The 82,891-nt window shown below is 55.0% G+C and carries 66 protein-coding genes and 3 tRNA genes (1 of these 69 running past the window's edge); 46 read left to right on the top strand and 23 right to left on the bottom strand.

Going from position 1 to position 82,891, the window contains the following annotated elements; genetic code table 11:
• Positions 1 to 24: 24 nt before the first annotated feature.
• Positions 25 to 100 (bottom strand) — tRNA-Thr (locus tag ADG881_RS03190).
• 227 nt (positions 101 to 327) lie between these two features.
• Between ADG881_RS03190 and ADG881_RS03185 the strand changes: the two genes are divergently transcribed.
• A complete protein-coding gene (locus tag ADG881_RS03185; protein ID WP_007150271.1) occupies positions 328 to 1,677 on the top strand; it encodes a tyrosine-type recombinase/integrase in 1,350 nt (449 codons plus the stop codon).
• A 43-nt stretch (positions 1,678 to 1,720) separates the two neighbouring features.
• On the opposite strand, the gene ADG881_RS03180 is transcribed toward ADG881_RS03185, so the two are convergent.
• Together ADG881_RS03180 and ADG881_RS03175 are read right to left on the bottom strand one after the other, a co-directional pair.
• A complete protein-coding gene (locus tag ADG881_RS03180) occupies positions 1,721 to 2,416 on the bottom strand; it encodes a hypothetical protein (RefSeq protein ID WP_039926035.1) in 696 nt (231 codons plus the stop codon).
• A gap of 613 nt (positions 2,417 to 3,029) precedes the next feature.
• Positions 3,030 to 3,611, bottom strand: coding sequence for a 3'-5' exonuclease (locus ADG881_RS03175; protein ID WP_039926033.1), 582 nt, complete (start codon positions 3,609 to 3,611; stop codon positions 3,030 to 3,032).
• A 160-nt stretch (positions 3,612 to 3,771) separates the two neighbouring features.
• Between ADG881_RS03175 and ADG881_RS03170 the strand changes: the two genes are divergently transcribed.
• From ADG881_RS03170 to ADG881_RS03125, 10 genes are all read left to right on the top strand, one after another.
• Entirely contained in the window at positions 3,772 to 4,506 is a 735-nt protein-coding gene (locus ADG881_RS03170) for a hypothetical protein (protein WP_156790320.1), read from the top strand.
• 317 nt (positions 4,507 to 4,823) lie between these two features.
• Entirely contained in the window at positions 4,824 to 7,238 is a 2,415-nt protein-coding gene (locus ADG881_RS03165; RefSeq protein WP_039926029.1) for a hypothetical protein, read from the top strand.
• A gap of 53 nt (positions 7,239 to 7,291) precedes the next feature.
• A complete protein-coding gene (locus tag ADG881_RS03160) occupies positions 7,292 to 9,007 on the top strand; it encodes a class I SAM-dependent DNA methyltransferase (protein WP_007149660.1) in 1,716 nt (571 codons plus the stop codon).
• Positions 8,997 to 10,412: a restriction endonuclease subunit S gene (locus ADG881_RS03155; RefSeq protein WP_007151099.1), complete on the top strand. Its 1,416-nt coding sequence runs from the start codon at positions 8,997 to 8,999 to the stop codon at positions 10,410 to 10,412. The genes ADG881_RS03160 and ADG881_RS03155 overlap by 11 nt, the downstream gene beginning before the upstream one ends.
• On the top strand, positions 10,405 to 11,571 hold the full coding sequence (locus ADG881_RS03150) for a DUF4268 domain-containing protein (protein ID WP_007150701.1): 1,167 nt from the start codon (positions 10,405 to 10,407) through the stop codon (positions 11,569 to 11,571). Before ADG881_RS03155 ends, ADG881_RS03150 begins: the two co-directional genes overlap by 8 nt.
• Before the next feature lie 29 nt (positions 11,572 to 11,600).
• Positions 11,601 to 12,185, top strand: coding sequence for a hypothetical protein (locus tag ADG881_RS03145; RefSeq protein ID WP_039926027.1), 585 nt, complete (start codon positions 11,601 to 11,603; stop codon positions 12,183 to 12,185).
• Between the two features lie 64 nt (positions 12,186 to 12,249).
• Positions 12,250 to 13,779 carry a hypothetical protein gene (locus ADG881_RS03140; RefSeq protein ID WP_007150012.1) on the top strand — a complete coding sequence of 510 codons (1,530 nt, stop codon included), beginning with the start codon at positions 12,250 to 12,252 and terminating at the stop codon, positions 13,777 to 13,779.
• Positions 13,780 to 13,818: 39 nt separating this feature from the next.
• Positions 13,819 to 16,974 carry a type I restriction endonuclease subunit R gene (locus ADG881_RS03135; RefSeq protein ID WP_007150408.1) on the top strand — a complete coding sequence of 1,052 codons (3,156 nt, stop codon included), beginning with the start codon at positions 13,819 to 13,821 and terminating at the stop codon, positions 16,972 to 16,974.
• An 83-nt stretch (positions 16,975 to 17,057) separates the two neighbouring features.
• Entirely contained in the window at positions 17,058 to 17,882 is an 825-nt protein-coding gene (locus ADG881_RS03130; RefSeq protein WP_039926026.1) for an abortive infection family protein, read from the top strand.
• A 40-nt stretch (positions 17,883 to 17,922) separates the two neighbouring features.
• Positions 17,923 to 18,828, top strand: a complete 906-nt coding sequence (locus tag ADG881_RS03125; RefSeq protein ID WP_156790319.1) for a hypothetical protein — start codon at positions 17,923 to 17,925, stop codon at positions 18,826 to 18,828.
• A 16-nt stretch (positions 18,829 to 18,844) separates the two neighbouring features.
• Here ADG881_RS03125 and ADG881_RS03120 read toward each other — a convergent pair whose 3' ends face one another.
• Together ADG881_RS03120 and ADG881_RS03110 are read right to left on the bottom strand one after the other, a co-directional pair.
• The gene (locus ADG881_RS03120; RefSeq protein ID WP_007151313.1) at positions 18,845 to 20,182 is read right to left on the bottom strand and encodes a relaxase/mobilization nuclease domain-containing protein; all 1,338 of its coding nucleotides are present in this window, start codon (positions 20,180 to 20,182) and stop codon (positions 18,845 to 18,847) included.
• 397 nt (positions 20,183 to 20,579) lie between these two features.
• Positions 20,580 to 20,948: a hypothetical protein gene (locus ADG881_RS03110; RefSeq protein WP_039926022.1), complete on the bottom strand. Its 369-nt coding sequence runs from the start codon at positions 20,946 to 20,948 to the stop codon at positions 20,580 to 20,582.
• 928 nt (positions 20,949 to 21,876) lie between these two features.
• On the opposite strand from ADG881_RS03110, the gene ADG881_RS17855 reads away from it, so the two are divergent.
• The 4 genes from ADG881_RS17855 to ADG881_RS03085 all read left to right on the top strand — a co-directional run bounded on the left by ADG881_RS17855 (position 21,877) and on the right by ADG881_RS03085 (position 25,437).
• Positions 21,877 to 22,146, top strand: a complete 270-nt coding sequence (locus tag ADG881_RS17855; protein ID WP_198004986.1) for an AlpA family phage regulatory protein — start codon at positions 21,877 to 21,879, stop codon at positions 22,144 to 22,146.
• Complete coding sequence (locus ADG881_RS03100; protein WP_232211678.1) at positions 22,147 to 22,998, top strand: helicase RepA family protein; 852 nt, start codon at positions 22,147 to 22,149, stop codon at positions 22,996 to 22,998.
• The gene (gene repC, locus ADG881_RS03095; RefSeq protein ID WP_369699523.1) at positions 22,886 to 23,821 is read left to right on the top strand and encodes a replication protein C, IncQ-type; all 936 of its coding nucleotides are present in this window, start codon (positions 22,886 to 22,888) and stop codon (positions 23,819 to 23,821) included. Before ADG881_RS03100 ends, repC begins: the two co-directional genes overlap by 113 nt.
• Before the next feature lie 1,277 nt (positions 23,822 to 25,098).
• A complete protein-coding gene (locus tag ADG881_RS03085) occupies positions 25,099 to 25,437 on the top strand; it encodes a helix-turn-helix transcriptional regulator (protein WP_050760108.1) in 339 nt (112 codons plus the stop codon).
• Between the two features lie 412 nt (positions 25,438 to 25,849).
• Here the strand turns inward: ADG881_RS03085 and ADG881_RS03080 are convergent, their stop codons facing one another.
• The 7 genes from ADG881_RS03080 to ADG881_RS03050 form a co-directional block, all read right to left on the bottom strand.
• Positions 25,850 to 26,188, bottom strand: a complete 339-nt coding sequence (locus ADG881_RS03080; protein WP_039926017.1) for a hypothetical protein — start codon at positions 26,186 to 26,188, stop codon at positions 25,850 to 25,852.
• 273 nt (positions 26,189 to 26,461) lie between these two features.
• Positions 26,462 to 27,973: a 4-hydroxyphenylacetate 3-hydroxylase family protein gene (locus tag ADG881_RS03075; protein WP_007151174.1), complete on the bottom strand. Its 1,512-nt coding sequence runs from the start codon at positions 27,971 to 27,973 to the stop codon at positions 26,462 to 26,464.
• Positions 27,974 to 28,414: 441 nt separating this feature from the next.
• Positions 28,415 to 28,846 (bottom strand): peptide-methionine (R)-S-oxide reductase MsrB, encoded by a 432-nt coding sequence (gene msrB / locus ADG881_RS03070; RefSeq protein WP_007149733.1) that lies wholly within the window; start codon positions 28,844 to 28,846, stop codon positions 28,415 to 28,417.
• A gap of 25 nt (positions 28,847 to 28,871) precedes the next feature.
• On the bottom strand, positions 28,872 to 29,498 hold the full coding sequence (gene msrA, locus ADG881_RS03065; RefSeq protein WP_007150226.1) for a peptide-methionine (S)-S-oxide reductase MsrA: 627 nt from the start codon (positions 29,496 to 29,498) through the stop codon (positions 28,872 to 28,874).
• Between the two features lie 90 nt (positions 29,499 to 29,588).
• Positions 29,589 to 30,740, bottom strand: coding sequence for a CaiB/BaiF CoA-transferase family protein (locus ADG881_RS03060; RefSeq protein WP_007149217.1), 1,152 nt, complete (start codon positions 30,738 to 30,740; stop codon positions 29,589 to 29,591).
• A 48-nt stretch (positions 30,741 to 30,788) separates the two neighbouring features.
• Positions 30,789 to 31,397 carry a hypothetical protein gene (locus ADG881_RS03055; protein WP_039926016.1) on the bottom strand — a complete coding sequence of 203 codons (609 nt, stop codon included), beginning with the start codon at positions 31,395 to 31,397 and terminating at the stop codon, positions 30,789 to 30,791.
• 134 nt (positions 31,398 to 31,531) lie between these two features.
• Complete coding sequence (locus tag ADG881_RS03050; protein ID WP_007151173.1) at positions 31,532 to 33,544, bottom strand: neutral/alkaline non-lysosomal ceramidase N-terminal domain-containing protein; 2,013 nt, start codon at positions 33,542 to 33,544, stop codon at positions 31,532 to 31,534.
• A gap of 239 nt (positions 33,545 to 33,783) precedes the next feature.
• On the opposite strand from ADG881_RS03050, the gene ADG881_RS03045 reads away from it, so the two are divergent.
• The 4 genes from ADG881_RS03045 (at position 33,784) to ADG881_RS03030 (ending at position 39,129) form a co-directional block, all read left to right on the top strand.
• Positions 33,784 to 34,878, top strand: coding sequence for an OmpA family protein (locus ADG881_RS03045; protein WP_039926015.1), 1,095 nt, complete (start codon positions 33,784 to 33,786; stop codon positions 34,876 to 34,878).
• Positions 34,879 to 34,888: 10 nt separating this feature from the next.
• Positions 34,889 to 36,322 (top strand): thrombospondin type 3 repeat-containing protein, encoded by a 1,434-nt coding sequence (locus tag ADG881_RS03040; RefSeq protein ID WP_039926014.1) that lies wholly within the window; start codon positions 34,889 to 34,891, stop codon positions 36,320 to 36,322.
• A gap of 345 nt (positions 36,323 to 36,667) precedes the next feature.
• Positions 36,668 to 38,761 (top strand): transporter substrate-binding domain-containing protein, encoded by a 2,094-nt coding sequence (locus tag ADG881_RS03035; RefSeq protein ID WP_007149345.1) that lies wholly within the window; start codon positions 36,668 to 36,670, stop codon positions 38,759 to 38,761.
• An 80-nt stretch (positions 38,762 to 38,841) separates the two neighbouring features.
• On the top strand, positions 38,842 to 39,129 hold the full coding sequence (locus ADG881_RS03030) for a hypothetical protein (RefSeq protein ID WP_007150438.1): 288 nt from the start codon (positions 38,842 to 38,844) through the stop codon (positions 39,127 to 39,129).
• Between the two features lie 542 nt (positions 39,130 to 39,671).
• Here ADG881_RS03030 and ADG881_RS03025 read toward each other — a convergent pair.
• Entirely contained in the window at positions 39,672 to 40,592 is a 921-nt protein-coding gene (locus ADG881_RS03025; RefSeq protein WP_007148377.1) for an alpha/beta hydrolase, read from the bottom strand.
• 70 nt (positions 40,593 to 40,662) lie between these two features.
• On the opposite strand from ADG881_RS03025, the gene ADG881_RS03020 reads away from it, so the two are divergent.
• The 9 genes from ADG881_RS03020 (at position 40,663) to ADG881_RS02980 (ending at position 52,547) form a co-directional block, all read left to right on the top strand.
• Positions 40,663 to 41,298 (top strand): hypothetical protein, encoded by a 636-nt coding sequence (locus tag ADG881_RS03020; RefSeq protein WP_232211677.1) that lies wholly within the window; start codon positions 40,663 to 40,665, stop codon positions 41,296 to 41,298.
• Positions 41,299 to 41,398: 100 nt separating this feature from the next.
• A complete protein-coding gene (locus tag ADG881_RS03015; RefSeq protein ID WP_007151148.1) occupies positions 41,399 to 43,189 on the top strand; it encodes a M61 family metallopeptidase in 1,791 nt (596 codons plus the stop codon).
• Positions 43,190 to 43,523: 334 nt separating this feature from the next.
• Positions 43,524 to 47,474 (top strand): ATP-dependent RNA helicase HrpA, encoded by a 3,951-nt coding sequence (hrpA, locus tag ADG881_RS03010; RefSeq protein WP_007151176.1) that lies wholly within the window; start codon positions 43,524 to 43,526, stop codon positions 47,472 to 47,474.
• Positions 47,475 to 47,664: 190 nt separating this feature from the next.
• Positions 47,665 to 48,795 carry a beta-ketoacyl-ACP synthase III gene (locus ADG881_RS03005; RefSeq protein WP_007148801.1) on the top strand — a complete coding sequence of 377 codons (1,131 nt, stop codon included), beginning with the start codon at positions 47,665 to 47,667 and terminating at the stop codon, positions 48,793 to 48,795.
• Positions 48,796 to 49,010: 215 nt separating this feature from the next.
• Entirely contained in the window at positions 49,011 to 49,307 is a 297-nt protein-coding gene (locus tag ADG881_RS03000) for a hypothetical protein (RefSeq protein WP_007150356.1), read from the top strand.
• 12 nt (positions 49,308 to 49,319) lie between these two features.
• On the top strand, positions 49,320 to 50,231 hold the full coding sequence (locus tag ADG881_RS02995; protein ID WP_050760107.1) for a DUF692 domain-containing protein: 912 nt from the start codon (positions 49,320 to 49,322) through the stop codon (positions 50,229 to 50,231).
• On the top strand, positions 50,228 to 50,998 hold the full coding sequence (locus ADG881_RS02990; RefSeq protein WP_007149204.1) for a DUF2063 domain-containing protein: 771 nt from the start codon (positions 50,228 to 50,230) through the stop codon (positions 50,996 to 50,998). The genes ADG881_RS02995 and ADG881_RS02990 overlap by 4 nt, the downstream gene beginning before the upstream one ends.
• An 11-nt stretch (positions 50,999 to 51,009) precedes the next feature.
• Positions 51,010 to 51,678, top strand: a complete 669-nt coding sequence (locus ADG881_RS02985; protein WP_007151366.1) for a DoxX family protein — start codon at positions 51,010 to 51,012, stop codon at positions 51,676 to 51,678.
• A gap of 65 nt (positions 51,679 to 51,743) precedes the next feature.
• Entirely contained in the window at positions 51,744 to 52,547 is an 804-nt protein-coding gene (locus tag ADG881_RS02980; protein ID WP_007149382.1) for a VacJ family lipoprotein, read from the top strand.
• Between the two features lie 52 nt (positions 52,548 to 52,599).
• Here the strand turns inward: ADG881_RS02980 and ADG881_RS02975 are convergent, their stop codons facing one another.
• The 3 genes from ADG881_RS02975 to dusA form a co-directional block, all read right to left on the bottom strand.
• The gene (locus tag ADG881_RS02975) at positions 52,600 to 53,052 is read right to left on the bottom strand and encodes a TerB family tellurite resistance protein (RefSeq protein ID WP_007148513.1); all 453 of its coding nucleotides are present in this window, start codon (positions 53,050 to 53,052) and stop codon (positions 52,600 to 52,602) included.
• Positions 53,049 to 54,023: a transaldolase gene (locus tag ADG881_RS02970; protein WP_007151310.1), complete on the bottom strand. Its 975-nt coding sequence runs from the start codon at positions 54,021 to 54,023 to the stop codon at positions 53,049 to 53,051. Before ADG881_RS02970 ends, ADG881_RS02975 begins: the two co-directional genes overlap by 4 nt.
• Before the next feature lie 214 nt (positions 54,024 to 54,237).
• Positions 54,238 to 55,233: a tRNA dihydrouridine(20/20a) synthase DusA gene (dusA, locus tag ADG881_RS02965; protein ID WP_050760196.1), complete on the bottom strand. Its 996-nt coding sequence runs from the start codon at positions 55,231 to 55,233 to the stop codon at positions 54,238 to 54,240.
• A 332-nt stretch (positions 55,234 to 55,565) separates the two neighbouring features.
• Between dusA and ADG881_RS02960 the strand changes: the two genes are divergently transcribed.
• Both ADG881_RS02960 and ADG881_RS02955 read left to right on the top strand, forming a co-directional pair.
• Positions 55,566 to 57,047: a SulP family inorganic anion transporter gene (locus ADG881_RS02960; RefSeq protein ID WP_007150267.1), complete on the top strand. Its 1,482-nt coding sequence runs from the start codon at positions 55,566 to 55,568 to the stop codon at positions 57,045 to 57,047.
• A gap of 19 nt (positions 57,048 to 57,066) precedes the next feature.
• Positions 57,067 to 57,906: a universal stress protein gene (locus tag ADG881_RS02955; RefSeq protein ID WP_007148749.1), complete on the top strand. Its 840-nt coding sequence runs from the start codon at positions 57,067 to 57,069 to the stop codon at positions 57,904 to 57,906.
• 128 nt (positions 57,907 to 58,034) lie between these two features.
• On the opposite strand, the gene ADG881_RS02950 is transcribed toward ADG881_RS02955, so the two are convergent.
• Positions 58,035 to 58,589, bottom strand: coding sequence for a DUF4399 domain-containing protein (locus tag ADG881_RS02950; protein WP_007148477.1), 555 nt, complete (start codon positions 58,587 to 58,589; stop codon positions 58,035 to 58,037).
• Between the two features lie 177 nt (positions 58,590 to 58,766).
• Between ADG881_RS02950 and gltX the strand changes: the two genes are divergently transcribed.
• The 3 genes from gltX (at position 58,767) to ADG881_RS02935 (ending at position 60,710) form a co-directional block, all read left to right on the top strand.
• The gene (gltX, locus tag ADG881_RS02945; protein WP_007150768.1) at positions 58,767 to 60,251 is read left to right on the top strand and encodes a glutamate--tRNA ligase; all 1,485 of its coding nucleotides are present in this window, start codon (positions 58,767 to 58,769) and stop codon (positions 60,249 to 60,251) included.
• Positions 60,252 to 60,553: 302 nt separating this feature from the next.
• Positions 60,554 to 60,629 (top strand) — tRNA-Ala (locus ADG881_RS02940).
• A gap of 5 nt (positions 60,630 to 60,634) precedes the next feature.
• Positions 60,635 to 60,710, top strand: a tRNA-Glu gene (locus ADG881_RS02935).
• Positions 60,711 to 60,891: 181 nt separating this feature from the next.
• On the opposite strand, the gene ADG881_RS02930 is transcribed toward ADG881_RS02935, so the two are convergent.
• Together ADG881_RS02930 and ADG881_RS02925 are read right to left on the bottom strand one after the other, a co-directional pair.
• Positions 60,892 to 61,599 carry an RES family NAD+ phosphorylase gene (locus ADG881_RS02930; protein WP_007149585.1) on the bottom strand — a complete coding sequence of 236 codons (708 nt, stop codon included), beginning with the start codon at positions 61,597 to 61,599 and terminating at the stop codon, positions 60,892 to 60,894.
• On the bottom strand, positions 61,590 to 61,997 hold the full coding sequence (locus ADG881_RS02925; protein ID WP_007149390.1) for an MbcA/ParS/Xre antitoxin family protein: 408 nt from the start codon (positions 61,995 to 61,997) through the stop codon (positions 61,590 to 61,592). The genes ADG881_RS02930 and ADG881_RS02925 overlap by 10 nt, the downstream gene beginning before the upstream one ends.
• A 174-nt stretch (positions 61,998 to 62,171) precedes the next feature.
• On the opposite strand from ADG881_RS02925, the gene ADG881_RS02920 reads away from it, so the two are divergent.
• Positions 62,172 to 63,209, top strand: coding sequence for an amidohydrolase family protein (locus ADG881_RS02920; protein ID WP_007149418.1), 1,038 nt, complete (start codon positions 62,172 to 62,174; stop codon positions 63,207 to 63,209).
• A 141-nt stretch (positions 63,210 to 63,350) separates the two neighbouring features.
• Here ADG881_RS02920 and ADG881_RS02915 read toward each other — a convergent pair whose 3' ends face one another.
• The 3 genes from ADG881_RS02915 to gltA all read right to left on the bottom strand — a co-directional run bounded on the left by ADG881_RS02915 (position 63,351) and on the right by gltA (position 66,843).
• Positions 63,351 to 64,235 (bottom strand): NAD(P)-dependent oxidoreductase, encoded by an 885-nt coding sequence (locus ADG881_RS02915; protein ID WP_007150724.1) that lies wholly within the window; start codon positions 64,233 to 64,235, stop codon positions 63,351 to 63,353.
• On the bottom strand, positions 64,232 to 65,338 hold the full coding sequence (locus ADG881_RS02910) for an SMP-30/gluconolactonase/LRE family protein (protein WP_156790317.1): 1,107 nt from the start codon (positions 65,336 to 65,338) through the stop codon (positions 64,232 to 64,234). The genes ADG881_RS02915 and ADG881_RS02910 overlap by 4 nt, the downstream gene beginning before the upstream one ends.
• Positions 65,339 to 65,559: 221 nt before the next feature.
• Positions 65,560 to 66,843, bottom strand: a complete 1,284-nt coding sequence (gltA, locus tag ADG881_RS02905) for a citrate synthase (protein WP_007150366.1) — start codon at positions 66,841 to 66,843, stop codon at positions 65,560 to 65,562.
• 454 nt (positions 66,844 to 67,297) lie between these two features.
• On the opposite strand from gltA, the gene sdhC reads away from it, so the two are divergent.
• The 9 genes from sdhC to sucD all read left to right on the top strand — a co-directional run bounded on the left by sdhC (position 67,298) and on the right by sucD (position 78,714).
• Positions 67,298 to 67,675 carry a succinate dehydrogenase, cytochrome b556 subunit gene (sdhC, locus tag ADG881_RS02900; protein ID WP_039926010.1) on the top strand — a complete coding sequence of 126 codons (378 nt, stop codon included), beginning with the start codon at positions 67,298 to 67,300 and terminating at the stop codon, positions 67,673 to 67,675.
• Entirely contained in the window at positions 67,669 to 68,040 is a 372-nt protein-coding gene (gene sdhD / locus ADG881_RS02895) for a succinate dehydrogenase, hydrophobic membrane anchor protein (RefSeq protein WP_007150974.1), read from the top strand. The genes sdhC and sdhD overlap by 7 nt, the downstream gene beginning before the upstream one ends.
• Before the next feature lie 3 nt (positions 68,041 to 68,043).
• The gene (sdhA, locus tag ADG881_RS02890) at positions 68,044 to 69,819 is read left to right on the top strand and encodes a succinate dehydrogenase flavoprotein subunit (RefSeq protein WP_007148541.1); all 1,776 of its coding nucleotides are present in this window, start codon (positions 68,044 to 68,046) and stop codon (positions 69,817 to 69,819) included.
• 12 nt (positions 69,820 to 69,831) lie between these two features.
• Positions 69,832 to 70,548 carry a succinate dehydrogenase iron-sulfur subunit gene (locus ADG881_RS02885; protein ID WP_007151181.1) on the top strand — a complete coding sequence of 239 codons (717 nt, stop codon included), beginning with the start codon at positions 69,832 to 69,834 and terminating at the stop codon, positions 70,546 to 70,548.
• A 392-nt stretch (positions 70,549 to 70,940) separates the two neighbouring features.
• Positions 70,941 to 73,775 (top strand): 2-oxoglutarate dehydrogenase E1 component, encoded by a 2,835-nt coding sequence (locus tag ADG881_RS02880; protein WP_039926009.1) that lies wholly within the window; start codon positions 70,941 to 70,943, stop codon positions 73,773 to 73,775.
• 16 nt (positions 73,776 to 73,791) lie between these two features.
• Complete coding sequence (gene odhB, locus ADG881_RS02875; RefSeq protein ID WP_007149212.1) at positions 73,792 to 75,066, top strand: 2-oxoglutarate dehydrogenase complex dihydrolipoyllysine-residue succinyltransferase; 1,275 nt, start codon at positions 73,792 to 73,794, stop codon at positions 75,064 to 75,066.
• 92 nt (positions 75,067 to 75,158) lie between these two features.
• On the top strand, positions 75,159 to 76,598 hold the full coding sequence (gene lpdA, locus ADG881_RS02870) for a dihydrolipoyl dehydrogenase (RefSeq protein WP_007150308.1): 1,440 nt from the start codon (positions 75,159 to 75,161) through the stop codon (positions 76,596 to 76,598).
• 74 nt (positions 76,599 to 76,672) lie between these two features.
• Complete coding sequence (gene sucC / locus ADG881_RS02865; RefSeq protein ID WP_007149713.1) at positions 76,673 to 77,842, top strand: ADP-forming succinate--CoA ligase subunit beta; 1,170 nt, start codon at positions 76,673 to 76,675, stop codon at positions 77,840 to 77,842.
• The gene (gene sucD, locus ADG881_RS02860) at positions 77,839 to 78,714 is read left to right on the top strand and encodes a succinate--CoA ligase subunit alpha (protein ID WP_007150875.1); all 876 of its coding nucleotides are present in this window, start codon (positions 77,839 to 77,841) and stop codon (positions 78,712 to 78,714) included. The genes sucC and sucD overlap by 4 nt, the downstream gene beginning before the upstream one ends.
• 54 nt (positions 78,715 to 78,768) lie before the next feature.
• Here sucD and ADG881_RS02855 read toward each other — a convergent pair whose 3' ends face one another.
• Positions 78,769 to 79,005 carry a PA3496 family putative envelope integrity protein gene (locus ADG881_RS02855; protein ID WP_007150109.1) on the bottom strand — a complete coding sequence of 79 codons (237 nt, stop codon included), beginning with the start codon at positions 79,003 to 79,005 and terminating at the stop codon, positions 78,769 to 78,771.
• Between the two features lie 352 nt (positions 79,006 to 79,357).
• Between ADG881_RS02855 and ADG881_RS02850 the strand changes: the two genes are divergently transcribed.
• The 3 genes from ADG881_RS02850 to htpG form a co-directional block, all read left to right on the top strand.
• Complete coding sequence (locus ADG881_RS02850) at positions 79,358 to 80,974, top strand: hypothetical protein (protein WP_007150443.1); 1,617 nt, start codon at positions 79,358 to 79,360, stop codon at positions 80,972 to 80,974.
• Positions 80,971 to 81,873: a TIGR01777 family oxidoreductase gene (locus ADG881_RS02845; RefSeq protein ID WP_007148626.1), complete on the top strand. Its 903-nt coding sequence runs from the start codon at positions 80,971 to 80,973 to the stop codon at positions 81,871 to 81,873. Before ADG881_RS02850 ends, ADG881_RS02845 begins: the two co-directional genes overlap by 4 nt.
• Before the next feature lie 72 nt (positions 81,874 to 81,945).
• A protein-coding gene (htpG, locus tag ADG881_RS02840; protein WP_039926006.1) for a molecular chaperone HtpG crosses the window boundary here: on the top strand, positions 81,946 to 82,891 show its 5' portion. It continues 905 nt past the right edge of the window; 946 of the gene's 1,851 nt are visible here — the first part of the coding sequence; it begins with the start codon at positions 81,946 to 81,948; its stop codon lies off the right edge, out of view.

Here is an 82,891-nt window from a genome sequence, read left to right as displayed (position 1 = left end):
GCGGCTTTTTTGTGGAATTCGAAATGGTGCCGGAACGCGGAATCGAACCGCGGACCTACTGATTACGAATCAGTTGCTCTACCGACTGAGCTATCCCGGCAATTGACTACTTTTTGATCGATATATTGGAAATATCTAATGAAATCAGGATGTTAGTCATATCCAATATACCACTGATTATTTAACATTTTTCGCTGAGACTGTTTAACAATCAATCGGTTTGCTGATTTTTGAGTCGTGCTGTAGCCCATTTGTAGCCCGGCCCTGTGTCCCGGTGTAGCCCCAGTCGATATACTGGGCTGCAAACGGGGCTACACGGACGAGCACATGAAACCCACAAAATCAGCGCTCAGGAATCTACTGAAAGATGTGGAAGAAGGCAACTACCAGGGCGAAGAATTCGTCGGGGTTGATGGAACAAATTTGACGATTAGGATTCGAGGTGGGGTGTCGGGCTACATTTACAAGCGCATCAAAATCGAGGGCGAACAGAAAAGCAAACCGGTGAAGCGCAAGATCTGCTCTGAAAGTGAGATGAGAGCAAACGGATTGGACTGGGCGATCGAAAAAGCTGACGAGACGATTCGCGATATCGTCTCAGGCAATGAGGCGCAGCGAAAATCTGGTGTTCACACGCTCGAAAATGTTGCTCAAATTATGATCGATCGCGGCCGGCCAGGGCGGCCGTACAGCTCGAGCTACATTCGCGATGTCAAAAATCTTCTCGACACCGTCCTGAAACCTATCGCAAACAAGCCGCTTGTCCAGGTCACAAGGGCTGAGGTAGAGCGCATTTCGATTGATTACGTGAAAGCAAACATTGCTGCTGGCAAGTCGCGCACCGGTGGGCGCCAGGTGAACACAGCAATGCGCGTGTTGTCATCCGTGTGGAATTTCGGTAGGTCGGAGTTCGGCAGGGCTGCTGGGTATATCGAAAATCCAGTGGATGTCATGTCCGACAAAAAGCTCTGGTACCCCGAGACCAGTCGCTCTCGAGTGCTACAGACAGAAGAAGTCGGCGACTGGCTACAAGCGCTCTTCAAGCGATCAGAGCTTCAATCCGGATCCGCGGTCGCCCAGGGCTCTCGAGATGCATTACTCCTATTTTTGTTCACTGGCCTTCGCCTGAATAGCCTGGTGTCAATTCCGAGAGATTCGATAGATTTGAAGGTCGGAGTGATCGAAGCTCCCGGGAAAACAGACACAACACTGCCTGTCACTGCTCAAGTTAAGCAAATTATTGAATGGCGGTTGAAGGTGCTCGAACTCACAGATCCTGGCGGCCAATGGCTATTCCCTACCGCTAAAGGAAAGAATGGCAATCACCTGCTCGACCCAAAGAAATTCCGGCAGGCTGTCAATAAAGAGGCTGGCATCGACAATCTGACAACACATGATCTTCGTCGTACATTCAAAACAATTGGTGCAGAGCTCGGTATCAATGCCGATCTGCTCAATCGCCTGACCGGTCACCAGATCCAGGGGGTAAACAAGCACTATATTCAGTCTCGAGTAGACGCCCAGCGGCGCCAGGCTCAGCTAATCATCGATCAAGTTATTGCAGATGCAGCCTGGGATATGCAGTCGAAGCTAAATAAAACTTATGGCATACCAAGCGGCTACACCGCAGACACTGACAGCTCCGGAAAAGCGATTTTGATTGCAAAAAAGGGGTAGGGGAGAAGGTGGTGGAAGAGGCCGGGGCGCCCCTGGATCAGGCTTACTCTTCGTCTTCTTCTTCGCACTCAAGCTCAACTTCAGTTCTTGACAGCGATTTTGCGTACTCTTCAAAATCGCAGTAATTCATCGCTTTGTGCAAATCTCTTGCTTCTGAGTACGTTTTTGCAGCGCGACTACAGTTCATTTCCGGAACTTCATCAAGCCAGATTTCACGATCTTCTTCTGTGTCAAAAGAATACAGCTGTCCGAAATCGTTGCGCTCGAGCGTGTCATAGCCCTCAAAATCCATTGTCGTGCCTTCAATATCACCAAACTCAAACGCGAGAACTAGATCTTTGTTACGCGCAGAAAGATCTGGCTCGCAGCTTGCTTCTTCATGAATTTTTTCAGCGATTTCGTCGTTAGCGCAGCAGAAAAAATGCGGAAGAATAAAAAAGATATCATCGAGATCTGCTTTGTCGCCATGATCATCAAAAACCTCAACGCCTTCAATTTTAAGACTAGCGCGATCTGTATTTTCTTCTGCACGCTCGTCAAGAAAAACGGTTCCCGGGCAGCCATCGCGATAGCCGTACCCAGCATTTACAGTGATTTTAACATCGTCAAGCTCACTAATAATCGTAATCACACCGCCAGAAAACCCATCACCGTAATACAATTCTTCGTATGTTTGTGTTTGCTTCCAGCCGTCTTTCGCAACGAATTCTCTGAACTGCTTAGTAGTCATTGTTTTCATGTCGTACTCCAAATGGTTTGAATGCTGCTTGAATCCCTGTTTTCAGGGAACAACTTACCGTCAAGCCGGGCTTCAGCCTTAGTCCACGTCAGTTTTATCGTGTTGATAAAAAGGAGCTGTATGGCTTTTGGTTACAGGTATGAGCCTTGTTTAGTCTGGTCTACCAGAAATTGACGGCATTCAGATTCGCGATAGAAAACACGGCCAAATCGCTTGTGCCAAGGTAGGGGTCTGCCTCCACGGCAGCGCCATGTGGAAAGGGTGGTGGCTGAAAGGCTGAGCAGCTTTGCAGCTTCAGTAGAGCTTATTTCGTCGGGATACATGCGTTGTATTTTCCATTTTGTTCTTGCCCTCCTTGGCCGTTGGTTTGTTAATTAACGATATATTAAGTTTGATTATGGAGCAAATATAAACGGTAAATTAATTTTTGGCGAATTCTGCTCTGGTGTGCTTTGCTGTATTGAGGTGAGGAATGTGGAGATTTCGCAAGGTGAACATGGCTCGCCCTAAGATATGAGCCAACAGAGGGGGCTGCCCTCTCTCTGGCACTACACCTTCTATTCAGGCTTGCATCGCTCCGCGAGCTAAATGAGCCATAGGATGTGAGTGAAGGTCACGGATTGGCTCTAGCTCGATGGACTGCTGCGTTAATCAGGTCTCTACTAATGGATGGCACAAGCCTAGAGATATTTCGGGCATCATCGATGCCCCGGTGGTGGGTGCCGTCAACGGTAAAACCAGAATGCTCAATGGCTCTACGCATGCCCATCGGCCTCAATCCCATGGACTTGGCCCAGAGTTTCTTGAGGTTAACGTGTGGGCAGCCTAGGAATTTTGGGGCAATGGCATGACGCGCCTGTTCCGCCCGAATCTGATTGAGGTCATACCCGCCCCAGCTTCCCCAGATTAACCCTTTTTCACGGCCATCCAGCCACTCGTCGATCAGCCTGCAAGCATCGGGGTAGGGCGGCGCATTGTCTACGTTGCTTTGTGTAATTGTGGTTAGCCGAGTGCAAAAGTCAGAAAGAGTGGGGTTCAGGCTTGGCCTGACGAGGGTGCCAAAATCATCAAGAATGTTGCCGTTATCATCAGCGATCACGCAGCCAAACTCGATAATATCCATGTCGTCAACGGTGGTTTTGCGGTCATTCCAGCAAGTGGCTTCTAAATCGACGACGAGGATTGGGCGGCTCATCCATGCTCCTGGCAATTTTTCGGTTAGCAGTGTTGATTGAATCAAAATAATATATCGTAAATAATTGATCCGGCAAGCAGTTGTGTTAGTGTTTCGGCCCATTTTTCAGGCATTCAGAGAGCGATTACGTATGGCTGAGAACCGCAGAGGCCGCCCTTCGATGACCGATGAGCAGAAGAAAATTTCCCGGGCTCATCGTCTTCTGGATCAAGTCATTGATTTTCGAAAAAGGCTTCGAGAAGAAGATCATGTAGAGCAGCCAAAGCAAGTTGGCAGACCTGGGTTAACTCTTAAAGACAAGATGAACAGGGCATTAGGGGAGTTTCTGGATCTCGCAGAGGAGTTGGGCTCAACAGCAGTTATTCCTAATGACCATGGGCAAGGCTTCATCACGGATGCAGCTGAATTTAGTAGGTTTGAGGATTTGATGGACAAGAAGGGCCCTGGTCGACCCCCGGCAACCCGGATTTCTGAACTTGAAACTGGTATTCGTCGTAACCTGGTTCGCATAGAAAGGATCAAGGCCGGTCAGGAGGATTCAGGTGATGCCGGTTCCCGTGTGGGCCGTCCCCGGATGGCGGTCGAAAAGAAGATCCTGAAGATAGAGGCACGAATAAAGGCAGACCGAGAGCTCATAAGGCAGGAAGAGGAGACCCTGACTCCAATAGAGAAGATTGAGATGGAACTCTCACGCTTGCGTTATTCCGCCAGAAAACCCCGCAGTGAGCTCAGAAAGAGGGGGCTCATAGGTAAGTTGGAATCGATCATCGATAACTACGAACAGGCGACTCAGGATAAGAAGCTGGATGAAGCTCTCCTGCAACTGGCAGCGATCGAACTGCGGATTAGAGAGAGGCAAGAGCAGCTGGAAAGAATGAAGGGCAAGAGTTCTTGACCGCTATGGCGCTTCCTCGGGCCAACACCTTCTGTCCGGTTGTCTACCCTCCAAGTCTGGCACTAAAGCATGAGTGTGATATGGTTCACTCATAATAATTGAACCGCCTTCATGGATGAGGGTTGTGCTCACATATGGGGGCATGAGTCAGAATTGGCAGGGATGCGATCAGGCAGCATTTATGGCTTGTTCTCGCGATAGCTACTACGCCAGTTCCAAATCTTCTTCTCCCTTTTTTCAGGCAGCCTTACTGTCCTACATGTCGGTGATTCAATCTTGATAAATTCGTCTGTTTCATGGGACGGGCGTTTCAGCATATGAAGAAACAGATCGGGGGAAACATGAAAGGAATCAAACTGTTACTGATGGTCACGGCTGCCTCGCTGGTCGCTTGCGGTGGTGGAGGTGGTGGGAGCTCCGCGCCTAGCACTCAGCAAGCTACACCAAAGCCTGACCAGTTATCTGCAACAGTCGCAAAAACCGCGTTTGCCAGCAGTGAAGCCTGTCCCCAGGGTGGTGTGACGATTGATCAAGGGATTGATGCAAACCGAAATGGTGTTTTGGATCCTGATGAGATCTTCGAAACCCAACAAGTATGTAACGGTGCCGATGGCGGCGATGGTGTGGCTAGCCTGATTCGTGTCGATGAAATCGGCGCCGGTGCCCAATGCACCTACGGTGGCCTGAAGGTCTCTGTGGGGCTGGATGCTTCGGACGATGGTATCCTGGATCCGGCCGAGGTTAGCCAGATCAGCTACGTCTGCTCTGTCACGGCCAGTCAAACCGACGGGTTCAGCAGTCTGCTGGACATGGAAGGTGAAGCGGCAGGTGCCAACTGCACGGCTGGCGGGCAGAAAATCACCTCTGGACTGGATTTCAATCGTAATGGCGCGCTGGATATCGACGAAGTTACCCAGATCAAATATATCTGTAACGGTGATACCCCCGTTGTATATCAAACCCTGATCAACACCTCTAACGTGGCTAGCAATGCGCAGTGCCCGAATGGAGGAGTGCAAATCGATGTGGGGTTGGATGTCGACCAAAGCTCCATCCTGGAGGGGGGGGAGGTTACTGACACGAGCTATTTGTGTAATGGGCAGGATGGGGAAGGCAGTATTTCCTTGGTGAATGTTGAGGATGAACCGGCTGGCACAAACTGCTCTGCTGGTGGTAAAGCTATCCAAACAGGCATCGACAGTAATCAAAATAATACACTGGATCCAACGGAGGTGATGGCGACGTCTTATGTGTGTAATGGGTTAGACGGCGCGAATGGTGCTGGAACTGTTTCCTCTAACTATTTCACTGTAAATACGCTCCTGGGGTCAGCCCAGCAAATCGAGTGTTATGAATCAGAATCGTATAACCGCTTATACCAAGTCGACTACTTTAGCGTTAATTCTGATGGGACGGGGACGCCCTATCAGACATGTTATACAGAAACCTGTAGTAACTATTCTATGGAAAATGGGTCTCGCCAAGAGACGAAGAGCTTTGGCGACGCAGGCTGCGCTCAAACACACTATGTGAATGTGTATTGCGACGACGGGTATGAGTGGAATGGTGATATTTGTCAGTCATTGACGAGTGTTTGTCCGGATGGACAGGTAGACACTTCTCGAGGTTGTGAGGCTCCGGTAACTTCTTGTTTGGTAGGTCAGAAAGTTGAGGATAATCAATGTGTTAATGTTGATTATGTTGCTGTCACAGGCAACATCTGCGGAATCTATAAGGATCCAATAAAAATCACATCGGGCCAGCATTTTGTGACCTGTGATACTTCCTTTAATAACCTGCTATTGATTGAGGCTGGGGCGATACTTCAGGTTGATAGGGATTGGTTTATTTTAGCTAAAAACGGAGTGCAGGTACTCGGCAATGCTATTTCGCCGGTAGTAATTGAATCCTCCCCCAATAATTTGGATGGGCACTGGAATTATTTTGATTTCGCCGGAGATGTATATTTAGATTACGAGAGCGAGCAGTTTATCGGGGATAAGGTTAGTTATTTGCAAGTCCGTGGTTATCAAGGTCAATCAACTCTGAAAGGGGTAGGTATTGCTGAGGCTCAAATCATTTCAGATGGTCACTTGACTTTGGATAATGTGCTTTCAGTCGGCAGTTATTTTGATCTTGCATCTACATCGTTTAGGGCGTCCTTCATTATAGATTCTGAGGTTGCAGGAGATGCCATCCCTTACATATATGGTGGCCTTCTCGCAAGCTCGGTGCAGTCCACAGCAAGAAGCTTATATCTGATGGGGCAATATTCCGGCTCTGCTGAGACAAATCTGAATAGGCCCGCTGTCTTATTCAATGGTGGGGTTTCGGTGTATTGCTCAACGAAAGCATTCGTACAAGGAAATGCTTCATTGGACTCCTTGTCCGATTCCAATGGTGTTTGTATTACATCCGACAACGAGACACCTCTTACCAATAAGTACGCTATTTACATTCTTGGTAAAGAGAAGCTTTCAACCTCAGCCGATCAGACAGTAAACCTGGAAGCCTACATTTTTGACAAAAACGGACTGGTTCAGCCCACAGAGATCACCTGGAAAGCCCGTTACGACGTTGACGGTACCTACTATGACTCAGGGCAAACCTGGACTGGCCGGAAGGTCGATATCTCCTTGTCCCAGAAAGAGCAATATGAGGTCTATGTAGAGTCAGTGAATGGCCAGACTGACCTCTTGGGGCCCAAATCCATTATCCTTAACGTGCAGTAGTATATACGCCCGGCGAAAGCCGGGCGTTTTGTCTTTAGTAGTAGGGAAGATCCATGAATAATACCGAACAGCAATTCCTCAAAGAGCTTGATGACAAGCTCTGGAAGGCGGCCTGCAAGCTTCAAGCGAGCATGGATGCTGCCAATTACAAGCATATTGTTCTTGGCCTGATCTTCCTTAAGTACGTCTCTGATGCTTTTGCTGAGCGTCAGGACGAGCTGTTAGAGCTGTTCCAGACTGACGATGACGACAATATCTACTACCTGCCACGGGAAGATTTCGATAGTGATGCGGAATACCAGCAGGCAATAGAAGACGAGCTGGAAGTGCTGGATTACTACCGAGAAGCCAATGTTTTTTGGATGCCCAAGGCAGCCCGATGGCAGACGCTCAAGGAAAAAGCGGTACTTCCCACCGGTACAGTGCTCTGGCAGGACGATGCCGGCAATGATGTGAAGCTGCGCTCGGTTTCATGGCTTATCGACAACGCACTGGAAGAGATTGAGAAGAGTAACGCCAAACTCAAAGGGATCCTTAACCGAATTGGGCAATACCAGCAGGAAAATGAGACCTTGATTGGCTTGATCAACACCTTTTCTGACACTTCGTTCACCAAGCCGGTATTCAGTGGCGAAAAGCTTAATTTGCACAGTAAAGACATCCTCGGCCACGTCTACGAATACTTCCTAGGCGAGTTCGCCCTGGCCGAAGGCAAGCAGGGCGGCCAGTACTACACCCCCAAGAGCATCGTCACCCTGATAGTAGAAATGCTGCAGCCGTATTCCGGCCGCGTTTATGACCCGGCCATGGGCTCTGGTGGCTTCTTTGTCTCCAGTGACAAGTTCATTGAAAATCACGCTAGTGAGCAGCACTACGATGCTGCAGAGCAGAAGAAACATATCTCCGTGTACGGCCAGGAGGCCAATCCTACTACCTGGAAGCTGGCCGCGATGAACATGGCTATCCGTGGGATCGACTTCAACTTTGGTACTAAAAACGCCAATACCTTCACCAACGATCAGCACCCGGATTTGCGCGCTGACTTCGTCATGGCCAACCCACCTTTCAACATGAAGGACTGGTGGAGCGAATCCCTGGCCGACGATGCTCGCTGGCAGTACGGTACTCCTCCCAAGGGCAACGCTAATTTCGGTTGGATGCAGCACATGCTGCATCACTTGGCTCCCACCGGCAGCATGGCGCTGTTGCTGGCCAACGGCTCCATGAGCTCCAAAACCAACAATGAAGGTGAAATCCGCAAGCGTTTGATCGAGGAAGACCGAGTGGAATGCATGGTGGCCCTGCCGGGGCAGTTGTTCACCAACACCCAGATCCCCGCCTGTATCTGGTTCCTGACCAAAGACAAGACCAACGGCATGGTGCGCAACGAGAAAAAGCGTGACCGCCGCGGCGAATTCCTGTTCATCGATGCCCGTAATCTGGGCTTTATGAAAGACCGGGTGTTGCGTGATTTCACCAATGAAGATATCGCCAAAATCGCTGATACCTTCCATGCCTGGCAGCAGGACGAGGGCTACGAGGACGTGGCCGGCTTCTGCAAGTCCTCCACCCTGGACGAGATCAAAAAGTATGATTATGTGCTGACCCCAGGGCGTTATGTGGGGGCGCAGGAACAGGAGGATGATGGCGAGCCCTTTGCCGAGAAGATGGCGCGATTGACGGAGCAGCTTAAGGAACAGTTTGCGGAGAGTGATCGGCTGGAGGCTGAGGTCAAGCAGCATCTTGGGGGGCTGGGGTATGAGTGCTAAAACAACCCCTCTCGAAGAGCTGTGTGAACTGGTTGTTGACTGCCCACATTCAACGCCAAAGTGGAAAAGTGAAGGGGTGATCGTCCTCCGAAATCAAAATATAAGAAACGGCCAGCTTGATCTCTCTAGCCCAAGCTACACCGATGAAGAAGGATATCAATCCAGAATAAAGAGAGCCGTACCTCAAGCTGGAGATATAGTTTTTACCCGGGAAGCCCCAATGGGAGAGGTTTGTCTGATTCCTGAGGGTTTGAAGTGCTGTTTGGGGCAAAGGCAAGTTCTTCTACGCCCTAAGAAAGAAATAAGCGGTGAATATCTGTATTGGGCATTACAGTCTCCATTTGTGCAGCACCAGATTTCCTGGAATGAAGGCACTGGCACTACAGTAAGTAATGTAAGAATTCCTGTTTTAAAGTCTCTAGAGATTCCAAGACAGAGCGAGCACGAACAGTCTATAGCTAACATTCTTGGGGCTTTATCTGAGAGGATCCAGTCTAATCACCAAATTAACCAAACCCTCGAAAAGATAGCCCAAGCCATCTTCAAAAGCTGGTTTGTGGATTTCGAGCCGGTCAAGGCCAAGATCGCCGCGCTGGAAGCCGGTGGCAGCGAGGAAGATGCCCTGTTTACCGCCATACAGGCCATTTCCGGAAAAACCACCGACGAACTCGCCCGCCTCCAGGCCGAACAGCCCGACCGCTACGCCGATCTCCGCGCCACCGCCGAACTGTTCCCCTCGACCTTGGAGGATAGTGAGTTGGGGGGGATTCCGGAGGGGTGGGATACTTGCCAAGCTCACGAAAGATTCGAGATCACGATAGGAAAGACTCCTCCCAGAAAGGAGCCGCATTGGTTTACAGAAGACCCTAAAGATATTAAGTGGTTGTCAATCAAAGGAATGGGTGATGGTAACGTTTTTTCATCTGTGACCGAGGAGTATCTAATTGCAGATGCGGTGGCTAAACATAATGTAAAAATATGCCCGCCAGGCACTGTGTTGCTTAGTTTTAAGTTAACTCTTGGAAGAGTTATGATTTGTAGCTCAGAGATGACCACAAACGAAGCTATTGCGCACTTCAGAATTAATGATGATTCTCCAGGGACATATTGGACATATTTATGGTTGTCCTCTTTCGATTATTCTTCGCTTGGTAGCACTTCCTCTATCGCTACGGCAGTAAATTCAAAAACCATTAAGGGGATGCAGTTTGTCGTTCCTAATCCCGTATTATTGAATTACTTTGAATCGAAGATGGAGCCGATTTTTCAGCAAATCCAGACTACACAAGAAAACTCCTGCTCGTTAGCGGAGCTTCGTGACGCTTTGCTTCCTAAGCTACTCACAGGTGAGCTGGAATTACCAGATAAGGGGCTGGGCCAGTCAGAGGAAGCGGCCCATGTATAAAATCCATATCGACCAGAACCGCATAACTCCCGTGGAATCCAAGCGTTTCACCGACTTGCGCCTCACTGAGCGAAAGCACCTGCAGGAATGGCTGGAACACTGCCCCGAAGCCCTGACCCAGAACGAGGGAGAAGAGCTACTGATTATCCAGAAAGAGTTCGACGGCTTTGACGATACCCGCGAACGCCTGGATCTGTTGGCCATCGACAAGGATGGCAATCTGGTCATCATCGAGAACAAGCTGGATGACAGTGGCCGGGATGTGGTCTGGCAGGCGCTTAAATACGCCAGCTACTGCGCTAGCCTGAGCAAGGCCCAGGTAGTGGATATTTTTCAGCGTTATCTGAATCAAAAGGCCCAGGAGACCGGCGAACCTGCGGCCAACGCCGAGGAAAACCTGGTGGAGTTTCTGGAGGTGGATGGGCTGGAAGCCGCCCAGATCAACCGCATCAAGAGCCAGCGCCTGATCTTTGTGGCAGCAAAATATCGAAAGGAAGTGACCAGCACCGTGTTATGGCTAAGCCAGTTCGATATTTCCTGCCAGTGTTTCAAGGTGACGCCGTATCAGGCCGGTGAGGAGTTGTTCCTCAATGTAGAGCAGATCATACCCACTCCGGAGTCCAGCGAGTTCATGATCGGTATGGTAGCCAAGGAAACAGAGGAAAAGAGCGCCGATACCGAGCTCAAGCACCGCCACACCTTGCGCATGGCATTCTGGGATAAGTGCATTGAGGCGATGAATAATAGCGGTAGCACGCTGTACAACAATATTAGCCCCGGAAAGGATCACTGGCAAAGTGCCGGTTCCGGAATGCGATCCATGCCATATCACTTGATCTTTGCCAAAGGTGAGATTCGGGTCGAATTCTCAATGCAGCGGCCAGAATCTGAGGTGAATACCTTTGTCTTTGAGGCATTACAGTCTCAAAAGGCAGAGATAGAATCAGCCTTCGGCGCTGAACTCACCTGGAATGCTCTGCCAAACAAGAAAGCCTGCCGAATTCAGTATTCCAAGCCTGTCGACGGCTACAACAAGTCAAACTGGCCTGAGATGATCGACTGGCTGGTGGAGCACATGAATCGACTTGAAAAGGCTCTACGACAGCCGCTAGAAGAAATTAAGCAGTCTCTCCGGCAATACGAAGCATCTCAGGACTAAGTTATAGGCAGGGAAGAGGAGAATTAGGCATGGAGCCAATAACAGGGTTTGCAACCATAGTAGGTTTGCTTGGCCAGTTTCAGGCTAGCCGTGGAGCTAATCAGCAGGCTGAGTTCCAAGACTTCATTGAGTGGCTTGTGGCCAAAAACCATGAAGAAGTGAAGCTGCTTATTGAGTCCAATTCCTCCACTGTAACAGGCATCAAAGCCTTGCTTGGACTCAACCATGGCCAGTTGATGACGCGCCTGGATGCACTTGATACCTCGTTCGCCGCTCTGGCAAGCATCCTCCCAGGATTTTCAGACATAAGTTCTGGTGTGCATGCTCAGCGGGGACAGCTGTCTGATCAGGCTAAGTCTATCCTTGAACAATTTCAGCTGTCTGGAGCCAGTAAGATGCTGGAGTTGCATCATTCTCAGGGCGTTGAATTGATGTATCTGGACGGGAAAGAGAGGGGCGTGAGTATCAGAGAGTCCAGATTTCTTGAGGATGACCTGAACACTCTGGTTGAACTTGGTTTATTAAGGCATGACCTCAATGATCAAGGGCAGAATATCTACATTTTTACACGTATAGCTTCTATGATGATTTCGGTTTCGGGGCCGTCTCAATAAGAAAAATTGATATCAATCTGAACGCTAATAAAGCGTGGCTGATAACTTTTTGTGTGGGGTTTGTATGAGTGAAAGGGTGGCTTTTTCAATCTTGGGCCATGGCTTTGATTTGCCCGAGAGTAAAATAAGAACAAATAGCATTTGGCAGGAGTTTGGTCATGTCTCTTCGAAGTGGGAAAGTAGAGTTAATGACGAGTTTTTCTCTCTGTTTAAAAATCTTGATGAAGTATATACGGGGCTGGATGGGTTGGCAGCCTCTGTAGCGGAAGATGCTATTAATAAGGCGCTCTCATTTCTAACGGGGGCTGGTGTTTATGAAATCAATGAGAACGTCTTCTTCAGTGATTACATGGCAAAGTATGTGTCTTGGGATGATGATGTTTTACCTTTGGTAAATCAGTTCGAAGCAATAGTGGCCGAGACACAGGAGCTTGATGCTTATCGAACTGCAAGAAGGCAGAATCGCCGTCAGTGGGTTGGGTTTGGCGATCAAGCTGTTTACACCGCAGATGCTAGGAATTTGAACTCGAATATCGCTCACGGTGTTTTCAATATGCTGGCCAAAGGTGTTACTGCCCTTGAGAACATGGCGAGGAAGGACGAGATATATAGCGCTACTTCAACAAGGGAAGTGATCTCAAGGTCTGCATATAATCTCGTTGAGGCGGCATATTTGGCAACTGTCGATGCTATGAGAGCTGCAGCTTCTATAGATGTTTACGCATACACGGAAGCGGAAAAATCAAAGGTCTCTGCAATTATTGATAATATTACTAAATCCAGGGTTCCTGATTCTGATCTTGTTCCTGCATTGGTCAGATGTTTAGAGGCTTACCCATATGACGATAGGGTCTTTAAAGTAATCATTGACAAGGTTGGCATCAGTGATCCGGGTGTTATTTCTGTTTGTGAATTCTTCGGTTTTAGGGGGTTGCAGGAGCATAGACGGAAGTTGTTTGAAGTGTGGTGTTCTGGCCTGGCAGCAACGTCTGTAAGGGATATTGAGGCGCAAGTTCCTCAAATTAACTCATACGCAGAAAGTATTGATTATGAAATCGATACTGACGCTTTGGTATCTGAAGTCGCCTCGATCCTGAATATTCACAACTTGGAGCGGGCAAGCGATCAGAGTAATGACTCTGGCAATGGTGTGAAGGTGTCTGCAAGTCACGCTGGCCCAGTGGGTGGAAGTGTTGATCTCGCTGTTGCAACTCAAGGGTTTAAGTCAATCCCTGATAAGAAGTTCTATGTCGCTCCTGACCTTCCTGATAAGAAAATAAACAATTTTTCGTCAAAGGCGAAGAGTAGCATTGAGATAGACAAAGTGATTTTCTATTTTGATGAGACGGTTTTTGGAAAAGGTGATGATGGCGTTGTCGTAACTGATCAGCACCTCTATGCCAGAATTCCTCTTGAAAGTGAGGAGTGTATACCGCTGAACCAGATTGAAAGTGTTAGGCCTGGTGGTTTCCTTGGTATGAAGATATGCCTAAGTCTGACTGATGGGCGTGATGTTTCAATTAAACTTACCCAAAGTAAATCCGGATCTAAACTGCTGCGCCAGGCAATTGAGCAACTTATAGAGTTGGTTTAATTGTTAATGGTTGCTGATGAACGGTGAGCTGGATGATTTATGACTGAAGATCAATTAGAACAACAATGCCTGGGCTGGTTTGACGAGGGCGGATGGCAAATCGGGCATGGCCCAGATTTGGCTCCAGACGGCCCTTCTCCAGAGCGTGGGGACTATCGCCAAGTGTTGTTGTTGGCAGATCTTGAGTCTGCGATTCAGCGTATCAACCCGCATTTGCCGCAATCAGCTGTTGATCAAGCGATTGAGATCGTCCGAAAACCTGAGAGTCTGGATGCTGTTGCCAGTAACCGGGCCTTCCATCGTTTGCTGATTGAGGGTGTATCGGTTGAGTACAAAATGGATGAGAGGGTCATCCATGATAAGGCGCTTCTGGTCGATTTTGGCTCGCTATCAGCTAATCGGTTTCGTGCTATTAACCAGTTTACGGTAGAGGGTAGCAAGCAGCTTCGTCGCCCTGACATTGTTTGCTTCATCAATGGCCTGCCCTTAGCTGTACTGGAGTTGAAGAGCCCTACAGCTGAAAATGTAGATATCTGGGATGCTTACAACCAGATACAGACCTATAAAGATGAAATCTCCGACCTCTTTGTATTTAACGAGGCATCCGTCATTAGTGACGGTTATAACGCAAGGGTGGGTTCTCTCACTGCTAACCAGGAGCGCTACATGCCCTGGCGAACCATCAAGGACGAGGATGATAAGCCTCTGCTTGAATGGCAGCTGGAGACAATGGTGCGCGGCTTCTTCGACAGGGAGCTCTTTCTCGACTATATCCGTTATTTTGTGATTTTCGAGACTGATGACGACCGACTTATCAAGAAAATTGCGGGCTATCACCAGTTTCATGCGGTGCGCGAGGCTGTGCGGGCCACGGTGATTGCCTCTCGGATCCCAGATAAGAACGAGCAGAGAGAAAAGCGGGCCACTTATGGTGATGAAGTAGAGCCCGGGAGTAAGAAAGCGGGAGTGGTATGGCATACCCAGGGGTCAGGCAAGAGCATTTCTATGTGCTGCTATGCTGGGAAACTGCTCCAACAGCCTGAAATGAATAATCCGACTCTGTTGGTGGTGACAGATCGAAATGACCTTGATGGTCAGCTGTTTGCAACCTTCAGCGCTGCCAAGGAGCTCCTGAAGCAGGAGCCCGTGCAGGCGGATGATCGCGAGAAACTCAGGCAGTTACTGGCCGAGCGAGAGTCTGGTGGGATTATCTTTACCACGGTACAGAAATTTGCCCTGCTTGATGATGAGTCTGGCCATCCGATTCTAAATGATCGTCACAATATCGTTGTGATATCGGATGAGGCACACCGAAGCCAATACGGGCTGAAAGCGACGCTCAAGCAGGACGGTAGCTACAAGTTCGGCTACGCCAAGCATATGCGTGATGCGTTGCCTAATGCGGCTTTTATTGGTTTCACCGGCACCCCGATCAGTAGTGAAGATAAGGATACTCGAGCCGTTTTCGGTGACTATGTCTCTATCTATGACATTCAGGATGCGGTGGATGATGGAGCCACGGTGCCCATCTACTATGAATCTCGTCTTGCCAAGCTTGACCTCAATCGAGAGATGATCGAGGAGCTGTCCGATCAGGTTGAAGAGGTGGTCGAAGACGAAGAGGATGTCGGAGCCCGCGAAAAGACAAAGGGTGAATGGAGCCGGCTAGAGAAACTGGTGGGTTCAGGCCCGCGTTTGCAACAGGTCGCAGAGGATCTGGTGCAGCACTTTGAGACTCGCTCCGAGTCCATGGATGGCAAAGCGATGATTGTGGCCATGAGCCGGGATATTTGCGCCCATCTGTATAACGAAATCGTAACTATCCGACCTGACTGGCATGACCCAGACCCTGAGAAGGGTGCCATCAAGATAGTGATGACTGGGTCAGCCTCTGACAAGGTTCTGCTTCAGCCTCATATCTACAACAAGCAGACCAAGAAACGACTGGAAAAGCGCTTCAAGGATATCAATGACCCGCTCAAGCTGGTGATTGTCCGGGATATGTGGCTTACAGGCTTTGATGCGCCGTGCTGCCACACCATGTACGTGGACAAGCCAATGAAGGGGCACAATCTGATGCAGGCCATTGCACGGGTAAACCGGGTTTTCAAGAACAAGCCGGGTGGTTTGGTGGTGGATTACATCGGAATCGCCAATGAGCTGAAGCAGGCCCTCAAGACTTACACCGACGCAAAAGGAAAGGGCGAGCCTACCCATAGCGCTGAAGAAGCATTTGCCATCCTCTTGGAGAAGCTGGACGTCATCCATGGGATGTTTGCGAAGGGCACTAAGAGCGAAGGGTTCGATTACAGCGGCTTTGAGGGCGATCCGAACAAACTGCTGGTGCCCGCCGCGAACTACATCCTTGGGCTTGATGATGGAAAGAAGCGCTTCCTGGACACCGTACTGGCGATGACGAAGGCCTACTCTCTGTGTAGCACCCTAGATGAAGCAAGGGAATACCACAAGGAGGTGGCGTTCCTGTCTGCGGTGAAGGCTGCAATCAGCAAGCACACCAGCGTAGACAGAAAGCTCACCCAGGAAGAGAAAAACTCTGCTCTCAAGCAAATTCTGGACAATGCAGTTGTGGCAGACGGGGTGACAGATGTTTTCGCTCTTTGCGGCCTCGATAAGCCCAATATCGGCCTGCTTTCCGATGAGTTTCTGGAAGACGTCCGCCAGATGCCATACAAGAATTTTGCCGTCGAGTTGTTGGAGAAGCTGCTAAAGGACGACATTCGTGCGAAGACTCGTAATAACGTGGTGCAAGAGAAGAAATACGGTGATCGTCTGCAGGAGACCCTGCGAAAGTACAACAACCGCGGTATTGAAACCGCTCAGGTGATCGAAGAGCTGATCGCCATGGCGAAGCAGTTCCAGGAAGAACTTGCTCGCGAAGCAGCGTTAGGTCTCAACCCCGATGAGATCGCGTTCTATGATGCACTGGCGAATAATGAGAGTGCTGTTCGAAAGCTGGGTGACGAGACGCTCAAGAAAATCGCTGTCGAGATCACGGAAAAATTAAGACGCTCCACAACCGTTGACTGGCAGGTGAGAGAGAGTGTCAGGGCAAAATTACGGATTCTTGTTAGGCGGACGTTACAGCGTTACAAGTATCCTCCTGATAAGGCGGCTGAGGCTGTTGAGTTGGTTTTGAAGCAGGCAGAAGCGCTGTCTGCTAGTTGGGTAAGCTAGGTGATATTTTCAGAAATCACAGGCTGAAGTTTGCAAAAAGCGATTGCAGATGTGTAGAAGTGGGCTAATGAGGTTTGAAAGTAATGGAAGGAAAGCGAATTCCGGGGCCTATGATTGCATTGCTGTCTGATTATATTAGTGCGAATGAAACACATGCGAGCATGGATAGTCTATTTCTCTATGCTGATGCGCCTGGTGAGCCGCCTGAAGGATCAAAAGCTGTAAAAGCCCAAGAGTGGCTGAGGAGAGTAAATAAGGAATCGGTGTCTCCGTTAGCTACTTTGGGGCGTTTGATTGAAGGCTATATGGAGGCCGAAATAACGAGTCAGGAAGTTGACTGGTTCACAGGCTCTGTTAATCCATCCAGAGAGCAGGTTTTTCAAGACAAAGCTAAGGCAGTTCTATCAAAATATGGATTAACTTACTTGGTCGGAGGAATTATTTCTGAGGGTGGCGGCCCGGTAAGCAAGTCTCTTGCTGATGTAATCCATGGAAGAGATATTCCGGCGTTGGAATTGGAGTTCGAGAGGGCATTGAAGAATATTGAGAACTCACCCAGAGAGTCTGTTTCAGCTGCGTGCAACATACTTGAAACCCTTTTCAAGGTTTATATTCATGATGAGGGATTGGTTATGCCTTCAAAAATGGATTTGCAAAGCGTTTGGAAGGTTGTGAGAGAAGAAATGGGTTTTAACGCTTCTCTTGTAGAAGATAACGATTTGAAGAAGATTATTAGTGGTGTTTTCTCTACAGTTGACGGTATCGGGTCGCTGAGATCGCATGCAAGTTCTGCGCATGGTCAAGGTAGAAATGCATACAGGTTAAAGCCTAGGCATGCACGCTTGGCTGTCAACTCAGCGCATACGCTTGCGCTGTTTTTTATAGAGTCATGGGATGATAGATCCTGATGCTGTATTTGGTTGAATGGCTTTCTTTCTGGTGAGCGTTATGGATGATGATATTAAGAGCAAGGGGGTTGCATTGGCTGAGAGGATAACCTCTCTATCCGATGAAGAAAAAGAATTGGTGCGAAGGTCGCAGATTGAAGAGGCAAATGCCGAGTTCTCAGCGTTTGTTCACGCCTTCGATGAAGGTAAGTGCTACATATGCGCAAAGCCTTTAAAAACATATTCCTCGTCGAGCCCATGTCTTCATTGGTTTCTGCGGCCTAAGGGGATTAAAAAGAAGCATTTTGATCCTGTTTTCGAAAAGTATGGTTTTTTTCAAATTCAGACGTATTTGAGGTGGGTTGCCTCGCATGATGGAGTGCTCAAGAATATTAATGATATGCCACAGGAGGGAACAGGAAAGAAATTCGAGGTAACGATTAAATATAGAGATATAGATTGGTCTTTCTCTTGTGCTCACTCTGATTATTCTGGCCATAAGAACTCCATTAATGGAAGTTTTCCTCATTACCACTTCCAAATGAGAAGCGATTCAAAGCCCTTCATTCGATTTAATGATTTCCATATTCCGTTTGGTGAGAAAGAGTTGGTTCAGATTGAAGCTATGGATGCCTCTGAAGGGAAAATTGTTCCTGTTTTTATCAATGGCAATGGAATGTCTGATGTTTTTAATGATGAAATGCTGGAAACAGTTTTGTCTCAATCATTCTCGGTAGATGATGAGAGTGAAGGAATGTTTCATTCAAGCACGATTATTATGGCCGAGAAAGGAAAAAAGATTTCCGGCGAGGATTTGGATGCCCTATTTCGGGAGGCTAAAGAGAAAGGCGTAACGGTCGCTAGTTTAGTGCACAAACTGCCAAATGCTGTCAGCCGAACTATGGTTACCCCAGGAGATGCTGTTGTTGAGCAAGCAACGAGGAAGGGTGGGCGATCGGCCAAATAAATGGAATTCGATCTTCTTATTCTAAAGTCGGAATGTCTATTTTATGGCTTGGCATCGGCAGGCTGCTGTCTGCTGGATTATTCCCCGGATGCTTTGATACATAGCATGTAAGAGGCTCTTGCTCAGCTGTAATGCCCATCCAGATCAGCGTGGATCGCACAAGCTTAACCATTGCTTCAAGAAGTTTTCGAAACTCGACTTCCTCTCTAGTCGTCGCCGGAATGAATAGTGATTGCCTGTAGTACAAAATGTGAACGGTTTTGTCTTTTCTGCGAACCTGCTGGTGTAGGTATGCAACAGGGGTTTTTGGATGTGCTGCGATTCGCCTTGCGACATCCATGCTGTGGAATTCGAGTGCAATATACGCTCTACGGTCATGTTTAGCCCTGGCATTCTTTAATTTGAAGTGAATAAACCCCGCATTCTGCAGAAGAGCGTCTTCAGTGTTCTTCTCAGTAGGAGTTGCTTGGTGGATTTCCTCAAGGGCGTCGTGTTGGCTGGAGTTGTCGTATGCCAGAAAGTTCTGCAGGTGCCGTAGCTGGTAACGGCCACCTCCGCCAAGCTTGGTTGCTGTGTAGCTGCAGCCTTTAAAGGAATAGGACACTCCAACTGGTGCTCCTTGTCGCCAGCGGATGTTTACATCTATCCCGCAGTTCTGAATGCGAGAAAGGTAACTACAAAGCCCCGGGGTTTTTGAAGACTCCACTTCATTCAGCAGAGCCCAGTCCAGGATTAACCGAATATCGTTAACCACATGCTGTGGGCCTGCGTCATTTCGGTCACGCCCGTCCTCCGGCATTGGCACAGCCTTAAGCTGATAGTTGGCTTCAATCTTCCGACAAGAATCCATCGCCTTTTCGAAATCATTGTACCGATCGACAACTGGATAACCTGGTAGGCTTTGGACAGTGCAGGCTGCCAAGTGTACGTGAGTGTGCTTGGTATCACGATGAATAGTCGCAATCCATGGACAGTATTCATAGCCCATCCGGGTCATGTAATCCCGTGCAATCTGTCTCAGTGACTCGTCCGTCTGAGATGCCTCATCTTCGGGGTTTATGCTTAGTACTGAATGCCAGTAGGGAAGTGTTGCCCGGGTATTTCGGGCTGCCTGGAATTCAAACTCATCGATGATAGGATCGAGGTTTGCTTCGTTTGCTGGGACGCGGGTGATGCTTAGGCTGCCATCTGCTTTTTCCTGAGTGGTCACTGTAGGATCAATGATGGTGAGCCCGTTGCTCGCCAAAAAGTAAGCATCTTCAGGGCGAGAATCCTTCTTCGATTCTGTTTGGCCAAAAGCGTACTTGATTGTGTGTCGGCAGTTACCCCTGATGGGTAAAATCTTGGCAATCATTGTTCGCCCTCCAGGGTGTGTTTCAGTTGGGAAAGCCGTTTTATCAATGCTTGATGGAGGCTAATCAGCTCTGCGGCTTCTGCCTTGGATAATGGAGCGCCGGCTCCAGCTGCTCGGCTAGCAATAGTGTTGAGCTCTCCCGCTATGGCGCTGAGTACGGCTGTTGTAGCGGGACTGTAGTCTCCTTTTTTGGGGTATAGCGCTGCGGATCTGAGGTATTGTGATATAGACAAGCCAGCTTGTTTGGCATGGGCGGACAACTTTTCCAGCTCACTGGCGTTCAAGTTTGTTGTCTTCTTGAATGTACGGGCAAGGTGTTCGGGGATGAGAGGGCGCCCCCCTTTGTTTTTCCTCTTATGACTTGCCGCATTAGCCGCTCGCATTGCTGGAGTCCGGCTCATGGATACGCAAAAAAGGGTGGGCTAGCCGGGCGCTCCAGGTATGGCGTGATGGTCAGGCCATACCTGGAGCCTGCCAGGAGCTTGTTGAGCGTGGCTTTGGCCATACCATGGTGCGACACCCCATCATCGAACTGCCAGAGCCGATTGAGGATGTCATCCGATCTCAAGATGACGTTGTGGCGCACATGGAGGTCGCGGTCAGTAACCTGGCCAGAATGCAGCCTTGCGGACACATGCAGAGTGTCGCCCTCAACCACCAGATAGCAGCGTTCGCCATCAATTGTTTGGCTGATGAACTCCGAGAAGGGCGAAAATAGCTCGGCCCCCCGAATCGACCTTGGTCTCACCAAGCCACCCAATTCCATCGTGCATCCCCACTGTTTAAACCGCCACCGGCGCCAATTGTTGCCAGCCTGAGCTGGCGCTATCTGATCTGATCTGCTCGCGCTGCGATGCTGTCAGATCAAGCAGACAATGGCCGAACTAAACGCGGAGAGTTTAGAGAGGTTATTGGCTATTGCTTGCTGCCTTTAAAGATACTGTAGTGAAGAAATAACATTCAGTAAATAATAAACGGTAAAATAATTTTATGTGCGTACCCGAATCGTTCCGATCCGGAAGCAGAGCCAGGTGGGTTGGGTGTGAGGTGGTTCTATTGAGCCAGTTGTGGCCCACTTTGGGCCTGGCGTGACCCACCCTTGGCCCAATGCGGGTCAGGTATGACCCACCTGTGCAGATTTGTTTCTATTTAGCGATAGTGCGAAGCCAAAAAAATCCGCGCTCGTTGGGTACTAAGTCAAAACTGAAATTTCACGTTCGCACTCTTGCACTGCGAACTATCCCCAGTTCCTTTATTGAGAGCGTAAGAGACCCCTTTTTATTATGGTTCGATTCCAAAGAGGGGGGAGCTTGATGTGTTGGGGGGGGGGCGTTGCAGCTTCAAGGTTGGGAGTGATGTGTTCTTAGTCATGATGAGCACTCCGGGAAGTTTCCATTGTGCTTGCTGCAGCACTGCTCGCATGTGGGGAGAATGTGGCGGCCTTGAAAGTTCAGTTCTTGAGTCGTGCTGATTAGCTTCGCTCACCCTTTCCAATGCCATGGCCGATTGTTGAGAATAAAGAAACGGATAGATATTCAAAAACGGTATATTGATAGATAACTAGTTGAAATTAATTAATAAAGTGAGGAAATCTATTTAAAAAATCTGAACACGTCAAATATTAATCCGTAAATTAAGTCGTTACTGTTTTTTCAGCCGAGGATGGTCTTTGGCGTATTTTCTTGGAGAAGACAGTGACGGAAAGATTACTACGTATCGCTCAAATTTGTGGCCAGAGAGGTGTGACTGAACAGGAGGCCCTTCTCAACAAGCGGTTGGGTCGTGGAGTTAAGCGTGTTCGTCCTGAGATCCCCGGCTTATTGCCGATAGCGAGATCGACTTGGTGGGCAGGGGTTAAGAGCGGCAAGTTTCCTCAGCCAATCAGGTTGCCTGGCAGGGTTACGGTTTGGCGAATGTCAGAGATTGAGGCATGGCTCGACCAGCAATCGGACGAGGTGCATTAAATGCAAGCGATGATCCGACCGCAGCCAGCGATAGATATCAGCAAAGCCTTCATCTCAGCGCCTCCAGCGATGGATTTCGTGCTGCCAAATATGGTGGCGGGGACGGTTGGTGCAGTCATTGCGCCAGGAAGCACAGGTAAATCTATGCTCGCGCTTCAGCTTGCTGTCCAAGTGGCTGGCGGCTGGGACATGCTGGATATCGGCGTTCTGCCTGAGGGTAAGGTGAGTTATCTCCCGGCTGAGGATCCAGTTGTAGCGTTGCACCACCGTCTGCATGCTCTAGGAGCTCATATCCCCCCAGAGATTAGAGAAAAAGTCTCATCGGGCTTAACGATAGAGCCTTTGATAGGGGCTAACCCTGACCTTCTTGATATGGGTTGGTTGGAGTATGTGAAAAGCGCAGCGGAAGGACGCCGGCTTCTGATTCTGGACACTCTACGCCGATTTCATCTTGAGGATGAAAATATGTCTGGGCCAATGGCTCAAGTCATCGGCCGTATGGAACTCATTGCCAAGGATACGGGGTGCTCTATCGTTTTTCTTCACCATGCCGGTAAGGGCTCGGCACTGAATGGGGCTGGAGACCAGCAGCAGGCGAGCCGCGGCTCCTCAGTTCTGGTCGACAATATCCGCTGGCAGGCTTTTTTGTGTGGTATGAGTGAGCCGGAGGCGAAGAAATTGAAGTTGAGCCCTCTAGAGCGTCGATTCTATGTGAGATTTGGTGTTTCGAAAGCAAATTATGGGCAGCCGCTTCAAGATCGCTGGTTTAGACGATGTGATGGCGGGGTGTTGCAGCCAGTGGAGCTGTCAGCACCAGCAAAGAAACAAAGAGGTGAACGTGGAGAAGGCTAAGTACTCGCTGACGTATGCCAAACATGCAAGTGCGCTTTGCTTGGCTCCAGGACTTTTTCGTGCCCTTCGCAGAGGGGAGCGCCAGCACGCGAAGCTTGCGGTGACATACCAATACCGCGATGACTGTACCATTGAAATTTCAGGCCCAGAACCGCTAGGCGCTGATGATCTACGGGTCTTGCAAGGGTTGATTGCCATTGCTGGATTTAGTGGCCTAACACTAGGCTCAGAGCCCAAAACAGCCGAAGGGAGACAGCTTAGAGAATCCCTTCAGCTGACAGGATTAGCGGTGTCAAACACCTCCATGATGGTGAAATGCAGTTACAGGCACCTTGCCCGCGAAATAGGGCTCACAGAAGGGGGGCGTCAGCTTGAAGGCGTGAAGCGCTGTGTCGAGCGGCTATGGAAGGTTTCTATCATCGTTGATGATAAAGGTTTTCGTCGTGGATACCGTTTATTGTCACATTATGCTGCGGACACGGGGAGAGGGCAGTTATTTGTCGCGCTCAACCCTCTGATAGCCAATGCCATCCTGGGAGAGTCTCAGCATGTGAGGATTAGTTTGGCTGAAACTAGGCTGTTAAATGGTGACAACGCTCGCCTCTTGCATCAACGTCTCTGTGCTTGGATAAACCCAGGCAGGCGAAGAGATGTGGCTGTGGACACGCTCTGTGGATATTTATGGTTGGAGGCAGTGGGCCCAGAATCTGTACGAAAGAGGCGCGAGAGGTTGAGGGCTGCGCTGGCTGAACTTGAAGCCATCGGGTGGTCTGTGGAGGAGTATGCTAAAGAGAGATATCGAATCGGGCGGCCCAAAGTCTGATGTTTCACTGTCTTAACCGTCACGTTTCCGTGTTCTAACGGTCACGAATGCCTGTTCTAAGGGTCACTAATTTGTTCCTTGAAATCTGCTGGAGCCCAAGAGAATAAAGGGATTGATCGTTGTTGGTGGAAGAGCATCTATAATTATTAAGAATTATCATGGCTTGAGCCCTGTCAGGCCTCTAGCCGATATTATTTTTAAACGAACACCCCGCCATACACGTGGCCGTCTTCGCGCATAGCGCGGCAAGGATGCTGAAAATTACTATGTATTTGGGTAAAAAAATGCAATTAGAAGAGATCTGCATGGAGTTAGCCAGATCTGTATCTGATTATTTTTCCCTCGAACTTTAGGTTGTTTTTTTATCCGTGAGGTGGCTTTTCGGGTACTGCCAAACTAGGAGTTTTCAGCTCCTACAGACTGCTTTAAGGGAGGGAGGCAACGGGGCTTAATGTTTTGGTGGTCAGGGTAAATCTGCCTGGCGATATATTGCCTGCGTCTCAGGTTTATTATGAGTTCCATTCCGGCATAGATTCTATGCCGGAATGGACGCTTAGGGGCTCACTGTGGCAGATAGATGTTGCTCCTAAACTTCGCCCTTACTTGTGCAGGCCGGCAACATGGACGCTTAGCTATTTGCAAGGGTTGCTTGATGGTGGTGGTGCTTGGCCTCGAAAACCTCAGCGCGGGCTTGCTGTCACTGAATACCAGCCAAGTTTTTAGATTAGAGCTTTGATCGGCACATCGCCTGTTACTTTGCGTGCCAAAGTCGTGTTCGGCGGAGGGATCAGATAGCAATACGGGCTATGGATTAGCTTTGCTATCGACCGAAGCGGTGGGGCAGTTGAATCGCCACCAGTTTGCTCTCTTTCTGGCGGCAGGTATGCTCATAGTTGAAAGGGTTTCCCTTTTCATCATGTCCCAGACGTTAAGTCGCACCCAAAACCCCTTTTTTGGGGTCAAACCCGACACCAAACCCTCCCTTTTCATCAAGTAATCCTCCGTTTTCATCGGGCCTCGGGCTGGATTTCCCTGATTTTGGCTACAAACACGCTGTTTTGATCACAGAAAGGCCTAGGGCAGGGTGAAAGTTTCAGTATTCTTTGACGTTTCAGGGATCTGCGTGAAAACTTCGGGCAATTCTTTGACGTTTCGGGAATCTGCGTGAAAGTTTCGGATGCTTCTTGTGCGTGCAATCTAATGCGTTGTGATCAAAAAAGCAGTATAAATATTGTGATCAAACACGTTGTGAGAGAAAAATGAGACTGAGAGAGCTGATGACAGATGAGTCGTTGCTGATAGAAATCGGATCTCGACTTCGTGATATGCGCATTAATGCAAATTTGCGTCAAAATGATCTTGCTGATAAAGCGTCAATCTCAAGATCAACAGTGAGTAAGATTGAGCGCGGCAAGCAAGTCGGTGTTTCTGAATTCTTGCGATACATGCGTGCTATCGATCTGCTCGAGTCGCTTGATAGCGTGATTTGGGATACGAGCATGAGCCCGCTGAAACTTGCCAGTCAGCAAAAGAAGGATAGGAAAAGGCGCAGGGTGGGGCGAGCTAGGGCGCCGGCCGGGGCCCCGGGGGAAATCACTTGGCCGGAAGACAACTGACGTTTCGGGAATTAGAGTGAAAGTTTCGGGCAGTTGTCGTGATGCCGCCATCGCGTCTTTTCGATGGGGTTGACAGATCCGCGGACAAATATAGGTTCAGTGCATATTCAGGGCTTACGTAAGCGTATAAGCACGCTCAAAGTATAGTTTGCTCAGAGCAAGAATAAAGCGCTGTAGGCACGGCCAGGGGTCGGCCTGGGCCAGGGTTCACACTTCTTAGTCATCGCTGAGGTTGTCATGTCGAAGAAAAGCAGTAGGTTTCTCGAAATGCAGGCACTTCACAAAGCTCGCCATGTGCGTGAGCGTGAGCTTTCAGAAAACGGCGTTGACTACATTGCTGAATCTCGAGCAAGTGCTATCGGGCGGCTGGTTGACAGGTCAATCAAAAACAATAGGTTCGCTATTCCGCGGCTCAACGAGCTTGATCTGAATGCGCGAGACAGCGAGAGCGATGATCAGTGTGATTGATGTCTGTTTTGTTGCCGCAGACACTGCAAATATATCTGCTCATCATTTCTGACATTGCGATCGCGCCGTGAGCTGCATCTGACACACCCGAAAATGAAGTCACTCGCAACCTACCGAATTTCGTTGAGATGTCATCCAGGCGGGGTTTGTCGGGAGTGATCATCAGCGTTTGAAGCAAGCATGTAATCAAATCGAACCAGCCGTCGCCGATAGCAATCTGCGTCTTTTCATCTATGAGTTTTGGAAAGTGCTTCTTCAGCTCTTCTTGCAGCTCGTCTCTCATGCCAGCCTCCCTTTTCATCAACCCTATTGCCAGTAGCCCCGCCTAGCAAATCCATGGTTTTTGGGTTCAAGCTGTAGCCCATTTGTAGCCCAGAACATATTCGCTACAGTCTATAATCGCTGAAAGCCGCGTGAATGACGGGATGCAGGGGAGGGGTTTTTGGTAGGGCAAAGGATTACGAATCAGTTGCTCTACCGACTGAGCTATCCCGGCATGCCCGTTGTGTTGGGCGGGCGCTAGTTTAGCAGGCCGCCCGCCGCAGGCAAGCAGGAATCAGGCTTCCTGCTTGATGCCCGCCAGCTTGCGGGCGTGCCACTTCTTGGTTTCCACATCCATGCCGCGCAGAATTTGAATACGCTGAGCCTGGGGACTGCCAGCGCCGTGCATGGACTCGGTGAGGTAACCCACGGCGTTGCGCCCCAGGGTCATGTTTTCGATCAGCCGCAGGATGCGCATGCGGTCCTCGGTGGGGATATCTTCGCGGCCCTTGAGGAAGCGACGGATGATGTCTCCGGCTTCTTCGTTTTCCAGATCCTGTTCGCTGGGCATGGTGACCATGATGCCGCCGGCCAGATCCTGGGCGAGACGGGAAATCTCGTAGGGGAAACGGGTCACGTTGTGCTTGCACACGTTGGCCAGCATGGTGTCATTCATGTAGATGCCGCTGGGCATCTGTGTGGCTTCATGGGAGCTGGCGATGCCGGACGAGTAGATGGTTTCGTTGAGATGGGTCATCTCCACCAGCTTGTCGCGGATGTGACTGACTTTTTCCAGCCCGTTGTATTCCACGATGGACGCCGCCGCACCGACCATGACGTCGCCCAGGCCGGTTTTGCACACATAGCTGGCCCGGTGATAGGCGGTGAAGCGGGTGACCAGTTCCTGGGCGAATTCGTATTCGCCGTCCATGAACACGTGCTCGTGGGGAATGAAGACATCATCGAAGTACACCAGCACTTCCTGGCCGCCGTACTGGGCGTTGCCCTGATCGATGTCGCCGCCTTCCATGGCCCGGGTATCGCAGCTCTGGCGCCCGTAGATATAAGTAATGCCGGCGGCGTCGCCGGGGATCATGCCGACCACAGCGTAGTCTTTATCCCCTTCGGTGAGATTCATGGTGGGCAACACGCAGATCCAGTGCTGGTTCCAGCCGCCGGTCATGTGCGCCTTGACGCCTTTCACGTAGATGCCCTTGTCGGTGCGGCGGGTTACGCGCATGAACATGTCCGGATCGGCCTGCTCGGCGGGCCGCTTGCTGCGGTCACCCTTCGGGTCGGTCATGCCGGCGGCAATCAGGATGTTCTTGCGCTGGGCTTCCTTGAGAAAGTCCAGATAGCGCTGGTGATACTGGGTGCCGTGTTTCTCGTCCATCTCGTAAGTGACGGAGTGCAGCACGCTGATGGTGTCCAGGCCGGTACAGCGCTGGAAACAGGTGCCGGTGATCTGGCCCATGCGCCGTTGCATCTTGTTCTTTTTTACCAGGTCGCCGGGGGATTCCACGATATGCAGAAAACGGTTTACCTGGGCGTCGATCAACGGCGACCAGGCGGTGGCCAGTTCCGGATCGTCAATAGCCAGGTCATAGCTGGCGCGCAGGGCATTGATGCTGGGTTTGATGATGGGGTGATCCGCAGGCTCATCAATCAGTTCACCAAACAGGAACAGGCGAGTGCCGCGGTTGCGCAGGCTGGCCAGGTAGTCGTCACCGGTCTTGATGACGGGAATGCGGTCCCAACGGGTTTGGGCGGATTCTTCACGGGCTGGAGCCGGGTTCGCGGCGTTCATGGTGCCTCCTGGGATCGTGTTGTTCTGCTCTGCGTCATGGGCGACGCGGGAAGCAATATCATCGGAAATAGGGTGACTTGGGAGTCATCCCTGATGGTAAACAGTGTGTAATCCAAGGCAATGACAGAAAGTGCCGCTGTACTCTGTGGTCAAGTCAGCGTGGCGCTAAGGGCGGGAACGAGCTGCTGTAGGAGCGTCGCTGGCGGCGCGATAAACGCATTAGCAGTAGGAGCACCTCTTGAGGTGCGAACCGCCCGTTTTGCGCATTGGCAATCTGAAGGCGACCCTTCGCCGAGGCTCAGGTTCGCACCTCGAGAGGTGCTCCTACAGTAGAGTCGGCTTGGGTTATCGCGCCGTCAGCGAGGTTATTCGCTTCTCTCACCCTTCGGGCCGACCTGCGGTCGTTGCTTCGCTACGCTACGCTCCTACGGATGGGATGGATTAATCCTCTGCCTTGAACACCATGGAGGCAGAGTTCAGGCAGTAGCGCTGGCCGGTGGGGGGCGGGCCGTCGGGGAAGACGTGGCCCTGGTGGCCGTCGCAGCGGGCACAGCGAATCTCCACTCGGACCATGCCGTGGCTGCTGTCGTGCAGTTCACGGATGTGTTGAGGATCGAAGGGTTCGTAAAAGCTGGGCCAGCCGGTGCCGGATTCGAACTTGGCGCTGGAGGTGAACAGTGGCAGGTCGCACAGTTTGCAGTGGTAGGTGCCGTCGTCCTTGTTATCCAGCAGGCCGCCGCAAAATGGGGGCTCGGTGCCCTGGTTGAGCAGGATGCGGCGCTCTTCTTCGCTCAGCGAGCGTGCGCGGGCCTGTTTTTCTTCTTCGCTCAGGGGCGTCAGGTCGAAGCCGCTGGCGGACAGTGCTTGGGTCATCAGGCACTCCCTTGAGTTTGTCTGGTTAAGGTGTCCGGGTTTTAAGTTTGTCGGGAAAGGCCTGGATCAGCTTTTCCACTTTCGGTTTGGCTATATGGGTAATGTAGCCTTGATTGGGATTGCGACGGGCGAAATCCTGGTGGTAATCCTCGGCGCGGTAAAAGGCGTCCAGCGGTTCCACGGTGGTGGCAATGGGAGCAATAAAGGCACCGGCGTTGTTCAACTGCTGGATGTACGCCTCGGCCACCGCTTTCTCGGTGTCATCGTGATAAAAAATCGCGGAGCGGTACTGGGTGCCCCGGTCGTTACCCTGGCGATCTTTCTGGGTGGGGTCGTGGGCGACGGAGAAGAACACTTTCAGCAGCTCGCCGAAGCTGATTACGGTGCTGTCGTATTCTACTTCGATGACTTCCGCATGACCGGTGGTGCCGGTACAGACGGCCTCGTAATTAGCGCGGGCAGCATGGCCGCCGGCATAACCGGAGACCACGGCGTTCACGCCTTCCAGATTCAGATAGACCGCTTCCACACACCAGAAACAACCGCCGGCAAGAACCGCTTTGGCCGTGCCACTGGCGGGCAGGTCGTCGATGGGGTCAGGAAAACGTTCCGGGTGAATGGCCAGGGATGTGCCGGGGATCACTGCGTTCATGGTTCCTCCAATGGGGCGTCAACACCTGCCGGGCTTGTGGCCAGGCAGGTGTTACAGGTCAATGCAGCCAGTGGAGAGCACAAGCAGGGATCAGTCCTGCTTGACGGCACCACTGGCGATCAGGCCATCGATGTCACTGTCACTGAAGCCGGCCTGGCTCAGTACGGCCCGGCTATCTGCCCCGGCAGTGGTGGCGGGTTTTATCTCGCCGGCTGCGGTGCGTGAGAAGCGCGGGGTCGGTGCAGGTTGTGCGGCGCCGTTGACGGTAACAAAGGATTCTCTGGCTACGTTATGCGGGTGTGAGGGCGCTTCTTCAAGGCTGAGTACCGGTGCAAAACAGACATCGGTGCCCTCCATCAGCGCGGACCACTCGTCCCGTGTCTTCTGTTTGATGACGGCAGCCAGCTTTTGTTTCATTTCCGGCCATTTGGGCGGGTTGATCTGATGGCCAAAGTCCTCGGCGGGCAGTTCGGCCAGTTGGCAGAGCTGAGCATAGAACTGGGGTTCGATGCTGCCGATGGAGACGTATTTGCCGTCCGCAGTTTCATACACTTCATAGAAGTGTGCGCCGGAGTCGAGCATGTGCGTGCCGCGATTATCGGTAAACATGCCCTGGGATTTGAGCCCGTAGAACATGGCCATGAGGGCGGCGGAACCTTCTACCATGGACGAGTCGATCACCTGGCCTTTGCCGCTGCGCTGGGCTTCCAGTGCGGCGCAGACCATGCCAAAGGCGAGCATCATGCCGCCACCGCCGAAATCGCCGACCAGGTTGAGAGGGATGGCGGGCTTTTCGCCTTCACGGCCCATGGCATGCAGGGCGCCGGACAGGGAGATGTAGTTCATGTCGTGGCCGGCGGCCTGGGCCAGTGGCCCGGTCTGGCCCCAGCCGGTCATGCGGCCGTAGACCAGTTTCGGGTTGCGGGCGAGGCATTGCTCCGGGCCCACGCCCAGGCGCTCGGTGACGCCGGGACGGAAGCCTTCGAACAGGCCGTCGGCGGTTTCGCAGAGTTTCAGAACGGTTTCGATGCCTTCGGCGCTTTTCAGGTCCACGGCCAGGTTCTGGCGATTGCGGAAAAGGACGGTGTGGCCGATGGCGGAATGCGGGTTACCGCCGGGGCGGTCGATGCGGATAACGGTGGCGCCCATGTCGGCAAGCATCATGCCGCAGAAGGGGCCGGGGCCAATGCCGGCCAGTTCGATGAAGGTCAGTCCGTTAAGTGGGCCTGTCATAATGTTCATGTCCGTTGTCAGAGTCCGTTTTACCGTTCCCTGACGGACATTGGCCGGTCAGGGAACAAGGGCTTGTTCACGCAAGCTGCGACGCAGGGCCGAGCACTGGCTTTTGGCGATGGCAACGGCGTTGCTGGCTTCGTGGGTGGTAGCGATACCGGTCCAGAGAGGTTTGCCGTCGGCATTGATCAGCTCTGCGCCATGTTGCCGCAGGGCGTCGGGTACCTCGTCTTTGGCCAGGTCGCCACCGATCCCGATTTTCCAGGTCGGTTGTACGTCGCCGGCGGATTGCTCCATGGGGTTGAGCTGGTTGCCGGCCGCAGGCGGTGCGGCAGCGTCTATCAGCAAGTGGGTCAGCTCGACCACCAGAATCCGCTCTACATCGTTTTCTTGCGCCCAGTCGAGGATGCGTTCTTTTCCGCCTTCATACCATAACGGTAATTCCTGATGGCTGAGCAAAACGGTCAACGAATCACTTGAAAATATATCCCTGCAGGTTAATTCCCAGGTTTCGCGGATGTTGCCTTCCGGGGTGTGGGCGACCAGCAGCAGGGTATCTTGCGGCGGGTGGTTGCCCTCATCGGTGAAGCGAGTGGTCACGTCCGTGGTGCTGGCGCAGCCGGCAACGAAGAGGGCGGGTAACAGGTATCGAAAAAGCGGTCGCATGGAAATCTCCGGCGGCGAATGCGGTGCCTTCAATGGCTGCGCCCAGTGTAACAGCGCCACGCAGGCGCCACATCAACTGGTGCACAATCTCTTGTGTTATGGCGGGCCTTTAGCCGCCCACTTTTAACCGCTCACTAGGGGATCGCCGGAGAGTGCTGTGCCGGAGCTGCGGCCGGGTCGGCTGAAAAAGCAAAACGGCAGCCTGTTTGCGGCTGCCCGGGGGCGGGGTACCAGCGCACTTCGTATTTGTCCTGACTGTTTTGTTGTTCCTGCCATTGTAGTTGCAACGCGGCGCCGTCATCGGTGGCCGCGCGCTGCCCCCGGCAGTGAATAGCCAGCTCCAGCGTGTCGAGGGCCAGCTGTTCGGCGGGGGCGGCCAGCAGGGACATGCGCCAGTAAGGGCCGGTGGTGGGGTCGCCGGGCTCGTGGGCAGGATGACCATTCCACTGGGCTGCCGTGAGAGTGGCGGGCGTTGCGGTTTGCTGTGCTTCAGGAAAGTACTGATGCGTAAGCAGGGAGAAGGTCTGCTTGCGGGGAATGTCGTTGATGTCGCCGGTCTGTTGCAGGTCGCGGCTCAGTTCGCTGCTCTGGGCAATCAGGAAATCCAGCGTATGAGGGCCGTAGAGTGTGTGGCCACCTTCGTAGTATTGCCGCTGGTATTCCTCGGGGGTGACGGCATAGCCGAAATAGCCGTTGGCCAGGCTGGAGACTTCTACTTTCCAGTTCGTGCCGGCGGGCAAGGTATCGGTAACGGCATTGCGCAGGCGATTGCCGCTTTCCAGGGTGACTTCCCAGGGCAGCGGCACGATGACCAGCTCGTTGATCCGTACGATCTGGAACAGGGCTTGATGGGGGAAGCGTTCCGCAGGTAACAGAAGCTGCAACTTGGAGAGCATCCACTGCTTTACGCCCTGGCAGTTGTCGGTGAAAAAGCGTCGAGGCCAGTCTTCCTTGAGAAAGGGCAAGTGGGAAATAGGAAACACTTCATCACCATTGGCGGCCCCGGCGACGGCGGCCCCGGCAATGGCACGCTCACAGAGTCCGAAGCGCCCTGTGTCGATCTGGTCCAGCAGGTTCAGTTGGCGGCTGGCGACGGCGGTGTCCAGTTTATTGGTGAGTTGCCCATCCAGTGAGTGAAACAATTGGATGGCGTGTTCGCCCAGGGCCATGCCGATACGCTGCGCTTCCAGGTCGCCACGCTGGTCTGTGTGCCAGGCTGGATTATTGTCCGCGTGGGTGGCCTGGGCGGCGCCATGGATAAAGCCGGGGGCTGTGCCTGCCAGTTCATCCTCCAGAGTGCCACTGATCCAGTGCCAGACGTCGGCATGGTAAGGACGGGTAAAGGGGGGAATGGCGGTGCCATGAATGGAGTACAGGCTAAGCGCACCGGCAGGAACAAAGCGGTCACCTTGCTTCTGGTCGATGCGGAGCAGAGTCATGGTGGGGTTGACCGCCATCATCGGGTCGTCATCCAGGTACTGGCCGTCAGGGAAATTGTTCGCCCAGGCGCCCATGGAACGGTTACGGGTATAGCCCCGGATGTCGCTTTGACCGACGGCGAAGCGGGCTTCCTGCCGGGATGCATAGGCCGCGATGACCGCGTCGGCAATCTGTTCGCTCAGGTATTCAAACAAGGCCGGGTCGAAACCGGGTTTGTTGCTGCCAAAGACATTATAGAAGTCACTGCCCAGATACTGCCCCGGCCCGGAATGGGTATGGGTCACCAGCAAGGACAAGGCGTGGGCGGGTACATCGGTTTTCTCTGCGATGCGCTCTGCCACGCGATGATGAAGGGGCAGGGAGCCGGTGCCCAGGTCCAGTTGCACAATGGCCATGGGCGTCTGCCCGGGAGCATGCAGGTAAAACGCTCGTGCTTTCAGGCGGGTGCGAAAGCCGTCAGCAACCTTGGCCCAGGCGGAATAGCCGAACTTGGGTATTCCTGTTGGCGGCGTAATGTCCCGTTCGGCAATGCCAGCCACAGCAGTGCTGCCCGGGTTGGGCGCAAGCGGTGCGTTAAGGTGAATATCGACCTGCTGACGGGGGAAAAACAGAAACGGCCAGGCGGTATGAGTCAGGGCGGCGATAACGATGAGAGCGGCAATGGCGAGCAGCCAGCGGCGCAGACGAGGTGAGTGTGTGGGCTTCATAATCCGGCTTTCTTGTAATTTGCACCAAAGTACCAACTCGGTGCCATTGGTGCAAACGGGTGCATTTTGTTGCTGAACGGGCGTGAAGGATACGAAAAGATACGCTTAGATACAGAAAGCAGGAACATGAACGGGTTCACAACAATATTCCAACGCAACGGCACCGGACGCCTATTTTTTTTTCTTTCCCCACCTATTCCAATGGTTGCACAGATCATTCATACCCAAGGGGGGTAGTCATGAAAGGAAGCACGCGTATATCCATGCTGGCAGCGAGTGTCGCGTTAGCGACGCAAGCGATTGCCGCAGAGGACATGAAAGAGCCCAACACGCGGCAGTATGTCGCGCCTATGCTGCACTATCTGGTTCTGGACGAAGATCGGGATCTGTCTCGCAAGGGGCTGGGTGCTGGTTTGGTCTATGGCCGTGAATTATCCGAACATTGGTGGTGGGAGACCGAAGGTGCCGGGTATGGCCTGGATTCCGGGGTCGAAGGCGCTGCGGATTATTACCAGTACACGGTAAGCACCGGTGTGGCCTATGCCTTTGGCGACCGCGAAGGGTTTACGCCTTTCGTGCTGGCCCAGATCGGTGGCATCTACAACGATGTAGTGCCAGACGATGATGATGGCTTTGATTTGCACGCCAATGTGGGGTTGGGTGCGGTTACTGGTCCTATTTTTGATAACGGCCTGAAGTTGCGCGCTGAAGCCCGTTACATGTATGACGATTTCGACGGTATTACTGGTACGGTGTCTGAAGATGAAGGCGGGTTCAACGACTGGCGCTTCTCTCTGGGCCTGGAAGTGCCTCTCGGTCAGACCAAGACCGTCGAAGTGGAAAAAATTGTCTACGAAACTCGTGAAGTCGAGAAAGTTGTGGAAGTGGCCGCTGCCGACAGTGATGGCGACGGTATTCCGGACAACCGTGACAAGTGCCCCAACACCATCCAGGGCGCCAAAGTCGATGGCGATGGCTGTCTGTTGACCAACCAGACCATTACCTTCAACAACATTGGCTTCGAGCTTAATTCTGCCAAGCTCACCGCAACCTCCCGTCCGCTTGTGGACCGTCTTGTCAAAGCGCTGAAATCTCAGACGAACTTCGATGTTGAGATTGCAGGCCACACGGATAGCACCGGTAGCGCTGAATACAACGAAACCCTTTCCGATGAACGTGCCAAGGCCGTACGCCAGTACCTGATTGATAATGGCGTAGCAGCAGAGCGTCTGACCGCTCGTGGGTATGGTGAAGTGGTTCCGGTTGCCAGCAATGAGACCTCATCAGGCCGTGCCATGAACCGTCGCGTTGAATTCCGCGTTAGCGAGCAGTAGGAGAATAGTCATGAATATGTATAGCAAACCGTTTTTTGTAATCATGCTGGCTGCTTTGCTGGGTCTTGGATTGGCTGGTTGTGAAGCTGATGGAGATGGCAGCAGTGGTGGTGGCAACACGCCGGTTGGTAACAGTGCTGACCAGGATAATGATGGTGTACCCGATAACGTGGACAACTGTCCCGCTAACCCCAATGCCATGCAGGAAGATCAGGATGGTGATGGCATCGGCGATGTCTGTGATGACGACCGTGATGGTGACGGGGAAGACAACCCCACTGATAACTGTCCGCTGGTAGCCAACCCGACCCAGGATGATAGCGATGGCGATGGTATCGGCGATGCCTGTGATCAAGACAATGATCAGGACAACGACGGTATCGACGATGGAGTAGATAACTGTCCTGCCATCTTCAACCCGGAACAGGGTGATGTGGATAACGATGGTATCGGTGATGTCTGTGATGACGACGCGGATGGCGATGGTGTGGATAACACCAATGACAACTGTGTGTTCACGGCAAATGCGGATCAGAAAGATACCGATACCGATGGTATTGGTGACGTCTGCGAAGACGACCGCGACGGTGACACCATCCTTGATACCAATGACAACTGCCTGAACATTCCTAACACCGACCAGGCTGACCTGGATGTGGATGGCATTGGTGATGTGTGTGACGACGACCGTGATGGCGACGGCGTGGATAACGACACTGATAACTGCCCACTGGCGGCCAATGCGGACCAGGCAGACAGCGACGGTGATGGCATCGGTGACGTTTGTGATGGCGGTGGCGGTGATCCCACTGACACCGATGGTGATGGTGTTCCCGATGCCACTGACAACTGCCCTCTGATTGCCAATGCGGATCAGGCTGATGGCGATGGCGATGGCAAAGGCGATGTCTGTGACGACGATGGCTTCACTTGCTCCGCTACCACCACTTACCAGCAGTTGGCCAATACCGATTACACGGCAGACAGCGGCGTGTTGGGCGTGTGCCTGGGTTGTTCCGTCGATGACGAAGGCAATGCGATTGACGGAAATAACACCACCTTCGCACAGATCAATATCGGCGCGGCTCTGATCTACGGTGGCGGGTTTGTGGCAGCGGACGCCATTGACCAGTCCGTGGATATTGCAGACAGCGTTGTTGGCTTTGTGGTCAGCGACCCGAGCTCCCAGCTGCTCAATCTGGAACTGCTTGGCAACTTCATTACCGTTCGTTTCTTCAATGACGGCGTGGAAGTGGATAGCGCTACCGTAGGCGGCGGGTTGCTGGATCTGGACTTGCTGGGCCTGGGTGCCAACTCGGATCAGCGGTTCATCGCTGCCCCGGCATCTAGCCAGCCGTTCGATTCCATTCAGCTGGATTATGCTGGCCTTGTGAATGTCAACAAAGCGTTCCGTGTTCATGATGTTTGTGTCGGTACGCCCTGATCGGCAAAACAGGGTAACAAGAAAAGGACCTTCGGGTCGCCGCCCCGAACGTTAGCAATAGCGTTTCGGGGCACGTGAAAGGCCTGAACCAAACCGGTTGCAATGATTCTGAAAAGAATGCGTTGTCACCGGGGAGGTTCAGGCCTTTTTTTGTTCCGGGCGCAGGCGTTTTTCAACAGCCTGCTCGAGCACATATAGCGTACTGGTTAACCGCTTTTGAGGCGATATCAGCAAACGCCGTTTTCGCAGGTAAGTACGGATCACCTAAAAAGTATCGCCTGATGGGCATAGGCTGGTAACCTGAGCTAAGAAATAAACACTAGAACGGAAAAAGGGGGGGCGCCCATGCGAACAGGCATATTCATCCTCATATGTCTCGGTTTCACGCTGCTGGCCGGTTGTGACAAGGAGCCGGAGGTGGGGGAGGTCGTCAGCACCTTTGAAAACTACCAGGAAACCGGTGATTTGCCTGCGCTGAAGGAGCGGGGCTTCGTTCGGTTACTGGCCCCCCGGTTTGACGAGCCCTCCGGCCTGCCCCGCGATGGCATCCCGGCCAGCGAATACCAGCAGCAGGCGGAAGAATTTGTTGAGCACCTGGGGCTGGAGCCGCGCTGGGTGTATGCCGACAATTTTGGTGAGCTGAGCGCTCTCATCAATCAGGGTATGGCCGACATCATCATCACCAATTATTCGGTGACCAAGGAGCGCCAGAAAAGCCTCGCCTTTTCCACCCCGGTAAACGCCGTACAGGAGCGCTTGGTGGTGCCGCGGGCGCTGGCGGACCTGCCGCTCACGGAGATTGGGGAGGTGACGCTGTCGGTACCGGAAGGGTCCGCCTATCAGGAAACCGCCACCAAACTGGCCAAGCGCCACGACAACATCAGCCTGGAAGTGCTGGAAAGCAATGTTTCGGATGAGGAATTGGTCAACGGCGTGGCCAATGGTGAGCTGGCGGCGAGTATCGTCGACAGCAATATGCTCGATGCGCTGCTTGAAGAGGACGGGGAGGCTGTAGCGGGGCCAGTGGCCAACCGCAAACGTCGCATCGCCTGGGCTGTGCGCCCGGATAGCAGTGAATTGCTGGATCAGATCAACCAATACATTACCAGCGAGCGGGTCATTACCTCCGTGGACAGCGAGGAGGAGCGTGACTGGGCCGAGATTCGTGAAAAAGGGGTGTTGCGAGTCATCACCTCCAATAACCCGGCCAGCTATTTTATGTGGCGTGGGGAATTGATGGGTTTTGATTACGACCTGATCAAGGACTTTGCCAAGCAGCATCGTTTGCGTGTCCGGGTTGTTGTACACGATACCCCATCCTCCATGTTTGCGGCCCTGGAAGCGGGGGAAGGGGATGTCATCGCCGCCTCCATGACTGTCACGGCAGAGCGGGAGCGCGCAGGCTGGTCCTTCAGTGAGCGTTATCTGGAAGTGAATGAGCAGCTCATCGGCGAGGCGGGCGATACACCGCTGGAGACCGTTGAAGAACTGGCAGGGCGCACGGTGGCGGTGAACCCGGAAACCGCCTATTACGATACGCTCAAGGCGTTGCAAGAGGCGGGGGGCTCGTTCGAGATTCTGGAAGTGGAAAACGCCAGTACGGAAATGTTGATCGATGGCGTGGCCAGCGGCGATTACGACCTGACCATGGCCGATAGCCATCTGGCTGCCATGGAATCCACCTACCGGGATGACATCGCTGTGTTGTTCCAGTTTGAGCCAGCCAAAGAGATTGCCTGGGTGACCCGGGAACCCCAGCAGGCACTGCGTGAGCAGCTCAACCGCTATATAAAACGTGGTTATCGTGGGCTGTTTTACAACGTGACCTACAACCGCTATTTCAAGGAAAAGAAAACCATTGCGACCCATGAGGCCTATCGGGTGGAAGCGGGCCGGGATATTTCGCCCTACGATGAGCTGGTGCGTGGCGAGTCGCTCAAGTATGGCCTGGACTGGCGCCTGATTACCTCGCAGATGTACCAGGAAAGCCGCTTTAATCCGAACGCCCGCTCTTTTGCCGGTGCTCAGGGGCTGCTGCAAGTGATGCCCCGTACCGGCCGGCAATTTGGTTACAGTAATCTGACTAACCCGAAGAATGGCGTGGAAGCGGGGCTGGCTTATATTGACTGGCTGGAACAGCGCTTTCCCGCGCGCCTGGACCTGGCGGAAAAACTGTACTTCACGCTGGCCGCGTACAATGCCGGCCATGGTCATGTGGAAGATGCCCGGCGCCTGGCGCAGCGCCTTGGCAAGGATCCGGACAAGTGGTTCGGCCATGTGGAGGAGGCCATGCTGCTCTTGTCCAAGCCCCAATATGCTCGCCAGGCCCGCTATGGGTATGTGCGCGGCTCCGAGCCGGTCAAATACGTGCGGGAAATCAAGAACCGCTATTTGGGCTATGTCGCCGCACTGGGTGAGCAGGAGCAGTCTCAGCTTTAACCGGAATTTTACAACCCGGTCATGGAAAAGCCGGAAATGGGCCCCATTATCTGGGGTACCACTCATTGAAGGAGATTGTGATGGATCGCAACACTTTCATCGAAAAGGTAAAAGGCAAGCTGGACGAGCTGGATAATGAATTCGACCAGCTGCAAGTCAAAGCGGACAAAGCAGGCGAGGATGTCCGCCATCAGTGGGAAACCCGCAAGCTGGAATTGAAAGAGAAGCGCAAAGAGCTGTCCGCACAGCTGGACGAAGTGCGCAACGACAGCAATTCGCGCTGGGAAGACGTCAAAGACAGCGTGGAAAAAACCTGGGATAGCACCCTGGATGGGCTGAAGGACATCAAGAACAGCCTGTTCAAGTAACGCCAGGCGTTTGAAAAAAAACCGGGCTTTTTGCCCGGTTTTTTTATGGTTCATCGCGGATTCGAGTGAAAAACTCGTTCTGGCCTTTTAATAGGCGTACCGCCAACCTTTCGCACTTTGCATGACGCTTAACGCCGAATACCAAGCGCGAAAACCACACAAACAGTAAACAAAACCCTGCTACAGCACCGCTGTAGGAACGTAGCAACGCGGAGTAACGCACGAGTTCCGTGCTGGCCAAAGGGTGAGCGAAGCGAATAATTTCTCTTGAGGGACGAACCTCGCGAAGCGAGGGGATTTCCAGCAGGCTGGCTTTTCCCGCAGATAAAGTCGGACGCCTGATAACCGCTGCCTGGCGATTTAAAGAACGGGTGCAGTTGCCACATCGCTCACAGTCACAGGGCTTTCGGTTATTTCCTCAGGCTCCGGGCATCAGGTGTCCGGTCCTCTCCTCAGCGAATTCGTCCGGCAAGACATCCAATTTTTACTATTCCCTCAATCCCGCGATGAACCCTCTTTTATGCCGCACCTGACCCGTTTTTTCAGAGACCTCCCAACCACTCGGTGATCGCCTGGTGCACTTCGTCACGGCAGTCATCGTTGAGAATTTCATGTCGACCTTGCGGCCAGAAGTGCGTGGTCAGCGGTTGCTCCATGGCATGCAACACTTTCTCCAGGGCCATCATGCCTTTGCCGTTGTCGCTCATGGGATCCTGTTCACCGCCTAACAACAGCACGGGCAGGTCTTCCGGCAGCTCGGACAACCCCGAAATGCTCTGGATGCGACGCATGGCGGTAACCAGCTGCACCCAGGTTTCCGTACTGCAATCGAACCCGCACAGTGGATCATCGATATAACGTTTCACTTCTTCCGCATCGTTGCTCAGCCAGTCGAAATCGGTGGCGGGTTCCGGTACCTGGGTGGCCCAGGCACCAAAGGTGAGCTTGCGTATCAGCGGGCTGGGGTTGCGTTTGCCCCGGCGCATGCGCTCGAAGAGGATGGGCAGAGACATTAACCGGTAGTAGGCACCAGGATGATAACTGCTGGCACACAACACCAGGCCGGCCAGGGCATCACCGTGTTGCTCAGCTGCGCCCAGTGCAATAAAGGACCCCATGCTGTGGCCGCCCAGCACGACCGGTAACTGCGGGTGTTGCTCTTTGGCCAGATGAATGACGCTGGCGGCGTCATTGACCAGATGTTGCCAGCCGTGCTGATCGCCAATGTGGCCCGCGGGGCTGGCCTCGTTGATACTGTCGCCATGACCGCGATGGTCCGGGCAATACAGATGCCAGCCGGCAGCATTCAAGGTACGGGCCAGATTCTGGTAACGTGAGCCGTGTTCGGACATGCCGTGCAGCCAGATTACCGTGCCTCTGGCCGCTGCCGGTTCGCAGGGCCAGTGGTGGATGGCGACAACATGGTTATCATCCGTGGTGTGATGGATCATCTGTTCGGTCATAATAGTCTCCGGCTGCGCAAAACGTGCGTCATTGCCGAGGCAAGGTCAAGAAACTCAACGAGGAAGAGAGATGATAGCAAGAATAAAAGGTCTCCTGATGGTTTTCGTGGTGGCGGTGCTGGCGACGGCCTGTACGGCCCATAACACCATGGTCAGCAGTTCCGCCCGGGCCAAGGATCACCAGACCGGTGAGCATGTTAACAAGGTCATGGTGGTAGCTGTGGTCAATGACAAGCAGGCCCGCGACTCGCTGGAGTCCAATGTTGTGGCTGCTTTGAAAGCGCAGGGGGTGGAAGCAACGGCATCCGCCCCGGTATTGGGGGACCATTACAGTGAAGGGAAAACCCGCAAGCAAATGGCCGCCGATATCGCCTCGAAAGGTTATGAAGCGGCACTGGTAATCAGCGTCATCGATATCAAGGAAGAAATGCACTACACCCAGGGGGGCACCAATTTTGCCCCGGATATCGCGGTGTCCGGTGCCATGGGCCAGACCTATTACGTGCGCCAGAATGCCACCTACGAGCCCGGCTATTTCAGCAATGACAAGAAGTACTTCCTGGAGTCCAATCTGTACCGGCTTCAGCCGGAAGGGCTACTATGGAGAGCCAAATCCACCACGGTAAACCCCAGTGACCTGCAGGCAGGGACCAGCGGTGTGGCTGATGCTGTTGTGGACCGAATGGCCAAGGATGACATGATTTAACCTCTGGCCTGCGCCGTTAACCGGGAGCCTTGGGCTCCCGGTTTTGTTTGTGATGTTAAATCCCGATTGAATGAACGCGACACACCTTTCAGGAGTAACCATGATCGAATACCGGATTCGCCCGCTGCGCCCCGAGGCGCACCTGTTTGAAGTGACCCTGACGGTGGCGGACCCGACCCCGGAGGGGCAGGCGTTCAGCTTGCCCGCCTGGATTCCTGGCAGTTATATGATTCGCGATTTCGCGCGCCATATCGTGCATGTGCAAGCCAGCAGCCATGGCGAAACCTTGCCTGTGGCCAAACGGGACAAGCAGACCTGGCAAGTGCCGCCCTGTGATGGCCCGGTACAACTGCTCTATCACGTTTATGCCTGGGATTTGTCCGTGCGTGGCGCGCACCTGGACACCACCCACGGTTATTTTAACGGCAGCTGCGTGTTTCTGGCTGCCATGGGGCATGAAGATCAACCCTGCCACGTTGCCATAGAGGCCCCGCAAGGGCATGCCTACAACGGTTGGCAAGTGGCGACCGGGCTGAAGCGGGAGTCTGGATCGGAGCTGGGTTTCGGTGTGTTCCAGGCGGATAACTACGATGCCCTGATCGACCACCCGGTGGAAATGGGGCCGTTTGAGTATGCCCAGTTCGAAGCCTGTGGTGTGCCGCACTGGGTGGTGTTGGCAGGGCGTCATAAAGCCGATATGGCGCGCCTCTGTCGTGACCTGAAACCGATCTGTGAACACCATATCCGCATGTTCGGTGAGCCGGCTCCCATGGATCGATATGTCTTCATGACCCTGGTGACCGGCAATGGTTATGGCGGCTTGGAGCACCGTAATTCCACCAGCCTGATGTGTCCCCGTGATGATTTGCCACGCCGTACCGATGAACCGGGCAAAGTCCGCGATGGTTACCGCTCTTATCTGGGGCTGTGCAGCCATGAGTATTTCCATACCTGGAACGTGAAACGAATCAAGCCTGCCGCGTTTACGCCGTTTGATCTGTCACAGGAAGTGCATACCGAATTGCTGTGGGCGTTTGAAGGAATTACCAGTTATTACGACGACCTGTCCCTCGCTCGTACCGGACTGATCTCGCCGCAGAGCTATCTGGAGCTGCTGGGGCAGACGCTGACGCGGGTATACAGGGGGCAGGGCCGCCATAAACAAACGGTGACGGAATCCAGCTTTGATGCCTGGACTCGCTTCTACAAGCAGGATGAAAACGCACCTAATGCCATTGTCAGCTACTACACCAAGGGATCACTGGTGGCGCTGGCACTGGATTTGACCCTGCGCAACCTGACCGCGGAGCAAAAGACGCTGGATGATCTGATGCGGGTGTTATGGCAGCGCTACGGCCAGACCGGTGAGGGCGTGCCGGAGCAGGGCATTCAGCCACTGGCGGAAGAAATCGCCGGTTGCGACATGAGTGACTTCTTTAATCAGGCCCTGTACAGCACAGAGGATTTGCCATTGGCAGAATTGCTGGCCGACCGGGGCGTGGAGCTGCACTGGCGTAGTGCTGCCGGGCATGGCGATAACGGCGGCAGAGCTGGCAAGGATGGCATTCCTCATCTGGGAGCCAGATTGGTGCCGGATACCATGGGGGCGAAAATCGCGGTGGCGTTTGAGCAAGGGGCCGCCATGGCGGCGGGACTATCCGCTGGTGATGTGATTATTGCCGTGGATGGCCTGCAGGCCACCACCAGCAATATTGATAATCTGCTGTCGGGTTTCCTGCCCGGTGAAGTCATGGAGATTCATGCTTTCCGGCGTGATGAGTTGATGCGGTTCAAGGTTCAGGTGGAAGTCACCGAAGCCAGCACCGCATTCCTGACTATCGCCAAAGGCGGGCTGACAGAAAAAGGCCGTGCGTGGCTGCACGCAAAATAGCGGCACGAAAATTCGTTTGTTACCCGCAGGAGTGCCTTGAGAAGGGCTCCTGCCCAATGGCGCTGAAGGAGCCTCTGAAAAACTCCTTACGTGCTCAGCGTGGCCTGAAGCGTGCAGCTGTTGTGTCTTGTCTCGACGGACAGGGTGGTTCCCTTTCCTAGAGGCAAGGCGCAGCAGATGTGCGCTTCAGGCCGCGCCCTTCGGGTCTTCCAGGCTGGTCCGCACTCGTTGTTGACCTTTTTCGATGGATCGACATACACCTTCAAAAGGGCGCCTAGATTGCGAACCAGCCTGAAAGACTGAGCATGCAAGGCGTTTTTTAGAGGCTCCTTTAATGACCGATACCCTGAAACCGCTTTACCGGCAGCTCGACAAAGTACGTCGGGCTGACCGTTTTCGTCTGAAGAAACGGGTTGATGGCCTGGCACGAACGCCGGCCGGGAAACGTAACCCTAAAGCTGTAGATAAAGTCGCCGAGGCCATGGCCACCTCCATGGCCAGCCGGGATAAGCGTCTGGCATCCGTACCGGCACTGGAGTGGCCGGATCTCCCGGTTGTGGCCAGCCGGGAGGATATCAAGCAGGCGATCAGCGACCACCAGGTGGTGGTAATTGCTGGTGAAACCGGCTCCGGCAAAACCACCCAGTTACCCAAAATCTGCCTGGAGCTGGGGCGGGGAATTGAAGGCACTATTGGCCATACCCAGCCACGGCGGTTGGCGGCCAGGGCGGTGGCAACCCGGGTAGCGGAAGAGCTGCATAGCCCACTGGGAAGCGCCGTGGGGTTCAAGGTGCGGTTCTCTGAGCAGGTCAGTGAACATTCGCTGATCAAGGTGCTCACCGATGGCATGCTGTTAAACGAAATTCAGCAGGACCGTTTTCTTAATCAATACGATACCCTGATTATTGATGAGGCCCACGAGCGCAGCCTGAACATCGATTTTCTGCTTGGCTATCTCAAGCAGCTGTTGCCGCGCCGGCCAGATCTGAAAGTGATCATCACCTCGGCCACCATCGATCACCAACGGTTTGCCGAACATTTCGGTGGCGCCCCGGTGCTGGAAGTGTCCGGGCGTACTTTCCCGGTGGAGATGCGTTACCGGCCACCCGCAGACGGGCAGGAGCTGTCCCGGCAGGTGGAAGACATCCTGCTGGAAATTCAGCGTGATGAGCGTCGCGATGGCCTGCCCATGGCGCGCGACGTACTGGTGTTTCTGGCCGGTGAACGGGATATCCGCGATGTGCACCACCATTTGAAACGCTGTGCGACTCATGGTTCCAGCCTGCGCGACACGGAAATTCTGCCGCTGTATGCACGACTCAGCCAGGCCGAGCAGCATCGGATTTTCTCTGCCCACCGCGGGCGCCGCGTGGTGCTCAGTACCAACGTGGCAGAAACCTCACTCACGGTGCCCGGCATTCGCTATGTGATTGATGCCGGCACCGCGCGCATCAGCCGTTATAGCGTGCACTCCAAGGTGCAGCGCCTGCCGGTGGAGCCGGTGAGCCAGGCCAGTGCCAATCAGCGGGCAGGGCGTAGCGGCCGGGTGATGCCTGGTATCTGTTTTCGCTTGTTTGACGAAGACGATTTTCTCAATCGGCCGGCGTTCACCGACCCGGAAATTCAGCGCACCAATCTGGGGGCGGTGATTCTGCAGATGGCAGACCTGCGCCTGGGCAGGGTCGAAGATTTTCCCTTTATCGAACCACCGGATGGCCGGCTGATCCGCGATGGTTACCGGTTGCTGGATGAGCTGGGCGCGCTGACAGAGAAACAGACGCTGACAACACTGGGGCGGCAGCTGGCTCGTTTCCCGCTGGATCCTACCCTGGGCCGAATGTTGGTCGCGGCGGCAGAAAAGAAAGTGTTGCGCGAGGCCTTGATTGTGGTGTCCGCACTGGCCGCCCAGGATCCCCGGGAACGCCCCCACGATAAGCAGCAACAGGCAGATCAGGCCCACCAGCCTTTCACCGACAAGGAATCGGATTTCCTGTTCTTTGTGAAGCTGTGGCAGTGGGCGGATTCCCAACGCGAATCCCTGAGCCGCAATCAGTACGAGAAACTGCTCAAGAAAACCTTCCTGTCTCCCACGCGAATGCGCGAATGGCGCGACACCCACCGCCAGCTTTTATTGCTGAGTAAAGAACAGGGCTGGGAGCTGAATGCCCCAGTGGAATCCGGGTTGCCGTTAAGAGAACCTGATAAGGCAAAGAGCAAGAACAGCGATAACGCTCCTCCGTCCCCGCTCTATGCACCCTTGCATCAGGCGTTGCTCACCGGGTTGCTGGCCAATGTCATGCAACGCACGGAAGAGGGCGAATGGTTGTCGACGCGAAACCGCAAACCCCTGGTATGGCCGGGGTCGTCGCTGTCGAAGACCAAGGCGCGCTGGTTGATGGCGGCAGAGCAGGTGGAAACCAGCCGGTTGTTTGCCCGGACCGTGGCAAAAACCGATCCATTGTGGATCGAACAGGCGGCGGGGCACCTGCTCAAGCGCCAATATTTTGAGCCGCACTGGTCGAAAAAGCGTGGCTGCGCCATGGCAAAGGAACAGGTCAATCTGTTCGGCCTGATTCTGGCCAGCGGCAGGCCGGTTAACTATGGGCCCATTCAGCCGGAAGAAGCCCGTGAGTTGATGATCCGTGAAGGCTTGGTCATGGGGCAGCTGACCCGAGAGCCGCCGTTTGTGAGAACCAACCGCGAGCGTTTTGAAACACTGGAAGAGATGGAGCACAAACTGCGCCGTCGGGATATTTTGGTGGATGAAGAAGCGCGGGTGGCTTTCTACGATGCGCGCCTGCCCGGTGACCTTCACACTGTCGCGGGGTTGATGAACTGGTACAACAAACAGGCCAGCGAGGAACAGAAAACTGCGTTGCTCATGGATGAGAGTTTCCTGCTTTCGCGAAGCCCAGATCTGGGCAGCGATCAGTTTCCCGATCAGCTTAAACTCGATGGGCTTCGCCTGCCGCTGGAATACAGCTTTGATCCCACCGGGGAGCGCGACGGCGTCACCCTGATCGTGCCGTTGGCTGCGTTGAATCAGGTGTCCGAGGCGCGACTGGACTGGCTGGTGCCCGGTTTGCTGCGTGAAAAACTGGAAGCGTTGATTCGGGCCTTGCCCAAGGCGCGCCGCCGCCATTTTGTGCCGGTGCCGGATTATGTCAGCGCCCTGATGGAAACCCTGGCGCCGGATGAGCCGTTGCTGCCGGCCATGACCCGGGAACTGCAGCGCATGAGTGGCCTTCGTATCGAACTGGAGGAATGGCAGGCGGCCACCTTGCCGGACCATCTGCGCATGTTTATTCAGGTGGTGGACCGTGTTGACGGCAAACGCAAGGTGCTCGCCCAGGGGCGTAGCCTGGATGACGTAAAAGACCGGCTTGCCGGCGTCACCCGGGACTTGCCCAAGCCTCCCGAAGCCGCGCCGGCATTGCGTGGTCAGGAGTGGTTGTTTGGTGAGCTGCCGGAAACCGAGGATCAGGATCTGGGGGGCATGACCGTACGCCGTTTCCCGGCGCTGGTGGATATTGGCAGCGAAGTAGAGCTGCAGTATCGGGACGATGAAGTCGAGGGTGCCTGGGCACACCGATGGGGCACGGCCCGCTTGTTGAGCTTCAAACTGTCGGTGCAGCTACGGGATCTGCGCAAGCAGGCCTCGCAAATGGCGGGTTTCCAGAAACTGAAAACCGAGAAAGGCGCCATGGCCCGTAATGCGCTGGATCATGCCTTGCTGCGGTTATTGGCCGAACATTTCCGTCTGGATGAGCCGGTGCGTAACGAGGCGGCGTTTCGGGACCGACTCAATGCCCACCGTGGGGACTTTGTGCCCTGGGCCCAGCAGCAACTGGCCACGCTGGGGAAACTGTTTGCGCACTACCGGCAGCTGATGGGGACGCTGGAAAAGAACTTCCCGCTGGCCTGGGCCCATGCCCATCGCGACTTGAAGCAACAGCTTGGGCAATTATTTCCCGATGACGTGCTGTTACAGGTGCCCTGGGCCTGGTTACAGGAATACCCGCGGCTATTGGGGGCCATCGACCACCGCCTGGATAAGCTGGGCGGGCAGATCGGCAAGGATCGCACTCTCAGTGCGGAGCTGGAGGCTTACAGCAAACAGCATGAAACCCGGGCTGCTGGCGCCCCGTTATGGAAGCAACCCGAGCCCTTGCAGCAGTTTTTCTGGATGCTGCAGGAATACCGGGTGAGCCTGTTTGCCCAGCAACTGGGCACCAAACTGTCGGTTTCAGCGAAGCGGCTGAATAAACAGTGGGAGCAATGCTGAAGGGCGAATAGGCTTGCTTACAGCGCTCCAGGCACAGCACAAGACGTAAACGGGCCTCTGAACGACCGTAATAACCAACAAAATGGGCCCTGGTGCCTTTGCGCCGGGCCCACTGAATCCGGATAATCGACCCATTATCTAATTTGCTGTAGCAGGGCGGCTGGCCCTGCATTAGTGCGAGGACTCGCTTGTGAGCTATTCGGTTGTAATCAGTGGGACCGGCCTGTGGACCCCGGGCCAGACCATCACCAACGACGAACTGGTGGAATCATTCAATGAATACGTGGAGCGTTATAACGCCCGCAATGCACAAGCCATCGAAGCCGGCGAGCTGGAGGCTCTGGGCCCGTCCAACAGTGCTTTCATCGAAAAAGCGTCAGGCATCAAGCAGCGTTATGTAATTGATAAAACAGGCATTCTGGACCCTGACCGCCTCGCTCCCCGCATTGATGAGCGCACCGATGACGAGGTGTCCATTCAGGCGGAGATCGCGGTCAAGGCAGCCAAACAGGCACTGGACAATGCCGGCCTGACAGCCAATGACCTGGATGCCGTTTTGGTGGCCTGTTCCAATATGCAGCGTGCCTACCCGGCCATGGCAGTGGAAGTGCAAGCGGCCCTGGGCATGGACCACGGCTGGGGTTACGACATGAACGTGGCCTGTTCCAGTGCCACTTTCGGTATCCAGGCCGGCGTGGACGCGATCCGCAATGGCAGTGCCCGCCGGGTGCTGATGGTGAACCCGGAAATCTGCTCGGCACATCTGGCCTGGGAAGACCGTGATTGCCACTTCATTTTCGGTGACGTGGCCACGGCCGTGATTCTGGAGCGCAAGGAAGATGCGACCTCTGGCAACCAATGGGAGATTCTGGGCACTCGCCTGCAAACCAAGTTTTCCAACAACATCCGTAACAACTTTGGCTTCCTGAACCGGGCAGATGAGCGTGGTGTGGGCGCGCGTGACAAACTCTTTCGCCAGGAAGGGCGCAAGGTGTTCAAGGAAGTCTGCCCCATGGTTGCCGAGCAGATCAGTTCGCACCTGGCCGATACCCAGGTGCCGGTCGATTCTGTCAGCCGCATGTGGCTGCACCAGGCCAACCTGAGCATGAATGAACTGATTTCCAAGCGGGTACTGGGCCGTCCCGCCACCCGTGAGGAAGCTCCGGTTATTCTGGATGCATACGCCAACACCAGTTCAGCGGGCTCCATGATTGCGTTTCACAAATACAATGAAGATCTGCCCGTGGACACCAAGGGTGTTATCTGTTCCTTCGGTGCCGGTTATTCCATCGGCAGCGTTATTGTGAACCGCATCAAATAATCACTGCTGCGTTCACATGCTCTTCACAAGGCCGCATTTTGCGGCCTTTTTTCTTTTTTTTGGCCTGTAGCCGTAACGTTTACCTCACGCCCGCATCTCTATATTGTCTGTGTCAGGTGCTCTTGATTTGCGCGGGTGCCTGAGCCGGTAAAACGGCTTCGGACATGACATTCAATAATGTACACCCTCAAATAAAGTAAGTATGGAGACTTAACATGGCTAAGCTGACCAAACTGAACCCTCTTGCTGCTACCGTTGGTGCTGCTGTTGTCGCTTCTGCGCTGTCTGCACCAGTGGCCCAGGCTGCTGAAAATCCGTTTGCTGCTGCTGACCTGAGCGCGGGTTACCAGTTGGCCGCAGATCACGCTGAAGGCAAGTGTGGTGAAGGCAAGTGCGGCGAAGACAAGAAAGCCGAAGGCAGCTGTGGTGAAAAAGGTGCCGAAGGTAAATGTGGTGAAGACAAGAAAGGCGAAGGCAAGTGTGGTGAAGGCAAATGCGGCGGTGACGCATAAGGACGCCTGACCATGAAAACTGAGACACCAGTGTCCGGAGTGGGCCTGGGTCTTCGGCGGGCCCTCATGGGCCCGCTTTCACAGGCCCATGATTCCGCGCCTGACAGTATCCCCTTTGATTTTATGGAAGTGGCGCCAGAGAACTGGATTCCCATGGGTGGGCGTCTGGGTAAAGAGTTTCGTGCTTTTACCGAGCGCTATCCCTTTGTGACTCACGGGCTGAGTCTGTCACTGGGTGGGCCAGAACCGCTGGATTTCGAATTACTGAAGTCGGTGAAGTCGTTTCTTAAAGAACACAACATTCGCCGTTATACCGAACACCTGAGTTATTGCAGTGACCACGGTCATCTCTATGATTTGATGCCGATTCCCTTTACGGAAGAGGCGGTGCATTATGTGGCGGATCGTATTCGCCAGGTGCAGGACTTTCTTGAACAACCGATCGGCATTGAGCACGTTAGCTACTATGCTCGGTTGGGGAATGCCGCGCCCGGCGCAGCAATGTCAGAGATTGATTTCGTCAAGGCGGTATTGCAGGAGGCTGACTGCGAGCTGCTGCTGGATGTGAATAATGCCTATGTGAACGGTATTAATCACGGCTATGACCCCTACGATTTTATTTCCGCATTGCCTGATGAACGCATTTGTTATTTGCACATCGCAGGCCATTTTGATGAAGCGGAAGATCTGAAAGTGGATACCCACGGCAGCGATGTGATCGACCCGGTGTGGGCATTACTGGACCACGCCTATCGGACGTTTGGTCCACTTCCCACGTTGCTGGAGCGGGACTTCAATATTCCGGATAACGAAACCCTTTTTGCCGAGTTGCGCAAGATTGGCGGTTATCAGCAACACTATGCGAGCGCGGCCATAAAGGCATCCGCGCCTGGCACGTCTTCCAGAAAGTCTGTGCAGTCATGAAAACCCCGGATTTTCAGACGCTACAGCGGGAATTCGCTGCGCACTTGCGTAATCCGGATTCGCATCCTGCCCCCGACGGCATCGAAGAGCGGCGTCTGGATATTTATCGCAATCTGTTTTTCAACAATGTGAACGGTTTTTTGCGCCAGGGATTTCCTGTGCTGCACAGCCTGCTGGACAGTGCGCGTTGGCAGAGACTGGCCAGGGCATTCTTTGAAAAGCATGCCAGTCAAACTCCTTATTTTCTGGAAATTCCCCAGGAATTTGTCAGTTTTCTGGCCAGCGGCCAGGGCAGTGAGCCCGGCGACCCGGTTTTTATGCTGGAGCTGGCGCATTACGAGTGGATGGAGCTGGTGCTGGACGCCTCCACAGAAACTTTCCCGGAAACCGGGTTTCATCCGGATGGAGATCTACTCCGTGCGATTCCCCAGCTTAGCCCTCTGCATGAGATATTGAGCTACCACTTTCCTGTGCACAAAATTTGTAGCGAATTTCAGCCTCAGGAAGCGCTTGAGCAACCGGTCTGGTTACTGGTTTATCGTGGCCGGGACGATGGCGTGCGCTTTATGGAAATCAACGCCCCGACGGCCAGATTGCTGCAGTTGATTGGCGAGCACCCAACGGAGACGGGGAAAGCGGTGGTGGGGCGCCTGGCTGAGGAAATGCAGTTTGCGGACGTGGCGGCGCTGGAAACTTTTTCTCGCGATATTCTGCAACAAATGCGTGATCGGGACATCCTAATAGGAACCTCACTGAGTCACCTGTAAGGATCCTGACGATGACCACGCTACTGTCTTTGTTTCACCGCTGTCATGCGGCATTGAATCATACCCGTATTGCCGATTTCCTTGCGCCTCTGGCGCTTCGTTTGTTTCTGGCACCGGTGATGTTCAGCGCTGGATATAACAAGGCCATGAGCTTTGAGAGTACGGTGTCCTGGTTTGGCAACAGTGAATGGGGGCTGGGTTTGCCTTTTCCCGCGTTACTGGCCTTTTTGGCGACGGCCACTGAGCTGGTTGGCGGTGTCTTGCTGCTACTGGGCCTTTTTACCCGTTATATCAGCATCCCGTTGATGTTCACCATGATGGTTGCCATTGGCTCCGTGCACTGGGAAAACGGCTGGTTCGCCATCGCACCGGGCAATCCGGCAACCAGTATGGCTGCGCCCCTGGCCGAGGTCGGGTTTCCGGGGGCCGCGGAAAGTTTGCAGAACAGTGAGGCTGTGGGCGAGCGCCTGGGCCGGGCGCGGGCTATTCTGCGCGAGCACGGACAGTACGACTGGCTTACCGGTAAAGGCAATTTCGTGGTGCTGAATAATGGTATTGAATTTGCCGTTACTTACCTGATTATGCTGTTGGTGCTGTTCTTCTCCGGGGCGGGTCGCTTTGTCAGCCTGGACTACTGGATTGCCCGTCGTTGCTGGGCTCGCGCCAGATCGAATGTGTAAAACCTGTGCGGGTTGGGTAACGGTTTGCCGGTGGCCCTGTTCGTAGGGGCCGGGGCGTCGCTATAATGCGGCGTCCATTACTGTCCGGGGTGTCCGTGCGTTATCTATTGCTGAGTTTGCTGTTATGTCTGCCATTCGCCGTTCAGGCGGAAGAAGACTGGGGAGATGCGTCCACGGCATTTGACTCCCCGGACGGCAAACCCAAGTACGAAGACCCCTGGGAAGACATCAACCGCAAGATCTTTGCTTTCAACGAAGCGCTGGACAAATACGGCCTCAAGCCCGTTGCCAAAGGGTACGACAAGGTCACACCACAGTGGATGAACGACACCATCACCCGTTTTTATGAAAACCTGCGTGATTTTCGCAGCGGGCTGAACAGTGTCTTGCAGTGGCGCTGGGGGCATGTGGGGCAGAACTGGGGCCGGTTTGCCGTCAATACCACGCTAGGTATTGGTGGCTTGTTTGATGTGGCCAGCAAGGTGGATCTGGAGAAGCGCAATACTGACCTGGGCCTGACGTTTGCCCGCTGGGGTGTGCCGGAAGGCCCGTTCATGATGCTGCCGTTCTTTGGGCCATCCACAGGGCGGGATGCTGCGGCTATCCTGCCGGAAGACTACATGCGCCTGCGTCACTATATCCCCCACGACCTGACCCGCCACAGTTTTACCGCGGTGTATGTGGTCGACTTGCGGGCTGACTTGCTGGACCTGGAACGCAATATCGTTGGCGACCGCTATACCTTCCTGCGCAATGCTTACCTGCAACGCCGTCGTTTTGAAAGCGGTGACCGGCCGTCGTTGCGCTTCCCCGAGATTGAAGCCCGCGATTCGGAACTCAATGACGAGTACGAAGACGACGGCTGGTAGTGGTTCTGTGCGGTTGCCAGATGCCAGATGCCAGCGGCATCGGGTGCCGGCATCAGGTATCCAGCGCTTGAGGATCGGTGGCTTTCAGTTTGGCGCGAATGTAGTCGCCGTGGGAGACGTAGAGCAGGTCGCTGACCCGACGGATCAAGTGCTCTTCATGTACATCGGCCTTGCCGTCAGCGGCCGCCATTGCCCACATCTCATCAATCAGCGTGACCCGTTGCTCCGGGCCCCAGTGGTCGCGTAACGGCAGAGTGAACTCGAACAGGTCGGTGGCCTGATCCACTCGGCTTTCCAGCTCCGCCACAATATCCTGCATTTCCTCGGCATCCAGATGCCAGTGTTGCTCTACGGCAGTGATCAGGCGCTGGGTTTCTGCCTGATCCACCGTGCCATCGGTGCGTGCTACCTCGAACAGCAGGGCAGCAGCAGCACGGTGCAGATCGTGTTCAGAGTACTGTGGTGTATCGCTTTCAGGGCGAAACAGTCGGTTCAGCCAGTTCAAATGACACCCTCGTCAATCAGTAAGGTTTCCAGTGCCTGCTGATCCTTGGCAAAGCGGCGGATACCATCGGCGAGCAAGTCGATGGCCATGGCATCATCGTTGAGCTGCCAACGGAATGCGGCTTCGTTCACCGGTGTCCAGTCGTCTTGCGGGGCCACCAGTTCAGGGTCCAGTACCCGGGTAAGACCGCCGTTATCGCCAGCCAGTTCCTCAAGCAGTGCCGGGCTGAGGGTGAGCTTGTCGCAGCCGGCCAGCGCTTCGATTTGCCCGGCGTTGCGGAAGCTGGCACCCATGACGATGGTGTCCAGGCCGCGGGCCTTGAAGGTGGCGAAGATTTCGCGCACGGATAGCACGCCCGGGTCTTGCTCCGGGGTTTCGATGGTCATGCCATTTTTGCGGTGCCAGTCGAAAATGCGGCCCACAAACGGTGAGATCAGTGTGGCGCCGGCTTCGGCGGCGGCCAGGGCCTGGGTCTGGTTGAACACCAGCGTCACATTACAGCGGATGCCTTCTTCTTCCAGGATCTCCACGGCACGGATACCTTCCCAGCTGGCTGCCACCTTGATCAGGATGCGGCCTGGATCCACGTCCAGTTCCCGGTAGATCGCCATTAGCCGGCGGCCTTTTTCCACGGTGGCGCGGGTGTCGAAAGACAGGCGCGCATCCACTTCGCTGGATACCAGACCGGGCACGCGTTCCAGGATAGCCTGGCCGGCCAGGCAGGCGTAGGTATCGGTGAGCCAGTCCATTTCGCCCTGGTGGCCCAGGGTGCGGCACAAGTCTGCCGCTTGCTGCAGCAGATCGCGGTAACGCTCGTCCCGGGCCGCGGCCAGCAGCAGGGAGGGATTGGTGGTGGCGTCTTCGGGGCGCAGCTGGGCGATCATTTCCAGGTCACCGGTGTCGGCAACTAACGATGTCCATTGAGCGAGCTGTTCGCGTTTGTTCACGGTATCCGTTCCTTTCAGTGTCATGGCGGGGCACGGTACTGAGCCACCATGACAGAATTATTTTTTCACCACAGAGGTCGCAGAGTACACAGCGGTAAATCGGGGGTGTGGGAAACCATGCTTGCATGGTGAAGAGGCGGGCACGGCATTCGCTATGCAAGCATAGCTTCCCACAAAAACAGAGTGTGCTATCCGGCTTGTTGGCTCTGTGAACTCTGTGGTGAAAGACTTTTACAGCCTAAGGCAGTTGTGCCAAGGCGTCCATGAGCACTTGTGGTGTCGTCTCCGGTTTGTGCATGTTTTCGCTGAGGTGGCGTCGGAAACGACGGGCACCGGGTTGGCCCTGAAACAGGTTAAGGATATGCCGCAGCGAGTGTTTGGGTGCGTGCCCCAGAGCGTAACGGCGTTCCACATAGGGCAGGAACTGTTCGGCAATAGCCAGGCGGCTGGGAATGGCGTGGTCGTCGCCAAATACCACCCGGTCTGCCTCGGCCAGAAAATAGGGGTTTTGGTAGGCCTCGCGACCAATCATGACGCCATCCACTTCCCCCATGTGTTCGTGTACCTGATCCAGTGTCTTTACGCCGCCGTTAAGGATGATTTCGATGTGCGGAAAGGCCTGCTTGATGGCATAGGCGCGCTGATAGATCAGCGGCGGGATATCCCGGTTTTCCTTGGGGGAGAGGCCGGAAAGGATCGCCTTGCGGGCATGGATGGTCAGGCTGGTGCAGCCGGCGGCTTCCATGCGGCCCACAAACCGGTAAAGGAAATCATAGTCATCCTGGTCATCGATGCCGATACGGGTTTTCACCGTCACCGGTACGCGGACCGCCGCCTGCATGGCTTCGACACAGCGCGCCACCAGCTCCGGCTCGGCCATCAGAATCGCGCCGATCTTGCCCTGTTGAACCCGGTCGGATGGGCAGCCCACATTCAGATTGATCTCGTCATAGCCGTAGTCTCCGGCGATGCGGCTGGCCTCGGCCAGTTGTTGTGGGTCGCTGCCACCCAGTTGCAGGGCCACGGGGTGCTCTTCGTTGTTGAAACTCAAGAAACGGTCACGATCGCCGTGCAGAATGGCCTGGGCTACCACCATTTCGGTGTACAGCAGCGTATGCCGGGTGATCAGGCGGGCCAGAAACCGGTAGTCCCTTGTGGTCCAGTCCATCATCGGGGCGACGCTCAGGCGGCGGTCCAGTGTGCGGGCTGTGGTGTGGGCGGTGGGGTCGGTCATTAACACGGTATCGGGCACATAATTGGGGCCTTTGCGGATGCCGCGAAGGCGGTACACATAAGCGGGGATTATCGCATGTTGTGGTCTCGGGGCGTAGTGGGGTGGGGGGTGAGGCTTCTGGCTCTTCCTGTAATTGGCCGAACGGTTCTGCTAGAATCCGCGCCTTTCCTTACTGTCGGGTGTTCATAATGACCCAAACACGGCTGAGTCCGCCCTAGCGCGCCCTCCTTACATGGCTTTGCCGTGCGGTGCCTGTTGGTGCCGTTCTTCGTATTTTATTGCTGCCGCTGCGCAGCCTTTGCTTGTTATTTCCAAACACAGGATTGAAATCCATGCTTCGAACGATTCAGCAGGACTGGTTCAGTAACGTCCGTGGCGACTTGCTGGCAGGGGCCGTTGTGGCGCTTGCGTTGATCCCGGAGGCGATTGCCTTCTCCATCATTGCCGGTGTGGACCCGAAAGTGGGTTTGTATGCCTCTTTCTGTATTGCCGTGGTGACGGCCTTCTTCGGCGGGCGCCCGGGGATGATTTCTGCAGCCACTGGCGCTATGGCGCTGGTGATGGTGACTCTGGTGGCCGACCACGGCTTGCAATACCTGCTGGCGGCCACGGTGCTCACTGGCGCACTGCAGATCATCGCGGGGTTCCTCAAACTCGGTAACCTGATGCGATTTGTGTCGCGTTCTGTGGTCACGGGGTTTGTGAATGCGTTGGCTATACTCATTTTCATGGCACAGTTGCCGGAGTTGGTGAACGTGACCTGGCATGTTTACGCCATGGTGGCCGCTGGCCTGGGGATTATCTATCTGCTGCCTCTGCTGACCACGGCGGTGCCGTCGCCGCTGGTCTGTATCGTGGTCATTACCGGTGTGGCGATGTATCTGGGCATTGATGTGCCCACGGTGGGGGATAAGGGGGAGCTGCCGGACAGCCTGCCAATCTTCCTGTTGCCGGATATTCCGCTGAATCTGGAAACCCTGAAGATCATCCTGCCGTATTCTCTGGCGTTGGCCGTGGTTGGCCTGCTGGAATCCATGATGACGGCCACCATTGTTGATGACCTGACCGACACTGACAGTAACAAGAACCGCGAATGCAAAGGCCAGGGCGTGGCCAATATCGCGTCCGGTTTCCTGGGCGGGATGGCCGGTTGCGCCATGATTGGCCAGTCGGTGATCAACGTGAAATCCGGTGGGCGCAAGCGGTTGTCGACCCTGTTTGCCGGCTGTTTCCTGTTGGTGCTGGTGGTGTTCCTGGGCCAGTGGGTTTCCCAGATTCCCATGGGCGCGCTGGTGGCAGTGATGATCATGGTGTCCATCGGTACCTTCAGCTGGGAGTCCATTACCAATATGGCAAAACATCCGGCCAGCAGTACCGTGGTGATGCTGGCCACGGTGACGGCCACCGTGGCGACTCACAATCTGGCCATTGGTGTGGGGATCGGGGTGGTGTTGAGTGCCCTGTTCTATGCCAACAAGGTGGGTCGTATCTTCTACGTGAAAGCGACCGAAAGTGCTGAAGACGGGCACCGGGTTTATGATGTGGTGGGGCAGGTATTCTTTACCTCCTCCGACCAGTTCATCGCCTCGTTTGACTTCAAGGAAGCCATCGATAAAGTCACTATTGATGTTCATCGTGCCCACTTCTGGGATATCACCGCTATCGGCGCCCTGGACAAGGTCGTGATCAAGTTCCGCCGCGAAGGCACCGAAGTGGATATCGTCGGCCTCAACGAAGCCAGTGCTACGCTGGTGGACAAGTTCGGTGTGCATGACAAGCCCGCTGCCGTTGAAAAAATGATGGGCGGCCACTAAGCGCCAAAGGAGAACAACAATGACGAATGTCATCGCCTGTATCGACGGCTCCAACGCTGCAACGGCTGTTTGTGACTACGCTGCCTGGGCGTCACAGCGCCTGAGCGCGCCGCTGACCTTGTTGCATGTGCTGGATCATTCGCGCTACCCGGTCAGTGCCGATTTCAGTGGTAATCTGGCGCTGGGTGGTCGCGAGCACTTGATGGAAGAGCTGGCAGATCTGGATGCCAAGCGTAACCGCCTGGCACTGGAACAAGGCAAGATGATGCTGGAAGCGGCAAGTCAGCGCGCCAGCGAAGCTGGCATTAGCGACCCGCAGCAACGTCAGCGTCACGGTGATCTGGTGGATACGCTTGCCGAGTTGGAAGAAGAGATGCGTTTGCTGGTCATTGGCAAGCAAGGCGAAGAGCACGAGGGTATTGGTGCCCAGGTGGGAGACAATGTCGAGCGTGTTATCCGCGGCCTGCATCGCCCAATCCTGGTGACGGCAGGGGAGTTTCAGGCACCGAAAACCATCATGCTCGCATTCGACGGCAGTGCTACTTCGCGCAAGGGTGTGAGCATGCTGGCTGACAGTCCGCTGTTTCAGGGGCTGGATTGTCATCTGGTGACGGTTGGCAATAACCATGAGGGGCTTGATGAGGCGGCTCGGCAGCTCGAACAATCCGGGCATAACGTGCAAACGGCCACGCTTGAAGGTGAGGTGGAGCCTGCCTTGCACCAGTACCAGCAGAGCCACAACGTGGACCTGGTGGTAATGGGGGCTTATGGCCATTCCCGCATCCGCGAATTCTTTGTGGGCAGCACCACTAACAAGATGATTCGTGAAGCGAAGGTGCCGCACCTGCTGTTGCGGTAAGGTTTAAGGACCATTCAGGCGCAACGAGCAACATGTTGGGCGCTACAAAAAACGCGGGCTCTGTCAGTGCTAATAGGCAAAGACAGGCCCGCGTTTTTTTGTGTGGAATTAAGTGGCGAGCCGCGCTCTTATTCCACCGTGATGGTGATCTTCTCGGACATGACCGGTGGCTCATGGGGAACATGGCGGTAATCGCCCAGCAGTAGCTGCAGGGTGTGGGTACCCGGCTCCAGTTCCAGCTCGGTTTCAGTCTGGCCTTTACCGAAGTGAATCACCTGGTCGTTGGCAGGTAGCGGCATGCCCATGTCCGGCAGGGTTTCCAGGTCGATCAGCAGGTGGTGGTGGCCACTGTTGTCTTGCTCGTTGCCAGCCGGCGCCACGTCCATGCCTTCCAGACCAAAGACAACCTTCACCGGGCTGCTGACGGTGGCGCCATTGGCCGGGCTGACGATTTCAGCGGCAGCGCCTTCCGGGGCGGGGCTGCGGGTAATGCCGGTGGCAGCAGGTTTTTCAGCGCTGTCATCGGTGTTCATGTGATTACTGTGATCGGTGGCGGCAGGGGCGTTTGCAGCTGGAGCCGCAGCTTCTTTGGTGGCGTCTTCGCTGTTGTCGGAACAGGCTTGCAGCAGGGTAGTGCTGGCAATCACAGCGACGAGCAGGGAACGTTGAAACGGAATACGCATGGTCTTTTCCTTGAGCAGTTGAATCCAATGAAGACCTGCTGCCAGACAAAATAGGGCAACAGAGTGAACCGGAGTCACGAAGTTGTCATAACCATAGCAGAAACCCCGGGCTTCGTGTCTACATGGTGGCGGCTTTGACAGGTATAATCCGCGCCAGTTTGCATTATTGGAGTCAGCATGACTGTTCGTACTCGCGTCGCCCCGTCGCCCACCGGTGATCCCCACGTCGGCACGGCTTATATTGCCTTGTTCAATCGCTGCTTTGCGCAGCAGCATGGTGGCCAGTTTATTCTGCGTATCGAAGATACGGATCAGACCCGTTCCACGGATCAGTCCGAACAGATGATCCTGGATTCTCTGAAATGGCTGGGTCTGACCTGGGACGAAGGCCCGGACGTGGGCGGGCCGCATGGGCCGTACCGCCAGAGCGAACGTAAGGGTATGTACCGCCAGTACGCGGACGAGTTGATCGAAAAGGGCCATGCGTTCAAGTGCTACCGCACCAGTGAAGAGCTTGATGTGCTACGGGCCGAGCTGAAAGAGAAGGGTGAAAATCGGGCGCTCAAGCCGTCGGATCTGGAACTGCCGGCCGATGAGCAGGGGAAACGTGAGGCTGATAACGCACCCTACGTGATTCGCATGCGGGTCCCCACGGACGGTCGCTGTGAAATTCAGGATATGCTGCGCGGCACGGTCGAGCTGGACTGGGCCCTGGTCGATGCACAGATTCTGCTGAAATCCGACGGCATGCCAACCTACCACCTGGCGAATATCGTGGACGATCACCTGATGGAGATCACCCATGTAATTCGTGGTGAGGAATGGCTTAACTCTGCGCCCAAGCACAAATTGCTCTATGAATATTTTGGCTGGGAAATGCCGGCGCTGTGTCACATGCCGCTACTGCGTAACCCGGATAAATCCAAACTCAGCAAACGCAAGAACCCCACCAGTATCCTGTTCTATCAGCGCATGGGCTACCTGCCTGAGGCGCTGGTCAATTACCTGGGACGCATGGGGTGGTCCATGCCGGATGAGAGCGAGAAATTTTCGCTGGCGCAGATGCAGGGCGCGTTCGATATCCAGCGTGTGTCCCTGGGGGGGCCGGTGTTCGATGTGGAGAAGCTCAGCTGGCTGAACGGCCAATGGTTGCGCGATCAGAGCGATGAGCAATTCCTGGATTCGCTCCTTGGCTGGGCCTACAACCGCGACTACGCAATGAAAATCATCCCGCACCTGCGTCAGCGGGTGGAGACCTTGTCGGAAGTGGCCGACAAGGCAGCGTTCTGTTTTAACGGTATGCCGGCGCTCACCGAAGCCAGTTTCGAGCATAAGCAGTACGGCTCCGATGACATCAAGGTGTGGTTGCAGTATCTGCTCTGGACCTATGAAGCGCGCAACGACTGGAACCGTGACGGCCTGTTCGCCGACGCCAAAGCTATCGCCGATGCCCTGGAAGTGAAGATCAAGGATTTCCTGTTCCCGGTCTTCATCGCCATTGCCGGCACCAGTGCCAGTTTCTCGGTGGTGGACTCCATGGAGATTATCGGTTCTGACATCAGCCGTGCCCGCATCCGTCACGCCATTGAGGTATTGGGCGGGGTATCCAAGAAGCAGATGAAGAAGCTGGAGAAGGCCTACCGGGATCTGCTAGTGGGCTGAGTTGAAAGTTCAAAGTTCAAATTTGAAAAGGCGCGGTGAGGGCCATGATGACGGGTAAGTTTCCTCCGCGGACAGACCCTGAATCGCGGCAACAAGACGGCAGTGTTGTATAGCCGTTCCCGCGTTTAAACTTTTCACTTTGAACTTTAAACTGATTTTCGCCCAGTTTTTCAGCAACTTGCTCAGGATGTAGTCAAATCGACTTCATTCTGAAAAAAACCGCTGGCTGGCGCTTGACAGGGTAGGGGTGGCCGGTAGAATACGCCGCACCTACCGGGATGCACCTGATCCCACTGGTATTTGGGGCTATAGCTCAGCTGGGAGAGCGCAACACTGGCAGTGTTGAGGTCAGCGGTTCGATCCCGCTTAGCTCCACCAAACACGTCCCCTTCGTCTAGTGGCCCAGGACACCGCCCTTTCACGGCGGTAACAGGGGTTCGACTCCCCTAGGGGACGCCAAATAGAAAAGCCTCACTCGAAAGAGTGGGGCTTTTTTATGGCCGCTTTGCGGCCGCATCACGTTTCACGCACTAGTCCATCATGCTAAAGGCTTGGTCTGATCCTGCGGTCCCAGGATCAGTCGCAAATAGTAGATGCTTCCTCTCCGATGCTTCGCTTACTGGAAATGCTGCTCCCTGCGTCAGCTCAGTCGCCGGATGGTAAGGGTGTGGGCGATTTTTTCGCCGTCCCAGATGTATTCGTAGTGAGCGCTGGGGGTAATGCTGGCGATAATGTGAGGGCTCAGCAGGGCGTAGCAATGGCTGCCGGCAGCCCGCACTGATTCGTAATGAATGCCGCTGTGCTGCTGGTCCTTTAGGTGCTGGCCCAGCAGGTGGGCTGCGCTGTAATCATCGGGCGCATGCCAGTGTGGGTGGTCACTGGCAGGAGTGATATCGATGAGTGTCGCGGTGAAATTGACCTTCAGGCCGCGCATGACGATGCGGTCATATTTGAGGCCATCCACCTGCTGGAAGTAGCGTTGCTGGTGATAGCGGGTTTCGGCAATGGCCGTTGCCATACGGTCAGCACAATAGAAGACGCCGTAATGGCCCGCAGAGAAGCGCGAACCGGCCGGGTTCACATGCACGAAAGGCCCGAGGGCGTAGTTACAACCGGGAATGCCCCAGGGGCGTTGATCGGGCGGTACCCGGTTCAGCTCGCCAACATCATTCTGCAGGCGTGGATTGGTGAGTGCCTGCACGGCAAACAGCGCATCGAAATCGGCCTGGTCCGCCACATCATCGAAGATGGCGATGGGGGGATATTTGCCATTGACCAGCCGGTAGGCGGTTTGTCCGCGTAGTGTCGTGCGCGGCAGGGCATCGGTATCCGGTTCACTCAGCCCCATTGGCCGCCCCGCAGGCTGTCGAGCTGGCGGTGTACTTCATAGAGGCTGGCGACCCGGCCGTTGCCCATAATGCTCATGGGGGTCGCACCATTGAAAAAGGCGTTATGGTTGGCCATGCGCACAAAGCCGTACACGTTCTCCTTGTTGCCGAACAAGGTACGTAGCGCCTGATGGATATTCAGCAGATAGCTGAGCCGTTCCAGCAGATCCTGGTTTACCCGCGCGCTGTCTGGCTGGCTCTGGTATTTGTGCAGGGTGGAGCGGCCTACACCGAGTAGCGCCATTTTCTCCTTTTCACTGCACTGCCAGTGCTCCAGCAGCTTCAATACGGCACGCAAGGCCGCATGGCGGGCGCCATCGTCCAGAGCTTGTGGGGTATAGGCTGTTGCCGGTTCCATGTTTTGCCTCCTGTTAGTGCCAATAATGATCTATATTTTAGTTATTGTCTATATTGAGACATGAAGGGCAAGAAAATGTCATATCCATGAACAACCTGAGGTGTCTGTAGTCACTGTATTGCGCCCATTGGATGGCCGGGCGCCGGGTTGGTGAACATTTGCTGGAGAGGCTGGATGGGAAACAGGGTTAATGTGTTGGGTAGCGGAGTGTTGCTGTTGGCAGCGCTGTCGGCAGGCTGTGCCAATGCAGGAGATGTTGCGAGCCGGCAATGGACTGATGCGCATCTGCACTATGTGGATTTCATGCAGGACAGTGAGGGCGCCCAGGCGATGATCGCGGCCATGGATGAGGCGGGTGTGGAGCGAGCCTGGGTATTTGGTCTGCCGGTGATGAAAAAATGGCAGGCAGAGGCGCCACGCCGCCCCCGGTATTATCTGGGCGATGAGGCGCCGCTGTATTACTACAGTGCCACGGATGACATTGTTGCCCAGGCGGTGTTGTCGTTGCCGAAGCAGCAGCAGGCGCGGTTGCAGCCGTTTATCAGTGGTTTCAACCCCACGGACATGCATGCAGCGGAACAGGTGGAGCACCTTATTGAGCGCTATCCGGGCCTGTGGCAAGGGGTGGGGGAAATTCTCACCCGGCATGATCAGCTCACTGCGCTGACCGAAGGAGAGACTCCCCGGGCCAACCACCCGGCACTGATGAAGGTGTATGCAATGGCGGGGCGCTATGATCTTCCCGTGTTGCTGCACAGCAACCTGACCTCCCTTCGCGAAGAGACGCCGATCTATCTGGGGGAGCTGGAAGAGGCGCTCAGTGAGCACCCGGAAACCCGTTTTTTGCTGGCCCACGCAGGCACCAGTGGTGGTGTGGAAGAGCGACAGGCGCCACTGGGGACCTTGCCGCCGATTTTGCGGGCGTTGTTGAGCCGTTATGGCAATTTGTACATCGATCTGTCGTGGAGCGTAAAGGACCACTACCTGATTGATGACGGCGTGCCCAGCGAGGAGTGGCTGGCCCTTATCCGTGAATTCCCGGACCGTTTTACCCTGGGAACCGACCTGGTGGGGCATTTCGACAGCATGGAAAGGGTGCTTGGCGAGTACGAGCCGTTGTTGGAAGCGTTGCCCAAAAAAGTGGCAGAGCAGCTTTCACACGGGAATGCGGATGCGCTTGTGCCCAAAAAAGGGGCACTGCCGTTGCCTTGAATGAAGATTTGTCGTGGATTTAAGGGAAAGCCCCGGCTTCTGATGAGGGCTTTTTTCGCCTTTCGGAGTGCCTGACGCCTAAACCCACAATGACATCGGTGGTGGTGTGGGTTTCAATTTTATTGCGTCAGGCATGCGGCATCAGGCTTCAGGCTTTTTCTGCAATCGACGCAACAGGGACGATGTGTCCCAGCGGCCCCCGCCCATGGCCTGAATATCCCGGTAAAAGTCGTTTATCTGCTCAGTGATGGGCAGGGGTGTCCCGTTCCGGGCAGCTTCGTTCAGGCAAATATCCAGGTCCTTGCGCATCCAGTCCACGGCGAAGCCGTGCTCATACTGGTCGTCGATCATGGTCTGGTGCCGGTTCACCATTTGCCAGGAGCCGGCGGCCCCCTGGCTGATGGTTTCGAAGACTTTGCTGGCATCCAGGCCGGCGTTCAGGGCAAAGGCGACGCCTTCGGAGAGGCCTTCCACCAGCCCGGCTACGCAGATCTGATTGACCATCTTGGTCAGCTGGCCACTGCCCGCCGGTCCCATCAGGTTGGTGGCTTTGGCGTAATGCTGAAGGGTAGGCAGTACGCGCTGATAGATCGCCTCTTCACCCCCGCACATGATCGACAGTTGGCCGTTTTCAGCTCCTTGCTGGCCGCCGGAGACCGGGGCATCCACAAAATGATTGCCCTGCTTCCGACAGGCGGTATCCAGCTCACGGGCCATTTCTGCGCTGGCGGTGGTGTGATCGATCAGAATCGCGCCCTTGGCAAGGCCTTGCAGGGCGCCGTCATCGCCGAGCGTTACCTGACGCAGGTCGTCGTCGTTACCGACACAGACAAAAACCAGATCAGCCCGCTGGGCGGCTTCAGCGGGGGTGGCGGCATGGCTGCCGGGGTAGTCCCCGGTCCATTGTTGTGCCCGCTGACCGGAGCGGTTGTACACCGTCATGGTAATGCCCGCCTCGGCCAGGTGCCCGGCCATGGGGTAGCCCATGGTGCCGAGTCCGATAAAGGCGGCGTTCAGGGCGCTCATTTGTTGCTGTCTCCGTGATTACTGCGAGTGGCGGCGCTGTTATCGCCCAGGGGGTAAGCGGCAAAGCGAGGTTCGGTAAGGCTGCCCAGGTAGAGGGTGTTGCCGTGCTGTTCGGCGCTGGTGATCGGGGCGAAGGCGCCGTCGCTGTTGTCTTGCAGATTGTGAGTGACCTGTCCTTGCTCGTCGAGACCGAGCACAAAGCCGTGATGCACCGGCTGCGGCTGCAGGAAGCTGGGCATACGGAAGGCCACTTTGCGCAGCAGGGGTTTGTCGGAAAGGCTGTCGAGCATGGCATTGCGGGGGCTGAACAGGGCGAGCCAAAAGGTGCCGTCGCCGTTGGCCGAGATGCCATCCGGGATGCCGGGCAGGTTATCCATGAAGATATCGTGGGTGCCGGCTTTGTCGCCTTTGAGCCAGTAGCGAACGATGCGGTAGTTGCCCGTTTCGGTGACCAGCACGAAGTCTTCATTCTGCGACAGGGCGATACCATTGGCGAACTGCAGGCCATCAAGCAGGACTTCGGCTTGGTTGGTGGCTGGGTCGTAACGCAGCAGCCGCCCATGGCCGCCGTGTTCCATGATGTCGTCGCGGGCATGCATGGCCGGGCCAAACTTGCTGGAGGCATCGGAGAAATAGGCGATGCCGTTGCTGTCCACATCCACGTCATCGGTAAAACCGTAGGCCAGTCCGTTAGCGCTGTCGCTCAGGGTTGTGATGGCGCCGGCCGCGCTGATGCTCAAAAGCCCCTTGTAGCCATCGGCAACGATCAGGTTGCCGGAGGGCGCAAAATCCAGACCCAGTGGCCGGCCTTCGGTGTTGGCGATCAGGTCCGGGTTGTTGCCGTCGGGATCAAAGCGAACAATGCGGCCATCTACATAGCCCACGTACAGGTAGCCTTCGTCATCAATGGCCACATCTTCCGGGCCAATGCCTTCATCCTTGCCGAGTATGCGGCTGTCACTGAGTGTCGTGTTGGTGGCGTAGGGGCCTTCAAGGGCGGGGGCTGTAGGGGCTTGCCAGGCGACGGGCTCGATACTGACCGGCCAGAATAACAGGTAAGCGGCAATGGCGATGATGATGAGAAGCGCGAGGATTTTTTTCATTGTCATGTCTGCGTTGGCTAGCGAGACGATGATGCTTGCATGCACGGCGCAACCACGCAAATGCAGGGTGGTAATAACGTTCAATCAGCAGGATGAAATCGTTGTTGCCCGGTGAGCGAGCAGCGAGTTTCAGGGAGCGAAAGTTTTAACTCGCGGCGGTTTTTTGCAGACACAAAAAAACCGCCCGAAGGCGGTTTTTTTGTCAGGCGATAACGAGGCGCTTATTTGCGCTCGTTGACCGGAACGAATGAACGTTCGGCTTCGCCGGTGTACAGCTGGCGCGGACGGCCAATCTTGTACGGGTTGGAGATCATTTCGTTCCAGTGCGCAATCCAGCCTACGGTGCGTGACAGGGCAAAGATTACGGTGAACATGGAGGTCGGGATCCCGATGGCTTTCAGGATGATGCCGGAGTAGAAATCCACGTTCGGGAACAACTTCTTCTCTTTGAAGTAGGGGTCGTTCAGCGCGATTTCTTCCAGCTTCATGGCCAGTTCCAGCTGCGGATCGTTCACACCCAGTTCGGCCAAAACGTCGTGGCAGGACTCGCGCATCACGGTGGCACGCGGATCGTAGTTCTTGTAGACACGATGACCGAAGCCCATCAGCTTGAACGGGTCATTCTTGTCCTTGGCCTTGGCAATGTAGGCGTCGATGTTATCGATGTGACCGATTTCATCGAGCATGTTCAGCACGGCTTCGTTGGCGCCACCGTGTGCCGGGCCCCACAGGGCAGAGATACCAGCAGCAATACAGGCGAACGGGTTGGCACCGGAGGAGCCTGCCAGACGCACGGTAGAGGTGGAGGCGTTCTGCTCGTGGTCCGCATGCAGGATGAAGATGCGATCCATGGCCTTGGCCAGGGTCGGGCTGATCTTGGATTCTTCACAGGGGTTGCCGAACATCATGTGCAGGAAGTTTTCTGCGTAACCCAGGTCGTTGCGCGGGTACATGAAGGGCTGGCCCAGCGCGTACTTGTAGCACATGGCCGCGATGGTGGGCATCTTGGCGATCAGGCGGTACGCGGTGATTTCACGGTGCTCAGGATTATTGATGTCCAGTGAGTCGTGGTAGAAGGCGGACAGGGCGCCAACTACACCACACATGATGGCCATCGGGTGGGCATCGCGGCGGAAACCGTTGAAGAAGTTGCGGATCTGCTCGTGCACCATGGTGTGGTTCTTCACGGTGCTGATGAACTGATCCCGTTGCTCTGCGGTAGGCAGTTCGCCGTACAGCAGGGTGTAACACACTTCCAGATAATCAGACTGACCTGCCAGCTCCTCGATGGAGTAGCCGCGGTGCAGAAGTTTACCCACTTCACCATCGATAAAGGTGATCTTGGATTCACAGGAAGCGGTAGAGGTGAAACCCGGGTCGAAAGTAAAGACGCCGTTAGCTACCAGTTTGGACACGTCGATAACGTCGCGGCCCAGAGTCGGGGTGTAGATCGGCAGGTCCAGGTCCTGACCCTCTACCTTGAGAGTGGCTTTCTTCTCGGTCATGGGAATCTCTCCATTGGCGGACGAGGGAACGTTCCTCAAGGTAAGGAAGGTCCTCCAAAGCGCGGGGGAAGGTAAAGTTTTGACACACCTTTGTCAACGCGCAGCCGAGAACCGGGGAGTCAGACTTTTGTAGGGTAAACAGCTTGTTACGGCAGAATGACGATTTTGCCTCAGCATGGTGCAACACAAATTCACGGCGTTCACATCAGGTGCATCATTGTAAATCAAGGCGTTAGCCGGTAAGTGGGCAATAATTGTCGGTCGGAGCGTTTGTTTTGCGTAAGTGGCGGCGATATACTGCCGCCCGGCAGAAACCTCCTGCTGGGGGTTTCACACGGGCCCACCCCGGCCCGGGCAGAGTTATTGAGATCAGGCTTCACGTTTTGATCTCAATAACTCTGCCAAGTTCCCGACAACCGCCTCTTAACTGAGGCCTGGCTATAAGTAGGCTACCGTGAACGATAAGCGACCCGTTAACCTCGATCTGAGCACGATCAAGTTCCCGGTCACGGCTATAGCATCTATCACCCACCGTGTAACCGGCGTTGCCATCTTTTTGGCATTGCCGATTCTGCTGTGGATGCTGGATCGCTCCCTGGCGTCTCCCGAGAGCTTTGCGGACCTGAAAGAACTGATGATGACCTCACTGCTGGTGAAGCTGGTGGTATGGGGCATTTTGTCTGTATTGCTGTACCACCTGGTGGCGGGCATTCGTCACTTGATTATGGACACCGGTGTTGGTGAAAGCCTGGAAGGCGGCCGTCGTGGCGCCAAGCTGGCCTTCATCATCTCTGCGGTATTGATTCTGCTGGTAGGAGTCTGGATATGGTAACCAGTGTAACGAGCCTGGGCCGTAACGGCCTGTATGACTGGCTCATTCAGCGCGTATCCGCTGTCATCATCGGTGTCTACATGATCGGCATGCTGGGTTATCTGATCACCGCGGGTGATCTGGACTATGGCAGCTGGAAAGCCTTCATGGGATCTATCTGCATGCAGATAGCCAACACCCTGCTGGTAATTTCTGTCGCTGCACACACCTGGGTGGGCCTGTGGGGCGTAACCACGGACTACCTGACCAGCCTGACCTTTGGTAAAGCCGCCACCGGCGTGCGCCTGATTGCCCAGTTGGCAATTGCTCTGGCGCTTGTTGTGTACCTGCTTTGGGGTCTGGTTCTGATCTGGGGAGGGGCGTAATCCATGTCCATTCGCACTATTACGTTTGACGCTATCGTCGTAGGTGGTGGTGGTGCCGGTATGCGCGCCTCACTGCAAATGGCCCAGTCCGGTTTCAAGACTGCGCTGATTTCCAAAGTCTTCCCGACCCGTTCGCACACTGTATCCGCCCAGGGCGGTATTACCTGTGCGATCGCGTCCGCCGATCCCAACGATGATTGGCGCTGGCACATGTATGACACCGTGAAAGGTTCCGATTACATCGGTGACCAGGACGCGATCGAATACATGTGTAATGTTGGACCCGAAGCGGTCTACGAGCTGGACCACATGGGCCTGCCGTTTTCCCGTACCGAAGAAGGGCGTATTTACCAGCGTCCGTTTGGTGGTCAGTCCAAGAACTTCGGTGAAGGTGGCCAGGCAGCTCGTACCTGTGCGGCCGCTGACCGTACCGGCCACGCGCTGCTGCACACGCTGTACCAGCAAAACCTGAAGAACGGCACCCAGTTCTACAATGAGTGGTACGCCGCAGAACTGGTCAAAGACGCTGACGGCAATGTTTGTGGTGTGATCGCCATCGACATCGAAACTGGCGAGACCGTGTTCTTCAAGGCCAAGGCAACCGTCTTTGCCACTGGTGGTTCCGGTCGCATTTACGCCTCCACCACCAATGCCCTGATCAACACCGGTGACGGCGTAGGCATGGCTCTGCGTGCTGGTCTGCCGGTGCAGGACATCGAAATGTGGCAGTTCCACCCCACCGGCATCGCCGGCGCCGGTGTACTGGTAACCGAAGGGTGCCGGGGCGAGGGTGGCTATCTGATCAACAAGGACGGCGAGCGCTTCATGGAGCGTTACGCGCCGAACGCCAAAGATCTGGCGTCCCGCGACGTTGTTGCCCGTTCCATGATGATGGAAATTCTGGATGGTCGTGGCGACGGTCCGGACGGTGACCACGTTTACCTGAAGCTCGATCATCTGGGTGAAGAGGTGCTGCACAGCCGCCTGCCGGGCATCTGTGAACTGGCCATTACCTTCGCGCAGACCGATCCGGTGAAAGAGCCGATCCCGGTTGTGCCGACCTGTCACTACATGATGGGCGGTATCCCCACCAATGTTCATGGTCAGGCGCTCAAGCTGACCGGTGGGCATGAAGGTGACGCCGAGTTCGTTAACGGCTTGTTCGCGGTGGGCGAAGTGGCCTGTGTATCTGTACACGGTGCCAACCGCCTGGGCGGTAACTCGCTGCTGGATCTGGTGGTATTCGGTCGCGCCGCCGGTTTGTACATTGAAGATGCCCTGCGTCAGGGTATGACTCAATACGAGCCGCGCGATGCCGACATTGATGAAGCGCTGTCCCGGGTTCGCCGTTGGGACGATTCCAAGGGTGGTGAGTCTGTCTCCACACTGCGCAAAGAGCTGCAGAGTGTGATGCAGAACCACTTCGGGGTGTTCCGCAAGGGCGACCTGATGGCGGAAGGCGTGGCCAAGCTGGCGGATCTGCGTGAGCGGATTGCCAAGGCGCACCTGGATGACAAGAGCAAGCCGTTCAACACCGCGCGTATTGAAGCGCTGGAGCTGGATAACCTGCTGGAAGTGGCGGAAGCCACCGCCATCGCGGCCGAAGGCCGTACCGAAAGTCGTGGCGCGCATTCCCGCTACGATTACCCGGATCGTGACGATGAGAACTGGCTGTGCCACTCCATCTTCGACCCCAAAGCCAAGAAGCTGGGCAAGCGTGACGTGAACTTCAAGCCGAAGACCGTTGACACCTTCCAGCCCAAGGCGCGGACCTACTAAGGGGAGCTAACGATGAAAGTCAGTATCTATCGCTACAATCCGGAAACGGATCGTGAGCCGAGCATGAAGGAGTATGAGGTCGATACCCAGGGTAAAGACCTCATGGTGCTGGACATTCTCGCTCTGGTGAAAGAGCAGGACGAATCCATGTCCTACCGTCGCTCCTGCCGTGAAGGTGTTTGCGGTTCCGACGGCATGAACATGAACGGCAAGAACGGCCTGGCCTGTATCACTCCGCTGTCCCAGGTGGCGCCGGGTGTACTGGAAGGCAAAAAGCCGTTGATCCTGCGCCCGCTGCCGGGTCTGCCGGTCATTCGCGATCTGGTGGTGGACATGGGTATGTTCTACAACCAGTACGAAAAAGTGCAGCCGTACCTGCAGAACAGCTCGCCGGCTCCGGCCATCGAGCGCCTGCAGAGCCCGGAAGAGCGCGAGAAGCTGGATGGCCTGTACGAGTGTATTCTCTGTGCCTGCTGTTCAACCAGCTGCCCGAGCTTCTGGTGGAACCCGGACAAGTTCCTGGGTCCGGCAGCCCTGTTGCAGAGCTACCGCTTCCTGGCGGATAGCCGCGACACAGTGACTGAAGAGCGTCTGTCCAAACTGGACGACCCCTTCAGCCTGTTCCGCTGCCACGGCATCATGAACTGCGTCAGCGTTTGCCCAAAAGGGTTGAACCCGACCCGGGCCATCGGCCATATCCGTTCCATGCTGTTGGAGCGGGGCATCTGACCCGAAACGAAAAAGGCGGCCTGATGGCCGCCTTTTTTGTATCTAATAAAGTCGATGATGGCGTTTTGTGCTGTCTATTCGACGTTTTGCCAATGGCAGAAACATTCGGAAAGAGTCATAAGTTACTTTATGAATTCGGTGCCTAACAAAACCGAATTAAAAGGGCTACACTAGATAGCAGTTCGAGGTAATCCCTCGACGAGAGGTAGCAAGCTTCTACCCAGACCCGACCCGGTATGGGCGAGATAGCAGGTTGCATCTCATGGGTGGAACAGGGCTTAAAAGGCGTTGTTCCGAAAAATACGAGCGTACGGGAACAGGGTCGCCCCCCTGTGGTCGCAGTTACTCATACCACAGAGTGTGACAACCTCCCGCCGAAGGAACGAGCTAACATGCAAGACAGTTCCATGCAGCGGCAATGGCAGTCCTCCCATATCGGGGGAGCCAACGCTGCCTATGTCGATGAACTGTACGAATCCTACCTGACCGATCCTAATTCCGTGCCGGAAGACTGGCGCGTTTATTTCGAAAAACTCCCCAGTGTTGATACCGCCGTCGAATCCGACGTGCCCCACGCCGCCGTGCGTGAATACTTCCTGTTGCAGGCGAAGAACCGCTCGCGTGTGCAGAAGTTTGGTGCCGGTGCGGTCAGCACGGAGCATGAGCGTCGTCAGGTCCGTGTGCTGCACTTGATTGCAGCCTACCGAAACCGTGGCCACCAGGTGGCCAAGCTGGACCCGCTGGGGATCATGGAGCGCGAAGCCGTTCCAGACCTGGAACTGGCGCATCACGGTCTCAGCACGGCTGATCTGGATACCGTATTTCAAACGGGCAACCTGTTTATTGGTAAGCCCGAGACCTCCCTCCGCGATATCGTTGACTGCCTGACCAGTACCTACTGCTCCAGCGTGGGTGCGGAATACATGCACATGGTCAACACCGCGGAAAAACGCTGGTTGCAGCAGCGCATGGAAGGCGTGCGCTGTCACCCGGAATACGGTACGGACATCAAGAAGCATATTCTTGAGCGCCTGTCCGCCGCCGAGGGCCTGGAAAAATACCTGGGCAGCAAGTACCCCGGCACCAAGCGTTTCGGCCTGGAAGGCGGCGAATCGCTGATTCCGTTGATGGACGAAATCATCCAGCGCGTGGGCAGTTATGGCGCCAAGGAGCTGGTGATCGGCATGGCCCACCGTGGTCGTTTGAATGTGCTGGTCAACACCCTGGGCAAAAGCCCGAAAGACCTGTTTGAAGAATTCGACGGCAAGAGCTTCAACGAAACGGGCTCCGGTGACGTGAAGTATCACCAGGGCTTCTCGTCCAACGTACAAACGTCTGGGGGTGAAGTGCATCTGGCCATGGCCTTCAACCCCTCGCATCTTGAGATCGTGTCTCCGGTGGTGGAAGGGTCGGTACGTGCCCGTCAGGATCGCCGTGATGACGAAGGTGGCGAGCAGGTTGTTCCGATCATATTGCACGGTGATGCGGCCTTTGCCGGGCAGGGCGTGGTCATGGAGACATTCCAGATGTCCCAGACCCGCGGCTTCCACACCGGTGGTACCCTGCATGTGATCATCAACAACCAGGTGGGCTTTACCACCAGCCGGCGTGATGATGCCCGCTCCACCGAGTACTGCACCGATGTGGCAAAAATGGTGCAGGCGCCGATCTTCCACGTGAATGCGGATGATCCGGAAGCGGTGTATTTCGTCACCCAGCTTGCGGTGGATTACCGCATGCAATTCAAGAAAGACGTGGTGATTGATCTGATCTGTTATCGCCGTTCGGGGCATAACGAGGCGGACGAGCCGTCCTCGACCCAGCCGATGATGTACAAAAAGATCAAAAGCCACCCGACCACCCGCACCCTGTATGCCGAGCAGCTGATCAACGAAAAAGTGATCAGTGAACAGGAAGCCCAGAAAACCGTGGATGACTACCGCGACATGCTGGATGCCGGTAATCATGTGGTGAAATCCCTGGTGCGTGAGCCAAACAAGGCACTGTTCGTGGACTGGTCTCCCTACATTGGCCACAAGGTGGAAGATGACTGGGATACGTCGTACCCGCTGAAGAAGTTGCAGGATCTGGCTACCCGCCTGGAAACACCGCCGGAAGGGGTGGTCGTTCAGCGTCAGGTGAAGAAAATTCTTGAAGACCGCCGCAAAATGACCGCCGGTGCCTTGCCCCTGAACTGGGGTTACGGGGAAACCATGGCCTATGCGACGCTGCTGGATCAGGGTTTTGCCATTCGCTTGACCGGCCAGGATAGTGGCCGCGGCACCTTCTCACACCGCCACGCGGTGCTGCACAACCAGAAAGACGGTGAGCAGTATGTGCCGCTTCAACACCTCTACGAGGATCAGCCGCGCTTCGATATCTACGATTCATTGCTGTCTGAAGAAGCGGTGTTGGGGTACGAATATGGCTACGCGACTACCACGCCAAAATCCCTGGTGATCTGGGAAGCTCAGTTTGGTGATTTCGCCAATGGTGCCCAGGTGGTAATTGACCAGTTCATCTCTTCCGGCGAGGCCAAGTGGGGCCGTTTGTGTGGCCTGACCATGCTGCTTCCCCACGGCTATGAAGGGCAGGGCCCGGAGCACTCTTCTGCACGGCTGGAACGGTTCCTGCAACTGTGCGCTGAGCACAACATGCAGGTCTGTGTGCCGAGCACTCCCGGTCAGATTTATCACCTGCTGCGCCGTCAGGCTGTACGGCCACTGCGTAAACCGCTGGTGATAATGAGTCCGAAGAGCCTGTTGCGCCATAAAAAGGCCACATCCGCACTGGAAGATCTGGCCCATGGCACCTTCCATTCGGTGCTGGATGACCTGGCTGATCTGGATCGCAAGAAGATCAAGCGCGTGGTGATGTGTTCCGGGAAGGTCTACTACGACCTGCTGGAAAAACGCGATGGCGATGATCTGAGCGATACCGCGCTGGTTCGCATTGAGCAGTTGTACCCGTTCCCGGAACAGCGCTTGCAGGAGATTCTTGAGAGCTATCCGAACCTGGAGCATCTGGTCTGGTGTCAGGAAGAGCCCATGAATCAGGGCGCCTGGTATTGCTCTCAGCATCATATGTACCGTGTAGCAACAAAAGCTGGCGTGGGGCCTGTGCATTACGCTGGCCGCGATATGGCGGCCGCCCCGGCGGCAGGTTCAATGTCACTGCACGTGGAACAACAGCAGCGTCTGGTTCAGGACGCCTTCGAGATTAAGTAACAGTTAAGGATTAGGCATGGCGACTGATATCAAAGCCCCGCAGTTCCCGGAATCAGTAGCAGACGGCACCGTAGCCACCTGGCACAAACAGGAAGGTGAAGCGGTGAAGCGTGATGAGCTGCTGGTCGATATTGAAACCGACAAGGTTGTGCTTGAAGTGGTGGCACCGGCCGATGGCGTGGTCAGCAAGATCATGGCGGCCGAGGGTGAAACCGTAGAAAGCCAGCAGGTATTGGGTACCTTCGATGAAGGGGCCAGCGGCAGTGCCGGCAAGAGCGATGAGAAGCCGGCAAAGGCAGAGAGTGATGATGACTCTGCGGACAAGAAGGATGACAAGCAGGAAGAGAAAGCGGACGCGAAGTCCGAGCCTGCTGACGACGATGACAGTGCCGGCGATCAGGCGGGCCCGGCGGCCCGTAAGCTGATGAGCGAGCATGGCATCGCCGCAGACCAGGTGAAAGGCACAGGCCGCGGTGGCCGCATTACCAAGGGTGATGTAGAAAAGGTCATCACTGAGAAAGCGGAGAAACGTGCCAGCCAGCCTGCGCCGCAACAACCGGCGACTCTGGACGTACCGGGAGCACCGGGTGAGCGTGAAGAGCGTCGGGTGCCAATGACCCGTTTGCGCAAGCGGATTGCCGAGCGCCTGGTGTCGGCCCAGCAGGATTCGGCCATGTTGACCACCTTCAACGAGGTCAACATGAAACCGATCATGGATATGCGCAAGCATTATCAGCCGGAATTCGAGAAAGCCCATAACGTGCGTCTCGGCTTTATGGGGTTCTTTACCCGTGCCTGTGTGGAAGCCCTGAAGCGCTTCCCGGCGGTGAACGCCTCCATCGACGGTGAAGACATCGTTTATCACGGTTACTACGACGTGGGTGTGGCAGTCTCCACCGAGCGGGGGCTGGTTGTGCCTGTGCTTCGCGATGCGGACCAGAAAGGCCTAGCAGAAGTGGAATCGCAGATCATCGAGTACGGCCAGAAAGCCCAGAAGGGCAAGCTGTCCATTGAAGAGATGACCGGCGGCACCTTCACCATTTCCAACGGCGGGGTGTTCGGTTCGCTGATTTCCACGCCGATTCTGAACCCGCCGCAAACGGCGATTCTGGGTATGCACAAGATCCAGGAACGGCCCATGGCGGTGGACGGCAAAGTGGAAATCCTGCCAATGATGTATCTGGCCCTGTCCTATGATCATCGCCTTATCGATGGCAAGGAAGCGGTGCAGTTCCTGGTTGCAGTGAAAAACTTTATCGAGGATCCGGCGCGCCTGCTGCTGGATATCTGAATGTACGCCTGCACGCTTCATGCTGGCACGCACACGCGACATGGCGTGCCAGCGTGTTGCGTGAAGCGTGCCAGCGATAGAAGGAATAGAGCATGAGTGACAACTACGACGTCATCATCATTGGTGGTGGTCCTGGTGGCTATGTGGCCGCGATCCGGTGTGCGCAACTGGGGCTGAACACGGCTTGTATCGAAAAGCGTATCAACAAACAGGATGAGCCGGCTCTGGGCGGCACCTGTCTGAATGTGGGCTGTATTCCATCCAAGGCGCTGCTGGATTCTTCATGGAAATACCACGAAACCGAATCCGCTCTGGCAGACCATGGCATCAAGATCAAGGGTGCAGACCTGGACCTTGAGACCATGCTCAAGCGCAAGGACACCATCGTCAAGAATCTTACCGGTGGTATTGCCCAGCTGTTCAAGGCCAACAAGGTGACCTGGTTGCAGGGCACAGGCCAGTTGAAAAGCGGCAAGCAGGTGGAATTCCAGCCTCTGGAAGGCGACACACAGACCTTGCAGGCCGAGCACGTCATTCTGGCTGCCGGTTCTGTGCCGGTGGATATTCCCGTGGCGTCCGTCGACCAAAAAGTGATTGTGGATTCCACCGGGGCACTGGATTTTGACAAGGTGCCCAAGCGCCTTGGTGTGATTGGTGCCGGCGTGATCGGCCTGGAGTTGGGCAGTGTCTGGGGCCGTCTGGGCAGTGAGGTTGTTGTGCTGGAGGCGGTGGATGACTTCCTGCCTGCGGTGGACAAGCAGATTGCCAAGGATGCCCAGAAGCAGTTCACCAAACAGGGGCTGGATATTCGCTTGGGCGCCCGCGTCACCGGTTCCGAAGTGAAGAAGGATCAGGTCGTGGTGAGCTTCACCGACAAGGATGGCGAGCAGGAAGAAACCTTCGATCGCTTGATTGTGGCGGTGGGCCGTCGTCCTTATACCGAAGGCCTGCTTAGCCAGGACGCCGGTGTCAGCCTGGATGAGCGTAATTATATTTACGTGGACAGCCAGTGCCGCACTGATGTCCCCGGCGTTTACGCCATTGGTGACCTGGTGCGTGGTCCGGCCTTGGCCCACAAGGCCATTGAGGAAGGTGTCATGGTGGCGGAAGTGATCATGGGTGAAAGCACCCAGGTGAACTACGACGCCGTTCCCGGGGTGATTTATACCCACCCGGAAGTGGCATGGGTCGGCAAGACCGAAGAGGAAGTAAAGGATTCCGGTGATGCTTACAAGACCGGAGCCGTACCCTTTGCGGCCAATGGGCGAGCCATGGCGGCCGGTGAAACCGGTGGCATGGTGAAGTTTGTAGCCGACGAAAAGACCGACCGTATTCTGGGAATGCACGTAGTAGGCCCGCAGGCGTCCGAGCTGATTCAGCAAGGCGTTATAGCCATGGAGTTTGGGGCTACCGTGGAAGATTTGCAGCTGATGGTGTTTGGTCACCCAAGCCTGTCAGAAACCGTTCATGAAGCAGCCTTGGCCACGGACTTTAAAGCAATCCATGTGGCGCAGCGCCGTCGCAAGAAATAGCGCGGCATTTGAACGGCAGCGATAACGGCGCTTGAACAGGGCGCCACTAATTCATTGATGATGGAAGTATTGGCATGAATCTCCATGAGTATCAGTCAAAACAGCTTTTTGCTGATTATGGGTTGCCAGTCTCTACCGGCTTTGCCTGTGATACCCCGGAAGAGGTAGCAGCAAAGGCGAAAGAGATCGGTGGTGACAAGTGGGTAGTGAAGGCCCAGGTGCACGCTGGCGGTCGCGGTAAAGCCGGTGGTGTGAAGTTGGTGGATACCCCGGAAGACGCGGCGGCGTTTGCCAAGCAGTGGCTGGGCAAAAACCTGGTGACGTTCCAGACCGATGAACACGGCCAGCCGGTATCAAAAATCCTGGTGGAAACCTGCACCGATATTGCCAAAGAGCTGTATCTGAGTGCGGTACTGGACCGTGCCAGCCGCCGTGTCGTCTTCATGGCCTCCACCGAAGGTGGCGTGGACATCGAAACGGTCGCAGAAGAAACCCCGGAGAAAATCCTCAAAGCGGAAATCGACCCGCTGGTGGGGGCACAGCCCTACCAGGCTCGTGAAATTGCGTTCCAGCTGGGCCTGGAAGGCAAACAGGTCAACCAGTTTGCCAAGATCTTTGTAGGCCTGGCCAAGCTGTTCATCGACAAGGACCTGGCGCTGATCGAAGTGAACCCGCTGGTGATTACCGATGAGGGCGATCTGCACTGCCTGGATGCCAAGATCAACGTGGATGGCTCCGCGCTGTATCGTCATCCGGACATCAAGGCTCTGGACGATCCCAGTCAGGAGGACGAGCGTGAGCGTCGTGCTGCCGAGTGGGACCTGAACTACGTGGCGCTGGACGGCAACATCGGTTGCATGGTGAACGGTGCGGGCCTGGCCATGGGCACCATGGACCTGGTGAAGCTGAAAGGCGGTGCGCCGGCCAACTTCCTCGACGTGGGCGGTGGTGCGACCAAAGAGCGCGTTACCGAAGCGTTCAAGATCATCCTGTCTGATGATCAGGTAAAGGGCGTTCTGGTGAACATCTTTGGCGGTATTGTCCGTTGTGACCTGATTGCCGAAGGCATTATCGGTGCTGTGGAAGAAGTGGGCGTGACGGTCCCGGTTGTGGTTCGTCTGGAAGGTAACAATGCGGAGCTGGGTTCCCAGAAGCTGGCAGAAAGCGGCATGAACATCATTGCCGCACAAAGTTTTGATGATGCTGCCGAACAGGTAGTGAAAGCAGTGGGAGGTGCCGCATGAGCGTATTGATCGATAAAAACACCAAGGTTATCTGCCAGGGCTTCACCGGCAGCCAGGGCACACTCCACTCTGAACAGGCCATTGAGTACGGCACTCAGATGGTGGGTGGTGTCACCCCGGGTAAAGGCGGCCAGACCCACCTGGGCCTGCCGGTATTCAACACCGTGGCAGAAGCCGTGGCTGAAACCGGCGCCACCGCCAGCGTGATCTATGTGCCCGCACCGTTCTGCAAGGACTCCATTCTGGAAGCCGCAGACGCCGGCATCGAACTGATCGTCTGCATTACCGAAGGGGTTCCTGCGCTGGATATGCTTTTCGTCAAAGAGTATATCTCCCGCATGGACGGCGTTCGTCTGATCGGCCCGAACTGCCCTGGGGTAATTACTCCGGGTGAGTGCAAAATCGGGATCATGCCGGGCCATATCCACAAGCCGGGCAAGGTAGGCATCGTGTCCCGCTCCGGTACCCTGACCTATGAAGCGGTTAACCAAACCACCAAGCTGGGCTTTGGTCAGTCTTCCTGTATTGGTATTGGCGGTGACCCGATTCCGGGCATGACATTCATTGATGCGCTGGAATTGTTCCAGAATGACCCGCAGACCGAAGCCATTGTGATGGTGGGTGAGATCGGCGGTACCGCAGAAGATGAAGCGGCTGCCTATATCAAGGAGAACGTCACCAAGCCGGTGGTGAGCTACATCGCGGGCGTAACGGCTCCGGCGGGCAAACGCATGGGCCACGCTGGCGCCATCATTGCCGGTGGTAAAGGGACGGCAGATGAAAAGTTTGCAGTTCTGGAAGCGGCGGGTGTGAAGACCGTGCGCAACCCGGCAGAAATCGGCAAAGCCGTGAAAGAAGCGACTGGCTGGTAAATCCGCCGTTGGCGATACAAAAAAGGCCGGCATTTGCCGGCCTTTTTTGTGGGCTTAGTGGAGGAGGTCGTCGTCCAGGTCAAAGGACTCGTATTCATTGAGTTCCTTTTTCAGGCGGCGCTCTTCCAGCCGATCTTCGATGCGATGGCGCATGTCCATATTGAAGGAGCGGCTGCGAGCACTACGCTCTTCCTGCTCTTCCTCATCCACATTGTCATCCAGGATATCGAAATCTTCGTTCATCAGCAGATCTTCCGAATCAAGGTCTTGCTCATTACGATGGTTACTCATGGTGGCCTCCTTCCTGACCTCCTCAAACAACCTGTTACACGGGGCCATCGGGTCCGGTTCCCCGGTTTCCCAATGTCCTCAGCGCCTGTATATCCTCTGACTTTCAGCCTGACAAGTTTTTTTTTCTTTTCAATGATGAGTGGCGCTGAACGTCCGGGCAGAAGGTCTGCGTAATGATGAATAACCGCTTGCAGCGGGCGGTTCGGGAAGGCTAAATGTGATGCATATCATGCCCTTCACTCTAATAGAAAAATCAGTAACTTAAGTGCTGGAATGCCCGCAAAAGGCTTTGTAAAGTGGGGGAAGTTCGCCGGTTATCGGTAGGGCGACGACCCGTGGAGAGAATAAGAATATGGCAGAACTGCTGATTATTGTTGGGGTAAGCGCACTCATCATCACCACGCTGGGGCTGATGCATGAAGCCGGTAGCCGGGGCCACAGCTCGCTTTTTTTTCTGGTACCTCTGGTAAGCTTGGGGCAGGTGCAAAGCCATTGGGAATATTATCGCTGGTGGGCGCTGGGCCGTGTGGCAGCGGTGCTGACCACTGCGGTTGGCATAGGCCTGTTCGTGGTCACAGGCGGGAGCCTGGCGGGGGACGTTTCTACGCAACCGGTATCCAGCCAGAGTGGTCAGGTACTGCGTGGTGAGAAAAAAGCCAGCAGCACGGCTTTTGTTTCCTCGGAAGAGTCCGCTCTGCTGGTCGTGGCAGGGCAGGGTAAGCGCCTGACCGGGCGTTTGCACGGTGAGACATTCCGCTACGACCGGGTTGCTCTCATTGATGGGGTATTGACCCTGAGCCAGGGCGAAGGCTTTCTGGCCGATCTGGAAGTGCGCGTTCTGCTGGGCTGGAACCCGGAAGACATTACCGAACGTCGAACGTTGATTGTGGGCCCGTCTGATGAGGATGGCCCTGTGGTGCATCTGTCCTGGAAGCCGGAGAACCAGGATTACCCTGAAACCCGTATTTTCGACGGCGGCTATCGTATGGAGCTGGCGCTGGCACCGCTGGATACAGGGCAGCTTTCCGGTTCCCTTGTGTTGGTCATGCCGGACAGTTTCAAGAGCTATCTGACCGGGGACTTCACCGCCCATACCAATAATCTGCGTTACCGCAACGGCCAGGTCGACCTGTACTTTGATCACGAAGATACCCTGGCCCATGTGGCGGAGGAGTTTCTGCGAACCCAATTTCCAGAAGGGGCCGTGAGCACGATTGAGGCCCGACATGTGACCCTGCGCCGCACGGAAAACAGCGGCCAGGTCATGGCCGTGGTGGAATTGAGTAATGGTGCCGTGCAGGAACGCACGGTACGTCTGGAGAAGAGTGACGTGGGCTGGGCAGTGGTTGCTGGCTCCATGGAAACCCGTGTCACCACCGCCGCAAAAGAGGGCGGGTTGGAGCTGGTGACGCCAAGCGCCGAGAAGCCGGCTGAACCAGAACGGGCTGCGCCAGAACCGATTACGCAGACGTTCCCGGAACTGGTGGCGTACGAAAACCAGTCGGTGGTGCTGGAAACCACCGGAGGGCGAACTCTGGAAGGCGTCTTGCGCAAGGTGGGTGGCGATCGCCTGTGGCTGGTAATGAATGTGGGCAGTGGCAATGTGGAGCGCAGTGTGGGGGCGGATGAATTAAAGTTCCTGACTCTGTCCTCCGGTCAGAAAGTGGTGCTGACGGCGTCTGAGGGCGATCAGCCGGAGGCCGTTGGGGTTGAGCCGGCAGAGCCAGCGGCTGCCCCGAGCCATACCGCAGAGACCGTGCCCGCTGAACAAACTCCGGCTGCGAGCAGTGAACTCAAGGCACTGGTAGGGAAAAACGTGACGATTGAGACCAATGAGGGTCCCCGGCGCACGGGGATTTTGCAGGCAGTGGCTGACGATCACCTGACCTTGAGTGTGCCGTTGGGCGCGGGCAATATGGAGTACTTCTACGATATCGACAGTATTCGCCACATAGAGGCTGCCCGTTGAAGGTACTGATAACCGGTGGCAGTGGGTTCATTGGCCAGCATCTTTGCCGGCGACTGGCTGCCCACGGCCACGAGCTGACCGTTCTCACCCGCAAACCCCGTAAAGCCGCTCGCGTGCTGCCGGAAGGGGCGCGCCTGGTGACATCTCTGGATGACATAGAGAACGATGCAGCGATTGACGGCATCGTCAACCTGGCTGGCGAAAGCCTGTTTGCCGGCCGCTGGACTGAACGGCGCAAGAAAACGCTGTTTGCGTCGCGGGTCGGTGTCACGGAAGGCGTGGTGGGGCTGGTGTCCCGGTTGGATCGTAAACCGGCGGTGCTGGTTTCCGGATCAGCCGTGGGGTTCTATGGCAACGCGGACAACGCCGAACTGTCTGAAGAAAGCCCGGCGCGCAGGCGTGATTTCGGTTACTTGCTTTGCGACGCCTGGGAGCAGGCCGCCCGGCCGGTATCGCGCCAGGGGGTAAGGTTATGCCTGGTGCGCACGGGTATCGTGCTGGGTAGCGATGGCGGCATGTTGAGCAAGTTGCTGCCGGTGTATCGGCTTGGGCTTGGCGCCATGCTCGGTGACGGCAACCAGTGGCTGAGCTGGGTGCATATTGACGACATGGTGGCGGTGCTGGTGCGGGCGCTGGAAACCCCGGGTGTGGACGGCGTGTTCAACGCCTGTGCGCCGGCGCCGGTGACCCAGCGCGAGTTCCATCACAGCCTTGCCCGAAAAGTGAAGCGCCCGGCGCTGCTGCGTGTGCCATCCGCGGCGCTCAAGGCGGGCTTAGGCGAGCAATCGGCCATGCTGCTTGGCGGGCAGCGGGTTTATCCCCGCCGCCTGGAGCAGCAGGGCTTCATTTTCCGATTTCCGGACCTGGATTCCGCCTTGTCTCATCTGATCAGGCGTTAGCTCGCCCCCTTGAAAAAAAACGGTTTGCCCATATCTGTTCCTCAACATTACCCGCAGGTTCAGGAGTTAATCGTGTCAGCAGAAAAACAAACCCATGGGTTTCAGGCGGAAGTATCCCGCCTTCTTCACTTGATGATTCATTCTCTTTACAGCAACCGTGAAATCTTTTTGCGGGAGTTGATATCCAATGCATCGGATGCGTGCGACAAGCTACGTTTCCAGGCGCTGGATAATCCTGCGCTGCTGGAGCAGGGTGATGAACCCCGCATTACCCTGCAAGTGGACAAGGACGCGGGCACGCTGACCATTACCGACAACGGCATTGGCATGGGCCAGGATGAGGTAGTGGATAATCTGGGCACGATTGCCCGTTCCGGAACGGAAAAATTCCTCGCCAACCTGAGCGGTGATCAGAAGAAAGATGCTCAGCTGATTGGTCAATTCGGTGTGGGGTTTTATTCGGCCTTTATCGTGGCTGACACCGTCACCGTGGAAACCCGCAAGGCCGGCGAAGCCGCGGCTGATGGCGTGCGTTGGGAGAGTGACGGGAAAGGTGAGTTTTCCGTGGAGCCGCTTACCCGTGATGAATCCGGCACAGCAGTGATTTTGCATCTGCGTGACGATGCCTGTGATTTTCTTGATGATTTTAAAATTCGCCAGGTGATTGGCCAGTATTCCGACCACGTGGCTTTCCCGATTGTGTTGGTGACAGCCCCGGACGGTGATGACGAGGCCAAAGAGGAAACGCTGAATTCCGCCACCGCGCTCTGGCAACGGCCGCGAAGCGAAGTCACGGATGAGGAATACCAGAACTTTTACAAGCACATCAGTCATGACTTTCAGGACGCACTGACCTGGAGCCATAACAAGGTGGAAGGCAAGCTGGAGTACACCAGCCTGCTTTATATTCCGGCCCGGGCGCCGTTTGATCTGTACCAGCGTGAAGCCAACCGTGGCCTGAAGTTATACGTCCAGCGCGTTTTCATCATGGATGATGCAGAACAGTTTCTGCCCCAGT

The sequence above is a fragment of the Alcanivorax sp. DG881 genome, assembly GCF_000155615.1.
Lineage (GTDB): Bacteria > Pseudomonadota > Gammaproteobacteria > Pseudomonadales > Alcanivoracaceae > Alcanivorax.
The sequence above is the reverse complement of the archived record's forward strand: the minus strand, read 5'-3'. Positions and strand labels throughout refer to the sequence as shown.

Coding starts and splice junctions, on each gene's coding strand:
- ADG881_RS03185 (WP_007150271.1), top strand. CDS start 328: ATGAAACCCACAAAATCAGCGCTCAGGAATCTACTGAAAGATGTGGAA.
- ADG881_RS03180 (WP_039926035.1), bottom strand. CDS start 2,416: ATGAAAACAATGACTACTAAGCAGTTCAGAGAATTCGTTGCGAAAGAC.
- ADG881_RS03175 (WP_039926033.1), bottom strand. CDS start 3,611: ATGAGCCGCCCAATCCTCGTCGTCGATTTAGAAGCCACTTGCTGGAAT.
- ADG881_RS03170 (WP_156790320.1), top strand. CDS start 3,772: ATGACCGATGAGCAGAAGAAAATTTCCCGGGCTCATCGTCTTCTGGAT.
- ADG881_RS03165 (WP_039926029.1), top strand. CDS start 4,824: ATGAAGAAACAGATCGGGGGAAACATGAAAGGAATCAAACTGTTACTG.
- ADG881_RS03160 (WP_007149660.1), top strand. CDS start 7,292: ATGAATAATACCGAACAGCAATTCCTCAAAGAGCTTGATGACAAGCTC.
- ADG881_RS03155 (WP_007151099.1), top strand. CDS start 8,997: ATGAGTGCTAAAACAACCCCTCTCGAAGAGCTGTGTGAACTGGTTGTT.
- ADG881_RS03150 (WP_007150701.1), top strand. CDS start 10,405: ATGTATAAAATCCATATCGACCAGAACCGCATAACTCCCGTGGAATCC.
- ADG881_RS03145 (WP_039926027.1), top strand. CDS start 11,601: ATGGAGCCAATAACAGGGTTTGCAACCATAGTAGGTTTGCTTGGCCAG.
- ADG881_RS03140 (WP_007150012.1), top strand. CDS start 12,250: ATGAGTGAAAGGGTGGCTTTTTCAATCTTGGGCCATGGCTTTGATTTG.
- ADG881_RS03135 (WP_007150408.1), top strand. CDS start 13,819: ATGACTGAAGATCAATTAGAACAACAATGCCTGGGCTGGTTTGACGAG.
- ADG881_RS03130 (WP_039926026.1), top strand. CDS start 17,058: ATGGAAGGAAAGCGAATTCCGGGGCCTATGATTGCATTGCTGTCTGAT.
- ADG881_RS03125 (WP_156790319.1), top strand. CDS start 17,923: ATGGATGATGATATTAAGAGCAAGGGGGTTGCATTGGCTGAGAGGATA.
- ADG881_RS03120 (WP_007151313.1), bottom strand. CDS start 20,182: ATGATTGCCAAGATTTTACCCATCAGGGGTAACTGCCGACACACAATC.
- ADG881_RS03110 (WP_039926022.1), bottom strand. CDS start 20,948: ATGGAATTGGGTGGCTTGGTGAGACCAAGGTCGATTCGGGGGGCCGAG.
- ADG881_RS03100 (WP_232211678.1), top strand. CDS start 22,147: ATGCAAGCGATGATCCGACCGCAGCCAGCGATAGATATCAGCAAAGCC.
- repC (WP_369699523.1), top strand. CDS start 22,886: ATGGGCAGCCGCTTCAAGATCGCTGGTTTAGACGATGTGATGGCGGGG.
- ADG881_RS03085 (WP_050760108.1), top strand. CDS start 25,099: ATGACAGATGAGTCGTTGCTGATAGAAATCGGATCTCGACTTCGTGAT.
- ADG881_RS03080 (WP_039926017.1), bottom strand. CDS start 26,188: ATGAGAGACGAGCTGCAAGAAGAGCTGAAGAAGCACTTTCCAAAACTC.
- ADG881_RS03075 (WP_007151174.1), bottom strand. CDS start 27,973: ATGAACGCCGCGAACCCGGCTCCAGCCCGTGAAGAATCCGCCCAAACC.
- msrB (WP_007149733.1), bottom strand. CDS start 28,846: ATGACCCAAGCACTGTCCGCCAGCGGCTTCGACCTGACGCCCCTGAGC.
- msrA (WP_007150226.1), bottom strand. CDS start 29,498: ATGAACGCAGTGATCCCCGGCACATCCCTGGCCATTCACCCGGAACGT.
- ADG881_RS03060 (WP_007149217.1), bottom strand. CDS start 30,740: ATGAACATTATGACAGGCCCACTTAACGGACTGACCTTCATCGAACTG.
- ADG881_RS03055 (WP_039926016.1), bottom strand. CDS start 31,397: ATGCGACCGCTTTTTCGATACCTGTTACCCGCCCTCTTCGTTGCCGGC.
- ADG881_RS03050 (WP_007151173.1), bottom strand. CDS start 33,544: ATGAAGCCCACACACTCACCTCGTCTGCGCCGCTGGCTGCTCGCCATT.
- ADG881_RS03045 (WP_039926015.1), top strand. CDS start 33,784: ATGAAAGGAAGCACGCGTATATCCATGCTGGCAGCGAGTGTCGCGTTA.
- ADG881_RS03040 (WP_039926014.1), top strand. CDS start 34,889: ATGAATATGTATAGCAAACCGTTTTTTGTAATCATGCTGGCTGCTTTG.
- ADG881_RS03035 (WP_007149345.1), top strand. CDS start 36,668: ATGCGAACAGGCATATTCATCCTCATATGTCTCGGTTTCACGCTGCTG.
- ADG881_RS03030 (WP_007150438.1), top strand. CDS start 38,842: ATGGATCGCAACACTTTCATCGAAAAGGTAAAAGGCAAGCTGGACGAG.
- ADG881_RS03025 (WP_007148377.1), bottom strand. CDS start 40,592: ATGACCGAACAGATGATCCATCACACCACGGATGATAACCATGTTGTC.
- ADG881_RS03020 (WP_232211677.1), top strand. CDS start 40,663: ATGATAGCAAGAATAAAAGGTCTCCTGATGGTTTTCGTGGTGGCGGTG.
- ADG881_RS03015 (WP_007151148.1), top strand. CDS start 41,399: ATGATCGAATACCGGATTCGCCCGCTGCGCCCCGAGGCGCACCTGTTT.
- hrpA (WP_007151176.1), top strand. CDS start 43,524: ATGACCGATACCCTGAAACCGCTTTACCGGCAGCTCGACAAAGTACGT.
- ADG881_RS03000 (WP_007150356.1), top strand. CDS start 49,011: ATGGCTAAGCTGACCAAACTGAACCCTCTTGCTGCTACCGTTGGTGCT.
- ADG881_RS02995 (WP_050760107.1), top strand. CDS start 49,320: ATGAAAACTGAGACACCAGTGTCCGGAGTGGGCCTGGGTCTTCGGCGG.
- ADG881_RS02990 (WP_007149204.1), top strand. CDS start 50,228: ATGAAAACCCCGGATTTTCAGACGCTACAGCGGGAATTCGCTGCGCAC.
- ADG881_RS02985 (WP_007151366.1), top strand. CDS start 51,010: ATGACCACGCTACTGTCTTTGTTTCACCGCTGTCATGCGGCATTGAAT.
- ADG881_RS02980 (WP_007149382.1), top strand. CDS start 51,744: ATGCGGCGTCCATTACTGTCCGGGGTGTCCGTGCGTTATCTATTGCTG.
- ADG881_RS02970 (WP_007151310.1), bottom strand. CDS start 54,023: ATGACACTGAAAGGAACGGATACCGTGAACAAACGCGAACAGCTCGCT.
- dusA (WP_050760196.1), bottom strand. CDS start 55,233: ATGACCGACCCCACCGCCCACACCACAGCCCGCACACTGGACCGCCGC.
- ADG881_RS02960 (WP_007150267.1), top strand. CDS start 55,566: ATGCTTCGAACGATTCAGCAGGACTGGTTCAGTAACGTCCGTGGCGAC.
- ADG881_RS02955 (WP_007148749.1), top strand. CDS start 57,067: ATGACGAATGTCATCGCCTGTATCGACGGCTCCAACGCTGCAACGGCT.
- ADG881_RS02950 (WP_007148477.1), bottom strand. CDS start 58,589: ATGCGTATTCCGTTTCAACGTTCCCTGCTCGTCGCTGTGATTGCCAGC.
- gltX (WP_007150768.1), top strand. CDS start 58,767: ATGACTGTTCGTACTCGCGTCGCCCCGTCGCCCACCGGTGATCCCCAC.
- ADG881_RS02930 (WP_007149585.1), bottom strand. CDS start 61,599: ATGGGGCTGAGTGAACCGGATACCGATGCCCTGCCGCGCACGACACTA.
- ADG881_RS02925 (WP_007149390.1), bottom strand. CDS start 61,997: ATGGAACCGGCAACAGCCTATACCCCACAAGCTCTGGACGATGGCGCC.
- ADG881_RS02920 (WP_007149418.1), top strand. CDS start 62,172: ATGGGAAACAGGGTTAATGTGTTGGGTAGCGGAGTGTTGCTGTTGGCA.
- ADG881_RS02915 (WP_007150724.1), bottom strand. CDS start 64,235: ATGAGCGCCCTGAACGCCGCCTTTATCGGACTCGGCACCATGGGCTAC.
- ADG881_RS02910 (WP_156790317.1), bottom strand. CDS start 65,338: ATGAAAAAAATCCTCGCGCTTCTCATCATCATCGCCATTGCCGCTTAC.
- gltA (WP_007150366.1), bottom strand. CDS start 66,843: ATGACCGAGAAGAAAGCCACTCTCAAGGTAGAGGGTCAGGACCTGGAC.
- sdhD (WP_007150974.1), top strand. CDS start 67,669: ATGGTAACCAGTGTAACGAGCCTGGGCCGTAACGGCCTGTATGACTGG.
- sdhA (WP_007148541.1), top strand. CDS start 68,044: ATGTCCATTCGCACTATTACGTTTGACGCTATCGTCGTAGGTGGTGGT.
- ADG881_RS02885 (WP_007151181.1), top strand. CDS start 69,832: ATGAAAGTCAGTATCTATCGCTACAATCCGGAAACGGATCGTGAGCCG.
- ADG881_RS02880 (WP_039926009.1), top strand. CDS start 70,941: ATGCAAGACAGTTCCATGCAGCGGCAATGGCAGTCCTCCCATATCGGG.
- odhB (WP_007149212.1), top strand. CDS start 73,792: ATGGCGACTGATATCAAAGCCCCGCAGTTCCCGGAATCAGTAGCAGAC.
- lpdA (WP_007150308.1), top strand. CDS start 75,159: ATGAGTGACAACTACGACGTCATCATCATTGGTGGTGGTCCTGGTGGC.
- sucC (WP_007149713.1), top strand. CDS start 76,673: ATGAATCTCCATGAGTATCAGTCAAAACAGCTTTTTGCTGATTATGGG.
- sucD (WP_007150875.1), top strand. CDS start 77,839: ATGAGCGTATTGATCGATAAAAACACCAAGGTTATCTGCCAGGGCTTC.
- ADG881_RS02855 (WP_007150109.1), bottom strand. CDS start 79,005: ATGAGTAACCATCGTAATGAGCAAGACCTTGATTCGGAAGATCTGCTG.
- ADG881_RS02850 (WP_007150443.1), top strand. CDS start 79,358: ATGGCAGAACTGCTGATTATTGTTGGGGTAAGCGCACTCATCATCACC.